111 protein-coding genes and 1 tRNA gene (1 of these 112 cut by a window edge) are annotated in these 111574 nt (G+C 65.0%); 66 read left to right on the top strand and 46 right to left on the bottom strand.

Features of this window, described 5'->3' with window-relative positions:
• Window positions 1-194, bottom strand: the beginning of a protein-coding gene (gene ubiE, locus ASD04_RS09345; protein ID WP_056255693.1) for a bifunctional demethylmenaquinone methyltransferase/2-methoxy-6-polyprenyl-1,4-benzoquinol methylase UbiE. It extends 571 nt beyond the left edge of the window; 194 of the gene's 765 nt are visible here — the first part of the coding sequence; the start codon lies at window positions 192-194; its stop codon lies beyond the left edge, outside the window.
• Window positions 195-302: 108 nt separating this feature from the next.
• On the opposite strand from ubiE, the gene mutM reads away from it, so the two are divergent.
• The 6 genes from mutM (at window position 303) to gyrB (ending at window position 9309) form a co-directional block, all read left to right on the top strand.
• Window positions 303-1190, top strand: a complete 888-nt coding sequence (mutM, locus tag ASD04_RS09340; protein ID WP_056255691.1) for a bifunctional DNA-formamidopyrimidine glycosylase/DNA-(apurinic or apyrimidinic site) lyase — start codon at window positions 303-305, stop codon at window positions 1188-1190.
• A 168-nt stretch (window positions 1191-1358) separates the two neighbouring features.
• Entirely contained in the window at window positions 1359-1625 is a 267-nt protein-coding gene (gene rpsT, locus ASD04_RS09335; protein ID WP_056255689.1) for a 30S ribosomal protein S20, read from the top strand.
• A 920-nt stretch (window positions 1626-2545) separates the two neighbouring features.
• Complete coding sequence (gene dnaA, locus ASD04_RS09330; RefSeq protein WP_056255688.1) at window positions 2546-4000, top strand: chromosomal replication initiator protein DnaA; 1455 nt, start codon at window positions 2546-2548, stop codon at window positions 3998-4000.
• Between the two features lie 302 nt (window positions 4001-4302).
• The gene (dnaN, locus tag ASD04_RS09325) at window positions 4303-5424 is read left to right on the top strand and encodes a DNA polymerase III subunit beta (protein ID WP_056255686.1); all 1122 of its coding nucleotides are present in this window, start codon (window positions 4303-4305) and stop codon (window positions 5422-5424) included.
• A 188-nt stretch (window positions 5425-5612) separates the two neighbouring features.
• A complete protein-coding gene (recF, locus tag ASD04_RS09320; protein WP_056255684.1) occupies window positions 5613-6722 on the top strand; it encodes a DNA replication/repair protein RecF in 1110 nt (369 codons plus the stop codon).
• A gap of 160 nt (window positions 6723-6882) precedes the next feature.
• Window positions 6883-9309, top strand: coding sequence for a DNA topoisomerase (ATP-hydrolyzing) subunit B (gyrB, locus tag ASD04_RS09315; protein WP_056255682.1), 2427 nt, complete (start codon window positions 6883-6885; stop codon window positions 9307-9309).
• A gap of 195 nt (window positions 9310-9504) precedes the next feature.
• On the opposite strand, the gene ASD04_RS09310 is transcribed toward gyrB, so the two are convergent.
• Window positions 9505-9708, bottom strand: a complete 204-nt coding sequence (locus ASD04_RS09310) for a CsbD family protein (protein ID WP_056255681.1) — start codon at window positions 9706-9708, stop codon at window positions 9505-9507.
• Window positions 9709-9899: 191 nt separating this feature from the next.
• Between ASD04_RS09310 and ASD04_RS09305 the strand changes: the two genes are divergently transcribed.
• Window positions 9900-10922: an LLM class flavin-dependent oxidoreductase gene (locus ASD04_RS09305; RefSeq protein WP_056255679.1), complete on the top strand. Its 1023-nt coding sequence runs from the start codon at window positions 9900-9902 to the stop codon at window positions 10920-10922.
• On the opposite strand, the gene ASD04_RS09300 is transcribed toward ASD04_RS09305, so the two are convergent.
• Window positions 10919-11377 carry a hypothetical protein gene (locus tag ASD04_RS09300; protein ID WP_056255677.1) on the bottom strand — a complete coding sequence of 153 codons (459 nt, stop codon included), beginning with the start codon at window positions 11375-11377 and terminating at the stop codon, window positions 10919-10921. The genes ASD04_RS09305 and ASD04_RS09300 overlap by 4 nt on opposite strands.
• A gap of 363 nt (window positions 11378-11740) precedes the next feature.
• Between ASD04_RS09300 and ASD04_RS09295 the strand changes: the two genes are divergently transcribed.
• Complete coding sequence (locus tag ASD04_RS09295; RefSeq protein WP_056255676.1) at window positions 11741-14419, top strand: PBP1A family penicillin-binding protein; 2679 nt, start codon at window positions 11741-11743, stop codon at window positions 14417-14419.
• A gap of 196 nt (window positions 14420-14615) precedes the next feature.
• Here the strand turns inward: ASD04_RS09295 and ASD04_RS09290 are convergent, their stop codons facing one another.
• A complete protein-coding gene (locus ASD04_RS09290) occupies window positions 14616-15353 on the bottom strand; it encodes a SprT family zinc-dependent metalloprotease (RefSeq protein WP_056255674.1) in 738 nt (245 codons plus the stop codon).
• A gap of 297 nt (window positions 15354-15650) precedes the next feature.
• Window positions 15651-16139, bottom strand: coding sequence for a DUF2852 domain-containing protein (locus ASD04_RS09285; protein ID WP_082531118.1), 489 nt, complete (start codon window positions 16137-16139; stop codon window positions 15651-15653).
• 146 nt (window positions 16140-16285) lie between these two features.
• Here ASD04_RS09285 and ASD04_RS09280 point away from each other — a divergent pair, with 146 nt between their 5' ends.
• The 3 genes from ASD04_RS09280 (at window position 16286) to ASD04_RS09270 (ending at window position 19975) form a co-directional block, all read left to right on the top strand.
• Window positions 16286-17602, top strand: coding sequence for an ActS/PrrB/RegB family redox-sensitive histidine kinase (locus ASD04_RS09280; RefSeq protein ID WP_244488291.1), 1317 nt, complete (start codon window positions 16286-16288; stop codon window positions 17600-17602).
• A 45-nt stretch (window positions 17603-17647) separates the two neighbouring features.
• Complete coding sequence (locus tag ASD04_RS09275) at window positions 17648-18208, top strand: ActR/PrrA/RegA family redox response regulator transcription factor (protein ID WP_056255671.1); 561 nt, start codon at window positions 17648-17650, stop codon at window positions 18206-18208.
• Window positions 18209-18322: 114 nt separating this feature from the next.
• Window positions 18323-19975, top strand: a complete 1653-nt coding sequence (locus ASD04_RS09270) for an MBL fold metallo-hydrolase (protein ID WP_082531116.1) — start codon at window positions 18323-18325, stop codon at window positions 19973-19975.
• Between the two features lie 3 nt (window positions 19976-19978).
• Here the strand turns inward: ASD04_RS09270 and ASD04_RS09265 are convergent, their stop codons facing one another.
• The 6 genes from ASD04_RS09265 to ASD04_RS09240 all read right to left on the bottom strand — a co-directional run bounded on the left by ASD04_RS09265 (window position 19979) and on the right by ASD04_RS09240 (window position 25711).
• Entirely contained in the window at window positions 19979-21118 is a 1140-nt protein-coding gene (locus ASD04_RS09265; protein WP_056255669.1) for an MFS transporter, read from the bottom strand.
• Entirely contained in the window at window positions 21118-21594 is a 477-nt protein-coding gene (locus tag ASD04_RS09260; protein WP_056255665.1) for an MmcB family DNA repair protein, read from the bottom strand. The genes ASD04_RS09265 and ASD04_RS09260 overlap by 1 nt, the downstream gene beginning before the upstream one ends.
• Window positions 21587-22777 (bottom strand): MFS transporter, encoded by a 1191-nt coding sequence (locus ASD04_RS09255; protein ID WP_056255664.1) that lies wholly within the window; start codon window positions 22775-22777, stop codon window positions 21587-21589. Before ASD04_RS09255 ends, ASD04_RS09260 begins: the two co-directional genes overlap by 8 nt.
• Entirely contained in the window at window positions 22774-23946 is a 1173-nt protein-coding gene (locus ASD04_RS09250; protein WP_056255662.1) for an MFS transporter, read from the bottom strand. Before ASD04_RS09250 ends, ASD04_RS09255 begins: the two co-directional genes overlap by 4 nt.
• A gap of 262 nt (window positions 23947-24208) precedes the next feature.
• Entirely contained in the window at window positions 24209-24766 is a 558-nt protein-coding gene (locus tag ASD04_RS09245) for a hypothetical protein (protein WP_056255659.1), read from the bottom strand.
• A 75-nt stretch (window positions 24767-24841) separates the two neighbouring features.
• Window positions 24842-25711: a LysR family transcriptional regulator gene (locus tag ASD04_RS09240; protein ID WP_056255657.1), complete on the bottom strand. Its 870-nt coding sequence runs from the start codon at window positions 25709-25711 to the stop codon at window positions 24842-24844.
• A 185-nt stretch (window positions 25712-25896) separates the two neighbouring features.
• Here ASD04_RS09240 and ASD04_RS19145 point away from each other — a divergent pair, with 185 nt between their 5' ends.
• Window positions 25897-26046: a DUF1127 domain-containing protein gene (locus ASD04_RS19145; RefSeq protein WP_082531115.1), complete on the top strand. Its 150-nt coding sequence runs from the start codon at window positions 25897-25899 to the stop codon at window positions 26044-26046.
• An 11-nt stretch (window positions 26047-26057) separates the two neighbouring features.
• On the top strand, window positions 26058-27020 hold the full coding sequence (locus ASD04_RS09235; protein ID WP_056255655.1) for an aldo/keto reductase: 963 nt from the start codon (window positions 26058-26060) through the stop codon (window positions 27018-27020).
• Between the two features lie 112 nt (window positions 27021-27132).
• Here ASD04_RS09235 and ASD04_RS09230 read toward each other — a convergent pair whose 3' ends face one another.
• Complete coding sequence (locus ASD04_RS09230) at window positions 27133-27486, bottom strand: septal ring lytic transglycosylase RlpA family protein (RefSeq protein WP_056255653.1); 354 nt, start codon at window positions 27484-27486, stop codon at window positions 27133-27135.
• A gap of 467 nt (window positions 27487-27953) precedes the next feature.
• Here ASD04_RS09230 and ASD04_RS09225 point away from each other — a divergent pair, with 467 nt between their 5' ends.
• Window positions 27954-28340 (top strand): DUF4260 family protein, encoded by a 387-nt coding sequence (locus ASD04_RS09225; RefSeq protein WP_056255651.1) that lies wholly within the window; start codon window positions 27954-27956, stop codon window positions 28338-28340.
• Between the two features lie 16 nt (window positions 28341-28356).
• On the opposite strand, the gene ASD04_RS09220 is transcribed toward ASD04_RS09225, so the two are convergent.
• Together ASD04_RS09220 and ASD04_RS09215 are read right to left on the bottom strand one after the other, a co-directional pair.
• On the bottom strand, window positions 28357-28962 hold the full coding sequence (locus ASD04_RS09220; protein WP_056255649.1) for a dihydrofolate reductase family protein: 606 nt from the start codon (window positions 28960-28962) through the stop codon (window positions 28357-28359).
• Between the two features lie 74 nt (window positions 28963-29036).
• Window positions 29037-29753: a TetR family transcriptional regulator C-terminal domain-containing protein gene (locus ASD04_RS09215; RefSeq protein WP_082531114.1), complete on the bottom strand. Its 717-nt coding sequence runs from the start codon at window positions 29751-29753 to the stop codon at window positions 29037-29039.
• 119 nt (window positions 29754-29872) lie between these two features.
• Here ASD04_RS09215 and ASD04_RS09210 point away from each other — a divergent pair, with 119 nt between their 5' ends.
• The 11 genes from ASD04_RS09210 (at window position 29873) to ASD04_RS09165 (ending at window position 41635) form a co-directional block, all read left to right on the top strand.
• The gene (locus ASD04_RS09210) at window positions 29873-31201 is read left to right on the top strand and encodes an aspartate aminotransferase family protein (protein WP_156461190.1); all 1329 of its coding nucleotides are present in this window, start codon (window positions 29873-29875) and stop codon (window positions 31199-31201) included.
• The gene (locus ASD04_RS09205) at window positions 31201-32697 is read left to right on the top strand and encodes a CoA-acylating methylmalonate-semialdehyde dehydrogenase (protein WP_056255647.1); all 1497 of its coding nucleotides are present in this window, start codon (window positions 31201-31203) and stop codon (window positions 32695-32697) included. The genes ASD04_RS09210 and ASD04_RS09205 overlap by 1 nt, the downstream gene beginning before the upstream one ends.
• A 3-nt stretch (window positions 32698-32700) precedes the next feature.
• Window positions 32701-33234 carry a DUF559 domain-containing protein gene (locus ASD04_RS09200; RefSeq protein WP_082531113.1) on the top strand — a complete coding sequence of 178 codons (534 nt, stop codon included), beginning with the start codon at window positions 32701-32703 and terminating at the stop codon, window positions 33232-33234.
• Between the two features lie 4 nt (window positions 33235-33238).
• On the top strand, window positions 33239-34489 hold the full coding sequence (locus tag ASD04_RS09195) for a Zn-dependent hydrolase (RefSeq protein WP_056255645.1): 1251 nt from the start codon (window positions 33239-33241) through the stop codon (window positions 34487-34489).
• Window positions 34489-34998 carry a DUF559 domain-containing protein gene (locus ASD04_RS19140; RefSeq protein WP_082531112.1) on the top strand — a complete coding sequence of 170 codons (510 nt, stop codon included), beginning with the start codon at window positions 34489-34491 and terminating at the stop codon, window positions 34996-34998. The genes ASD04_RS09195 and ASD04_RS19140 overlap by 1 nt, the downstream gene beginning before the upstream one ends.
• Window positions 34995-36446: a dihydropyrimidinase gene (gene hydA, locus ASD04_RS09190; protein ID WP_056255643.1), complete on the top strand. Its 1452-nt coding sequence runs from the start codon at window positions 34995-34997 to the stop codon at window positions 36444-36446. The genes ASD04_RS19140 and hydA overlap by 4 nt, the downstream gene beginning before the upstream one ends.
• A 28-nt stretch (window positions 36447-36474) precedes the next feature.
• A complete protein-coding gene (locus tag ASD04_RS09185; protein ID WP_056255641.1) occupies window positions 36475-37260 on the top strand; it encodes an ABC transporter ATP-binding protein in 786 nt (261 codons plus the stop codon).
• A 175-nt stretch (window positions 37261-37435) separates the two neighbouring features.
• Window positions 37436-38335 (top strand): ABC transporter permease, encoded by a 900-nt coding sequence (locus ASD04_RS09180; protein ID WP_056255639.1) that lies wholly within the window; start codon window positions 37436-37438, stop codon window positions 38333-38335.
• Window positions 38332-39426, top strand: a complete 1095-nt coding sequence (locus tag ASD04_RS09175; protein ID WP_244488290.1) for an ABC transporter permease — start codon at window positions 38332-38334, stop codon at window positions 39424-39426. The genes ASD04_RS09180 and ASD04_RS09175 overlap by 4 nt, the downstream gene beginning before the upstream one ends.
• 63 nt (window positions 39427-39489) lie before the next feature.
• The gene (locus ASD04_RS09170) at window positions 39490-40449 is read left to right on the top strand and encodes an ABC transporter substrate-binding protein (protein ID WP_244488301.1); all 960 of its coding nucleotides are present in this window, start codon (window positions 39490-39492) and stop codon (window positions 40447-40449) included.
• A gap of 292 nt (window positions 40450-40741) precedes the next feature.
• A complete protein-coding gene (locus ASD04_RS09165) occupies window positions 40742-41635 on the top strand; it encodes a hypothetical protein (protein ID WP_056255636.1) in 894 nt (297 codons plus the stop codon).
• A gap of 233 nt (window positions 41636-41868) precedes the next feature.
• Here the strand turns inward: ASD04_RS09165 and truB are convergent, their stop codons facing one another.
• The 4 genes from truB to ASD04_RS09145 form a co-directional block, all read right to left on the bottom strand.
• Complete coding sequence (truB, locus tag ASD04_RS09160) at window positions 41869-42774, bottom strand: tRNA pseudouridine(55) synthase TruB (RefSeq protein WP_056255634.1); 906 nt, start codon at window positions 42772-42774, stop codon at window positions 41869-41871.
• Window positions 42771-43175 (bottom strand): 30S ribosome-binding factor RbfA, encoded by a 405-nt coding sequence (rbfA, locus tag ASD04_RS09155; RefSeq protein WP_056255632.1) that lies wholly within the window; start codon window positions 43173-43175, stop codon window positions 42771-42773. Before rbfA ends, truB begins: the two co-directional genes overlap by 4 nt.
• A gap of 31 nt (window positions 43176-43206) precedes the next feature.
• Complete coding sequence (locus tag ASD04_RS09150) at window positions 43207-43869, bottom strand: hypothetical protein (RefSeq protein ID WP_056255631.1); 663 nt, start codon at window positions 43867-43869, stop codon at window positions 43207-43209.
• A 173-nt stretch (window positions 43870-44042) separates the two neighbouring features.
• Entirely contained in the window at window positions 44043-45074 is a 1032-nt protein-coding gene (locus tag ASD04_RS09145) for a D-glycerate dehydrogenase (protein WP_056255629.1), read from the bottom strand.
• A gap of 105 nt (window positions 45075-45179) precedes the next feature.
• Here ASD04_RS09145 and ASD04_RS09140 point away from each other — a divergent pair, with 105 nt between their 5' ends.
• Complete coding sequence (locus ASD04_RS09140; RefSeq protein WP_056255627.1) at window positions 45180-45746, top strand: SH3 domain-containing protein; 567 nt, start codon at window positions 45180-45182, stop codon at window positions 45744-45746.
• 65 nt (window positions 45747-45811) lie between these two features.
• On the opposite strand, the gene ASD04_RS09135 is transcribed toward ASD04_RS09140, so the two are convergent.
• From ASD04_RS09135 to ASD04_RS09125, 3 genes are all read right to left on the bottom strand, one after another.
• Window positions 45812-46591, bottom strand: a complete 780-nt coding sequence (locus tag ASD04_RS09135) for a siderophore ferric iron reductase (protein WP_056255625.1) — start codon at window positions 46589-46591, stop codon at window positions 45812-45814.
• A gap of 67 nt (window positions 46592-46658) precedes the next feature.
• On the bottom strand, window positions 46659-47315 hold the full coding sequence (locus ASD04_RS09130) for an aquaporin (RefSeq protein ID WP_056255623.1): 657 nt from the start codon (window positions 47313-47315) through the stop codon (window positions 46659-46661).
• A gap of 118 nt (window positions 47316-47433) precedes the next feature.
• Complete coding sequence (locus ASD04_RS09125; protein WP_056255622.1) at window positions 47434-48192, bottom strand: copper homeostasis protein CutC; 759 nt, start codon at window positions 48190-48192, stop codon at window positions 47434-47436.
• 391 nt (window positions 48193-48583) lie between these two features.
• Here ASD04_RS09125 and ASD04_RS09120 point away from each other — a divergent pair, with 391 nt between their 5' ends.
• Entirely contained in the window at window positions 48584-49009 is a 426-nt protein-coding gene (locus ASD04_RS09120) for a TadE/TadG family type IV pilus assembly protein (RefSeq protein ID WP_056255620.1), read from the top strand.
• On the top strand, window positions 49006-50673 hold the full coding sequence (locus tag ASD04_RS09115) for a TadG family pilus assembly protein (RefSeq protein WP_056255618.1): 1668 nt from the start codon (window positions 49006-49008) through the stop codon (window positions 50671-50673). Before ASD04_RS09120 ends, ASD04_RS09115 begins: the two co-directional genes overlap by 4 nt.
• On the opposite strand, the gene ASD04_RS09110 is transcribed toward ASD04_RS09115, so the two are convergent.
• Window positions 50670-51155, bottom strand: coding sequence for a hypothetical protein (locus ASD04_RS09110; protein WP_056255617.1), 486 nt, complete (start codon window positions 51153-51155; stop codon window positions 50670-50672). The genes ASD04_RS09115 and ASD04_RS09110 overlap by 4 nt on opposite strands.
• Before the next feature lie 141 nt (window positions 51156-51296).
• Between ASD04_RS09110 and ASD04_RS09105 the strand changes: the two genes are divergently transcribed.
• From ASD04_RS09105 to ASD04_RS09055, 11 genes are all read left to right on the top strand, one after another.
• On the top strand, window positions 51297-51971 hold the full coding sequence (locus ASD04_RS09105; protein ID WP_056255615.1) for a response regulator transcription factor: 675 nt from the start codon (window positions 51297-51299) through the stop codon (window positions 51969-51971).
• Entirely contained in the window at window positions 51968-53782 is a 1815-nt protein-coding gene (locus ASD04_RS09100; protein ID WP_056255613.1) for a histidine kinase, read from the top strand. Before ASD04_RS09105 ends, ASD04_RS09100 begins: the two co-directional genes overlap by 4 nt.
• A gap of 182 nt (window positions 53783-53964) precedes the next feature.
• Window positions 53965-54336, top strand: coding sequence for a GntR family transcriptional regulator (locus tag ASD04_RS09095; protein WP_056255611.1), 372 nt, complete (start codon window positions 53965-53967; stop codon window positions 54334-54336).
• Complete coding sequence (locus ASD04_RS09090) at window positions 54333-55241, top strand: ABC transporter ATP-binding protein (protein ID WP_056255609.1); 909 nt, start codon at window positions 54333-54335, stop codon at window positions 55239-55241. The genes ASD04_RS09095 and ASD04_RS09090 overlap by 4 nt, the downstream gene beginning before the upstream one ends.
• The gene (locus ASD04_RS09085) at window positions 55238-56131 is read left to right on the top strand and encodes a hypothetical protein (protein ID WP_056255608.1); all 894 of its coding nucleotides are present in this window, start codon (window positions 55238-55240) and stop codon (window positions 56129-56131) included. The genes ASD04_RS09090 and ASD04_RS09085 overlap by 4 nt, the downstream gene beginning before the upstream one ends.
• Before the next feature lie 285 nt (window positions 56132-56416).
• Window positions 56417-57109 carry a nucleotidyltransferase family protein gene (locus ASD04_RS09080; protein WP_056255606.1) on the top strand — a complete coding sequence of 231 codons (693 nt, stop codon included), beginning with the start codon at window positions 56417-56419 and terminating at the stop codon, window positions 57107-57109.
• Window positions 57106-60135: a double-strand break repair protein AddB gene (gene addB / locus ASD04_RS09075; RefSeq protein WP_056255604.1), complete on the top strand. Its 3030-nt coding sequence runs from the start codon at window positions 57106-57108 to the stop codon at window positions 60133-60135. The genes ASD04_RS09080 and addB overlap by 4 nt, the downstream gene beginning before the upstream one ends.
• Window positions 60126-63548 (top strand): double-strand break repair helicase AddA, encoded by a 3423-nt coding sequence (addA, locus tag ASD04_RS09070; RefSeq protein ID WP_056255603.1) that lies wholly within the window; start codon window positions 60126-60128, stop codon window positions 63546-63548. Before addB ends, addA begins: the two co-directional genes overlap by 10 nt.
• A gap of 80 nt (window positions 63549-63628) precedes the next feature.
• Window positions 63629-63952 (top strand): thioredoxin, encoded by a 324-nt coding sequence (gene trxA, locus ASD04_RS09065; protein ID WP_056230721.1) that lies wholly within the window; start codon window positions 63629-63631, stop codon window positions 63950-63952.
• Between the two features lie 237 nt (window positions 63953-64189).
• Window positions 64190-64513, top strand: coding sequence for a thioredoxin (gene trxA, locus ASD04_RS09060; RefSeq protein WP_056255600.1), 324 nt, complete (start codon window positions 64190-64192; stop codon window positions 64511-64513).
• Between the two features lie 244 nt (window positions 64514-64757).
• Entirely contained in the window at window positions 64758-66440 is a 1683-nt protein-coding gene (locus ASD04_RS09055; RefSeq protein WP_056255599.1) for a glycoside hydrolase family 3 N-terminal domain-containing protein, read from the top strand.
• A 130-nt stretch (window positions 66441-66570) separates the two neighbouring features.
• Here ASD04_RS09055 and ASD04_RS09050 read toward each other — a convergent pair whose 3' ends face one another.
• Both ASD04_RS09050 and ASD04_RS09045 read right to left on the bottom strand, forming a co-directional pair.
• Complete coding sequence (locus ASD04_RS09050) at window positions 66571-67866, bottom strand: folylpolyglutamate synthase/dihydrofolate synthase family protein (RefSeq protein ID WP_056255597.1); 1296 nt, start codon at window positions 67864-67866, stop codon at window positions 66571-66573.
• A 251-nt stretch (window positions 67867-68117) separates the two neighbouring features.
• Complete coding sequence (locus tag ASD04_RS09045; RefSeq protein ID WP_056255595.1) at window positions 68118-69092, bottom strand: acetyl-CoA carboxylase carboxyltransferase subunit beta; 975 nt, start codon at window positions 69090-69092, stop codon at window positions 68118-68120.
• Window positions 69093-69464: 372 nt separating this feature from the next.
• Between ASD04_RS09045 and ASD04_RS09040 the strand changes: the two genes are divergently transcribed.
• Window positions 69465-69917 (top strand): hypothetical protein, encoded by a 453-nt coding sequence (locus ASD04_RS09040; RefSeq protein WP_156461187.1) that lies wholly within the window; start codon window positions 69465-69467, stop codon window positions 69915-69917.
• 186 nt (window positions 69918-70103) lie between these two features.
• On the opposite strand, the gene trpA is transcribed toward ASD04_RS09040, so the two are convergent.
• The 12 genes from trpA to aroA all read right to left on the bottom strand — a co-directional run bounded on the left by trpA (window position 70104) and on the right by aroA (window position 79811).
• A complete protein-coding gene (gene trpA / locus ASD04_RS09035) occupies window positions 70104-70925 on the bottom strand; it encodes a tryptophan synthase subunit alpha (protein WP_056255593.1) in 822 nt (273 codons plus the stop codon).
• Window positions 70926-70927: 2 nt separating this feature from the next.
• Window positions 70928-72145 carry a tryptophan synthase subunit beta gene (gene trpB / locus ASD04_RS09030; RefSeq protein WP_056255592.1) on the bottom strand — a complete coding sequence of 406 codons (1218 nt, stop codon included), beginning with the start codon at window positions 72143-72145 and terminating at the stop codon, window positions 70928-70930.
• Between the two features lie 139 nt (window positions 72146-72284).
• Entirely contained in the window at window positions 72285-72932 is a 648-nt protein-coding gene (locus tag ASD04_RS09025) for a phosphoribosylanthranilate isomerase (protein WP_056255590.1), read from the bottom strand.
• Window positions 72933-72941: 9 nt separating this feature from the next.
• The gene (locus tag ASD04_RS09020) at window positions 72942-73304 is read right to left on the bottom strand and encodes a DUF1049 domain-containing protein (RefSeq protein ID WP_056255589.1); all 363 of its coding nucleotides are present in this window, start codon (window positions 73302-73304) and stop codon (window positions 72942-72944) included.
• A 30-nt stretch (window positions 73305-73334) separates the two neighbouring features.
• On the bottom strand, window positions 73335-73616 hold the full coding sequence (locus ASD04_RS09015; protein WP_035099264.1) for an integration host factor subunit beta: 282 nt from the start codon (window positions 73614-73616) through the stop codon (window positions 73335-73337).
• Window positions 73617-73654: 38 nt separating this feature from the next.
• The gene (sppA, locus tag ASD04_RS09010) at window positions 73655-74614 is read right to left on the bottom strand and encodes a signal peptide peptidase SppA (protein WP_056255588.1); all 960 of its coding nucleotides are present in this window, start codon (window positions 74612-74614) and stop codon (window positions 73655-73657) included.
• Window positions 74615-74680: 66 nt separating this feature from the next.
• Window positions 74681-74947, bottom strand: coding sequence for a BrnA antitoxin family protein (locus ASD04_RS09005; RefSeq protein ID WP_244488289.1), 267 nt, complete (start codon window positions 74945-74947; stop codon window positions 74681-74683).
• A 49-nt stretch (window positions 74948-74996) separates the two neighbouring features.
• The gene (locus tag ASD04_RS19135) at window positions 74997-75302 is read right to left on the bottom strand and encodes a BrnT family toxin (protein WP_082531110.1); all 306 of its coding nucleotides are present in this window, start codon (window positions 75300-75302) and stop codon (window positions 74997-74999) included.
• Between the two features lie 47 nt (window positions 75303-75349).
• Complete coding sequence (locus tag ASD04_RS09000) at window positions 75350-75853, bottom strand: GNAT family N-acetyltransferase (protein ID WP_056255586.1); 504 nt, start codon at window positions 75851-75853, stop codon at window positions 75350-75352.
• 85 nt (window positions 75854-75938) lie between these two features.
• Entirely contained in the window at window positions 75939-77651 is a 1713-nt protein-coding gene (gene rpsA, locus ASD04_RS08995; RefSeq protein WP_200940252.1) for a 30S ribosomal protein S1, read from the bottom strand.
• Between the two features lie 166 nt (window positions 77652-77817).
• Window positions 77818-78456 carry a (d)CMP kinase gene (locus tag ASD04_RS08990; protein WP_056255584.1) on the bottom strand — a complete coding sequence of 213 codons (639 nt, stop codon included), beginning with the start codon at window positions 78454-78456 and terminating at the stop codon, window positions 77818-77820.
• The gene (gene aroA / locus ASD04_RS08985) at window positions 78453-79811 is read right to left on the bottom strand and encodes a 3-phosphoshikimate 1-carboxyvinyltransferase (RefSeq protein WP_056255583.1); all 1359 of its coding nucleotides are present in this window, start codon (window positions 79809-79811) and stop codon (window positions 78453-78455) included. Before aroA ends, ASD04_RS08990 begins: the two co-directional genes overlap by 4 nt.
• Window positions 79812-79978: 167 nt before the next feature.
• On the opposite strand from aroA, the gene ASD04_RS08980 reads away from it, so the two are divergent.
• Window positions 79979-80386, top strand: a complete 408-nt coding sequence (locus tag ASD04_RS08980; protein WP_056255581.1) for a TIGR02300 family protein — start codon at window positions 79979-79981, stop codon at window positions 80384-80386.
• 139 nt (window positions 80387-80525) lie between these two features.
• A tRNA-Ala gene (locus ASD04_RS08975) sits at window positions 80526-80601 on the top strand.
• Between the two features lie 5 nt (window positions 80602-80606).
• Here the strand turns inward: ASD04_RS08975 and ASD04_RS19405 are convergent.
• The gene (locus ASD04_RS19405) at window positions 80607-81251 is read right to left on the bottom strand and encodes a hypothetical protein (protein WP_156461186.1); all 645 of its coding nucleotides are present in this window, start codon (window positions 81249-81251) and stop codon (window positions 80607-80609) included.
• A 229-nt stretch (window positions 81252-81480) separates the two neighbouring features.
• Here ASD04_RS19405 and ASD04_RS08970 point away from each other — a divergent pair, with 229 nt between their 5' ends.
• Together ASD04_RS08970 and pncB are read left to right on the top strand one after the other, a co-directional pair.
• Window positions 81481-82569: a crosslink repair DNA glycosylase YcaQ family protein gene (locus tag ASD04_RS08970; protein WP_056255580.1), complete on the top strand. Its 1089-nt coding sequence runs from the start codon at window positions 81481-81483 to the stop codon at window positions 82567-82569.
• A gap of 93 nt (window positions 82570-82662) precedes the next feature.
• A complete protein-coding gene (gene pncB / locus ASD04_RS08965) occupies window positions 82663-83973 on the top strand; it encodes a nicotinate phosphoribosyltransferase (protein ID WP_056255578.1) in 1311 nt (436 codons plus the stop codon).
• On the opposite strand, the gene ASD04_RS08960 is transcribed toward pncB, so the two are convergent.
• The gene (locus ASD04_RS08960; protein ID WP_056255576.1) at window positions 83970-84662 is read right to left on the bottom strand and encodes a hypothetical protein; all 693 of its coding nucleotides are present in this window, start codon (window positions 84660-84662) and stop codon (window positions 83970-83972) included. The two genes, pncB and ASD04_RS08960, sit on opposite strands and share 4 nt — an antisense overlap.
• Window positions 84663-84862: 200 nt before the next feature.
• On the opposite strand from ASD04_RS08960, the gene ASD04_RS08955 reads away from it, so the two are divergent.
• On the top strand, window positions 84863-85144 hold the full coding sequence (locus tag ASD04_RS08955; protein ID WP_056255574.1) for a hypothetical protein: 282 nt from the start codon (window positions 84863-84865) through the stop codon (window positions 85142-85144).
• Here the strand turns inward: ASD04_RS08955 and ASD04_RS08950 are convergent.
• The 5 genes from ASD04_RS08950 to tsaB all read right to left on the bottom strand — a co-directional run bounded on the left by ASD04_RS08950 (window position 85107) and on the right by tsaB (window position 87864).
• Window positions 85107-85364, bottom strand: coding sequence for a hypothetical protein (locus tag ASD04_RS08950; RefSeq protein ID WP_056255573.1), 258 nt, complete (start codon window positions 85362-85364; stop codon window positions 85107-85109). The two genes, ASD04_RS08955 and ASD04_RS08950, sit on opposite strands and share 38 nt — an antisense overlap.
• 136 nt (window positions 85365-85500) lie before the next feature.
• Window positions 85501-86301, bottom strand: coding sequence for a lysophospholipid acyltransferase family protein (locus tag ASD04_RS08945; RefSeq protein ID WP_056255571.1), 801 nt, complete (start codon window positions 86299-86301; stop codon window positions 85501-85503).
• Window positions 86298-86687 carry a Fur family transcriptional regulator gene (locus ASD04_RS08940; protein ID WP_056256540.1) on the bottom strand — a complete coding sequence of 130 codons (390 nt, stop codon included), beginning with the start codon at window positions 86685-86687 and terminating at the stop codon, window positions 86298-86300. Before ASD04_RS08940 ends, ASD04_RS08945 begins: the two co-directional genes overlap by 4 nt.
• Before the next feature lie 89 nt (window positions 86688-86776).
• The gene (rimI, locus tag ASD04_RS08935; RefSeq protein WP_056255570.1) at window positions 86777-87256 is read right to left on the bottom strand and encodes a ribosomal protein S18-alanine N-acetyltransferase; all 480 of its coding nucleotides are present in this window, start codon (window positions 87254-87256) and stop codon (window positions 86777-86779) included.
• Window positions 87253-87864 (bottom strand): tRNA (adenosine(37)-N6)-threonylcarbamoyltransferase complex dimerization subunit type 1 TsaB, encoded by a 612-nt coding sequence (gene tsaB / locus ASD04_RS08930; protein WP_056255565.1) that lies wholly within the window; start codon window positions 87862-87864, stop codon window positions 87253-87255. Before tsaB ends, rimI begins: the two co-directional genes overlap by 4 nt.
• Before the next feature lie 252 nt (window positions 87865-88116).
• On the opposite strand from tsaB, the gene lnt reads away from it, so the two are divergent.
• The 8 genes from lnt to ASD04_RS08890 all read left to right on the top strand — a co-directional run bounded on the left by lnt (window position 88117) and on the right by ASD04_RS08890 (window position 95299).
• Window positions 88117-89730: an apolipoprotein N-acyltransferase gene (lnt, locus tag ASD04_RS08925; protein WP_056255563.1), complete on the top strand. Its 1614-nt coding sequence runs from the start codon at window positions 88117-88119 to the stop codon at window positions 89728-89730.
• A 63-nt stretch (window positions 89731-89793) separates the two neighbouring features.
• Entirely contained in the window at window positions 89794-90408 is a 615-nt protein-coding gene (locus tag ASD04_RS08920; protein WP_056255561.1) for a ribonuclease D, read from the top strand.
• 11 nt (window positions 90409-90419) lie between these two features.
• Window positions 90420-91073 (top strand): hypothetical protein, encoded by a 654-nt coding sequence (locus ASD04_RS08915; protein WP_056255559.1) that lies wholly within the window; start codon window positions 90420-90422, stop codon window positions 91071-91073.
• Window positions 91070-91525: an LptA/OstA family protein gene (locus ASD04_RS08910; RefSeq protein WP_056255558.1), complete on the top strand. Its 456-nt coding sequence runs from the start codon at window positions 91070-91072 to the stop codon at window positions 91523-91525. The genes ASD04_RS08915 and ASD04_RS08910 overlap by 4 nt, the downstream gene beginning before the upstream one ends.
• Window positions 91522-92280 (top strand): LPS export ABC transporter ATP-binding protein, encoded by a 759-nt coding sequence (gene lptB / locus ASD04_RS08905; protein ID WP_056255556.1) that lies wholly within the window; start codon window positions 91522-91524, stop codon window positions 92278-92280. The genes ASD04_RS08910 and lptB overlap by 4 nt, the downstream gene beginning before the upstream one ends.
• A gap of 160 nt (window positions 92281-92440) precedes the next feature.
• On the top strand, window positions 92441-93952 hold the full coding sequence (gene rpoN / locus ASD04_RS08900; RefSeq protein ID WP_056255554.1) for an RNA polymerase factor sigma-54: 1512 nt from the start codon (window positions 92441-92443) through the stop codon (window positions 93950-93952).
• A gap of 255 nt (window positions 93953-94207) precedes the next feature.
• Window positions 94208-94783, top strand: a complete 576-nt coding sequence (locus tag ASD04_RS08895) for an HPF/RaiA family ribosome-associated protein (RefSeq protein ID WP_056255553.1) — start codon at window positions 94208-94210, stop codon at window positions 94781-94783.
• Window positions 94784-94831: 48 nt separating this feature from the next.
• On the top strand, window positions 94832-95299 hold the full coding sequence (locus ASD04_RS08890) for a PTS sugar transporter subunit IIA (protein ID WP_056255551.1): 468 nt from the start codon (window positions 94832-94834) through the stop codon (window positions 95297-95299).
• Between the two features lie 72 nt (window positions 95300-95371).
• Here ASD04_RS08890 and ASD04_RS08885 read toward each other — a convergent pair whose 3' ends face one another.
• Together ASD04_RS08885 and ASD04_RS08880 are read right to left on the bottom strand one after the other, a co-directional pair.
• Window positions 95372-95659: a DUF1150 family protein gene (locus ASD04_RS08885; RefSeq protein ID WP_056255549.1), complete on the bottom strand. Its 288-nt coding sequence runs from the start codon at window positions 95657-95659 to the stop codon at window positions 95372-95374.
• 15 nt (window positions 95660-95674) lie between these two features.
• Window positions 95675-96094: an Hsp20 family protein gene (locus ASD04_RS08880; RefSeq protein WP_056255547.1), complete on the bottom strand. Its 420-nt coding sequence runs from the start codon at window positions 96092-96094 to the stop codon at window positions 95675-95677.
• A gap of 111 nt (window positions 96095-96205) precedes the next feature.
• Here ASD04_RS08880 and ASD04_RS08875 point away from each other — a divergent pair, with 111 nt between their 5' ends.
• From ASD04_RS08875 to ASD04_RS08845, 7 genes are all read left to right on the top strand, one after another.
• Window positions 96206-97060: a glycosyltransferase family A protein gene (locus ASD04_RS08875; protein WP_056255545.1), complete on the top strand. Its 855-nt coding sequence runs from the start codon at window positions 96206-96208 to the stop codon at window positions 97058-97060.
• A gap of 117 nt (window positions 97061-97177) precedes the next feature.
• Window positions 97178-97378 (top strand): 50S ribosomal protein L35, encoded by a 201-nt coding sequence (rpmI, locus tag ASD04_RS08870; RefSeq protein WP_035099236.1) that lies wholly within the window; start codon window positions 97178-97180, stop codon window positions 97376-97378.
• Window positions 97379-97398: 20 nt separating this feature from the next.
• Window positions 97399-97800, top strand: coding sequence for a 50S ribosomal protein L20 (gene rplT / locus ASD04_RS08865; RefSeq protein WP_056255544.1), 402 nt, complete (start codon window positions 97399-97401; stop codon window positions 97798-97800).
• 209 nt (window positions 97801-98009) lie between these two features.
• Entirely contained in the window at window positions 98010-99140 is a 1131-nt protein-coding gene (gene pheS, locus ASD04_RS08860) for a phenylalanine--tRNA ligase subunit alpha (protein WP_056255542.1), read from the top strand.
• Window positions 99141-99461: 321 nt separating this feature from the next.
• Window positions 99462-100106 (top strand): hypothetical protein, encoded by a 645-nt coding sequence (locus ASD04_RS08855; RefSeq protein WP_056255541.1) that lies wholly within the window; start codon window positions 99462-99464, stop codon window positions 100104-100106.
• 11 nt (window positions 100107-100117) lie between these two features.
• Window positions 100118-102535, top strand: coding sequence for a phenylalanine--tRNA ligase subunit beta (gene pheT, locus ASD04_RS08850; RefSeq protein ID WP_056255536.1), 2418 nt, complete (start codon window positions 100118-100120; stop codon window positions 102533-102535).
• A gap of 260 nt (window positions 102536-102795) precedes the next feature.
• Window positions 102796-102993 carry a hypothetical protein gene (locus tag ASD04_RS08845; RefSeq protein WP_056255534.1) on the top strand — a complete coding sequence of 66 codons (198 nt, stop codon included), beginning with the start codon at window positions 102796-102798 and terminating at the stop codon, window positions 102991-102993.
• 71 nt (window positions 102994-103064) lie between these two features.
• Here the strand turns inward: ASD04_RS08845 and ASD04_RS08840 are convergent, their stop codons facing one another.
• Window positions 103065-104897 (bottom strand): cyclic nucleotide-binding and patatin-like phospholipase domain-containing protein, encoded by a 1833-nt coding sequence (locus ASD04_RS08840; RefSeq protein ID WP_056255533.1) that lies wholly within the window; start codon window positions 104895-104897, stop codon window positions 103065-103067.
• A 397-nt stretch (window positions 104898-105294) separates the two neighbouring features.
• Here ASD04_RS08840 and ASD04_RS08835 point away from each other — a divergent pair, with 397 nt between their 5' ends.
• The 6 genes from ASD04_RS08835 (at window position 105295) to ASD04_RS08810 (ending at window position 111439) form a co-directional block, all read left to right on the top strand.
• A complete protein-coding gene (locus ASD04_RS08835; protein ID WP_056256537.1) occupies window positions 105295-106146 on the top strand; it encodes a metal ABC transporter substrate-binding protein in 852 nt (283 codons plus the stop codon).
• Complete coding sequence (locus ASD04_RS08830; protein ID WP_056255531.1) at window positions 106143-107036, top strand: manganese/iron ABC transporter ATP-binding protein; 894 nt, start codon at window positions 106143-106145, stop codon at window positions 107034-107036. The genes ASD04_RS08835 and ASD04_RS08830 overlap by 4 nt, the downstream gene beginning before the upstream one ends.
• On the top strand, window positions 107033-107887 hold the full coding sequence (locus ASD04_RS08825) for a metal ABC transporter permease (RefSeq protein ID WP_056255529.1): 855 nt from the start codon (window positions 107033-107035) through the stop codon (window positions 107885-107887). Before ASD04_RS08830 ends, ASD04_RS08825 begins: the two co-directional genes overlap by 4 nt.
• Window positions 107884-108723 (top strand): metal ABC transporter permease, encoded by an 840-nt coding sequence (locus ASD04_RS08820; protein ID WP_056255527.1) that lies wholly within the window; start codon window positions 107884-107886, stop codon window positions 108721-108723. The genes ASD04_RS08825 and ASD04_RS08820 overlap by 4 nt, the downstream gene beginning before the upstream one ends.
• Window positions 108724-109001: 278 nt before the next feature.
• On the top strand, window positions 109002-110057 hold the full coding sequence (locus tag ASD04_RS08815; protein WP_056255526.1) for a DUF2793 domain-containing protein: 1056 nt from the start codon (window positions 109002-109004) through the stop codon (window positions 110055-110057).
• A gap of 257 nt (window positions 110058-110314) precedes the next feature.
• Entirely contained in the window at window positions 110315-111439 is a 1125-nt protein-coding gene (locus ASD04_RS08810; RefSeq protein ID WP_056255524.1) for a Gfo/Idh/MocA family oxidoreductase, read from the top strand.
• Window positions 111440-111574 lie beyond the last annotated feature (135 nt).

Below are 111574 nucleotides of genomic sequence, written 5' to 3'. Positions count from 1 at the left end.
GAGCCGGTCCTGGGCGCGGCCAGTTCGTTGACCAGGCCATCCTTCCAGATGCGGTGGATGCCGGCGCTCATCAGGTCGTTCATCAGGTCGTAGCGATCCGCCACGTCGTGGAAGACCTTGTTGACCAGGCCCTGCTTGTCGCCCATCGCCACGGTCTGTTCGCCGAAATGGGTGGTTTCCTGCGCGTCGGTCATGGCTGGGTCAATCCGTTCCGGATAGAGCAATACGTTTCGTATTGACGGTATATATAAGGCCATGGCGGTTGCCCATGGTGCAAAGCCGCACAGGTAAAGAGACAAAAAATGCCCGAACTGCCCGAGGTCGAAACCGTCCGCCGTGGTCTCGAGCCCTGGCTGGTCGGGGCGCGCATCGATCACGTGACGCTCAACCGCAAGGATCTGCGCTTTCCCTTTCCCGCGGGACTGGCCGAGGCGCTGGAGGGGCAGTCCATCGTCTCGGTGGGCCGGCGGGCCAAATATCTTCTTGTGGCCCTCTCCAGCGGCAAGACCGTGCTGAGCCATCTGGGCATGACTGGCTCTTGGCGCTTTGCCGAGCATGGCATCGACAAGCCGCCGCGCTATTACGAGCCGGGCACCGAGCCCAAACACGACCATATGGTGTGGGACATCACCCACCCCGAACACGGCAAGAGCCACCTGATCTATGCCGATCCGCGCCGCTTCGGCTTTATCGATCTCTATGATGACGTGGCGGACAGTCCCTATCTCAAAGACCTCGGGCCCGAGCCGCTGGGCAATGACTTCAATGCCGGGGAGATGGCCGCTGCCTTCAAGGGCAAGAAGGCCCCGATCAAGGCGGCTTTGCTCGACCAGCGCGTGGTGGCGGGGCTGGGCAATATCTATGTTGCCGAGGCTTTGCACCGCAGCCATATCCTGCCCACCATATTGGCGGGGACGCTGGTGACGGCAAAGGGCGCGCCCAAGCCGGCGCTGGAGGACTTGGCCCATGCGGTGCGCCGGGTGCTGACCGAGGCCATCGAGGTGGGCGGCTCGACCCTGCGCGACTTCCGCAATGCCGAGGGCGGCTCGGGCTATTTCCAGCACCGGTTTGCCGTCTATGACCGGGAAGGCGAGCCCTGCCCGACCCCGATGTGCACCGGGACGGTGCAAAGGATCGTGCAGTCGGGGCGCTCGACGTTTTTCTGCCCCGTCTGCCAGAAGGCGCCTTGAGCGGCTTTGGCGGCATTGCCACCCCCTGAATCCAGTTGACGCTTCCCCGCCTTTCCCCTATAGACCGGCCAACTTGGCGGCAGTCGAAAGCCGCCGATTTCATTTCATGCCGGACGACTGCTGCGCGACACGCGTGCAAGCGGCCGGTTGGACGCCAAGAGGACCGTTATGGCCAATACGCCGTCAGCCAAGAAGGCTACCCGCAAGATCGAAGCCCGCACCGCGGTCAACAAGTCGCGTCGTTCGCGCGTGCGCACCTTCATCCGCAAGGTCGAGGAAGCCATCGTGGCCGGCGATCACAAGGTTGCCATGGAAGCCCTCAAGGCTGCCGAGCCCGAGATCAACCGCGCCGCGACCAAGGGCATCGTCCATGCCAACCTGGCCGCCCGCAAGGTCAGCCGCCTCAATAACCGGGTCAAGGCGCTCAGCGTCTGATCCGGGTTCGCCGCGGCGCCTTTAAAGCGCGGCCACGGCCAGGAAATTCGGGCTCCCCTGGGAGCCCTTTTTCTTTGTATGGTAGACGGGCAAGTATTTTCCGAATGGAATGCTCCGTGTCATCGGCGTGACAGCCGGGTGACTGGATCGCCCAGATGAGGGAAATGGACGTTTTGCCAGAAGTTTCAGTCGCTTAGCGGTTTGTTGCAGCTTCTTCCGGGCATTGCGGGACGGTGTCTTACGGTAAAGTCAGGCCGCTGCCGAAATAATATTTTTACTGCGTGGCGAGGGCTAAGGTTTGGAATCTGCGTTGAGTCACAGGCCCTTGGTTTGAGGGACTTTGGCGGGGCCGGGCAACCGAAAATGACATCCTCGGAGTCAAGCCCCCATTTTGCAGATTCCACGGTTGCAGCCCCAAAATCGTCCCTCTACAGTAATCTGGCCAGCGCGAAAATGGACACCAGAAACGAGTGTCCGGCAGTGACTGGCGGGGTCATTTTTCGGGGCGTTGGTTTTCAGCTTCTCGGCAGTTGATGTCGTTAGGCGTTTCATTCCGGTAAGGGTTGTGTTGGTAGCGAGTTTGGCTTCCGGTCCGATCAGGATCGGCGGATTTCAGTAAAGCCTTCGGCCGCATAGGCCGGGTTCACGACAGGAACGAGTTTTGAAGCCGGTGGCTTTCCCGCCGGACAGAAAATGCGCCCGTCTCAATCGGGCGTGGTGGCGAAGCCATGGCCGATGGACTGCAGGGTCCGGGGACGCGGTTCAACAGGGCAGACAGCCGTACGCGCTTTGCGGGCCGGACGGATCGAACAGAAATGGGGCACTTCACGATGATGCGACAGGTCACTGCCGGAAGGGACGATCGGGCTCAGCCCAATTCCTCTTCCTCTCTCCCGATCACCAAAGGCGAAAAACCTGTCATGACCACCTCCGACACCTCCGAAGGTCAGCGCGAACTCTGGAACCGGGTGCGCGCCCGCCTCAAGACCGGCGTCGGCGAGGATGTGTTTACCTCCTGGTTCGCCCGCCTCGAGCTTGAGGAAATGGTCGAGGACGTGGTGCATCTGTCGGCCCCCACGCGGTTCCTCTGTTCCTGGGTCCAGTCCAACTATGCCGACCGGATCCTGGAAGCCTTCCGGCAGGATGCCGAAGAGGTGGCCCGCATCCAGGTGACCCTGCGCGTCAACGGCCAGGCCCGCCCCCGCCTGGCCCAGCCCCATGCCGAGCCCGCCTCGCCCAGCGAAGCCGCCGCCCCTTCGGTGACCGCCGCCCCCGCGCCGATGCACCAGCCGCGCCTGGTGCGCGACAATTCCGCCGCCAAGGGCGACGCCCTGGCTGGCAGCGCCATCGATCCGCGCATGACCTTCGACAGTTTCGTCGGCGGCTCGGCCAATGAAATGGCCCTCGGCGTCGCCAAGCAGATCGCCCAGGCCGTTACCAACAATACGGTGAGCTTCAACCCGGTCTATATCCATTCCACGGTGGGCCTGGGCAAGTCGCACCTGCTCAACGCCATCGCCCATCAGGTGCAGCAGGCCGATCCGACCAAGAACATCGTCTATCTCACCGCCGACCATTTCATGTACCACTTCATTGCCGCCGTGCAGCGCCAGTCGGCGCTCGGCTTCAAGGACTGGCTGCGCCGGGTCGATCTCCTGCTGATCGACGACATGCAGTTCCTGCAGGGCAAGTCGGCCACCGAATTCGGCCACACGCTGGGCACGCTGCTGACCGGCGCCAAGCAGGTCGTGGTGGCCGGCGATGCGCCGCCGCGCGATCTCGAAATGCTCGACGAGCGCATCCGCTCCCGCTTGTCGGGTGGCCTGGTGGTGCCGATCTCGGGCTTCGACCTCGACCTGCGCAAGGCCATCGTGCAGCGCCGCGCCGAACAGTCGGCCGCCCGCTATGGCATGCATTTCCCTGCCCCTGTCATCGACTATGTCGCCCGCGCCGTGGTGAGCCATGGCCGCGACCTCGACGGTGCCGTCAACCGGCTGGTGGCCGCCAACCAGTTGACCGGCGAACTCATCACCGTGCCGCTGGCCGAAAAGACGCTGGGCGACCTGATCCGCTCGCGCGAAGCCCGCCGCGTTCGCATCGAGGACATCCTCAAGATCGTCTCGCGCCACTACAAGGTGCCGCGCAACGAATTGCTGTCGGCGCGCCGCAGCCGCGACGTGGTGCGTCCGCGCCAGATCGCCATGTTCCTGGCCAAGGCGCTGACGAGCCGTTCGCTGCCGGAAATCGGCCGGCGCTTCGGCGGCCGCGACCACACCACCGTTCTCCACTCGGTCCGCAAGGTCGAGCAGATGATCAAGGATGACGTGGAACTGGCGCAGGAGATCGAACTGCTGAAGCGCATGCTCGAAGAATAGGGATCCCATTCCGGGAGCGAAGCGGACGTTACCTCTCCCCTGAGGGGAGAGGTCGACCCGAAGGGTCGGGTGAGGGGTTCAGCGCAGCAGCGGTCATTGCGCCTTTCATCAGCACTGAACCCCTCACCCCACCCTCTCCCCTCAGGGGAGAGGGAGCCCACGCTCCGAGACGAACAAGGCATGCTTGTGTAAAGCGTTGGCAATCGGGCTCTCGCCCTTGCCTTTGCGGTCACAAATTGTAAATGTCCAAGCCCCGGTTCGCCGGGGCTTTTGCCGTCCGCGTACCGCCAGGAAGTGCCCGAATGAAAGTCACGCTCGAACGCAATCATCTGCTCAAGTCGCTGGGCCATGTGCATCGGGTGGTGGAGCGGCGCAATACCTACCCGATCCTGGCCAACGTGCTGTTCAAGGCCAGCGACGACAAGGTCGAATTGCGCGCCACCGACCTCGATATCGAGGTGACCGAAAGCGTGCCGGCCATGGTCTCGACCTCGGGCACCACCACCGTTCCGGCCCATACGCTCTACGAAATCGTGCGCAAGCTCAGCGATGGCGCCGAAGTGCGGCTGGAAACCGATGGCGGCGAGAACATGGTTCTCACCTCCGGCCGCTCGCGCTTCAACCTGGCCTGTTTGAGCCCCGACAGCTTCCCCGATCTCAAGTCGGGCAGCTTCGGCCACGAATTCACCCTGCCTGCCTCGGCCCTGCGCGAGCTGATCGAGCGGACCCAGTTCGCCATCAGCAATGAAGAGACGCGCTACTATCTCAACGGCATCTATTTCCATACCGTCGATGTGAGCAATGCCGGCACCGTGTTGCGCGCCGTGGCCACCGATGGTCACCGCATGGCCCGCGCCGAAATAGAGGCGCCGGCGGGCGCCAAGGGCATGCCGGGCATCATCGTGCCCAAGAAGACCGTGGGCGAAGTGCAGAAGCTGCTCGACGGCGCCGAGGGCGACGTTTCGGTGGAGGTTTCCGATACCAAGATCCGCTTCACCGTGGGTTCGGTGGTGCTGCTCAGCAAGCTCATCGAAGGCACTTTCCCCGATTACGACCGGGTGACGCCCAAGAACAACGACAAGCAGATGAATGTCGACCGGGCGAGCTTTGCCACCGCCGTCGATCGCGTCTCGACCATTGCCTCGGATCGCGGCGGCAAGGCCGTCAAGCTGCAGGCCAGCAATGGCCTGCTGGAACTGTCCGTGACCAATCCCGACCACGGCACGGCTAGCGAGGAGCTGGCGGTGGATTTCGATACCGACGGTTTCGAGATCGGTTTCAATGCCCGCTACCTGCTCGATATCATCGGACAGATCCGCTCGGACAATGCGGTCTTCATGTTCAACGACGCTGGCTCGCCGACCCTGGTGCGCGACGATGGCGAGACGCGGGCGCTCTATGTGCTGATGCCGATGCGCGTCTAGATGCTCGTTCCTCTCTTCCCTTCTCCCCTCGTGGGAGAAGGTGCCCGAAGGGCGGATGAGGGGGCGCTGAGCCATCCGCAAGCATTGAAGCATGGGATGGCGCAGGACCCCTCACCCGGTTTTTCGCTGAACGCGAAAAACCACCCTCTCCCGCAAGGGGAGAGGGGTGATCCGGTGGGAGCCTGAATATGCGCCACCTCTCCCGCATCCGCCTCACCGCTTTCCGCAACTACACCGCGGCGGCGCTTGATCTCGATTCCCGGCACGTCGTGCTCACCGGGCCCAATGGATCGGGCAAGACCAACCTGCTCGAAGCCATCTCCGTGCTGTCGCCCGGCCGCGGCCTGCGCGGGGCGAGCTTCGAGACGCTGCAGGCGCATGGCTCCGATATCGGCTGGGCCGTGGCGGCGACGGTCGAGACCGATGATGGCCCCGCCGATATCGGCACCGGCGCTGCGCCCGATGGCGGGCGGCGGGTGCGCATCAATGGGGCCAATGCCCGCTCCATCGAGGCGATGAGCGATTATCTCCGCGTGCTGTGGCTGACGCCAGCGATGGATGGCCTGTTTTCGGGCCCGGCGGGGGACCGGCGGCGCTTTCTCGACCGGCTGGTGACCACGCTGATCCCCAGTCATTCGGCATCGGTCGGCGATTATGAAAAGGCCATGCGGCAGCGCAACCGGCTATTGGAAGACAATGGCGATGCGACCTGGCTCGATGCCATCGAAAGCCAGATGGCCGAACTGGGCGCGTCGATCCACCTGGCGCGCATGGACAGCCTCACCCATCTGCAGGCACTCATCGAGCAGAGCCTCGACGACGAGAGCTTTCCGGCGGCTCATCTGGCGCTGACGCCGCTGTTCGAGGACGGGGCGGAACCGGCCTCCTCGGCGGCCCTCGAAACCGCGCTGGTCGCCCGCTGGCGGGGCACGCGCGGGGTTGATCGCGCCGCCGGACGCACCATATCAGGACCACACAGAGTGGATCTCGACGTGACCTATGCCCAGAAGGCCATGCCGGCCGCTTTGGGCTCGACCGGCGAACAGAAAGCGCTGCTCATCGGGCTGATCCTGGCGCATGCAAGGCTGGTGAAGCTCAGGACATCCATCACGCCCTTCCTGCTGCTCGACGAAATAGCCGCCCATCTCGATCCCGACCGCCGCAGGGCGCTGTTTTCGGCGCTGGATGGGCTGGGGACGCAGTGTTTTCTCACCGGCACGGATCGCCTGCTGTTCGAGGCCTTGGGCAGCCGCGCGCAGATGGTGACGGTGCGTGACGGGCGCGTGTCGAAGGGGTGAACGAGCCCCGTTTTTATTCTTCTCCCCGATGGGGAGGAGAATAGGGCCGTGGCGGCCTCTTTCATCCCCCGCAAACGCCCTTCAAACGGCCATTTTGCTTGGGGATATACCCCTGTTCCGCTAGAACGAAACCAACTCGAAAACGACTGATTCGGACCCCATGACCGATAGCGAAAATCCCGTCCCGAACGAATATAGCGCCGACAGCATCAAGGTGCTCAAGGGCCTCGATGCGGTGCGCAAGCGCCCCGGCATGTATATCGGCGATACGGATGACGGTTCGGGCCTGCATCACATGGTCTACGAGGTGGTGGACAATGCCATCGACGAGGCGCTGGCGGGCCATGCGGACCTGGTGACGGTGACGCTCAATGCCGATGGCTCGGTCACCGTGACCGATAACGGCCGCGGCATTCCCACCGGCATCCACAAGGAAGAGGGCGTTTCCGCCGCCGAGGTCATCATGACCCAGCTGCATGCCGGCGGTAAGTTCGACCAGAATTCCTATAAGGTTTCCGGGGGCCTGCATGGCGTGGGCGTTTCCGTCGTCAACGCGCTTTCGGTCTGGCTGAAGCTCAAGATTCGCAGCGGCGGCGAAATCCACGAGATGAGCTTCACCCATGGCGAGGCCGATGCGCCGCTCAGGGTTACCGGCACTTATGAAGGCCGCAACGGCACCGAGGTCAGCTTCATGCCCTCGACCGAGACCTTCACCATGGTCGAGTTCGATTTCAAGACGCTGGAGCATCGCCTGCGCGAGCTCGCCTTCCTCAATTCCGGCGTCCATATCCTCCTGGCCGACCGCCGCCACACCGAGCCGGTCGATATCGACCTGTTCTACGAGGGGGGGCTCGAAGCCTTCGTCAATTATCTCGACAAGTCCAAGGCCCCGGTGGTGGACCGGCCGATCACCATGATATCGGAGAAGGACGGCATCACCGTCGAAGTGGCCCTGCAGTGGAACGACAGCTACCACGAGAATGTGCTGTGCTTCACCAATAACATCCCGCAGCGTGATGGCGGCACCCATCTGGCCGGCCTGCGCGGCGCGCTGACGCGCCAGGTGATCGGCTATGCCGAAAGCTCGGGGATTTCCAAGAAGGAAAAGGTGACGCTGACCGGTGACGACACGCGCGAAGGGCTGACCTGCGTGCTCTCGGTCAAGGTTCCGGACCCAAAATTCAGTTCGCAGACCAAGGACAAGCTGGTCTCCTCCGAAGTGCGGCCGGTGGTCGAGAATATCGTCAACGACAAGCTCGGCCAGTGGTTCGAGGAGCACCCGACCGAGGCGCGGATTATCGTCGGCAAGGTGGCCGAGGCCGCCGCGGCGCGCGAAGCTGCCCGCAAGGCGCGCGAGCTGACCCGCCGCAAGGGCGCGCTCGAAATCTCCTCCCTGCCCGGCAAGCTCGCCGACTGCCAGGAGCGCGACCCGGCCAAGTCCGAGATTTTCATCGTCGAAGGCGACTCCGCCGGTGGCTCGGCCAAGCAGGGGCGCGACCGCTCCAACCAGGCGGTGTTGCCCTTGCGCGGCAAGATCCTCAACGTCGAGCGCGCGCGCTTCGACCGCATGATCTCGTCCGACCAGGTCGGCACGCTGATCACCGCGCTCGGCACCGGCATCGGCCGCGAGGAGTTCAACGCCGACAAGCTGCGCTACCACAAGATCATCATCATGACCGACGCCGACGTGGACGGCGCCCATATCCGCACCTTGCTGCTGACCTTCTTTTATCGGCAGACGCCCGAGCTGATCGAGCGCGGCCATATCTACATCGCCCAGCCGCCGCTCTACAAAGCCATGCGCGGCAAGTCCGAGCAGTATCTCAAGGACGAGGATGCGCTGGCCGACTATCTGATCGCGGCGGGCCTGGAAGACGCGGTCTTCACCACGCGCGACGGCCACCAGCATGCCGGCCCGGACCTGCAGGCCATCGTGCAGCAATCCCGCTCCATCGTTGCCGCCATCGAAAACCTCAACACGCGCTACAACAGGAATCTGGTCGAGCAGGCTGCCATTGTCGGCGGTCTCGATCCCGAGGGCATGACCGATGCCGACAAGATGGCAGACGTGCTCAAGCGTGTCGGCAATCGCCTCGATCGCATTTCCGACGAGTGGGAGCAGGGCTGGACCGGCGAGATCACCGACGGCGATGAACTGGCCTTCTCGCGCACCGTGCGCGGCGTGGCCGAGCGGCACCTGCTCGACAAGCCGCTGCTGCAGAGCGCCGATGCCCGCAAGCTGCGCCAGCTGGCCGAGCGGCTCGACGAGATTTATGGCGGCGTCCCGACGCTGACCCGCAAGGGCGAGACCATCAATATCTATGGCCCGTCGAGCCTGTTCAAGGCGGTGACCGATGCCGGCCGCAAGGGTGTCAGCCTGCAGCGCTACAAGGGCCTGGGCGAAATGAACGCCTCCCAGCTCTGGGAAACCACGCTCGACCCCAATGCGCGCACCCTGCTCAAGGTCGAAATCGACCAGACCGACGAAGCCGACCAGATCTTCACCGCCCTGATGGGCGACCTGGTGGAACCAAGGCGGGAGTTCATCCAGGACAACGCCCTGAGCGTGAGCAACCTGGACGTTTGAGGACCATGCCTTTGCATTCGCGGATTGGCCGGGCGAGCGGCCTGGGCCGCGCACGCTGGAGACCCTGCGACAGGATGAAGATTTTCAGGCCACCGCCGGCGCGGTAGCGGGTGATCCGGCCTTCGGCGGAATATTACCACGCCGCCGAATAGAAAAAGCCCGGCGAACCGCCGGGCTTTGTTTTGTCGGCAGAACCTACCAGCGCTGGCGGCCATACCAGTCGTCGATGTCCTTGCGAACCTCGTCCTTGGCCTTGCCGTAGCGCTCCTGAATCTTGCCCTCGAGCTGTTCGCGGTTGCCGTTGATCTGGGCGATATCGTCGTCGGTGAGCTTGCCCCATTGTTCCTTCACCTTGCCCGAAATCTGCTTCCAGCTACCTTCAACGCGGTTCCAGTCCATCGTGAATCTCCTTATCAAAGTGTGTTATCTCAACGGTTTAGAGCCGCCAGCGTTCCACGGTGATTGAGACGGCCGGCGTCTGGGTGTTCATGCGCTTGAACAATGCGTTGCGCAGAACCGGCTTGGTTTGACTGCCAAGTCGGCTTAGCTAGGCTTGGTCATTACGGCATTGTCCCCGCGAGGCATCTCCCATGAAAAAGATCGGCTTTCTTTCCTTCGGGCATTGGTCGCCCTCGCCGCAGTCGCAGACGCGCTCGGCCAGCGATGCGCTGCTGCAATCGATCGACCTGGCCGTGGCGGCCGAGGAGCTGGGGGCCGACGGCGCCTATTTCCGCGTGCATCATTTCGCCCGCCAACTCGCGTCGCCCTTTCCGCTGCTGGCGGCCATCGGCGCCAGGACCCGCAAGATCGAGATCGGCACCGCCGTCATCGACATGCGTTACGAAAATCCGCTCTACATGGCCGAGGATGCCGGCGCGGCCGACCTGATTGCCGGCGGCAGGCTGCAACTGGGCATCAGCCGCGGTTCGCCCGAGCAGGTGATTGATGGCTATCGCTATTTCGGCTACGCCCCAGCCGAGGGCAAGACCGATGCCGACATGGCGCGCGAACAGACCGAAGTGCTGCTCGAAGTGCTCAAGGGCCACGGCTTCGCCCAGCCCAATCCGCGGCCGATGTTCCCCAACCCGCCGGGCATGCTCAGGCTCGAACCCCATTCGGAAGGCCTGCGCGAGCGCATCTGGTGGGGCGCGGCAACCGACGCCACCGCCGTCTGGGCGGCAAAGCTCGGCATGCACCTGCAAAGCTCGACACTCAAATTCGACGAGAGCGGCAAGCCGTTCCATATCCAGCAGGCCGAGCAGATCCGGGCGTATAAGTCGGCCTGGAAGGAGGCCGGGCATGCGCGCGAGGCCCGCGTTTCGGTCAGCCGCTCGATCTTCGCGCTGGTCAACGACATGGACCGCGCCTATTTCGGCGGCGGCGGGCGCGAGGAGGACAGCTTCGGATATATCGAGCCGGAAAAGCGCGCCGTGTTCGGCCGCGGCTATGCCGCCGAGCCGGAACAGCTGATCAGGGAACTGGCGGCCGACGAGGCCATTGCCGAAGCCGATACGCTGCTGCTGACCGTGCCGAACCAGCTGGGCGTGGACTACAACGCCCATGTCATCGAGAGCATTCTCAAGCTGGTGGCGCCGGAACTGGGCTGGCGTTAGGGCAGGGCATAGCCCGAGCCGGTGCAGCCATTGGCCTGCCAATAGGCGTCGACCGGGGTAAACCGACCCATCGCAGCCTGCTCCACCCTGGCGGCGAAGGCCATGGCCTGGCATTCGTCGGGCCCGGCGACGGCGTGAACCATTTCATGCAGCAGGGTCAGCGTCCGCAGGTCATCGGCGCCATCGGAGAAGAATTGCGGGCAGAGCACCAGGCGCACCGTGCCATTCTCCGGCGGGATGCGCATGAAGGCGGCAAAGCGCGCGCAGGAACCCGTCCGCGTCTCGCGGATGGCAATGTCGACCTTGACCGCCCCGCCCCAATGGGCGGAAGCGAAGCGCTGCAAGGTCAGCGCATCGCGATAGGCAGCGACATCGACGCCCATTTCGCTCGGACCCAGATGCGGCCTGGCCGCCTCGAACGTGGCGATGGCCGCGTCGAGCGCCCGATCGAGCATGGCCTACTCCTGCGCCAGGGCAGGGCTGGCGAGGAGCGCGAAAAGGAGCGGGAGGAGACGTCGGAACATGGCGGGCTTTCGGGTTGGTGCGGGCACATAGCCCGTCCGTGGCACGGGAACAATGCTGTGACACCCCCGCAACACCGCGGCAAAGCCGCAAAATCCCACATAAACCGGCCACAATTGACCAACAGAAGAATTGCGTGATCGCGTGGGAAAGCGCAGCGGCAGGGATGCTGCTGCCCAACAGACAATCCCATGAGCCGGTCGGACCGCTCTTAACCGCTTGCTAACCTCTTGTTTCCCATCTGGCGCGAACAGGGTAGAAGCAGGTCAAAGGCACCAGTTTCAGGGTCCCGCTTGATGGATTTTCGCATTTCCGCCGATGACCGCGTTGGCAACCAGAAGGCCGGAGGCAGCAAGCCCCAGCCCAAAGCGCGCGGCGGCAAGGGAGGCGATAGTGGTCGCGTGGAGCCCACTCTGGGTCAGTCCATGCCATTTTCCGTAGCCGATGAACGTCCCGCAGGCGGCAATGGCGGCGGCAAACCGCCCAAGCCCCCCAGGCAACCGCGCCGCGGCAAGGCCCAGCCGGCGGCCAAAAAGAAGCGCTCGCGCACCGGCGGCTTCCTCATGGGCCTCTTGTGGTGGGGGTTCGTCGCGTGCCTGTGGGGCGGTATCGCCGCCATCGGCATCGTGGTCTATTACGGGGCGCAGCTGCCCTCGTCCGACACCTGGGCCATTCCCGAGCGGCCGCCCAATATCCGCATTCTCGCCGCCGATGGCAGCCTGATCTCCAATCGCGGCCAGACCGGCGGCGAGGCGGTGACCTATCGCGAATTGCCCTATTATGTGCCCGCGGCCATCATTGCCAGCGAAGACCGCCGCTATATGAGCCATTTCGGCGTCGACCCGCTGGGCCTGGTTTCGGTGGCCATCGAAATGGTGCAGGCGCGCGGCGTGACCCGCGGCGCCTCCACCATTACCCAGCAGGTGGCCAAGAACCTGTTCCTTACCCCGGACCAGACCCTGGGCCGCAAGGTGCAGGAAGCCATCCTGGCGGTGTGGCTGGAGCAGAACTACACCAAGGAAGAAATCCTCGAACTCTATATGAACCGCGTCTATTTCGGCGCCGGGGCCACCGGCATCGAGGCGGCGGCGCAGACCTATTTCGGCGTTTCGGCGCGCAACCTGTCGCTGGGCCAGGCCGCCATGCTGGCCGGCATCCTGCCGGCGCCATCGGCCTATAATCCCAAGTCCTATCCGGAACGCGCCATCGAGCGGCAGCGCCTGTCGCTCAACGCCATGGCGCGCGACGGCTATATCACGCCCGAAGAGGCCGAGGCGGCCCAGATCGACCCCAACCAGACGGTGCGGACCCGCGTGGCAGGCTCGGAATCCTATGTCGCCGACTGGGTCGAAAGCCTGATGACCGCCTATATCGGCGAGATCGAAAGCGACGTGGTGGTGCAGACCACCATCGACTGGAAGATGCAGAAGGACGCCGAGTTCATCGTCAAGGAACTGGTGGCCTCCGAAGGCCCCAAGCGCGGCTTCAGCCAGGGTGCCCTGGTGGCCATGGACGTCGATGGCACGGTGCGCGCCATGGTGGGCGGCGTCGATTACCAGACCAGCCAGTATAACCGCGCCGTCACCGCCAAGCGCCAGCCCGGCTCGACCTTCAAGCCCTTCGTCTACATGGCCGCCATGGAAAAGGGCTATACGCCCGAGACCTTGGCCGAGGATGCCCAGTTCGATTATAACGGCTGGAGCCCGCGCAATGCCTCGGGCAAATATGCCGGCACGGTGACTTTGCGGCAGGGGCTGGCCTATTCGCTCAATACCATTGCGGCGCGCCTTGCCATCGACGTCACCCCGCAGGCGGTGATCGACGTGGCTACCCGCATGGGCATTTCCTCGCCGCTGACGCCGGTGCCGTCTATCGCCCTGGGTACCCAGGAAGTGAACCTGCTCGAGCTGACCAGCGCTTACGCGCCCTTCGCCAATGGCGGCATGGGGGTGATCCCCAATGTCATCACCTCGATCACCGCCAAGGATGGCGAAGTGCTCTACCAGGCCTCCGATGCCGGCCCCGGCCGCGTCGTCGCGCCCAATATCCTGGCCGAGATGAACGACATGCTGGAAACCGCCGTCGAGGTGGGAACCGGCAGGAGCGCCAATGTGGGCGGTTGGGAATTTGGCGGCAAGACCGGCACCAGCCAGAATGCCCGCGACGCGCTGTTTATCGGCTATACCTCGGCCATGGTGACCGGGGTGTGGCTGGGCAATGACGACGACACCAAGACGACCCTGTCGGGCGGCAATGTGCCGGCGGCGATCTGGTCGCAATTCATGACCAAGGCCCATGCCGGCAAGTCCATCGCCCCAATTCCGGGCGGCAGCTATGATGGCCAGCTGGTCGCCCAGCAGGTGATCGACCCGGCCACCGGGCAGGTGGCGATCGACCCGGCGACGGGCCAGCCCATGACCCAATATGTCAATGCCGGCACCGGCCAGCCGGTACAGACCACCACCGACCCCACCACCGGGCAGCTGATGCAGCTCGATCCGGCGACGGGCCAATATGTGCCGGCCGCGGCCGCGCAGGCCGCCAACCAGCCCATCCAGACCGGGCAGATGGTCGATCCGGCGACCGGCATGGTGGTGGGGGCCCAGATCGACCCGGCCACGGGCATGCCCGTCAACAATACCGGCGGCATGCTGGTGGATGCCAATGGCACCCAGATCGATCCGGCGACCGGCATGCCGGTGGGCCAGGTGGTCGGCGCGCCGGCCCAGGCCATCGATCCGGTCACCGGCTATCCCTTGCAGCAGCAGACCAATGGCATTGCCCAGGCGCCGATCGATCCCGAAACCGGCCAGCCCATGGTGCTGGTGGTCGATCCTGCCACCGGCCAGCAAGTCTGGGTGCCGGGCGCCCCGGCCCAGATGCAGCCCCCGGCCGGTGTCGGCCAGCCGGTCTACCAGGAGCCGCAGCGCCAGCGCACGCTGATGGACCTGATCTTCGGCAGCGGCGAGAATTAGGCTTTCTTGCCTCTCCTTGGCCCTTGTTCTTCTCCCCGTCGGGGAGAAGGTGGCGCCCCCGTGTCGCTTCGCGCACGAGGACAGGCTCCGCGCCGGATGAGGGGGCTGGCCAAGCCGTCTGGATAGGCCGATCCTCGCTCACCGACCCGGCTGCGCCGGGCCACCTCTCCCCGACGGGGAGAGGAATAGGAAGAGCTCATCCCCTATAGACCATCAGCTGCCGCCCATGCGCCTTGAGCCAGGCGCGCCCTTTTTCCATGTCGGGCAGGGTGCGCTTGACCGTGGCCCAGAAGGCGGCGGAGTGGTTCATCTCGACCAGATGCGCCACTTCGTGGGCGGCGACATAGTCGAGCACGAAGGGCGGCGCCAGCACCAGGCGCCAGTTGTAGTTGATATTGCCCGATGACGAGCAGGAGCCCCAGCGGCTCGACTGGCTGCGCATGCGCACGCTCTTGACGGTGACACCCAGCCGGGCCGCGTGAATGGCGGTGCGGGCGGCGAGATCGGCCTGCGCCTGCTCCTTGAGCCAGTCGGTCAGCCGCCGGGCCTGATGCGCGATATCGCCGGGCACCAGTACCACGGTTTCCCCGTCCATCTCGGCCACCTCCACCCGCCCGCGGACGCGGCCCGTGCCGACGATGCGGTGGTCCACGCCGCGCAACGGCACGGTGCCGCCATCGGCAAAGCTGGTGGCTTCGGGCGCGCGGCGGATGCGGGCGGCCAGCCAGTTGCGGTGGCGGGCGAGGAAGGCCTCGGCCTCGACCCATTTGCCATGCGGCGGCAGGGTCAGCAGCGGCCCCCCGCTATGGGGAATGGACAGCCGATAGCTGCGCGCCCGCGCATTGACGCGCACGGTGACCGTGACCGGCGCGCCATCGATCTCGATGGTGGTGCTGGCGGGGATTTTGGCTTTGGCGCGGAAGAAAAGGTTCATCTGGGCTCGGGGAATCGCGGGGGGATGATAGCGGGAATTTGCGTCGGTGACTCCCCCGGGCACCGGATCCCCCTCGCCCCTTGTGGGAGAGGGTGCCCGAAGGGCGGATGAGGGGTCTCTTCCTTGGCGTCTGGCGTACCTGAACGCAGCACCCCTCACCCTGACCTTCCGCTGAACGCGCGTCAGGTCGTCCCTCTCCCTCAAGGGGAGAGGGGAAGAGTAAACAAAAATGGCGCCCCGTTGGGGCGCCAGTTCAGTCGTCGGGAAACGACCGGCTTCAGGAGGGATGGGTCAGGCTCAGGTATTGTTGCCCCAGCCATTGTTGTTCTGGTCGCCGTTATTCTGCTCCGGCTTGGGCTGGTCATAGCCCTGGCGCGAGCCGCGGCGTTCGTTCATGAAGCGATCGAACTCTTCGCGATCCTTGGCCTTGTTGAGGTTGGCCATGTATTCGTGGAAGGCGTCGATCTCGGCGTCGAGGCGGGCGCGTTCTTCTTCGAGGCGCTTGAGCTGTTCGGCGCGATAGTCGTCAAAGGCTGCATTGCCGCTCGAATTCATGCCGTAGCTCCGGTGGTTGTGCCAGCCGTGGTGACGGTGGCGGTTGGGGGCGCACCAGTCGCGGCCCTTGTTCCAGTAGGCCTGGGCCTTCTCGGACGAGCCGCCGAACTTTTCACCCCAGAGGATGTAGCCCAGGACGGCCAGGCCGATCGGCCAGAACAGGATAAAGCCCATAACCATGAGGGCGATGGTCAGCGGGGACCATTGAGGTTTGATGATTGCTGTGGTCATTTCGGTTTCATTCTCCCAGTCACGATGACCCTTACGTGGCCCGTGCCGGAGCGGGATCAATGCTGTGCCCATGGGTTTTTGGGCCTTGAAATGAAGTTTTTGCCTCACTATGGGGCGACCGGTTTTTGCCCCGGAAGGGCCGCGATATGACCATGACCCAGGCCGATGGCCTGCCTTTACCCTCGACCTGGCGGCCCCTGCGCCTGCAAACCCTGGTGCTTTTGCGCTGGCTGGCGGTGGGTGGCCAGGCCATCGGCGTGCTGTTCGTGGCCTTCGGGCTCGGCTTCCCGCTGCCGCTGCTCGAATGTTTCGTGCTGATCGGGCTCTCGGCCGCGGTCAATCTGTGGCTGGTGTTGAAGCTGGGCGTATCGCACCGGCCCAGTTCGCTCTCGGCCGCCAGCCAGGTGGCATTCGACCTCTGCCAGCTCGGCGGCCTGCTGGCGCTGACCGGCGGGTTGCAGAATCCGTTCTCGCTGCTGCTGCTGGCCCCGGTTTCGGTATCGGCGACGACGCTGCCGCAGCGGGCGACATTCCTCATCGCACTGCTGGCGGCGGTGATCGCCTCCCTCCTGTCGGTCTGGCACCTGCCTTTGCCCTGGAGCCCCGGCGAGCGCATCGTCTTCAACCGCATCTATGTCATCGGCATCTGGGTTTCCATCGTCTGCGGCGTGGTATTCATCTCGGCCTATACCAACCGCGTGGCTCACGACGCCCGCCAGATCGCCGACGCCCTGGCCGCGACCGAACTGGCGCTGTCGCGCAAGGAGCAGCTGTCGGCGCTGGATGGCATGGCGGCGGCCGCGGCCCATGAACTGGGCACGCCGCTTTCCACCATTGCCCTGGCCGCCAAGGAAATGCGGGCCGAGGCCGAGCCGGGCAGCGATCTGGCCGATGACGTGGAGCTGATCATCGCGCAGGCGGCACGCTGCCGGGCGATCCTGGCCAAGCTCAGGAACCTGGGCAGCGATGGCGGTGACCCCTTTGCCGCCGTGCCGCTGACCGACCTGCTGGCCGAAGTGGCGCGGCCCCATGAAGGGCGCGGCAAGGCGATATTGTTCTATTACGAACAGGCGGCCGGGCCGGCCCCGGTGTTCCAGCGCAGCGTCGGCCTGCTCTATGGGCTGGGCAATCTCATCGAGAATGCCGCCGACTTCGCCCGCAGTTCGGTGCGGGTAGAGGCGGCATGGGACCGCGACGCGGTCTCGGTCTCGATCACCGACGACGGGCCGGGCTTCGCGCCCGAGCTGATCGCCCGGCTGGGCGAGCCCTATCTCACCAGCCGCCCGCGCGACCCGCAGGGCCCCGACGCCAACAAGCCCGGCGGGCTGGGACTGGGCGTCTTCATCGCCAAGACGCTGCTGGAACGCACCGGCGGCCGGCTGGCCTTCGAAAATATCGCGGCCGAGGGTCACGCAAGGGTTCGGATTGTTTGGCCAAGGAGTGCGGTGGAGGCGCAGGGATAGCGGATACCCCAGCCATATTTTGACCTTTTGTCGCCAACCCCCTAAATGACAGTCATGAGCACGATCGAAGATCTCCTGGCCAGTGACCCCAGCCTGCTGCTTGTCGATGACGACGCGGCTTTCCTTTCGCGCCTTGAGCGCGCCATGGCGCGGCGGGGCTTCGATGTCCGCATTGCCGGCACGGTGGCCGACGGCCTCGCGGCGGTGGCGGAAAAGCCGCCGGCCTATGCCGTGGTCGACCTGCGGCTCGAGGATGGCAACGGCCTCGACGTGGTGTCGGCCCTCCACACCAGGCGCCCCGATGCGCGCGCCGTGGTGCTGACCGGCTATGGCAATATCGCGACGGCGGTGACGGCGGTGAAGCTGGGCGCGGTGGACTATCTTTCCAAGCCCGCCGATGCCGACGACGTCATCAACGCCCTGCTCGCCACCGGCGAGGACAAGCCCGAGCCGCCGGAAAACCCGATGTCTGCCGACCGGGTGCGCTGGGAACATATCCAGCGCGTCTATGAGCTGTGCGACCGCAACGTGTCCGAGACGGCGCGGCGGCTCAACATGCACCGGCGCACGCTGCAGCGCATCCTGGCCAAGCGCGCCCCGCGCTGACGCGACTTCCCATGTCTGCGACCCTCTCAGGGGCGAGGTGATATCCCGCCTCGACATTGCCGAGCGGGTCGGCTTAGTCTCCGGCCGTCCCTGCATAAACCCCGGAGCACCGCCATGACCGTCACCCTTCACTTCCACGGCGCGGCGGGCACGGTGACCGGGTCCTGCTATCGGGTGGTGCATCCGGGCGGCCAGTTTCTCGTCGATTGCGGGCTGTTCCAGGGCAACAAGTCGGTTCGCGATCTCAATCTCAAGCCGACGCCGTTCGATGCCAAGGCCATCGATTTCCTGCTACTGACCCATGCCCATATCGATCACGCGGGTCTGTTGCCAAAGCTCTATCGCGAGGGCTGGCGCGGGCCGATGTGGATGACCGAGCCGACTTCGGGGCTGCTCGAATATCTGCTGCCCGACAGCGCCGGCATCCAGGAGAGCGAGGCCGAGCGCGAAACGCGCAAGCATGCCCGGCGCGGCGACGAGCCGGCCAGGCCGCTTTACGGCATGGAGGATGCCGAGGAAGCGCTGCAGCATCGCCAGACCTGCCAGTATGGCGAGTGGATCACCCCGGCGCCGGGGGTGCGGGCGCGCTACTGGAATGCCGGCCATATCATCGGCTCGGCCTCGATCGAGGTCGAGGTCAAGGATGGCGACAAGATCATCCGCCTGATGTTTTCGGGCGATATCGGGCCGGACGAGAAGGTGTTCTACAACGAGCCCGAGGGGCCGGCGGGCTTCGACTATATCCTCAGCGAAAGCACCTATGGCGGCCGCGAGCGCGAAGACTATACGCTGGTGCAGCGCCGCGAAGCGCTCAAGGAGGAGATCAATACCGCCCTGGCGCGCGGGGGAAATCTCGTCATCCCCAGCTTTGCCGTCGAGCGCAGCCAGGAGCTGCTGCACGATATCGGCTATCTGATCAAATCGGGCGAGATCGATCCGCGGCTGGTCTTCCTCGATAGCCCGCTGGCGTCAAAGGTGACCGGCGTCTATCGCAAATATGCGAAAATGTTCGACGATGTCGAACTGGGCGCCGACGAGCTGTTCAACGATCCCCGCTTCCGCATCATCGAGGCGGTGGAGGAATCCAAGGCCATCAATTCCATCCGCGGCGGCGCCATCATCATGAGCGCCTCGGGCATGTGCGATGCCGGGCGCATCAAGCATCACCTGCGCAACAACCTGATCCGCTCCAACGCCACCGTGCTGTTCGTGGGCTACCAGGCGCCCGGCACGTTGGGGCATGTCATCCTCTCCGGCGCCAAGGAGGCTCGCATCCACGGTACGCTGGTGCCCATTCGCGCCACCATCCGCTCCATGGGCAATTACTCGGCCCATGCCGACCATTCCGAGCTGATGGCGTGGATCAAGGAGCGCCTGCCCGCCCATGGCGCCATCTTCCTGACCCATGGCGAGGACGAGGAACGCGCCGCCCTGCGCGCCGCGCTGATGACGACGGGGATTGCCGGCGACCAGATCATCCTGCCTTTGCTCGACGATTATTTCGAGCTGACGGCGGCCGGTATTGCTGCCAAGGCAAAGCCGGCGACCCAGCGCATCGACCCGTTGCAGGTCCATTCGGACTGGCACAATGCCTTCTCCGATTTCTCCATCCGCCTGAGCCAGCGGCTGCAGGACGGCACGGCCGAGGAAAAGCTGGCGGTAATGCGGGCGCTGCAGAAGCAACTCGACGCCCTTGGCGCCGCGCCCACCCCGCCGCCGGTGGCAACACCGATTACCCCGGTGGAGAGCCAGAGCTTCGACGAATAGGGGCTATGCCTTCTTCGGCGCCAGCACGCCCGCCATGGCCCAGCCGAGTGCCAAGAGCGGCAGCAGCATGCCGAAGGCGTAGCGGATGCCGAAGCCCTCGGCCACCGCGCCGATCAGCAGCGGCGCGCCCAGGCTGATGATCTGCACCACCAGCGTCATGGCGGCGACATTCTCGGCCGCCGGACGGTCGCCCAGCCCGGCCGCGCCCGACAGCATCAGCGGATAGAGCACGCAGATGCCCAGGCCGACGAGGCCGAAGCCGGCCAGTGCCATGCCGGCATTGATTGAAAACACCACGGCGCAGAGCCCGGCAAAGGCGGTGGCGCTCATGACGCGGGCAACCCGCACCGGACCGAAGCGGTCGATCTGCCGGTCGGCCAGCAGCCTGCCGATCGCCATCATGGCGAGCAGGGCCGGCAGGGCCAGCGACTCTATCCAGGCCGGAATGGCGAAGCTGTCGCGCAGGAAAATGATCGACCACGAGCGCGCTGCCCCTTCGAGCAGTTCTCCACCGAGCCCGAAGGCAACCAGCGCCAGCGTCATCAGCGTCGGCCAGGACAGGCGCCGGCGGCCGCTGCCGCCGCCATGGGCGCGTTCGGGGGCGTCGGCCATCGGCAGCACGACCACCAGCATGGCGCCCAACACCAGCGGCGCGGCGACCCCCATATGCAGAATGGACGAAATACCCAGCCCCCGGATGGGCGAACCAAGCAGGGCGGCCGCCAGAAAGCCGATGCTCCAGGCGCCGTGACAGGTATTCATCACGCGGCGCCCGCTGGCCGCCTCGATGCGGTCGGCCTCCACATTCATGGCGATATTGGTGACGGCGCTGCCAATGCCCATGATGAAGAACAGGCCGGCCATGCTCCAGAAATCGGGCGCCACGGCAATGGCGCTGGCCGCGATGGTCTGGACCGGCAGGAAGGTGAGCACGGTGCGGCGCGGGCCGAAGTGGGCGATGATATGGCTCGAAAACAGGAACATCGACAGCGCCCCGGCCGGCAGGCCCATCAGGGCCAGCCCGAGCTGGGCATCGTTGAGGCCGATGGCCAATTGTATATCGGGAATGCGGGTCTGAATCGCGCCCATGCTGAGCGCCTGCAGGACGAAGACGGCGATGATGCGCCAGCGGGCGGAAGTCACTATTGAGGTCCGGGGTCCATGAGAATGTGGATTCGGTCGGCGCCCATGCGAGCGAGCTTGAGCATCAGGGTCTTGCGCCTTGCCGGGGCCAGGGGCGTATCGGGGCTGTCGCGCAGGATGGCGCCGTCATGGCCATCGGCAACGATCAGGCCTTCGCTCTCAGGAAAGATTTCCGCGTCCAGCTCGGGCGGCTTGGCGAAGAAGAACCTGTCGGAAAATTCCCGGTATTCCGGCCATTTGCGATCGACCTGGAAATCGATCAGGCTCGACTTGATCTCGATGATCCAGATCTCGCCTTTGGGCCCCACCGCCAGCACGTCGGCCCGCCGCCCATTGGCCAAGGGTACTTCGGCATAGCAGGCCATGTCATGCCGCTCGCGCAGCATGCGCATGACCCCGCGCTGCACCCGCAGGGCCGTCGCCGACTGGCGCAGGTCGATGATTGGCGGCAGGCTCTGGGGCGGCAAGTCAGCCATGCGGCGGCACCGGTTCGGGCGGCAATCCGTGCGGCGCTTGGATCTTGCGCTTGCCCAGCGCGAAGCTCGACGCCCACAGCCCGGCCAGCAGCAGCGGCAGGCACACCAGGTAGGAATTGCGGATGCCCAGATATTCGGCGACGAAGCCGAGCAGGGGTGGCGCCAGGAAGAACACCACGAAGCTCACCTGCCCCAAAGCCGCGACATTGACCGCCGCCGGCCGGTCGGTGCGCTGTGCCGCGGCCGAAACGGCCAGCGGATAGACGGCCGAACAGCCGATACCCATCAATGCGAAACCGGCCAAAGCCACGCCGGGCAGCGGCGCATAGCCAACCATCAGCACGCCGATACTGGCCAGGCCGAGCAACACCATGGCCACGTTGCGCGGGCCGAACCGCTCGACCACCGGATCGGCCAGCAGCCGCATCACCGCCATGAAGAAGGCGAACAGCGCCAGCCCCATGCCGCCGACAAACGGCTCGGCGGAAAAGACGTCGCGCATATAGATGGCCGACCAGTCGATGCCGGCGCCTTCCACCAGAAAGGCGGCAAAGCCGATAAGGCACAGCGGCAGCAGGCCCCAATGGGGGAAGGCGATCCGGTGCGTATTCTCGGACTGGGTCCGCATCGGCGCGGGAGCCGGCACGATGCCCGCGATCAGCAACCCCCCGACCACGACGATAATGGTGGCGACCAGCCCCAGATGGGCCTCGACCGACAGGCCCGACTGGCGGATGGCGGCGCCGGCCAGGGCCGTCACGAAAAAGCCGACGCTCCAGAAGCCATGCGCCCGGTTCATGAAGCGCTTGCCGGTATGCATTTCCAGCCGGTCGATCTCGACATTGAGGTTGATCTCGAGCGCCCCGGACAAGAGGCCGGTGGCGAACAGCACGGCGAACACCGCCGGCGCCGCCCCGAGCCAGGGAATGATGGCGAAGAGCAGAGCCGGCCCGAGCACGGTGACGAAGGCGGTGGTCCGCACGCCCAGCCCTTCGATCACCGCCGCCCCGAAGGTCAGCGAGATCAGCGAGCCGATCGACATGCCGATCATGGTGAGGCCGAGCTGGCTCTCGCTGACACCAAGATGGGTCTGGATATCGGGCAGGCGCGACATCAGCGCGCCCGTGGTCAGGGCGAAGAAGAAAAAGCAGGCATAGAGCCGGTGCTGCGGGGCGATGGTCATGGGGTGACGACCTTGCTGGCGCGGCGTGGCGCCAGAACGTGGGCCGTGGCCAGGCCCAAGACGACCAGCGGGATGCCGACGCCGAAGGTCCAGCGGATGCCGAAATGCTCGGCGACATAGCCCAGCAGCGGCGGCCCGAGCAGAAAGGCGGTGAAGGAGAATTGCGCCAAAGCCGCCACGTTGATCGCCGCCGGCCGGTCGGTCTGCTGCGCCGCGGCCGACATGGCCAGCGGGAACAGCGCGCTCGAGCCCACGCCGATCATGGCAAAGCCCAGATAGGCCGACCAGGCGACCGGCGCGAAGAAGACCAGCAGCACGCCGCCGCCCATGATGGTGAGCAGCGTCCGCGCCACCGTCACCGGATTGTAGCGATCGACGAACCCATCGGCGAAGAAGCGGGCAAAGGCCTGCGAGCCGGCAACGGTGGCCACCGCAATGCCGGCCCAGAACGGAGTGGCGGCGAACATGTCGCGCATATAGATGGCCGACCAGTCGATGCCGGCGCCCTCCATCAGCATGGCCGAGAGGCACACCGCCACCAGCATCATGATGGCCAGGGTCGGCCGCGCCAGGTGCGGCGTTTCATCGGTGCTCGACCCGGTGCGGTGCGGCGCCGGCTCGAACCGGCCCAGCACGACGAGGGTGGCGACTGCTATGACCGGGATCATCAGCAACAGGTGAAGCTGCACCGAAAGGCCGGTCTGGGCGATGAAGGAGCCCACCATGCCGGCCGTGAAGAAGCCCAGGCTCCAGAAGGCATGGGCCCGGCTCATGATGCGCCGGCCGATGGCATGCTCGACGCGATCGGCCTCGATATTGATGATGATCTCGATGCAGCCGATGGTGAGACCGACCGGCAGCAGCAGGAGGAAGAACAGCAGCGGGCCCTGGGCCCACATGGCCAGGGCATAAAAGACCGACAGCAGCGGAATGGCCGTGAGCAGCACACGGCGATAACCGATGGCCTCGATGAAGCGGCCGGCAAAGGTCAGCGAGACCAGCGTGCCGACGGCCGAGCCGATCAGCGCCAGGCCAAGCTGGCCCTCGCCGACGCCCATGGCCGTCTGGATATCGGGCAGGCGCGGAAACATGCTGCCCATGCAGAACGAATAAACGAAAAACGCCCCGAACACCTTGATCTGGGGCGGCAGGTCAATGCCGAATCTCATGGCTGAAAACTCGTGAAATTATCGGCCCGAAACTATGCGAAAACCGCCCGCCGGGAAATAGCGCCGGGAAACGATTTCAGGAGATTTTTGCAACGTTGCAATTGTGTCGCAGGGCAATGCTGTCTCCTTGTGGGGTCATCGCATATGGAGGGGATCAAGACGTCACCTCTCCCCTCAGGGGAGAGGGTGCCCACGCTCAGTGGAACGCGCAATTTGCGTGAGGTCGCCCGCCCACCGGCGACCACCAGGGGGCGGGGGCGTTCTACCCCGCCGGGGCCATGTAGGAGTCGTCGCGCACCACATTGACCCCGGTCAGCAGGTTACGCACGATTTCGAGGCGCCGGAACTGGCCGCCGGCGCGGGTTTCGGCGGCGCGCCTGGGCCCGGTGACGCGGTCGCGGCGGTCGGGGCCGAAATAGCCCGGCGTTTCATAATAGACATGGCTCTGCCCCACCTGGCGGTCGATGCGCTCGGCCACGCGGCTCCGGGTGAACGGCATGGTGATGACGTCATCGAACCCCATATTGATGCAGCGCGTGATGGTCTCGATCGAGGGGCTTTCGGAGAAATAGATCAGCGGCGAAAAGCGCACGCGCCGGCTGGGACAGAAGCGGATGGCTTCGGCGACGCCGCGCAGCGCCCCGACATCGGGAACGGCGGCAAACAGGAAATAGCAGACAGGCGTGCGGACGGATTGCTGCTCGGCCTGCGCCACGCCGGCATAGGGCAGCACCGCCGAAAAACCGAGGCGGCGCGCCAGATCCATCAATGCAGCGCCCGGCCCGTCCATTGGCCCGACAATGTAAGCGGCGGCCTTCATGCCCTGCCACTCCGTCAACTTCCCGGCGCGCATGGTAAGGCCCGAGTGCTAAGGGAGGGCTAACGGATGGCGGCTTCAATGCAGCGGCATCTCGCCCCTGAACAAGGCGCCGTGCCGTTTCATCAGCGCGACGATGCGATCTCCCACCGCATGCACCGAGGGCTCGTGCCGCTCCTCGTGGTGGCTCACCAGCCACTGATCCGTTTCGAGCTCGGCAATGGGCGGGGCGACCCGCACCAGGCGCGGATCGCTGTCGCCGACAAAGCATGGAAAGACCGATAGGCCTGCGCCACCAGCCACCAGTTCGCGCACGCCCATGGCGTCATTGCCGCGCACGGCGATGCGGTCGCCATGCCGCGCCTGCATCCAGCGCGACGAATGGGTCTGCCCGCTCTCGCCGGAAACGCCGACGAAATAGCCGGCCTTGATGCCGTTGATCAGGTTGAGTCCTGAATAGATGGCATAGGCCACCGTGCCGATCAGCCGCCCGGCCAGCCATTGCTCGGTCGGCCGCTCGTTGCGGATTCCCAGATCGGCATTGCGGCGGCCGATATCGACCTTCTGCATGGCGGTGACGAATTCCAGCCCGAAGCGGTCCTCGACCGTCCAGATATCCCCGATATGGCTGGCGACGAAGGCCGATGTCCATGACCCGGCCGAAAGCCGCACCACGCGCTCGCCGACGGCCCCCTCCTTCCAGCGCCGCAGCGACAGCATGGCCGCTTCCACATCCTCGGCGCGAGCGAGGAGGTCCTCGCCCGCCTGGGTCAGGCGATAGCCGGTCTGGCTGCGATGGAACAGGGGTTCGCCCACCTGCCGCTCAAGCGCGGCGACGCGGCGGCCCAGAGTGGCCGCGCTCAGCCGCGTCGTCTCGGTGGCGGCGCTGAGCCCACCCAGCCGCGCCACATCGAGAAACAGCCGGAGATCGTCCCAACTGAAGTCCATTTTTCATTTCTGCAAAGAGTCTTGCACTCTCGACTATAGCGAAAGTGCAGCAAAATGAGCAAGGTATGTCCCAGCGGCGCCGATACGGCGCTGTTGCGCAAAGCCGATACCGCCAGGCCTGAAAATCCGAAACGCCCTCCGTTTCGGCGCTGGTTGTGCTTTGCCGTTACCGAAGGAGACGAGAGATGTTTGGACCCCTGGCCCGCAAATTCAACGACTGGCGTCTGCGCCGGATCGCCATCCGCAAGCTGCATACGCTCGATGACCGGCTGCTGGCCGATGTCGGCACGACGCGCGAGGATATCGCCTGCTTCGTCGCCAGCCCCGATTGCTGAGGAGAAGCCGGATGAAACTCAATACGCTTGGTCCATTCGGCTCGGTCAGCCGCCTCACCCTTGGCGGCGGCGGCATCGGCCAGGTCTGGGGTCCGACCTCGGAGGATGACGCGGTGGCAACGCTCCGCCACGCCGTGCACAGCGGCATCGACCTGATCGACGCCGCGCCCGGCTACAAGATCTGCGAGGCCATGATCGGCCGCGCCTTCGAGGGCAAGTTGCCGCGCGGCGTGCGCGTCACCACCAAGCATGGCCTGGGAACCGTTGGTGCTGCGGATGTCTATCCGCGTCTGCGCACTTCGCTCGAGGCCAGCCTAACGGCCATGCGGCTGGAACGGGTGGACATGCTGTTGCTGCATAGCGAAATCCGGCCGGACGACTTCGAATATCCGGCAGGACAGCCGCCAAAGGACGAGCGCTCGACCAGCCTGTCGCTCTACCGCGAGGCGGTGCGGCCGGCCTTTGCCCTTCTGGTGAGCGAAGGGCTGATCGGCCATTGGGGCGTTACCGGCATCAATCACGCCGCCGCCACCATCGACGCGCTTTCGGCCGGACCCCGCCCTGCCGCAGTGCAGGCCATTGCCAACCTGCTCGATAGTCCCGGCGAGATGAACGGCACCGGACTCGCGCCGCGTCCCCGCCGCGTCATCGCCGCGGCGCAGGCCAACGGCGTCGGCGTCATGGGAGTGCGGGCGGTGCAGGCGGGAGCGCTGACCTCGGGGCTCGACCGGGCGGACAATTCGCCCACATCAGATGACTTCCGCCGCGCCGCGCCTTTCCGCGCCCTCTGCGCGCAATGGGGTGAGGACCCGGCCATCGTGGCGCATCGCTATGCTTTGGGCATTGACGGGGTCGATACGCTGGTGCTGGGCGTCAAGAATGTCGCCGAGCTCGACCAGGCGCTCACTGCCGAACGGCAGGGCCCGCTGGATGCCGAGCAGGTCGCGGCCATCGAGGCCCTGGGCCTGCGGTAAATTCATCGACTCCTGCCCACCCTCAAGGGGAGGGTATCGACTGTGGCAACTGTATTCACAAACAGCAAGGGCCGCCCCCATCGGAGGCGGCCTTGCCTGCTTGATCACGCACTCAGAGCTGGCTGATGCAGACCGAGGTCGTGCCGCGGTTGCGGAAGCCCAGCTTGGTGGCCGCGGCCTTGGAGAGGTCGATGATGCGGCTGCCGTGGAACGGCCCGCGATCATTGATGGTGACTTCGATTTCGGCGCCGGTACGCTGGTCGGTGACCATGACCTTGGTGCCGAAGGGCAGGGAACGATGCGCCGCCGTCATGGCGTTCTCGTTGAAGATTTCTCCCGAGGCGGCCCGTTTCCCGTTGAAACCGGGACCGTACCAGGAGGCGCCGCCGCATTGGGCATAGGCTGCAGTGGACAGGGAAAGGAAAGCTGCAGCAATTGCGGCGGCGGAAACGGCTTTGCTAATCAAACTCAGGCACTCACGTCAGTTGGAAGGTGAGTGCCGACTAACGGGCAGGGCGGGCCACAATGTGCCCATATTGGCCACAACTGGCCTCCGCGCGCCCTGTGTTGCCCATTTGCCGCAGGAATTTCGGTACGATTGGCGGCCGATTGCGAAGCGGACCGGCGAAATTGGAGGAAATGAATCCGCCAGAATGCCGATCTTCGGATTCAGATCGGCGAGGAATACGGTTTTGAGGATTCGCCTTGCGTGCTGTGGCCATCATGCCACGGTTCCCGGTCAACTGTGCCAAAACGGGCCATTGCGACGGGTTCCCTCGGTAATCGGTGCCTGTCCATGGCCTCCGTGGCCCGAATATGGTGCGATTGTGGCGGGCCTCTCTATTCAGTTTTGAATGAGAAACGCCCGATTTTGGCCAATTCAGCGCATCCGTGAATGGCCCTATATTCGGGTCATCACAAGAGAGGCTCGCCATGACCCCCAACCACCCCGCCGCCGACGCCATCCTGCTGCAACGCCTCGAAGGCCTCGCCGCGCTGGGCCTGGGCGTGGCCGCCTATAGCTGGCTCGGCCAGTCCTGGTGGATCTTCGCCCTGCTGTTCCTCGTGCCTGACATCGCCATGCTGGGCTATCTGCGCTCGGCGCGGCTTGGCGCGCTGAGCTACAATCTGGGCCATACCTACATTACGCCGGCTTTGCTGGCGCTCGCCGGATTGGCCCTTGGCCCGCTGGCCCATGGCCTCGCCGCCATCTGGGTCGCCCATATCGGCTTCGATCGCCTGCTCGGCTACGGCCTCAAGCTCGGCGCCTTCGAGCAGACCCATCTCGGCCCGATCGGCAAGGCCCCTCGCGGCCGCTAGAGCCGCGACGGCACGCTCAGCCCTTCACTACGCGATAATCCATATGGGTGGTGAAGCGCGTCGCCCGCGCGCCGGTGGGTTCGAGCGTCGCGGTGAGCCCGTGCCACAGGCACTCGCCCGCGCCCAGGACAATCGGCGCGATCTGCAGGTGCAGCATGTCGATATCTCCGGCGTTGAGATAGTGCCGCAAGGTGCTGACGCCGCCGGCGATCACCACATTGCGCGCGCCTGCCGCTTTCCTGGCCTTGGCCATCGCCGCGTCCGGCCCTTCGGTGACGAAGTGAAACACCGTGCCGCCCTCCATTTCGATCGCGGGATGGGCATGGTGGGTCAAAACGAAAACCGGCGCGTGATAGGGCGGATTGGGACCCCACCAGCCCTTCCATTCGGCCTCCCAGACGTCACGTCCCGGCGCCGCGAACATGTTCCGCCCCATGATGAAGGCGCCATAGTCGCAGATGGCGTCGATCTCGACCTTGTTGTTATCGGCATCCTCGATCATCCAGCGATGCAGGGGCTCCCCCTCGGGGATGTCGCCGAACGGCTTTTCCCGTGTCTGTTTGAGGCCCGTGCCATAGCCGTCGAGCGACAGGCTCATATGAGCGTGAACTTGCTGGGTCATTTTCTGCTCCATCACTTAATCTATGGCTTAAGTGTAGGTCGGCCAAATAGGTTTGTCAAGCGTGCGCTTAACTATCAGGCCTTGCGCGGCGTCAGCCCGAACAGGAACAACTGTTCGAGATAGCGGGCGGCATCCTCGAAGCGACCCTCGCCGCCCCGGTCCTTGCCCAGCACGGCGCGCACCTGCACGTCGAAATCGGCATAATGTTGGGTGGTGGCCCAGATCGAGAAGATCAGGTGATAGGGATCGGTATGGGCCAGCTTGCCCTGGTCCATCCAGCCGAGCAGGATTTGTGCCTTTTCATCGACCAGGTTCCGCAGGTCGACTTCGAGCATTTCGATGATGCGCGGCGCCCCCTGCAGCATCTCATTGGCGAATAGCCGGCTTTCGCGCGGATAGTCGCGCGCCATTTCCAGCTTGCGGCGGATATAGGAGCGGATTTCGGGGAAGGGGTCGCCGCCGGCATCCATCTCCTTGAGCGGGGCCAGCCAGGTGTCGAGCAAAGCCGACATCAGCCGGCGATGTATCTCTTCCTTGCGCGGGAAATAATACAGCAGGTTGGGTTTGCTCATCCCGGCCACCTCGGCGATCTGGTCGATCGTCGAGCCGCGAAAGCCATGCACCGAAAAGACTTCGAGCGCCGCTTCGAGAATGAGGTCCTGCTTTTCGCGCTGGATGCGCGTCAGCGGCCGCGGCTTGGCATGCGGATGCGCCGCCGCCTTGGCGTCAGCCTTGTGCTGGCGCTTTGGGGCGACTGATGGCTCGGCACTTTTCACTTTGTTCGGCGGCATTTTCGCCTTGCTAGAAAGTTTGGGAGTGCTAACATTTTTCCAACTGGTCAAAATTTCTGGACTTAGCGGTCCGCCGTCAAGAGCAAAAGCAAGACTGGTGCAGATTTAAGGGGAGCGACGTGTCCAATTCCAATGCCGTGGTGCCGAACGATCTCAGTGCGTTCTGGATGCCCTTTACGGCAAATCGCCAGTTCAAGAAATCCCCGCGCATGTTCGTCGCCGCCAAGGACATGCATTACACCACTTCCGATGGCCGCCAGGTGCTCGACGGCACGGCAGGTCTGTGGTGCGTCAATGCCGGCCACGCGCGGCCGAAAATCGTCGAGGCCATCGCCAGACAGGCGGCCGAACTCGACTATGCGCCCGCTTTCCAGATGGGCCATCCCAAGGCGTTCGAGCTGGCCAACCGCATCGTCGATATCGCCCCCAAGGGGCTCGACCATGTGCTGTTCACCAATTCCGGCTCTGAATCGGTCGAGACGGCGCTCAAGGTGGCGCTCGCCTATCACCGGGTGAAGGGCGATGGCGCCCGCTCGCGCCTGATCGGCCGCGAGCGCGCCTATCACGGCGTCAATTTCGGTGGCATTTCGGTGGGTGGCATCGTCACCAACCGCAAGATGTTCGGCACGCTGCTCACCGGCGTCGACCATATGCCGCATACCCATAATCTGGGCAAGAACGCCTTTTCCAGGGGCCTGCCCGAGCATGGCGTGGAACTGGCGGACGAACTCGAACGCATCGTCACCCTGCACGATGCCTCGACCATCGCCGCCGTCATCGTCGAACCCGTCGCCGGCTCGACCGGCGTGCTGATCCCGCCCGCGGGCTATCTGCAGCGCCTGCGCGACATCACCAAGAAGCACGGAATTTTGCTGATTTTCGACGAGGTCATCACCGGCTTCGGACGCCTCGGCACGCCGTTCGGCGCCGACTATTTCGGCGTCACGCCCGATATCATGGTCACCGCCAAGGGCCTGACCAATGGCGTCATCCCCATGGGGGCGGTGCTGGTTTCCTCCGAAATCCACGATGCCTTCATGGGTGGCCCCGAACACGTCATCGAGTTCTTCCACGGCTATACCTATTCGGGTAACCCGATTGCCTCGGCGGCGGGCCTCGCCACGCTCGAAACCTACAAGGACGAGGACCTGCTCACCCGCGGCGCCGAACTCGCGCCCGTCTGGCAGGATGCGCTCCATTCGCTCAAGGGCGAACCCCATGTCATCGATATCAGGAATATCGGCCTGGTCGGCGCCATCGAGCTGGAACCCATTGCCGGCGCGCCCACCAAGCGCGCCTTCTCGGCTTTCGTGAAGGCCTTCGAGAACGGTTACCTGATCCGCACCACCGGCGACATCATCGCGCTCAGCCCGCCGCTGATCGTCAGCAAGGCACAGATCGCCGAGCTGATCGATGCCATTCGCACCGTCCTGAGGAGCATCGACTGATGGCTGTTATCGAGAATGCCGTTGCCGGCAAACGCTATGTCTCGGCTTCGACGCGCCGCGTGCCGGTATTCAACCCGGCTACCGGCGAAGTTTCGGCCGAGCTGCCGTTGTCGACACTGGACGAGCTGAACGAAGCCGTGGCTTCGGCCAAGAAGGCCCAGGTCGCGTGGGGCAATACGACCCCGATGAAGCGCGCCCGCGTCATGTTCAAGTTCAAGGCGCTGCTCGATCAATATGCCGATGACCTGGCCCGCGAGATCAGCCGCGAACACGGCAAGGTGCATGACGACGCTTTGGGTGAAGTCGCCCGTGGCATCGACTGCGTCGATTATGCCTGCGGTATTCCGCAGCTGCTCAAGGGCGAATTTTCCCGCAATGTCGGCCCCAGCATCGACACCTATTCCGATCGCCAGCCGCTTGGCGTGGTCGCCGGCATCACCCCGTTCAACTTCCCGGCCATGGTGCCGATGTGGATGTATCCGGCCGCCATCGCCTGCGGCAACAGCTTCATCCTCAAACCCTCCGAGCGCGATCCCAGCGCCTCCATGCTGGCCTGGAACCTGTTCATGGAAGCGGGGCTCCCCGAAGGCATTCTCAATATCGTCCATGGCGACAAGGAAATGGTCGATGGCATTCTCGACCATCCCGATATCAAGGCGGTGAGCTTTGTCGGCTCGACCCCGATTGCCGAATATGTCTATCAGCGCGGCACCAGGGCCGGTAAGCGCGTCCAGGCCCTGGGCGGCGCCAAGAACCACATGGTCATCCTGCCCGATGCCGATCTCGACCAGGCCGCCGATGCGCTGATGGGCGCCGGCTATGGCTCGGCCGGCGAGCGCTGCATGGCTATTTCGGTTGCCGTGCCGGTCGGCAAGGAAACCGCCGATGCGCTGGTGGCCAAGCTCAAGCCGCGCGTCGAAAGCCTCAAGATCGGCCCGGCCAGCGACAAGGACGCCGAAATGGGTCCGGTCGTCACCAAGATGCATCGCGACAAGATTGTCGGCTACATCGACTCAGGCGTCGAGCAGGGCGCCGACCTCGTGGTCGATGGCCGAGGCTTCACGCTGCAGGGCTATGAAGGCGGCTACTATGTCGGCGGCACACTGTTCGACAATGTCACGCCCGACATGAGCATCTACAAGGAAGAGATTTTCGGCCCCGTCCTCTCGGTGGTGCGCACCAATCATTATGACGAGGCGGTCAAGCTCATCAACGAGCACGAATATGGCAATGGCACCGCCATCTTCACCCGCGACGGCGACGCCGCCCGCGAATTCGCCGACAAGATCGAGGTCGGCATGGTGGGCGTCAACGTGCCCATCCCGGTGCCGGTGGCCTATCACTCCTTCGGCGGCTGGAAGCGAAGCCTGTTCGGCGATCACTCCATCTACGGCCCCGAAGGCGTCCACTTCTACACCCGCCTCAAAACCGTCACCACCCGCTGGCCCGCCGGCATCAAGGGTGGCGCCGAATTCAGCTTCCCGAGCGCGAAATAAGTGATGCGCGAAACTGAACCCAGCATCGATGCGGAAGTAACCTCTCCCCTGAGGGGAGAGGTCGCCGCGCAGCGGCGGGTGAGGGGTTCAGTCTCGCGGGCACGCACCTTGCGCCAAAACAGCACCGACGCCGAAATGCGGCTTTGGAAAACGCTGCGGGGCCGCCAACTCGATGGCCACAAATTCGTCCGCCAACTTGCCATCGGCCCCTACATCGCCGATTTCGTCTGCCGCGAAGCTGCGCTGATCGTCGAAGTCGACGGCGGCCAACATTCTGAGAATGTGAATGATGCCAGACGCACCGCATATCTCAATGCTGAGGGCTACTCGGTGCTGCGCTTCTGGAACAACGAGGTTCTCGATAGCGCAGACGGGGTGTGGCAAGCGCTGCTTACCACCCTGACGCTGAACCCCTCACCCGACCTCCGCTTCGCTCCGGCCACCCTCTCCCCTCAGGGGCGAGGGGCACGCGGCACGCTCAGTGCTACGACAAAGCAACGCAGCTATCGGCTCAATGCCGATCCAATCAAAGAGTAGCCCTATGCCCGCCCCAGGAGAAAACCTTCGTATCAATGGTGATCGGCTCTGGGACAGCCTCATGGAGATGGCGAAGATTGGCCCCGGCATTGCCGGTGGCAATAATCGCCAGACGCTGACCCACAGCGACAGGCAGGGGCGCGAACTCTTCCAGCGCTGGTGCGAGCAAGCGGGCCTCACCATGGGTGTCGACAAGATGGGCACCATGTTCATGACCCGGCCGGGCACCGACCCCGACGCGCTGCCGGTCTATGTCGGCTCCCATCTCGATACCCAGCCCACCGGCGGCAAATATGATGGCGTGCTGGGCGTGCTGGCGGGGCTCGAAGTGGTCCGCTCGATGAACGATCTCGGTATCAGGACGAAACATCCCATCGTCGTCACCAACTGGACCAATGAAGAAGGCGCCCGTTTCGCCCCGGCCATGCTGGCCTCGGGCGTCTTTGCCGGTATTCATACGCTCGACTACGCCTATGATCGCAAGGATCAGGAGGGCAAGAGCTTCGGCGACGAGCTGCAGCGCATCGGCTGGGTCGGCGAGGAGCCGGTCGGCGCCCGCAAGATGCATGCCTATTTCGAGTATCACATCGAACAGGGCCCGATCCTTGAAGCCGAGAACAAGCAGATCGGCGTCGTCACCCATGGCCAGGGCCTGTGGTGGCTCGAATTCACGCTGACCGGCAAGGAAGCCCATACCGGCTCGACGCCCATGAACATGCGAGTCAATGCCGGGCTCGCCATGGCGCGGATCCTCGAAATGGTGCAGGCCGTGGCCATGGACCACCAGCCCGGCGCCGTCGGCGGCGTGGGCCAGATGAAGTTCTCGCCCAACTCACGCAACGTCCTGCCAGGCACGGTGGTTTTCACCGTCGATATCCGCTCGCCGGAATTGGGCAAGCTCAGTGCAATGCGCGAGCAGATCGAAAGCAAGGCGCAGGTCATCTGCCAGCAACTCGGCGTTGGCTATGCCATGGAAGCGGTGGGCCACTTCGATCCCGTCGCCTTCGATCCCGTGCTGGTCGCCCGTGTCCGCGCCGCCGCCGAAAAGCTCGGCTACAGCCATATGGACATCATTTCCGGCGCCGGCCACGACGCCTGCTGGACCAACAAGGTGGCTCCCAGCACCATGATTATGTGCCCCTGCGTGGACGGGCTCTCGCATAACGAGGCAGAAGACATTTCCAGGGAATGGGCCACGGCCGGCGCCGACGTGCTGTTCCACGCTGTGGTGGAAACGGCGGAGGTCGTGGAGTGATGCCACAGGGCGAGGGCATTGCCGACCTTACCTCGCCCCTCCGGGGAGAGGTCGCCGCGCAGCGGCGGGTGAGGGGTACGAAGCCCTCCAAGCCAGCGGTAGCTCGGGCCAGATCACTGCGTCGAGCGGAAACCGATGCCGAACACCAGCTCTGGCAGATGGTTCGCAACCGCCAGATCGACGGGCAAAAGTTTGTCCGCCAATACCCCATCGGACCTTTCACGGCCGACTTCGCCTGCCGTGAGGCCATGCTGGTTGTCGAACTTGATGGCGGTCAGCATGCCGAAAGCGCGTCGGACGAGAAGCGCACCGCTTATCTCAACACCCAGGGCTATTCCGTTCTCCGATTCTGGAACAATGATGTGCTCGGCAACCGCGAAGGCTGCTGGCTGACCATCCAGGCAGTTCTGCGGGGTAACCCCTCACCCGACCTCCGCTTCGCTCCGGCCACCCTCTCCCCGGAGGGGCGAGGGAAGGCGGCGCTCGACCATCAAGGAAAGTCCCCATGAGCAAAGTCATCAAGAACGGCACCGTCGTCACCGCCGACCTCACCTACAAGGCGGACGTCCTCATCGAAGGCGAGACCATCGTCGAGATCGGCCAGAGCCTCTCCGGCGACGAGACCCTGGATGCCAGTGGCTGCTACATCATGCCGGGTGGCATCGATCCGCATACCCATCTCGAAATGCCCTTCATGGGCACCTATTCGGCCGATGATTTCGAAAGCGGCACCCGCGCCGGGCTGGCCGGCGGCACGACAATGGTGGTCGATTTCTGCCTGCCCAATCCCAACCAGAGCCTGCTCGAAGCCCTCTCGATGTGGGACAACAAGACCGGCAAGGCCTCGGCCGATTATTCTTTCCACATGGCCATCACCTGGTGGGGCGAGCAGGTGTGGCGCGAAATGGCCGAAGTGGTCGATCGCGGCATTACCAGCTTCAAGCACTTCATGGCCTATAAGGGCTCGCTCATGGTCAATGACGACGAGATGTTCTCGTCGTTCCAGCGCTGCGCCGATCTGGGCGCGCTGCCGCTGGTGCATGCCGAAAATGGCGACGTGGTCGCGGCGATGACGCAGAAACTCCTGGCCGAAGGCAATAACGGCCCCGAGGCCCACGCCTATTCCCGCCCGCCGGAAGTCGAGGGCGAAGCCACCAACCGGGCCATCATGATTGCCGACATGGCCGGCGTGCCGCTCTATGTGGTGCATGTCTCGGCCGAGCAGAGCCACGAGGCCATCCGCCGGGCACGGCAGAAGGGCATGCGCGTCTATGGCGAGCCGCTGATCCAGCATCTGACGCTGGACGAAAGCGAGTATTTCAATGCGGACTGGGACCATGCCGCCCGCCGCGTCATGTCGCCGCCCTTCCGCAACAAGAGCCACCAGGATTCGCTGTGGGCCGGGCTGCAGTCGGGCTCGCTCTCCTGCGTCGCCACCGACCACTGTGCCTTCACCACCGACCAGAAGCGGACGGGCATCGGCAACTTTTCCAAGATTCCCAATGGGACGGGCGGGTTGGAAGATCGCCTGCCGGTGCTGTGGACGGCGGGGGTCAATACCGGGCGGCTGACCATGAACGAATTCGTGGCTGTGACCTCGACCAATATCGCCAAGATACTCAATCTCTACCCGAAAAAAGGCGCGGTGCTCGTCGGCGCCGATGCCGATCTCGTGGTGTGGGACCCCAAGCGCAGCAAGACCATTACGGCTTCCGCCCAGCAATCGGTCATCGACTACAATGTGTTCGAGGGCTTCAAGGTCACCGGCCTGCCGCGCTTCGTGCTCAGCCGCGGCAAGGTCTCCATTGTCGAGAGCGAGGTCAAGGCCGAGCCGGGCCATGGCAAGTTCGTGGCCCGCGAAGCGAAAAATCCCGTGAACCGGGCCCTCAGCCAGTGGAAAGAAATCGTCGCGCCCCGCAAGGTGGAACGATCAGGTATTCCGGCGTCGGGGGTTTAATGGATTCCGCGTCTTTGAGGGCCGGCTCATGAGTGCAGTCGTCTCCGCCCAAAACCTTGGCCTCACCTTCAGGACCAATGACGGCGACGTCGTTGCGCTCAGCGACGTCAATCTCACCATCGAGAAGGGCGAGTTCGTCTCCTTCATTGGTCCGTCCGGGTGCGGCAAGACCACCTTCCTGCGCACCATTGCCGATCTGGAACAGCCCACTTCAGGCACGCTCGATATCAATGGCCAGACGCCGGAACAAGCGCGCAAGGCGCGGGCCTATGGCTACGTGTTCCAGGCCCCGGCGCTCTATCCCTGGCGCACCATCGAGAAGAATGTGGCCCTGCCGCTCGAAATCATGGGTTACACGTCGGCCCAGCAGGCCGAGCGCGTCAAGCGCACCATGGACCTGGTGAACCTCGCCGGTTTCGAGAAGAAATATCCCTGGCAGTTATCCGGCGGCATGCAGCAGCGCGCCTCCATTGCCCGCGCGCTGGCCTTCGATGCCGACCTGTTGCTGATGGACGAACCCTTCGGTGCGCTCGACGAAATCGTGCGCGACCACCTCAATTCCGAACTGCTCAAGCTCTGGGAGCGCACGCAGAAGACCATCTGCTTCGTCACCCATTCCATCCCCGAGGCGGTGTATCTGTCGACCAAGATCGTGGTGATGTCGCCCCGGCCGGGACGGGTGACGGATATCATCGAGAGCGACCTGCCCCGGGCGCGACCGCTCGACATTCGCGAGAGCCCGGAATTTCTGGCGATCGCCGCCCGGGTAAGGGATGGGCTGCGGGCGGGTCATTCTTATGAGGAGGCGGTGTGATGGGGGTTAGCCACAGTGCTGCCCTTACCTCTCCCCTCAGGGGAGAGGTCGCCGCGAAGCGGCGGGTGAGGGGTTCAGCGCCGCCGGTCCATCTAATATGGTGCCGCAACACTGAACCCCTCACCCCAACCCTCTCCCCTGAGGGGAGAGGGGGCAGATCGCGCATGGGGCAGCCATTGTGACCCGCACCCTCCCCCTCATCATCGTCCTCATCGCCATAGTGGCCATCTGGTACGCTGCCGCTATCGGCCTCAATGCGCAGTGGCAGAACGATGTCTATCGCCGCGGCGACGTCACCAACGTCCCCGCAACCCAGTTCGTCCTCGATACCTGGAACCAGGAAAAGCCGGTGCTGCCGACGGCGCATCAGGTGTTTGGCGAACTGTTCAAGCTGACAGTGCTGACCGATCCGACCAAGCCGCGCAGCCTCGTTTTCCACGCCTGGGTCACCTTCTCGGCCACCGCGCTCGGCTTTGTCATGGGTTCCGTCCTGGGCATCGGGCTGGCGGTACTGATCGTCCACAACGAGGCAATGAACCGCTCGCTGATGCCGTGGATCGTCGCCAGCCAGACCATCCCCATCCTGGCGCTGGCGCCGCTGATCGTCGTCATCGGCTTCAATATCTTCACCGGCACTTTTGGCATCCCCACCGATCCGGCGCGGCTGATGAGCAAGGCCATAATCTCGGCCTATCTGAGCTTCTTTCCGGTCGCTGTCGGCATGGTCAAGGGCCTGCGCTCGCCCGAGGCGATCCAGCTCGACCTGATGCACACCTACAATGCCACGCCCAACCAGACCTTCTGGAAGCTGCGCTGGCCGGCCTCCATGCCCTTCCTCTTCGCCTCGCTCAAGGTGGGCGTCGCGGCGAGTCTTGTCGGCGCCATCGTCGGTGAATTGCCCACCGGTGCCGTGGCCGGGCTGGGCGCGCGGCTATTGGCTGGCTCCTATTACAGCCAGACCATCCAGATCTGGGCAGCCCTGTTTGCTGCCTCCATTCTCGCGGCCTTGCTGGTCATTGCGGTGGGCGTGGTGGAAAAACTGGTCAACCGCTCGATGGGGGCACGCCCCGCATGAGCCAGCTCCAGTTCTTCCTTGCCCTCGTCGCCGGCGGCCTCTGTGCCGCGGCCTTGGCGCTGAGCCTGGTAACCCCCTTCGAACAGGGCCTGCTGCTCAAGGCATTCCTTGCTTTGGGCTTCCTGTCGCTGATCCGTTTCTTCGTGCCGCTGGGCCTGTGGGCCGATGGGGCCTTCGCCGTGCTGGGCGCGGTAGCCGTGCTGACCGCGATCGGCGTCTTCGCGCCGACGCCGGCCTTTTTCTGGATGGCGCTGATCGCGGCCTGGCTCTTTGCCTGGCTCTTCGTCGAGCGGCTGAGCAAGGCGCTGGCGCCGGGCCTGGCCGATAATGCGGGGCTGGGCCTGCTCATCCCCATCGTCTTCGGCGTCACCATCCTGGTGGCCTGGGAGGCCATTACCCGCGCCGGCAATGTGCCGCAGGTCATCCTGCCGCCGCCCTCGATGATCTGGGCCCGCATCACGGCCAGCGTGCCGACGCTGCTGGCCGATTTCCAGCAGACCTTTTTGAAGGCCGTGCTGATCGGCTATGCGCTCGGCTGCGGCCTGGGCTTTGTCGTCGCCATCCTCATCGACCGCTCGCCCTTCCTCAAATCAGGCCTGCTGCCACTGGGAAATTTCGTCTCGGCTCTGCCCATTGTCGGCGTCGCGCCCATCATGGTCATGTGGTTCGGCTTCGACTGGCCCAGCAAGGCCGCCGTGGTCGTCATCATGACCTTCTTCCCCATGCTGGTGAATACCGTGGCCGGCCTCAACGCATCCTCCGCCATCGAGCGCGACCTGATGCGCACCTATGCCGCCGGCTATTGGCAAACCCTTATGAAGCTGCGCCTTCCCGCTGCGGGGCCCTTCATATTCAACGCCCTCAAGATCAACTCGACTCTGGCCTTGATCGGCGCAATCGTAGCGGAATTCTTCGGGACGCCCATTGTGGGAATGGGCTTCCGGATTTCTACCGAAGTCGGCCGGATGAATGTCGACATGGTATGGGCCGAGATCGCGGTGGCGGCCGTCGCGGGCTCGGTCTTCTACGGGGTGATCGTCCTCATCGAAAGAGGCGTCACCTTCTGGCATCCGTCTGTGCGTGGTGCATAGACGATGCCGAACTCAGGGAAAACGGCAATGAAGAAACTTCTGATCGGCGCCCTTGCAGGCGCAATGACGATGGCAGGCCTGGGCGGTGCATGGGCCCAGGACAATTCCGTGACGTTGCAGCTCAAATGGGTCACCCAGGCTCAGTTTGCCGGCTACTATGTGGCCCAGGCCAAGGGCTTCTATGACGAAGAGGGCCTTTCCGTCGAAATCAAGCCGGGCGGTCCCGATATCGCCCCCGAGCAGGTGATTGCCGGCGGCGGCGCCGATGTCATCACCACCTGGATGGCCGCTGGTCTTGCCGCTCGCGAGCGCGGCGTGCCGCTGGTCAATATCGCCCAGCCCTTCAAGAGCTCGGGGCTGCTGCTGACCTGTTCCAAGGAAGCCGGTGTCGAAACCACTGATGACTTTGCCGGCAAGACGCTGGGCGTCTGGTTCTTCGGCAATGAATATCCGTTCTATGCCTGGATGGCCAAGCTCGGCCTGTCCACCGAAGGCGGCGCGGAGGGCGTCGAAGTGCTGAAGCAGGCATTCAACGTCGATCCGCTGATCCAGAAGCAGGCCGCCTGCATCTCCACCATGACCTATAACGAATATGGCCAGGTGCTGAAGGCCGGGATTACCCCCGAAGAACTCACCGTCTTCAACTATCGCGACGAAGGCGTCGGCATGCTCGAGGACGGCCTCTATGTCATGGAAGACAAGCTCGCCGATCCGGCCTTTGTCGAGAAGATGACCAAGTTCGTCCGCGCCTCGATGAAGGGCTGGGCCTATGCCCGCGACAATGCCGAGGAAGCCGCCCAGATCGTCCTCGACAATGACTCGACCGGCGCCATGACGCTGGAAGACCAGCTCTACCAGATGACCGAGGTCAACAAGCTGACCGAAGGCTCGACCGGCGCGCTGGACGAGGCCGATTACCAGCAGACGGTCGATACCCTGCTCTCGGCGGTCTCGCCCGACAATCCGGCCATTACCAAGGCTCCGGAAGGCGCCTTCAGCCATGTCGTGACCGACGGGTTGTAAGCCCAAGGCCATTCAAGTTTGAGGCGGGGAGCGATCCCCGCCTTTTTTCGTTGCCACGGCCAAAGGACGCGCTGCCCCATTCTGCCCATATTTTACGCAGCCGCCCGGAACGAATTTCGTTCACGCAGGGTTGATGGGGCACACGCGTCAACCAACAAGGCAACTCCCATGAACTCCATCATCTACATCGTCGGCCTCATCGTCATCGTCATGGCCATCCTGTCGTTCATCGGTCTCGCCTGACCTCAGCGTCCGGCAAGAGCAGCAACAATCAACTCCAGGAGACGCCACCATGACCATTGATGCGCCCGCGGGCGTCGTCGTTACCAACTCCACCGCTTCACATCGCGACCAATCCTCCTATGTCGATTGGCCGGCAATCATCGCCGGCATCGTGCTGGCCTCGGCCATCAGCCTGGTGCTGATCAGCTTTGGCTCGGCCGTGGGCCTCAACTTCCTCGACTTCGGCTACGGCGATGGCCCCAATCCGATCTTCGTCGGCATCGCTGCCGCTACCTGGTTTCTCTGGGTTCAGGTTTCCAGCTTCATGGCTGGCGGCTACCTGACCGGCCGCCTGCGTCGCCGCTATTTCGATGCCAATGAAGACGAGAGCGACCTTCGCGATGGTGCTCACGGACTGCTCGTCTGGGCCGGCGCTGCCATTCTTGGCACCGTCATTGCTGTCGGGGGCATCGGCGCCGCCGCCAATGCTGTTGGTTCAGCGGCCGCGACGGCAACCACGGCGGCTTCCAATGTCGCTGAAGGCGCCGCCGATGCCGTGGACCCCAACGCCTATTTCGTCGATACGCTGTTCCGTTCCAACCAGCCGGTTGATGCGGCAGTGGCCCGCGACGAGGCCGGCCGGATTTTCGCGCAGGCCGCCCTTGGTGATGGCACCGTGGCCGAAGAAGACCGCACCTATCTTGCCAACGTGGTCGCGGCCAATACCGGCCTGACACCGGAAGAGGCCCAGGCCCGCGTCGACCAGGTTATCGCCAATGTCGAAGCGGCACGCCAGCAGGCCATCGAAGCGGCCCGCATTGCCCGCAACACCGCCATCATTGGCGCCTTCCTGCTCGCTGCCTCGCTGCTGGTTTCGGCCATTGGTGCGTTCTGGGCGGCCCAGAAGGGTGGCAATCATCGCGACAACAACACCGTCTTCGCTGGCGTGTTCAAGCGCTTCTGACAGTCACGAAAGGAATATTACATGCTTCGCGGAATCGGACTTTGGCTGCTCGGCGTGCCGATCTGGCTGATCATCATCATCATTTTCTTCCTTAGGTAGGAAGATGGAGGCGGGGCGAAAGTCCCGCCTTTATTCTCCTGCCCGTCAGCGCCGGATGAGGGGTTTGCGGTAAGTACCCTCACCCGCCTCGGCCCGCGGCCGATCCACCCTCTCCCGATGGAGAGAGGAACAGGTCAGTTAAACACCCGGCGGCATCTGAACTGGCCGAATTCCACCCAGCCCGTCGCCAGCACGTCGCCCCGGAAACTCACCCAGCACTCGTCCAGCGATACCGGCGAACCCGCCCCGGTCAGCAGGATGGCATTGCCATGGCGCACCGCGGTCGCCTGTTGCTGGTCGAGCCGGATTTCCGGCAGGCCGGCAAAGCCGGCAGCGACAGGTTTCAGCAGCGCGTCGCGTTCATCCTGCGACAGGCCTTCGAGCTGGTCGATGGTGACGGCATCCATGTCGTGGAACGGCCCCACGGCGGCGCGGTGCAGCATGCTCACATGCCCGTGCGTGCCCAGCGCCTCGGCAATGTCGCGCGCCAGCGCGCGCACATAGGTCCCCTTGCCGCAGGTGACTTCGAGCATGGATTGCTCGTTGCCATGCTCGATCAGCGCGATGGCATCGACGTCGATCTCGCGCGGCTGCAATGCCACCGTCTCGCCCGCCCGAGCCAAATCATAGGCGCGCTCGCCATCCACCTTGAGCGCCGAATAGATCGGCGGGCGCTGCATTATGGTGCCGGTAAAGGCCGGCAGCACGGCTTCCAGCGCCGTCCGCTCCGGCCGGACATCGGAGGTGGCGACGACCGTGCCTTCGGCGTCGTCGGTGGTGGTGGCGCTGCCCCATCTTATGGCGAAGCGATAAATCTTGGTGCCGTCCTGCACCTGGGGCACCGCCTTGGTCGCCTCGCCCAGCGCGATCGGCAATATCCCTGTCGCCAGCGGATCGAGCGTGCCGGCATGGCCGGCCTTGGCGGCGCTGAACAGCCAGCGCACCTTGCCCACGGACTGCGTCGAGGTCATGTCATATGGCTTGTCGAGCACCACCCAGCCGGAAATGGTGCGCTTGATGCGTTTGGGCTTGTCGTTCACTCGGTCTCGCCGTCGTCGTCGAGGTCTTGTCTCACCTTGTCCGAGCGCAGCAGCGCATCGATGCGGCCGGCTTCCTCGAACGTGTCATCGACATAGAAGCGGATTTCGGGCGCGTATTTCATGTTGATCTGCGGCGCCACGCGGCCGCGCACGAACTTGCGGTGCCGGTTGAGCGCCGCGACGATTTCCTCGGCATGCAGGCCCCCCAGCGGCATGACATAGGCATTGGCGATCTTGAGGTCGGGCGTCATGCGCACTTCGGGCACGGTGATCACCGAACCGCGCAGCGCGTCATCCTCGATTTCGCCCCGGGCGAACATGGCGGCCAGCGCGTGGCGCACCAGTTCGCCGACGCGCAGCATGCGCTGGCTGGGGCCGACAGGTTTGTTGTCTTTGCTCATTGCGGGGAGATATGCCCTCGCCGCGCCGCCGTCAATCGGCCAGGGTCAGCGTGGTTCCCGCCTGCAGCGCGCGGGCCCGCGCTTCGATCGCTTCCGGTGCCGCCGGCCAATCCTCGGCCCTGGCCGGATCGAAGGCGGCGCCGCGCCATTGCTGGTGGACGATGGCAAGGCCGGCCTCGGACCGGCGCAGGTTGATCGCCATGATCTCGCCGTGGCGCGTATCGGCCACCTGCGCGCCGCAAACCAGCAGCAGCGGCGCCAGCACGTCGTCCGGGTCGTCGCCCAATTGGATGAAGGCCACCAGCCCCGGCACGCAGGCGCGGCCGAAGCCATCGACAATAGCGTCGCGGTAGCTGGCGGGCACGGCTTCGGCATCGCGCACCACATGGGCGCCATAGCGCTCGGTGGCCAGCGCATAGACGGCGCCATTGCTGTAAAGTTCGAGATCGGCCTCGACATCGCCGGAGCGGAACACCGCTTCAAAGGATGACAGCATGGCGTCGCCCGCCATGTCGGCCCCCACCCAGTCCGGCGGCGGCAGTTCGAGGCGCTGGCCCAAAGTGGTCAGCACCAGCCCGCCATCCGCCGCCGCCAGCGGCGGCTCGCTGCGGATTTGCGCCACGGCCGGCAGGGTCAATAGTGCGAACAGCATCGGCAGGCCGGCAAGGCTGAGGATGTTGCGGGGCAATGGCATGGCGGGCTCCACCCGAAACCTGGACTTGGGTCGCGGCACCTTCCCCCGACGGATGCCCGACGCCGCAGAACTATGCGGCGCGCCGTGATCAGGCAAGGGGCCGCCCGGCGCCGGGTCTACTACTTCGGGCATATGGGTATTTGCTGCAACACTCCCGCCCCGCGACGGCGTGGTCAGCCCTGGTCGCGCCGCTTGCTCCGGCCGCCATGCACGCCCTCCGGCAGCACGCGATGCGGTGGCTGGTGGCCATCCATGAAGGCGCGGATGTTGACGATCACCGTCTCGCCCATCTCGATACGGGCTTCCAGCGTCGCCGAGGCCATATGGGCGGTCAGCACCACCTTGTTGGCTTCGGCCAGCGCCCGCAGACGCGGATCGATGCCGCGCTTGTTCTCGAATACATCGAGCGCTGCGCCCGACAGATGCCCGCTCTCGATGGCCTGCACCAGCGCCGCCTCGTCCACCAGTTCGGGCCTCGAGACATTGACCACGAAGCTGCCCGGCTTCATGCGGGCGATGCGCTCGGCCGACAGGATATGGAAGGTTTCGCGCGTATGCGGGGTGTGGAGCGAGACGATGTCCACCGCCTCGACCATGGCGTCCAGATCGTGCCAGTAGGTGGCTTCGAGCGGGGTCTCGAGCCCCGGCGGCCGGCGGTTGCGCGAGAAATAGTGGATGTTGAGCCCGAAGGCCTTGGCCCGCTGCGCTACGGCGGTTCCGATGCGGCCCATGCCGACAATGCCCAAAGCCTTGCCGCGCAGCCGGTGCCCCAGCATCGAAGTGGGCGACCAGCCGGCCCACACCCCGTCGCGCACCAGCATCTGCGTGCCTTCCACCAGCCGCCGCGGCAATGCCAGCATCAGCACCATGGCCATGTCGGCCGTATCCTCGGTGAGGACGGAGGGCGTATTGGTCACGGTCACCCCGGCCGCCCAGGCGGCCTCGATGTCGATATTGTCGACCCCATTGCCGAACTGGGCGATCAGCCGCACGCTACGGGGCAGGCGGGCGATAAGGCGGGCATCGATGCGGTCGGTGATCGAGGAGACCAGGACATCCTTGCCCTCGAGCCCGGAAATGATGTCGTCGCCATCAAGGTTCACGTCGCCTTCGTTGACATGGGTCTCGAACAGCGTCGCCATGCGCGCCTCGATGGTCTCGGGCAGGCGCCGGGTCACGAGAATGTGCGGTTTATGGCTGGTCATATATTCCCGGATCGGGGGTGGGCGGCATGTGGAAAACCCCACCCTTTAGCGCCCATTAAGGATCATTGGCTAGTGATAGGGCAATTCCATTTTTTCTGCAAAGTCATGTTTGACGAGACCATCAGCGGCGCCTTTGGCCGCATCTTCGAGGCCCTTTGCCGCCGCCTGACCTGGGCGGCGCTGGTGCTGGCGCTGCTGGCGCCGCCGGCTTTGGCGCAGGCCGGCAATCCCAGCGGGCTGCCTTTGCCGCGCTTTGCCACGACCCGCTCCGAGCCGATCAATGTGCGGGTCGGTCCCGGCCAGAAATACGATATCGCCTGGACCTATCTCAAATCCGGCATACCGATCGAAATCGTCCAGGAATTCGATACCTGGCGCAAGGTTCGCGATGTCGATGGCGACGAGGGCTGGATCCACCAGAACCTGCTGGCCGGCACGCGCGCCGGCTATGTGACGCCGCTGGTCGCCAATGGCGAAATCCCCCTGCGCGCCAGCCAGTCCGACGATGCCGGCATCCGCGCCCGGCTGGGGGCCGGGCTCAAGGTGACCATATCGGAATGCGACGGCACCTGGTGCCAGGTCAGTGCCACCGGCCAGGGCAGTTCGGCCTATTCGGGCTACCTGCACCAGGAAGAGCTTTGGGGCGTCTACCCCGACGAAGTGTTCGACTAGGTTCGCAACCCCCCGAAAATGCTGGCAGACTGTTAGCATCGACACGCCAATGCGTGACTCTTCGGCTAAAGCTCGGCCAGTGCATTGGCGGTCTGGCGCGCCAGGCGAACCGCATTGTCCTGCTTGGGGCAGGTGGCGCAGTAGCGGTCGGGATCGATGCGATAATCGAGGCAGCACCCCTTGCGCCTGACGATGAGCAGGCGGTGGCCCCCGGCCTCGACCGGCTCCAGGTCGCCCTGCCCGGTCAACCCCAATGCGTCCAGCCATTGGGCCGAATAGGCCGTGATCGCTTGCGGTGGCAGGTCGCGGCGGCGTTGACCCAGCCAGACCATCAGGCTCAGCATGCGGTCGGCGAAGAGGCGCCGCGCCGGCAGGGGCTTGAGCCGGACCAGCCCATTGACCTCGTCCAGCATCGTCGCCGCCATGGGCTTGAGCTGCGCGGCCGCCTTGTCGATCAGCAGCTCGGCGGGGCCCGCCGCCTGCGCGCCCGGCACCAGCCGGTAGCCATCGACATAGATGCCGCGCCGCTGCTGGCTGAGGCCGTCGAGATCGGGCATGGCGCCATGGATATGGGCGGCAATGACGGCCAGATAGGCCGGCTGCCAGAGCAGGTTGGTCCAGAGCCGTACCGCGTAAAAGGCCGGGCCGGCCGCGGGATAGGTGGTGGCAAGCGCTGCATGCAGCTCGGCCAGCATGGCCGCATTGTCGCCGCCGGGGCGATACCAGCCCGGCCGCGCCGCGCCGGGCTCGCCCTTCATGAAGCCGGTGACCTGCGCCGCCGTCGCGATCAGCCGCGTCGTCGCGGCATCGCCGGTATCCTGGGCAAAGAGAAATGAGCGGGCCATGGCGGGGTTCTAGCGCGCCGCCGCGCCAGTGGAAAGGCCGCCGGATCGCTCCGGCGGCCTTGGCCCGTCAGGCCTTGAGGATCTTGAAGCGATAGAGCAGGCCGCCCAGAACGCCGCCGGCCAGTGGCGCGACGATGAACAGCCAGAGCTGCGCCAGGGCCTCGCCGCCAACCAGGATGGCCGGGCCGAAGCTGCGGGCAGGATTGACCGAAACGCCGGTGACCTGGATGCCGACGAGATGGATGGCCACCAATGTCAGGCCGATGGCGAGGCCGGCGAAATGCGGCGCGGCGCGCTCGCCGGTCGAGCCCAGGATCACCATGACGAATATGGCGGTGAACACCACCTCGAAGATCAGCGCGGCGAGCATGGAATATTCGCCGAGATAGCCCGGCCCCCAACCATTCTGTCCCAGGCTGGCATTGCTGCCGACGATGGCCCAGAGGATCAGCGCGCCGGCCAGGGCGCCGGCAAACTGGGCGACCCAGTGCTGGACCATGCTCATCAGGTCCATGCGCCCGTCGATATAGAGCGCCAGGCTGACCGCCGGGTTGATGTGGCAGCCCGAGATCGGGCCGATGGCATAGGCCATGGCGACAATGGCGAGGCCGAAGGCAAAGGCGATGCCGACCTGTCCGATGGCGTCGCCGCCCAGCACGGCTGCGCCGCAGCCGATCAGCACCAGCACCGCCGTACCGATGAATTCCGCAATTAGTTTGTTCATGACGCTTGGTCTCTCCAGAAAGACTTCCCATGCCGGCGCCGAATCACGCCCGACATGCAAGCCTTCCTGCGACATCCCGCCGCAGACAAGCGGCGAGAGTCCTGTCAGCACAGGATTTTCAGGCGGCGGCGCGGGCCGCGGCGATGGTGCGGCGCACCGCATCGACATCGGTCAGGGTGATCTCGTATTCGCGCTCGATGGCGGTGCCGCCCATGCCGACATGCGGATTGCGGAACACCATGCCGCTCTTGATGGTATGGAGCGCCGCGAAGTGCATCTCGTCCACGCCCGTCGCCTGCCGCACCGTGGCGATATTGCCGGCATCGAGCGCGCCGCAGGCCATGATGACGATGCGGCCATCGGCAATGGCAGCCGTGTCCTTGAGGATGTCGATGCCTTCAATGGCGGTATCGCGCTGGCCGCTGGTCAGCACCCGATCAACGCCGCAGCGCACCAAAGCCTCGATCGCCTCGCGGTAATCCGCCGTCATGTCGAAGGCGCGGTGGCAGGTGACCTTGAGCGGCCGCGCCGCCTCGACCAGCGCCGCGGTGCGGGCCTCGTCGATCCGGCCGTCCGGCGTCAGGCACCCGATGACCACGCCGGCCACGCCGAGCGCCTTCATCGCCTTGACGTCATCGATCATGGTGGCGAATTCGAGCTCGGAATAGAGGAAGTCGCCGCCGCGCGGGCGGATGATGACGTGGAAGGGAATGGTGGCGACGCGCATGGCCTCGCGCACCACGCCCAGGCTCGGCGTCAACCCGCCTTCGAGCAGGCTGGCGCAGAGCTCCACCCGGTCCGCCCCCGCCGTCTGCGCCGCCACCAGGCCATCGATGCCCTCGACGCAAATCTCGATCTTGAACGGGTGCTTGCTCATGAGTGGTCTCCAATTGGTACGGCATTGGTAGTGTGCAGGGCGGGCTGGGGCAAGGGGCAACTCCCATCGATGGCCACCCCATAGTGCCGTGTCGAGTGCGCAGGGCGTGCGTGTTCTCCTTCTCCCCTTGAGGGAGAAGGTGCCCGAAGGGCGGATGAGGGGTACTGAGCTATCCTCCAGCACTGAAGCATGGGAACGCGCAGCACCCCTCACCCGGTTCTTCCGCTGAACGCGGAAGAACCACCCTCTCCCTCAAGGGGAGAGGGGAAGCAGAAGCCGAAGTCTTGGCGACCCTTCGTCACCTTCCCAACCGGCCTCCGCAATAACCCGCACGCCTCCGGTCATCCCTCGTGAGCCGCCCCGGCGCATGCTGGGACTTGGAGGATTTGCCATGCGCACACTTGCTGGCTGGGTCCGCGACAGCAGCGGCACGTCGGCCGTTGAATTCGCCATATTGATGCCGGTCTTCCTGCTGCTGCTCACCGGCATGCTGGCCTATGGCATCTATTTCAGCGCCGCCCATTCGCTGCAGCAGCTGGCGGCCGATGCCGCCCGCACCGCCATTGCCGGGCTCGACGAGGCCGAACGCAATGCGCTGGTGGGGGATTTCCTCGCGGACAATGCCGATAGCTATGCCCTGATCGACGCCCACAGGCTCAGCGTCACCATCGGCGACAAGCCCGGCGATCCCGATCACTACCGGGTCGTGCTCTCCTACGATGCCGGCAACCTGCCGATCTGGAACCTCTATCTGCCTTTGCCGCTGCCCAGCCAGCAGATTGCCTATAGTTCCACCATCCGCCGGGGCGGCATATGAGCCTGTGGCAGCGTTTCCGGGCCGATACGCGCGCCAATATGGCGGTGCTCTTTGCCATGGGCTTTGCCGTGTCCGCCATGGTTTCGGCCGTCGCGGTGGATGCCGCCTCGCTCTATCACGAGCGCCGCATGATCCAGAACGGCGTGGATCTGGCGGCGCTGGCGGCGGTCAGCGACCCCAATGCGGCGACGGCGCTGGCGCGGGATGCGCTGGTCGAGGCCGGGCTGCTGCCGGCGGGATCGAGCGAGGGTCTCGCCGTTACTGCCGGCCACTACAATCCCGATCCCGCCATTGCGCCCGCCGATCGCTTCACGCCGGGCCTCGCGCCATTCAATGCCGTGGCGGTGCGTTTCGGGCGGCCAGGGGCACTGCATTTTGCCCGCGGCTGGGCCGAGCCGCCGACGCTGGGCGCCACCGCCATCGCCTCGGTCACCCCCCAGGTTTCGTTTTCGCTGGGCTCGCGCCTCGCCAGCCTCGATGGCGGCATCGCCAATGCCGTGCTCAACGCCCTGCTCGGCACCAGCGTCGCCCTGACGGTGCTCGACTATCAGAGCCTGCTGGGCGCCCGGGTCGACGCTTTCGCCTTTCTCGATGCGCTGGCGGCCCGGCTCGGCGTCACCGCCGGCAGCTATGACGACCTGCTGGCGCTCGAGGCCGATCATGGCGCCCTGGCGGGGGCCCTGGCCGGCCTGCTCACCGGCGTCGAGCGCACCGCCATGCTCAAGCTCGCCGGCTCGGCCGGCCAAAATGGCGCCGTGCCGCTGGGCAAGCTGTTCGATCTCGGCGCCTTCGGCGCCCTGACCATAGGCTCGGGCACCGGGCAGGGGGTGTTCACCGCCATTTCGGCGCTGGACCTGCTGGCGGCCAGCGCCGCGCTCGGCGATGGCAACCGCCAGGTATCGCTGGCGCTGACCGCCGGCATACCCGGCCTTGCCGGGATCACCGCGAGCCTTGCGGTGGGCGAACCGCCCCAGGGCGGCGCCTGGTTCGCCATTGGCGGCATGGGCACAGTGGTCCGCACCAGCCAGCTCCGCCTGCGCCTTGTCGCCGAAATGGCGGGCAGCGGCGCGCTGGCCGGCGCGCCGATCCGGCTGCCCCTCTATCTCGAATTGGCCGAGGCCGAAGCCATGGTCGGGGCCGCGACCTGCCCATCGGGGGCGGACGCATCGGGCAGCGCCACCATCCTCACACGGCCCGGCATTTTGCGCCTGACGATCGGCGAGGTCGATGCCGCCAGTTTCGGCGATTTCAACACCACGCCCACTGTCGGCCTGGCGCCGCTGGTCGAGGTGAAGCTGCTCGGCATCACCGTGTTGCGGGTGCTGGCATCCTCACTGGTCGAAGCCGCCCAGACGACGCCGATCCCGCTCGGCTTTTCCGCAAGCGATATCGCCGCCGGCGCCGTCAAGACCGCCACGACCGCGACCATGGTGAGTTCGCTCGCCGGCTCGCTGCTGAACAATCTGGTGCTCAACGTCCCCATACTGGGCCTGGGGCTGAACCTCACCAGCCTTACCAGCCTGCTCAAGACCATCCTCATGCCGCTGACCCCGACGCTCGACCTCACGCTGGCGCGGCTGCTCGAAGCTGTTGGGCTGTCGCTGGGCGAGGCGGATGTCACCGTCTACGGCGTCCGCTGCTCCCATCCGGTGCTGGTGGGCTAGCGGGTCGGCACCGATACCGATTTGAGCTGGCTGCCGACGCGGTCGCCTGCCCGGACCAGCGTCCGGGTCGCCGGCTGCGCCAGCATGGGCACGGCCAGGCTCACCTGGCTCGTCGCGGTGGCCACGGCCACGCCATCATTGGTGCAGACCAGATGCAGCAGGCGCGGCCCCTCGGGGTCGAACATGGCGAGTTCAGTGACGACGACGAGTTTGCCGAAGGGTCGCAGCGCCTTGCGCCCCGTGGCCGAAATGAAGCTGAAATCCGGGCTTGTGGGCAGCAGCGACGAATGACCCGCGCCGACCAGCCAGCCTTCGCCGCACAGCGCGACCAGATGCTGCCAGAATGCCTCGGTGGGTCGCCCGTCCCGATGCAGGTCCCCCGGCATGGGCCGCAGGGTGATGACGGTGGTGTCGCTGGCCGGCAGCCAGGGGCTGAAGGCCCCCAGCAGGCGCAGCCGCAAGCGTCGCATATATCCGATCATGGTCCGGTCCCCCTTGGCCAATCAGGCCTGGGGCCGGACCATAGGGGCGCATGGCCGGCGGCGGGATACCATGAAAGGGGTATGCGGTGGCCGGTCCGGCTGACTATAGTTCGCCAGACGACGCTCTGGGGGATGCGGGGGATGACGGACGCACGGCGCGCGACTGAACCGTTGCGGATCGTTCTGGTCGAGGATGACGAGCCGATCCGCCGCCGGCTCGCTGCCATCATCACCGGCTGGCCCGGTGCTACGCTGGTCGCCGATTGCGCCACGCTGGCCGAGGCGGTGGCGGCGATAGAGGCGCAGAGCTTCGACCTGCTGGTGACCGACCTCAAGCTGCCCGACGGCAATGGCATCGAGGCGATCCGGTTGGTCGGCAAGCTGCGCCCGCAGGCCGAATCCATGGTGATTTCGGTGCTGACCGACGAGCGCTCGGTGCTCGAAGCCATCGAGGCAGGCGCCGCCGGCTACCTGCTCAAGGATGCCGATTCGCTCGATCTCATCGACGCCATCACCGATCTGATGGCCGGGCGCTCGCCCATTTCCTCGCGCATCGCCCGCGTACTGGTGCGGCGGCTGTCCGAGCGCGGCGAAACGGCCGCGCCGGTCGAGGACAGGCCCAGCCTGACGCCGCGCGAAATGGACATCCTGTGGGGCGTCGCCAAGGGCTTCACCTATGGCGAACTGGCCGAGCGGCTGGGCATGTCGCGCCAGACCGTGCCGGTGCATATCCGCAATATCTACCGCAAATTGCAGGCTTCCAACCGCAGCGAGGCGGTGTTCGAGGCGGCGCGGCTGGGGCTGATCCGCCTATGAGGCCAACCGGACTGGCATGGCCGCCAGCTCTCCTGCTGCTGCTGACACTGGGGCTGGCCTCCATGCCGGCCTGGCTGCACCTGCCTTTGCCGGCGGGCGGGCTGATGCTCGACCGGGCCGCCCTGGTGGTGGACGATGGCCCGGTGGAGGCAGTGACCCTGCCCGATACGGTGCGCACGCCCGCGCCGGGGCGCTCGGTCGTCCGCTATGAGCTGGCCTTCGCGCTCCCTGCGGCTCCCGATCGCCCGCAGACGCTCTATGTCCCGGCAGTGCGGCATCAGCTTTCCGTCACGGTGAATGGCCGGGCGGTGCAGATGCCGCCCGATTCGCCCTGGCTGCAGCCGTCCCTGGGCGCTACGGCCCTGTTGCGCGTGCCGCCCGATTTCCTGCATGCCGGCCAGAACCACATGGTGCTGACCCTGCTGCGCAACGACGCCTCCATCCCGTTTTATCTGAGCCCGGTCTATCTCGAATCCGGCGCCGGGCTGGGCCGCTCGCCCTGGCTGACGCTGGCCATGGCCGGGCAGGGGCGCATCGCCGCCTTCGTGCTGCATCTGGTGGTGCTGCTGGGCCTGTTGACGCTGTGGAGCGCGCGGCGCCACGATCCGCTGTTCCGCTGGCTGGCGCTGATCGGCAGCACGACCCTGCTGGCCAGTGTGCTCGACCTCGCCCATGTGCTGGATGGGCTCGATGCCCTGGCCCCCGCCCAGCATGTCCTGATGTGCGCCTTCGGCCTCATGGCGCTCGGCGTGGCGCTGGCGGTGGCCGAAAAGCCGGTGCCGGGCTGGCTGGTGCCGGCCATCTGCGTGCTGCCGCTGCTGCTGCTCGGCCTGGGCCTGCTGCTGGCGCCCCGGCCGCTGCTGGTCACCGGCATCAGTGCCATGATCGCCATTGGCGGCCATGTGGTGGCGAGCGTGCTGCTGGCGGCCAATTTCATCCGCACCCGGCGGTGGGACCAGGGCCTGCTCGCCGTGCCCTTCTTCCTGGTCGCCTGGATCGGCCTGGGCGACCTGCTGGTGGTGACCGGCCTGCGCGAGGCGCCGTTCCTGCTGACCAATTACGTGCGCCCGCTGACCCTGCTGACCATCGTCGTGGTGCTGATGCGGCGGCTGGCCAACAGCCTCAACAGCCTCGATCTGGCCAATGATGTACTGCGCCACAAGCTCGACGAGCAGGAGCGGCAATTGTCGGCCCTGCATGACCGCGAACGCCGCCGCGCCGCCGAGGCGGTGCGCGAGGATGAGCGGCAACGGCTGACGCGCGATCTCCATGACGGGCTGAGCGGGCACCTGGTTTCCATCATCGCCCTCAGCGAGCGCGGCGCCGATGCGCCCACCATCGAGCGCTCCGCCCGCGCGGCGCTCGATGACCTGCGGCTGGTGATCAATTCGCTCGATATCGGCGAAGAGGATCTGCCGCTGGCCCTGGCCGGTTTCCGCGAGCGGCTGGAGCCGCAATTGCGCCGGCTCGGCGTGGGCCTCGACTGGTCGATGGAAAAACTGCCCGGCATCGGCGGCGTGACGCCGGGCAATGCGCTGTCGGTGCTGCGCATCATGCAGGAGGCGGTGACCAATGCGCTCAAGCATGGTCCGGCAAGCCATATCCGCATCGAGGGGGGCGCGGGCAGCGACGGTGCGGCGGTGATCGCCGTGGTCAATGACGGCGCTGCCGACGAGCCCGCCCGCCCCGGCCACGGCCTCGGCAACATGCACCGCCGCGCCCGCTCCATCGGGGGCTATGCCAGTTTCGAACGGCTGGAAGGCGGCGCCCTGCTGCGCCTGACCCTGCCGCAAAGGCTGTTGGACGCTTGACCGCCGGCCGTCATCCTCGGGCCTGACCCGAGGACACTTCACTTAATGGGCGCTCCGCAAAGGGCAGAGCCCTCGGGTCAAGCCCGAGGGTGACGATCGCTGATGAGGTTGCATCCCGCTTCTCCCTCTTGACGCATCGTTTTAGTGTGCTACAAGACTATCACACTACATAGGCACCACACATGGATGACTTTCATACCAGCCAGCCGATCTTCGTGCAGATCCGGCAGCGGCTTGCCGAGATGATCCTGCGCGGATCGGTCGGGGAGGGCGAAGCATTGCCCTCGGTCCGCCAGATCGCCGCAGACCTGTCGGTCAATCCGCTGACGGTCACCCGGGCTTTCGAGGCTCTGGTCGATGTCGGCGTGGTCGAAAAACGCAGAGGGCTAGGGATGTTCGTAAAAACGGGAGCGCGGGCCGAGTTGCTCGCCCATGAACGCGACAAGTTTCTGAAAGAGGACTGGCCGCGCATCGCCGCCCAGATCAAGGCGCTCGACCTCGATCTGCAGACCCTGCTGTCCGGTTCCACTGTCACCAAAGGTGCGGAAAAATGACTGACCTTTCCACCGCTTCCCTCGATATCGAACCCATCGTTTCCGCCCGCGGCCTGCGCAAGAGCTTCGGCCGCAAGGAAATCCTGCATGGCCTCGATTTCGACATTCCTCCCGGCCGCATCTATGGGCTGATCGGCCATAACGGCGCCGGCAAGACCACGACGCTCAACGCCATGCTGGGCCTGACCAATTGCGAGGGCACTATCCGCGTGCTGGGTGAGGACCCCTTCGCCAGGCGCGCCAAGCTGATGGAGAATGTCGCCTTCATCTCCGACGTGGCCAGCCTGCCGCGTTTCCTCAGGGTTCGCGAACTCTTCGCGCTATTGGGCAACATCCATCCCAATTTCAGCCACGCCAAGGCGCAGAGCTTCCTCGAAGGCACCGATATCCGCCCCGAGATGAAGATCAAGCACCTGTCCAAGGGCATGATCGCCCAGTTGCACCTGGCGGTGGTGATGGCGATCGACGCCAAGCTGCTGGTGCTGGACGAGCCGACGCTCGGCCTCGACATCACCTATCGCAAGCGCTTCTACCGGCGGCTGCTCGAAGACTACATGACCGAGGAACGGACCCTGCTCATCACCACCCACCAGGTGGACGAGATCGAGTTCATGCTCTCCGACATCATGTTCATCCGCGATGGCGAACTGATCCTGCATATGCAGATGGAGACGGTGAACGACAAGTTCACCCAGCTGGTGGTCAACGATCCCGACAGCCAGGCCGCCGCCCGCGCCTACAATCCGGTCTATGAAGAAACCCGTTTCGGGCAGACCGTGATGATCTTCGACGGCGTCGACCGCAGCCTGCTCGAACCGCTGGGCAAGCTCTCGACCCCGACCCTGTCCGACCTGTTCGTCGCCCTGATGCAGCGGCCGACCGCCAATCCGGAGACCGCCCAATGAAGGCTTTCACCGCTCTCGTCCATCGCGAGCTGATCGAGCATCGTGGGGCGTTCCTGCTCGGGCCGCTATTGCTGGTGGCGGTGCTGTTCGGCGCCACCATCCTGGCCTTCACGGTCGGGCGGGTCGATGCGCGCTTCTCGGGCGCCATGCTCACCGTCGCGCCTTTGCGCATCTATGAAATGGGCTTTCTTGGCTTCGGCGTCGGCTGGTCCTTCTACCTGATGGCCACCTTGTTCTTCTACGCCGCCGACGGCTTCGCCGCCGACAAGCGCAACAATGCCATGCTGTTCTGGAAGTCCATGCCGGTCGGCGATTTCAGGATGCTGCTCTCCAAGCTGACGGCGGCGCTCACCATCCTGCCGGGCACGGTCTATGCCGTGGCCCTGCTGAGCGGGCTGCTGCTCTATGGCGTCGCCTATGTCACCATGCTGATCAACGGCACCGGCACGGTCGCCGCCCTGGGCGGCATCGCCATGGTCTATCTCCATGTCGCGCTGGCCATCCTGGTCAGCTTCGCAGTCGGGCTCATCTGGTATCTGCCCTATCTGGCGCTGGTCGGAGGCCTGGCCACCGCCATCGGCCGCTGGGCGATCCCCGTATCGCTAGTGCTGCCGGCTATCGTCGCCACGCTGGAATGGGTGACTTTGGGAGGCCTGCATCCCTTCACCACCCGCACCTGGGATTATCTCAGCTATCGCTCCAGCTTCCCGCTGGTCGAGGACGGCTATATCGATGCCTGGTTCGCCGGCACCGCGCCGTTCAACGGCCTGCTCTATGCCACCGACCTGCTGAGCCGGGTCGACTGGACCCAGGTCGGCATCGGCGTGGTCTTCGCGCTGGTCGTGATGTATCTGGGGAGTGAGTATCGCCGGCGGAGCAACGATAACTGATTGCCGCGACCACCGGACCCACCCTCCCCTTTGCGGGGAGGCGCATATGGTGAGTTTCCACTGAAGGCGGGCTCCCTCTCCCCTGAGGGGAGAGGGTGGGGTGAGGGGTTCAGTGCTGGTGAATGGCATGGTGCCTGACGTAGCGCTGAACCCCTCACCCGACCCTTCGGGTCCACCTCTCCCCTCAGGGGAGAGGTGACTTGCGCTTCCCTCCCCACAAGGGGGAGGGCCTGGCCCTCTCCCCCAACACTGGACATCCTGGCTCTCGCCCGGTCATATCCGCTCATGACCGAAGCCGTCCGATTCCCCGACGTGATGCTGCTGGCGGCCGGCCTCGGCACGCGGCTGCGGCCGGTCACCGAGACGCTGCCCAAGCCGCTGGTGCCGGTAGCGGGAATTCCCCTCATCGAGCGCATCATGGCCAATGCGCGCGCCGAGGGGGCGAAACGCTTTGTCGCCAATGCCCATTATCGCGCCGACCAGCTGCTTGCCCATTTCGGCGGCCTGCTCAAGGTCAGCCGCGAGGACGACCTGCTCGGCACCGGAGGCGGCGTGAAGCGGGCTTTGCCCATGCTGGCTTCCGACCCGATCCTGGTGATGAATACCGATGCCTTCTGGCCATCGGGCAGCGACGCGCCACTGGCGCGGATGCTCGCCCGCTATGCCGGCCCGCACGATATCGTGCTGCTCTGCGTGCATCCGCGCAACGCCACCGGGTTTGCCCGCAGCCACGATTTCTGCCTGTCGCCGCGGGGCGACGTCACCCGCGACTATGGCGCGCCGGTGATCTATGCCGGGGTGGCCCTGCTCGGCAAAGCCCTGTTCGACGATACGCCCGACGGCGCCTTCCCGCTGACCGACCTGTTCGAGGCGGCGCTGGAGCGCGAGACGCTGTTCGGCGTGGTGCTCGATGCGCCCTGGTTCCATGTCGGCGATGCGGCTGCGCTGGCCGAAACCGAACGGCTGCTGGCGCCATGACGCTCTATACCATCGCCCCGCATGCCCGATTTCTCGCCACCCTCGCCGACAAGGTGATGGATGGCACCTTGCTGGCCGGCTGGGATCGCAGCCAGCCCCTCTGGCTCAGCGACGTTACCATCGTCGTGCCCACCCGCCGCGCCCGGCTGGCCCTGGCCGACGCCTTTGCCGGCCACCGGGACAATCGGGGCCTGCTGCCCGATATCCGCACCTTCGGCGGCGAAGTGGAGGACGAGGAGCCGTTCCTGCCGCCCTTCGACGTCACCCCGCCCCTGCCGCCCGCCAGCCCGCTCGAACGCCGGCTGGTGCTGTCGCGGCTGGTCGCGGCCTGGGCCGATACGCCGGAGGGCCGCCGGGCGTTTTCCAGCCCGCCCACCGCCGCCGAAATCCTTTCCATGTCCGAATCGCTCGGCCTGCTGATCGATGACCTGCTGACCGAGGAACGCAGTGCCGCCGATATCCGCGCCATCGTGCCCGAGCTGGCGGGCGATCTCGGTGCCTATTGGCAGCAGACGCTGGCTTTCCTCGATATCGCGCTGACCTACTGGCCCGAGCGCCTGCGCGACAAGGGGCAGGAGGACGGCGCCCGCCTGCGCGGCCAGCGGCTCGACCGGCAGGCACAGGCCGCGCCCCTGCTCTGGGGCGATCGGCCGGTTATCGCCGCCGGTTCGACCGGCTCCATCCCCGCCACTGCCCGACTGCTCAAGGCCATCAACGCCCTGCCGCGCGGCGCCGTGGTGCTGCCGGGGCTCGACACGACCATCGATGCCGCCGACCAGGCCGACCTGCTGGATGGCGAGCACAACCCGCAAGGCCATCCGCAATACCAATTGGCACGGTTGCTGGCCGAGCTTGGCAGCCCGGCAAGTGCCGTCGTGGAACTGGCCGACTTTCCTGGTCCGCGCACCACACTGGTCAACCGCGCCATGGCCCTGGCCAAGGACACCACGCGCTGGCCGGCGCAGAAGGCCCATGCCATGCCCATCGAGGACGGCTTGGCCACGACAGGGGTCTCGATAATCGCCGCCCGCAACGAGGACGAGGAGGCCCGCGCGGTGGCGCTCGCGGCCCGCGAGGCCCTGGAAAACCGGCAGAGCGTGGGCATCGTCACGCCCGACCGCAACCTGGCGCGGCGCATTGCTGCCGAACTCAGGCGCTTCGACATCGAAGTCGATGACGCTGCCGGCGCGCCGCTGTTCCAGTCCGCTTCCGGCCGGTTGCTGCGCCAGATCGTGTGCTTCGCCGATAGCGGCAGCGCCGTGGATCTTGTCGCCCTGCTGCGCAATCGGGCGGCCATGTTCGGCCAGCCGCGCCCCGACGTCTCCCGGCTGGCCGACAGTATCGAGCTGGGCCTGCTGCGCGGCCAGCGGGCTGCGCCGGGGCTGGCGGGCCTGCGCCTTCTGCTCGAGGCCAATATTGCCAAGGTCACCAAATACCCGGCCAAGCGCCTTCACGAACGTCACCGCCAGCCCATCGAGGCGCTGTTCGACCGGATCGAGGCGGCTTTGGCGCCCCTGCTCGCGCTCATGGCCAGGCCGCGCATTACCGCCAGCGAATTTGCCGAGGCGCTGTTCCGCAGCTTCGAGCTGACTGCCGATGGCGCCGACAGCCCCGGCCGTGACGAGCTGACCGCCTGGGCCGCGCAGATGGCGGCGCAGACCGATGCCGGCCACCCCTTCGAGCCACGCGGGCTCGATCGCGTATTGCAGGCCCTGATGGTGGGCTTCCAGGTGCGAACCCGCGAGACCCGGCGGCAGGACATCATGATCTGGGGCCAGCTCGAAGCCCGCCTGCAAAATCCCGATCTGCTGATCATGGCTGCCCTCAACGAGGACAAATGGCCCGAAACGGCCGATCCGGGCCCCTGGCTCAGCCGCGGCATGCGGCTGGCCGCCAGGCTCGAACCGCCTGAGCGGCGGCAGGGACAGGCCGCGCACGATTTCGTCCAGGGCATGGGCAACGAGCGCGTCATCATCGCCTATGCCCAGCGGGTCGGCACCAGCCCGTCGCTGCCCTCGCGGCTGCTGCAGCGCCTGGAAGCCTTTGCCGGCGCCGGGCTGGCGGGCGACTGGCGGCAACGCGGCGCGCGATGGCTGGATCTGGCCGGTCGCCTCGACGCCGTTGCCGGCGTGGCCAGCGCCCCGCGGCCGGCGCCCAATCCGCCGCCCGATGTCCGGCCGCGCAAGCTTTCGGTGACCGAGATCGAGACGCTGATGCGCTCACCCTACGATATCTATGCCAAGCATGTATTGCGGCTGCGGCCCATCGATGCCCTGGGTGCCTCCGCCGACGCCCGTGACCGCGGCAATGCCGTGCACGACATCTTCTCCGATTTCGTATTGGCAGGCCACGCCGTCACCGATCCGGGCGCCCTCGATATCCTCAAGGCGATCGCCCTGGAGAAATTCGCCGGCTTCGAGGCTATTGCCGAGCGCCGTGACATCTGGGTCCGGCGCTTCACCGCCGCGGCGCAGCAATTCCTGGCCTTCGAGCGCGAGCGCAACGATCGGGTAAAGCGCCGCCACGCCGAAATCGACGGCCGCTGGGACCTGCCCACCGGCTTCGCGCTGACCGGCCGGGCCGACCGGGTCGACGAATTGCATGATGGCAGGCTCGAAATCATCGACTTCAAGACCGGCTCGGTGCCCCAGCCCGGCGTCATGCGGGCCTTCGAAGCGCCGCAGATGCTGCTCGAAGTGGCCATGGCCAAGCATGGCGGCATGGCCCCGGTGCCCCCGCTCGATACCGCGGCCTTGCGCTACATCAAGATCGGCCTGGGGCCCGATGCCTTCATCGACAAGGGGTTCGGGCTGGAGGATGGCTATACCATCATGGGCGCGGCCGACGAAATCGTCCGGCGCATGCAGCGCCATGTCGAGCTGTTCCTGTTCCGGCAGACGCCGATGCCGCCACGGCTCCTGCCGGTCAAGCAGCAGCGCTTCCCCGGCGCCTACGATCACCTGATGCGCATGGCGGAGTGGACCGCCGTCGACGAGGATGACGAGGATATCATCCAATGGTGGTGACCAATCGCGGCAACATGGCCGTGCCGCCCGAAACGCGCCGGAACCAGGCACTGGCCTCGCACCCGCATTGGTCCATCTGGGTCGAGGCCAATGCCGGCTCGGGCAAGACCTATGTGCTGACGCGCCGCGTGCTGCGCCTGCTGTTGAGCGGGGTCCGGCCCCAGGCCATCCTGTGCCTCACCTATACCAAGGCCGCCGCCGCCGAAATGCGCAGCCGCGTCGCCACCCGCCTCGCCGAATGGGCGACCATGGAAGAGGCCGCGCTGGTCAAGGAACTGCGGGAGATCGAAGGCAAGGACTTCGTGCCCGGCATGGTCGAGCGCGCCCGCACCCTGTTCGCCCGGGCGCTCGAAACGCCGGGCGGGCTGAAGATTCTCACCATCCACGCCTTTTGCGAAAGCGTGCTGCATCGCTTCCCGCTCGAGGCCCGCGTGCCCTTCGATTTTTCGGTGATCGAAGACGCCGAGCGCAAGCAGATGGTGCTGGCGGCCCGCGAGGCCGTATTGGCCGATGGCTTGCGCGGCATCGGGCCGGCCGATGCCGTGGAAACCCTCTTCGCGCTGCTGAGCGATTTCCAGATTGCCCAGGCCATCGAGCTGGCGCTGATGGATGGCCGCAAGCTGCGCGCCGTTCTCGCCGACCTGCCGGCGGCCAAGGCCAGGTTGCGCGAGATCGCCGACGTGTCCTTCCCGCGCGCCACGGTTTCCATCGAAGCCGAAATCGTCGATGGCCGGCTGCTCGATGGCAATGATTGCCGCCGGCTGCTGGCCATTGCCAATGATGCACTGCTCAAGAAGATGCGGGGTGTCGATCCCGATCACCCGCGCCCAGCCGACTGGAAGGGGATTTTCCTGACCGGTGACGACGAACTGCCGAAGAACTTTCCCGCCAAGGCCGTGTGGACGGCCGATCCGGCGCTGGCCCAGGCCGTGGCGGACGAGGCGGAGCGCCTCGTTACCCTGCTCGCCGAATTGCGCAGCGCCCAGCTGATCGAGCGCAGCGAGGCCCTGCTCGATGTCGTCGCCGCCATCGCCCTACGCTACGAGGCCCGCAAGCGCGCCCGCTCGCTGCTCGATTTTGACGATCTGGTGGAGCGGCTGGGCAATCTGTTCGGCGACAGCGCCCTTGGCCCCTGGGTCCAGTACAAGCTCGATACGGCCATCGACCATGTGCTGGTCGATGAGAGCCAGGACACCAATCCCGAACAATGGCGGGTGGTGCGCTCGATCGCCGAGGAATTCTTCACCGGGGCGGCGGGCGCCAACCGCCGCCGCTCGCTGTTTGCCGTGGGCGACCAGAAACAGTCGATCTATTCGTTCCAGGGGGCCGAGCCGACCCTGTTTGCCGAGACCGGCAGCGACTTCGCCGTCCGCGCCAGGCAGCATGCGCTGCCCTTCGAAAAGCTGCCTTTGCATACCAGCTTCCGCACCCTGCCCGAAATCCTCAGGGCGGTCGACCTGGTCAGCGACCAGCCCGACATCCAGGCGGCCCTGCTCTCGGACGACAAGGTGCATCACGATACCGCGCGCCAGTCCACCGGCGGGCTGGTGACGCTCTGGCCGCCGATCCAGCAGCTTGCCGGCGCCAGCGATGGCGCCGATTGGCCGGTCGAACCGCAGGGCGGCGAGCGCACGGCGCCCCGCCAGGTGGCCGAACGCATTGCCGGCGAAATCGCCGGATGGATCGCCGCCAAGCGGCCGCTGGCCAATCGGGGCGTGGCGGTCAAGCCGCAGGATATCCTGATCCTGGTGCAGTCGCGCGGCGCCCTGTTCCAGGAAATCATCCGCGCGCTGCGCAAGCGCAACCTGCCCACGCCCGGCGCCGACCGGCTCGAGGTCAGCACCCATATCGCCGTGCTCGACCTGCTGGCGCTATGCGATGTGCTGCTCAATCCGGGCGACGACCTGCAACTGGCGGCGCTGCTGCGTTCGCCCCTCTTCGATGTCGATGAGGACGATCTCTACGCCCTGGCCCAGCAGCGCGAGCTGGATACGTCGCTGTGGCGTGCCTTGAAAACCACTACCCGGCCCAATTGCCGGCGCGCCTATGAGCGGCTGGCCTCATGGCGGGGCGAGCTCGATTTCGAGCGGCCCTTCGAATTTCTCACCGCGGTCCTCTATGCCGGGGACGGCCTGCGCCGCTTTCACGCGCGCCTGGGCGACGAGGTGGACGAGGTCTTTGCCGAACTGCTCGATCTGGCGCTCAAGCACGAGCAGGGCGCCCAGCCCTCGCTGCAGGGTTTTGTCGCCGAGCTGCGGCAGACCGAAATTTCGATCAAGCGCGACCTCGATGAGACCGGCGGCGGCGTTCGGGTCATGACCGTGCATGGCGCCAAGGGGCTGGAAGCGCCGGTCGTCATCCTCGCCGACGCCGCCAGCAAGCCACAGGGCAGCCAGGTCAACCGCCCCGTCTATGTGCTGGACAAGGCGCCCGGACCGCTGCTCATGCACGCCTCGGGCGGCCGCCAGCACGTCGCCGGCAGCAAGGCGGCGCGCGACGCGATCGAGGCCGGTCTGCTCAAGGAATACTGGCGCAAGCTCTATGTCGCCATGACGCGGGCCGAAGACGAACTCTATGTCACCGGTGCGCTGACGCCCAAGGGCAAGACCGACGGCACCTGGTATCAGGTGATCGAAGCGGCCTTGCGCCCGCATGCCGAGAGCCAGGTCGATGACCAGACCCGCGAACTCGCGCTGATCTATCCGCGCGAGCGCGTGGCGCCCCAGCCTGTCACCAGCATCCCCCCTCCGGCCCAGCCCGCGCGTGCGCCTCTCCGTCTCGACCCGGTGCCGCCGCCCGCCACCATGCCGCTGCTGTCGCCATCGCTGGCCGGCAGTCGTGTCGCCCCCGTCCTCGCGCTCGACAGCCTCGCCGAGCAGGCCCGCGATGCCGATGCGGCGCGCCGGGAGGGCATTGCGCTCCATGCTTTGCTGCAGCATCTGGGGCGGCTCGATCCCGGCCTCTGGGCTCAAGTCGTGCCGAGGGCCTTGACGGCCCTGCTGCCCGATGCGCCGGCCAGCCATGCCGCGCTTGGCGCCAAGGCCATGTCCATTCTTTCCCGCCCCGAGCTCGGCTCCGTCTTCGGACCCGGCAGCCGCGCCGAAGTGCCGTTTCTCGTTGCGGCAAGACGCGATGGCGAGGACATCCGCCTCACCGGGCGCATCGACCGGCTCGTCATTGACGACTCGGGTGTAACGGTGGTGGACTACAAGTCCGACGCATCGGTGCCCGGGGGGCCGGGCGATGTGCCGGGGAACTATCTTACCCAGCTCGGATTATATGCGTTAGTTGCAGGTCAGCTTTTCCCCGGACGAGAGGTGCGCGCGGCAATCCTGTGGACACGACTGGAATCATTGATGTTTCTGCCACCAGACATGCTGGCGGCAGGCGCACGGGGCTTCACCATGCGGTGAGTGTGCTTGTGCCGGTGCTGGACTCTACCCAGCTTTAGGCGCACAGAGACCGCCGCTTTAACCCAGAAGGCAATAAACCCATGACTACTCACGTTTCCGACGCCAATTTCGGCGAGGAAGTCCTTAACTCCAAAGAGCCCGTCCTCGTGGATTTCTGGGCAGAGTGGTGCGGGCCATGCCGCGCGATCGCACCCGTGCTCGATGAGCTGTCGACCGAACTGGCCGGCAAGGTCAAAATCGTCAAGCTCAATGTGGACGACAATCCGGGCATTGCCAGCCAGTATGGCGTGCGCTCCATCCCGACCATGATCCTGTTCAAGGGCGGCGAAGCCGCCGACATGAAGATCGGCGCCGGCACCCCCAAGGCGGGGCTGACCAAGTGGCTCGAGGGCCACGCCGCCTGATCCGCCTATAGCGAATTGACCATGACACCGCTGGGGAGACCCGGCGGTGTTTTTGTTTGTGCGCCGTTGTTTCCACCGCCGTTGCTTAACCCGGCCGTGCCCGGGGGTGACGATTGGGGTTGTGGGGCACGAAGCAGTATGGGTCCCTTTCGTCGCCACCCGCCAAATCTTGTATGCCTTCCCAAGTCCATCGACTCTGTCTAGCCTCTATCGTCCTATACCGATGGAGATGGAACGATGGCCCTGCATGTGACTGACGCCAATTTTGCGACTGAAGTTCTGGCGTCGGACCGCCCGGTGCTGGTGGATTTCTGGGCCGAATGGTGCCCACCCTGCAAGGCCATGAGCCCGGCCATCGATGAACTGGCCGAAACGCTTGCCGACCGCGTCAAGATCGTCAAGCTCGACGTCGACTCCAATCCGGGCATCACCGTGCAATACAATGTGCGCTCCATGCCGACCCTGATGATCTTCAAGAATGGCGAGCCGGTCGACCTCAAGGTGGGCGCCGGGCAGTCCCGCGTGCAGCTCATCAAATGGCTGGAAATGCACGCGGCTTAGGGTGGAGCTCCCTATATCCCCATACTCGATGTCATCCCGGCCTTGAGCCGGGACCCATCTCGAGATCATGCCGCAGCCGCAAGGTGGATCGTTCGAACCACCGGGGCATAGTCCACCATCTCAGGATGGATCCCGGCTCAAGGCCGGGATGACACGGTGTTTGGGGAGACAGGGCGCCCACAACCTCCGTGCTGCTTTTGCCCCGATCACCTGTTAGAAAAGGGCATAAGAAGACTTCCGGAGAATGCCCCAATTGGCCCCGATCGACCTTTCCGCCGCGCCGTTCAACCTCGATGACGAGGCCATGGCCTGGGTGGCTGCGACCCGCGATGGCTTTACCCCGCGCGACAAGCTGGCCCAGCTTTTCGTGCTGCTGGAACGCGGCAGCCCCGCCGAAGTGGCCGAAACCGTGCGCAGCTTCAAGCCGGGCGGCATAACCCGCATCTATTCGCCGGACCTGGCCGCCGAGATCAACCTGGCCCGCGACCTGGGCACGCTGAGCGCCGTGCCGCTGCTGATCAGCGCCGATCTCGAAGGCAGCCGCATGAGCCTGCCCTTTGGGACCTCGGTTCCCAACCCGCTGGGGCTCGCCGCGGTGGACGATGTCGAGGCCACATCGGCCATTTCCGCCATCATGGCGCGCGAAGCCCATGCCGTCGGGCTCAACTGGAGCTTCACCCCGGTCATTGACATCAACGCCGCCTGGCGCAGCGCCATTGTCGGCACCCGCTCCTATGGCAGCGACATGGAGAGGGTCGAGCGCCACGCCCTGGCGCAGATTGCCGCCTTCCAGGCCAATGGCGTGGCCGCCACGGTCAAGCACTGGCCGGGCGAAGGCTATGACGACCGCGACCAGCATCTGGTGACCACCGTCAATCCGCTCTCCATGCCCGAATGGGAAAAGACCTTCGGCCGGCTGTACCGCAAGGCCATCGCGTCGGGCGTGATGAGCGTCATGTCGGCCCATATCGCCTTGCCCGCCTTCGTGCTTGCGCTCGATCCTGATGCCGGCGCCGAGGCCTACCGGCCCGCCTCGCTGAGCAAGCTGCTCAACGAGGATCTGCTGCGGCGCGAGCTGGGCTTTAACGGCCTCATCGTCTCCGACGCCACGCCGATGGCCGGCATGGGCGATTGGGGCCCGCGCGACGAAGTGCTGCCCGAAGTCATCATATCGGGCTGCGATGTGATCCTCTTCTCCGACGATCCGAATGGCGACCTGATGCGGCTGGTCAAGGCCGTCGCCGATGGGCGCCTGAGCCAGGAGCGCGTGGACGAGGCGGTGACCCGCGTGCTGGCGCTCAAGGCGGCTTTGGGCCTGCACAAGTCCGATCGCCCCGAGCCCAATCTCGATACGGCGCGGACCGTGGTGGCGACCGAGGAGAACCGCCTATTGGCGCAAGGGGTGACGGCGCGTGTGCCGACGCTGGTCAAGGATGTGAGAAACCTGCTGCCGCTCTCGCCGGCACGGCACAGGCGCGTGCTGGTCTATTCCGGCGGCGTTGTTCTGCCCTTCGTGCCCCATCCGCTGCCGCTCAGCCTGCCCGAGCGGCTGGAAAAGGAGGGCTTCGCGGTCACGGTCTACACGCCGGGCATGACGGTCAGCCCGCGCGACTATGACCTGGTGCTTTATCTGTTTGCCGAGGAAACCCTGCTCACCCGCAGCCGCATCTTCCTTGACTGGACCAGACTCACCGGCTCGGTCTTCGGCGCCATGAGCCGGCTCTGGCACGATATTCCGACGCTGATGATTTCCTTCGGCTACCCCTATTATCTCTACGATGCCCCGCGCGTGCCGGCCTATGTCAACGCCTATGGCTCGAGCGAAGCCATGCAGGAGGCGGTGGTCGAGGCGATCATGGGAAGGGTGCCGTTTGCCGGGGTGAGCCCGGTGGACCCGTTCGTGGGCAGCGAGCAGGGGAAGTATTGAGGCACGCCCTCGTGGTTCGAGGGTCGCTACGCTCCCGCCTCACCATGAGGGCTACTGCCAACTCGGTGCATCAACAGCCCTCATGGTGAGGTGCGCTTCTTCAGCGCCTCGAACCACGAGGGCGTGGCACTCAATCCGGCGGCGTGCCGTTCTTCGCCAGGACGTCCCCCGCCAAGTAGAGTGAACCGCAGATCAGCACCCTGGCATCGGGCACCGCCGCGGCCGCCTTGAGCGCCGCGCGCACCGAGCGCATCGGCCGCGCCGCGAACCCCGCCTTGCTTGCCTCGTCGGCAATATGGACCGCCTTGTGCGCATTGGCCTCGCCGGGAATGGTCAGCGTCAGCACCTGCTGCGCCATGCCGGCGAAAGGGGCCAATACCGCGGCCGGTTCACGGGTGTTCATCAGCCCCATGATCAGTACCAGCGGCGCCGGCCGGGCGCGGTCGAGCGCGCGCAGCGTGGTCGCCACCGCCGCAGCGCCATGGGCATTGTGGATCCCGTCGAGCCACAGCTCGGCGCCGGGGCCCAGCAGGTCGCGCAAAGGCCCGGTCTGCAGCGGCGTCATGCGGGCCGGCCAGTTCACCCGCCGCAGGCCCTGGGAGAAGGCGGCCTCATCGACCGGCAGGCCGAAATGGCGTGCCGCCGCGATGGCCAGCGCCGCATTGTCGAATTGATGCGCGCCAAGCAGGCCCGGCGGCGGCAGGTCGAGCAGGCCGGATTCGTCCTGGTAGACCAGCCGTCCATCCTGCTCCACGCCGTGGAAATCTTCGCCCTGCCAGACCGGCGTGATGCCCAGCCGGCGCGCCGCCTTGTCGAGCACGGCGCGGCCTTCTTCGCGCTGCAGCCCGATCACCGCCTTGCTGCCGCGCTTGAAGATGCCGGCCTTGCTGACGGCGATTTCGCCGATCGTATTGCCCAGAAACCCCTGATGGTCGAGATCGACCGGGGTGATGATCACGCCCAGCGGCTGGCTCACCACATTGGTCGTGTCATAGGTGCCGCCCATGCCGGTTTCGAGCAGCAGGTAATCGGCTCTGGTCTCGGCGAAGAGCAGGAAGGCGGTGGCCGTGGTGATCTCGAAAAAGGTCATCGGCCTTTTGGCGTTGATCCTCTCCACCTGTTCCAGCGCCGCGTTCAGCCGGCGCGTGCCGACCAGCCTGCCGGCCAGCCTGATGCGCTCGTTGAAATGCACCAGATGGGGGGAGTTGTAGACATGGACCGTTCTGCCCGCCGCTTCGAGAAAAGCGCGCAGATAGGCAATGGTGGAGCCCTTGGCATTGGTGCCGGCGACATGGATCACCGGTGGCAGATGCTCGTGCGGGTCGCCCAGATCGGCCAGCAGCGGCATGATGCGGTCGAGGCTGAGATCGATCAGCTTGGGGTGCAGCGCCGAAAGGCGCCTGAGAATGGCATCGGTACGGGACATGAAGACGGTCCGAGGGAAGAGACCGATGAGTTAGCGCCGATGCAGGAGGTCGGCAAGAGCGGGGTATCCAGGGTTCTGCGGCTTCCATGGAGCGGAAGTCACCTCTCCCCTGAGGGGAGAGGTCGACCCGAAGGGTCGGGTGAGGGGTTCAGCGCCGCAATGGGCCTCGTGCTTTTCACCAACACTGAACCCCTCACCCCACCCTCTCCCCTCAGGGGAGAGGGAGCCCACGCTCGGTGCAACAGATCAAGTTATTCCGCGTGGGCGGCAGCCACCGGGGGCAGGTCGCCACCATCGCCTTCGGCGGCGACGGCGGCGTCGCGCAGGCTGGTCCGCACCACTGCGGGAGCCGTGTCGGTTAGCGCGCCGGAGGCTTCGGCCTTGGTCAGGATGGCCGAGAGCGAGCCGATGGTCGAGCGCAGGTTGTGGCGATGCACCACCATATCGACCATGCCGTGTTCGTAGAGATATTCCGAGCGCTGGAAGCCCTTGGGCAGCTTTTCGCGGATGGTCTGCTCGATGACGCGGGCGCCGGCAAAGCCGATCTGCGCGCCGGGCTCGGCCAGGTGCACGTCGCCCAGCATGGCATAGGAGGCGGTGACGCCGCCGGTGGTGGGATTGGTCAGCACCACGAAGAAGGGCAGGCCGGCTTCGCGCAGGCGCAAAACGGCGACGGTGGTGCGCGGCATCTGCATCAGGCTCAACACGCCCTCCTGCATGCGCGCGCCGCCCGAGGCGACGAACAGCACGAAGGCGGTCTTGCGGCTGGCAGCGGTTTCAAGGCCCGTAATGATGCCCTGGCCGGCCGCCATGCCGAGTGAGCCGCCCATGAAATCGAAATCCTGGATGGCGACGGTGATGTCGCGTTCGAACAGCTTGCCGGTGGCCACGATCACCGAGTCATCGAACCCGGTCTTGGCGCGGTTTTCCTTGAGCCGGTCAGGATAGCGCTTCTGGTCGCGGAATTTCAGCGGATCGACGGCAACACTGGGCACCGGCACCAGCGCATACTCGCCATTGTCGAGAAAGGTCTTGAGCCGGTCAGCCGGCTTGATCTTCATGTGATAGCCCGAATTGGGCACCACCCACTGGTTCGCTTCGAGATCGCGATAGAACACCATCTCGCCAGATTCAGGGTCCTTGACCCAGAGATTCTCCGCGATCGCCGGCTTGTTGCCGAGGATGGAGCGGATTTTGGGGCGGACGAAATTGTCGATCCAGTTCATGGCAAGGCCTCACGAGCGTCTGCGCGTCACTTAGGGGACGATTGTGGCGAATGTTATCAGGGGGTTGGGCCCAGGGCAAAGCCGGTGCGGGACAAAGCGCGCGGCTGTGAACAACTTCGTTCTGAATGGATCACGCAATTGTGCGAGCGTTGCGGCAGGGCAGACAATGATTGTCCACTGAATGAACCTTTATATCCGACGGCATTTTCGTAATTGTTCAATTCCACTGAATACAGTCCGGTCAGGCTTTTCGAACTATACTGGCAAGTTACCGCTTGTGTCGCACTTCCGCCGGGAATGTGTCACCATTCCACCTTAGTCCCGCCTCGCCGGGAGCCATACAACGCAGAAAACTGCAAAGGGGGAGGCGATATGTCTTCGATATCTGAACGATTCCGCGACTTCAAAGCCGGCAAGGCCACGCTGTTCTGGTCATGCGCCGGCTGTATTATCGCGACCATGGTCGTGGGCTTCACCTGGGGCGGCTGGGTCACTGGCGGCTCGGCCGAGCAACGTGCCGACAAGGCGGCGCAACAGGCCGTCGCCGAACTGGCTGCCGATATCTGCTTCAAGCGTTATCTGGCAGCGCCCGATGTCCGGGCCAACCTTACTGCCCTCAACGAGGAAAGCAGCTATCGCCGTGACGGTCTGCTCGAGGAAGGCGGCTGGGTAACCCTTGCCGATCGCGCCGACCCGATCGACGGCGCCGCCGATCTTTGTGCCGACCGGCTGGCCGAGGTCGACCTGTCCACGCTGCCGGCGACCCCGGTGGCCGATGCCGGGGCAGTGGTGCCGGCAACCGAGCCTGCCACCGCGGTACAGTAGGGGCTCCCCCCCACCTTGAGGGCAGTGTTTACAAGCGCGATGTCATCCCGGCGGAGGCCGGAATCCATCTTGAGATAGTTCAGCTCGGTTGGGTACGACTAGACCTCAGGATGGATCCCGGCCTCCGCCGGGATGACATCGCGTAAGCGAATGCTCATGAGTTCAGGGGGAACCCCATCAAATTGTTCAGCCCCGTGCCCGCTTGACGCCGCCGGCCAGGCTGGCCACCAGGTCGCGCACGGCGGCGACCGTCCTGTCGCTGGCCTTGCCATCGACCAATGAGCCCGCCACCGCCTCGACCAGCACCGTGCCCACCACGATGCCGTCGGAATGGCGGCCGATTTCGGCGGCGTCCTCGGCCGTCTTGATGCCGAAGCCAACGGCGACGGGCAGGTCGGTATGGCTCTTGATGCGCGCCACGGCCTCGCCCACCGCGGCGCGCGACTTGATCGCCGCCCCGGTAATGCCGGTCATCGACACATAGTAGACGAAGCCCGACGTGTTCTTGAGCACCGCCGGCAGGCGCCTGTCGTCGGTGGTCGGCGTGGTGAGGCGGATGAAGTTGATGCCGGCCCTGAGCGCTGGGATGCAGAGTTCCGCGTCTTCCTCGGGCGGCAGGTCGACGATGATGAGGCCATCGACGCCGGCCTCTTTCGCCGCCGCGAGGAACCTGTCGACGCCGAAGCTGTAGATCGGGTTATAATAGCCCATCAGCACGATGGGGGTGGTTTCGTCCTTGCGGCGGAAATCCTCGACCATGCCGAGCACGCCGCGCAGGGTCATGCCGGCCGCCAGGGCGCGCTGCCCGCCCAGCTGGATGGCCACGCCATCGGCCATCGGGTCGGAAAACGGCATGCCGAATTCGATGATGTCGGAGCCCGCCTGCGGCAGGGCCTCCATGATCGCCTGGCTGGTGGCGAGATCGGGATCGCCGGCCATGACATAGGTGACCAGCGCCGGGCGGCCTGCGGCCTTGCACTCGGCGAAACGTTTTTCGATACGCGACATGACTACAGCAGCCCCAGGTAATTGCCGACGCTTTCGACGTCCTTGTCGCCGCGCCCGGACAGGCACAGCACGATCGAGGTATCCTTGCCCATCGCTGGCGCGATCTTCATCACCTGCGCCAGGCCATGCGCCGATTCCAGCGCCGGAATGATGCCCTCGGTGCGGGTCAGCAACTGGAAGGCGTCCAGAGCCTCCTTGTCGGTGATCGGGGCATAGGTGACGCGCTTGCTGTCATGCAGGAAGGCATGCTCGGGGCCCACGCCGGGATAGTCGAGCCCGGCCGAGATGGAATGGCCCTCGAGGATCTGCCCGTCGCTGTCCTGCAGCAGATAGGTGCGGTTGCCATGCAGCACGCCGGGGCGGCCGCCTGTCATGCTGGCGGCATGGCCGTTCTCGGTGTCGATGCCATGCCCGCCGGCTTCGGCGCCATAGAGCTTGACCTCGGGATCATCGAGGAAGGCGTGGAAGGTGCCGATGGCATTGGAGCCGCCGCCCACACAGGCCACCACCGCCTCGGGCAGCTTGCCCTCGGCCTCCTGGAACTGCTGCTTGAGCTCGGTGCCGATCACGCTCTGGAAGTCACGCACCATTTCCGGATAGGGATGCGGCCCCGCCGCGGTGCCGATCAGGTAATAGGTGGTATCGACATTGGTCACCCAGTCGCGCAGGGCCTCGTTCATGGCGTCCTTGAGCGTGCCGGCCCCAGCCGTGACGGGCCGCACTTCGGCGCCCAGCATTTTCATGCGCAGCACGTTGGGCTTCTGCCGCTCGACATCGGTGGCGCCCATGAAGATGGTGCAGGGCAGGTCGAACTTGGCGCAGACCGTGGCGGTGGCCACGCCATGCTGGCCGGCGCCGGTCTCGGCGATGATGCGCGTCTTGCCCATGCGCTTGGCCAGGAGGATTTGACCCAGGCAATTGTTGATCTTGTGGGAGCCGGTATGGTTCAGCTCCTCGCGCTTGAGCCACACCTTGGCCCCGCCGAGGTGATTGGTCAGCCGCTCGGCGAAATAGAGCGGGCTGGGCCGGCCGGTATAATGGGTCGCCAGCGTCTTGATCTCGTCGAGATAGGCCGGATCGACCTTGGCGGCGCGGTAATGCGCCTCGAGATCGAGAATCAGCGGCATCAGCGTTTCGGCGACGAAGCGCCCGCCATAAAGCCCGAAACGACCCTCCTCGTCCGGGCCATTGCGCAGGGAATTGATGCCGGTACTCGTCACGGACGCCTCGCAGATGCTTCGGCTCCTGCGTCTCGCGCAGCGCCAGGGGTGGGGGTGGGCCACGCGCGCCGAATGAGGGAAAGACCCCCACCCGACCCTTCGGGGCCACCCTCCCCACGAGGGGGAGGGAGAAGAAAGGTCAGCCGGCTGCGCGGGCGTTGCGGATGAACGCTTCGATCAGCTTCTTGTCCTTGACGCCCGGTGCGGTTTCGACGCCGGAGGACACATCGACCCCGAAGGGGCGCACGGTCTTGACGGCGTCGGCCACGGTCTGCGGCGTCAGCCCCCCGGAAAGCATGAAGGGGATGGACGGGTCAAGCGCCTTGAGCAGTGCCCAGTCGAAGGTGTCGCCCAGCCCGCCCGGCCGGTCGGCCCCCTTGGGCGGCTTGGCGTCGAGCAGGATGCGGTCGGCGACATCGAGGAAATCGGCGACATGCGCCACATCCTCGGCCGAACCGATCGGCAGCGCCTTCATGATTTCGACGCCCGCCTCGGCGCGGATGGCCTCGACGCGATGCGGCGTTTCGGGGCCATGCAGCTGAATCCAGTCCGGGCCGAGCGCGGCGACTTCGGCCACGCAGCTATTGTCCGGATTGACCAGCACCACGCAGGTCTGGATCCGGCCGCGGGCCTCCGAGATCAGCGTCGCGATCTCCTCGATGCTCACATGGCGCGACGAACGCGGAAAATGCATGAACCCCACCATGTCGGCTCCGCCAGCGATGGTGGCTTCGAGCAGTTCAGGGGTCTTGATGCCACAAATCTTGATGATCAGGGGTTCGGCCATCGGGGTCGCTCAGCGCAGCTCCAGGAGGTCATCGACTTCGGCCAGGGGACCTGATCCGGCCTGGCCATGATTGCGGCGCAGCGTTTCCAGCTCGCCATGCAGCATATGCGCCTCGCGGCGCCAGTGCTTTTCCCCGCGGCGGTGGCGCCCCTGGGCAAACCAGGTCGCGGTGCCGCCCAGCAGCACGCCCACCAGCAGCACCACATAGAGCACCACGAAAAGCGGCACGCCATAGCCGGGCGCCACGCTGGTCTCGACCGGGGCGAAAGGGTTGAAATTGACCACGACGAAATGCCGATTGGCGAGGGCGAAGACGATCAGCCCCAGGCATAACGGGACAAGGACCACCCAACCGACGATTCTGTTGACCATGAACGGCTCTGTCCGATGGGGCGTTGCCCGTTACGAGCGGTTGAGCCGCTCGCGGATTTCCTTGCCGGCCTTGAATTGCGGCACATATTTCTCGCCCACATCGACCTGTTCGCCGGTCCGTGGGTTGCGACCGACGCGCGCCGGGCGATTTTTCACCGAGAACGCGCCAAAGCCGCGCAGCTCGACCCGGTCTCCCCGCGCCATGGCATCCCCGATCTCGTCGAGGATGGCGTTGACGATGTTTTCGATATCACGCTGGAACAGATGCGGATTTTCCGCCGCGAGTTTCTCGACGAGTTCCGACTTGATCATCCCGGGCTCCAGTTGGCAGGCCGCCGCCTCCCTCTAGTTCAGGAAGCGGTGCCAACCTGCCAAAGCGAGACCAGCCCGTCAAGCGTGATAGGACCATCGGGCAGGCCGAGCGCGGCGCGCGCCTGTCCGTTGAGGAAGGTTCCGATGAGGTCGAACCCCTGCTGCGGCTGCGGCCAGACGGTGCGGATATCGAGTTCGGCGGCCACGTCGCGCTCGGTTTCGAGCCAGTCCATGGCCTCCTTCTCCCCGCCGATGGCGTCGATGAGCCCGCTTTCGACCCCCACCCGGCCGGTGACGATCCGGCCATCGGCCAGTGCCAGCGTGGCGGGGCGCGTGAGGCCGCGGCGTTCGGCCACAACATCGACGAACCACTGGAAGCTGTCATCGACCAGCGCGGCGATGGAGGCGCGGGGCGCCCCGTCCAGCGGCTCGTCGAAATCCGGCTCCGCCTTGAGCGGGCCGGACGCCACCTTGTCGAGATCGACGCCCACGGTTTCCAGCAGCTTGCCGGCATTGACATGCTGGTAGAGCACGCCGATGGACCCGACGATGGAGAGCCGCCGGGCAAAGATGCGATCGGTAGCAATGGCGGTCATATAGGCCGCCGAGGCCCCCAGCTCGCCGATGACGGCGACCGTGGGCTTGGCTGCCCGCAATTGCCCCAGCGCCTCGTAGAGCTCCTCGCCGCCCGCTGTGGTGCCGCCGGGCGAATTGATGGCGACGATCACCGCCTTGACGGCATCGTCCTCGGCCAGGTCCGCGATGGCCGCGAGCCGCGCCCGGTCCGTGGTGATGGTGCCATCGATCACCAGCCGCGCCACATACTCACCCGCCGGACCCTGCGGCAGGGAAAAGCGCCCCAGCCCGACAATCACGGCGATAGCCAGCGCGATAAAGGCCAGCACCCGCCACAGCCCGCGCGAGCGGCGATAGGTTTCGGCGGCGATGACGGTATGCGCATCCGCGCGGGACGGCTCGGGGCTGGGCTGGTCGGTCATTGTGGCCTCGGCAGGAAAGTCAGTGCAGTCGGGTAGGCTTGCCACCCCGCTTTGGCAAGAGCCGCGCTACCCCGCCTTCCGGGCCGCCCGCTTCTCCTGCGCCACGACATAGGCGCGCAGCGCCTTGTTGATGTCGGTCTGGTAGCCCTTGCCATCCTTGGCATGACGCTTGAACCAGTCGAGGATATCGGCATCGAGGCGGATGGTGAGCTGTTCCTTGAGCGCCCGCGCATAATGGGGATTGCGGATGCCGTTCTTCCAGAATTCTTCCGTCAGGGGAGGGATATCGGAAAAGTCGATATCCTCATCACGCAGATTGTCGAGAGCAGTCAATTCGGCCTTTTGCTCTTCGGTGAGAGGGGGGGGATCAAGCAGATCAAGTTCATAAAAGACCCATTCTGGCTCGTTCGTATCCTCGGGCTTCGTGTCGTTCGGCAGGACGCGCCGAGATGATGCGGATGATCTCTGTGCCATTGATGTTATCCTTGATCGTATGGGCCACGACAACAATGTGAACGGCGTCGATTAGGCCTGTGGTCTGCCAGCGTTCTTCGCCATCCACGTAGCGATCCTGCTCTTGAACTGCATATGGATCGAGAAATGCTCGGGCTGCGGTTTCGAACCGGATGCCGTGCTTGACGAAGTTCGAGCGGTTCTTGTTTTCATCCCATTTAAATTCTTGAGCCACGCATCGCCCCCTCTGCGCTCACCCCGAATGTAACTACAAATCTGTAACTACACAAGCCGCCTGACCATGTACCGCGCCGTCGCTTCGTAGCTGGCGAGCTTCTCGGCCAGTTCGGGCGCTGCCACGGCGCGGAAGCCGTGCTTGTACCAGAAGGACAGCGAGCCGTTGACGGCCACGAGGCTGATGCTGGGAAAGCCCCTGGCTTTGGCATGGCGCAGCATCTCGCCGACGATCATCGCTGCCGCCCCGGTGCCACGGGCCGCCGGCAGCAGCGCCAGGTCGTGCAGGTAGTAGGTATCGGCGTCGTCGGGGATAGCCCCGAGCAGCGCATTGAGCGCCGGTATCGCGCCAAGGCGCCAGGGGTGGGAGATGATGTAGCCCGCCGGCACGCCATCAAGCTCGAGCAGAAGCGTGCCATCGGGATAGAGCCGCTGCCGCTCGGCAAACACCGTCATGTCCTCGGGAAACGAGGGATGCACCTTTGCGGCGATGGTTTCGACATCAGGCAGGTCGAGCGTAGTCAGTGCCCGCCAGTGCATCGCGTTGCTCATGCTCACTTTCCCTCGCGCCCCCAGCTTAGAAAGCAAAAGGCCCGCGCTGTGAAGCGCGGGCCTGACGGTTTGAACCAAAAGAGAATTACTTCTCTTCGCGGCCCTTGAGCGCGGCGCCCAGGATGTCGCCGAGCGAAGCGCCCGAATCCGACGAACCGTAATTGGCCACGGCTTCCTTTTCCTCGGCGATTTCGAGCGCCTTGATGGAAAGCTGGATGCGGCTGGTCTTGCGGTCGTACTGGGTGACGCGCGCATCGACCTTCTCGCCCTTGGAGAAGCGCTCCGGGCGCTGGTCGTTGCGGTCGCGACTGAGATCGGCGCGACGGATGAAGGCCGTCATGTCGCTGTCGGCGATACGGACTTCGATGCCCCCATCGTTGACTTCGATGACCGTGCCGGTCACGACAGCGCCCTTGCGGATGCCGCCCTGCTCGCCACCAGCGGCTGCGTCGGACGAGGTTTCGCCGGTCGCGAGCTGCTTGATGCCCAGGCTGATGCGTTCCTTTTCGACGTCAACATCGAGGACCTTGGCCGAAACCATGTCGCCGCGGTTGTAGTCTTCCAGGGCCACTTCGCCCGACTTCTGCCAGTCGAGGTCGGAGAGGTGGACCATGCCGTCCACATCGCCGTCGAGGCCGATGAACAGGCCGAATTCGGTCTTGTTCTTGACTTCGCCTTCGATGACCGAACCGACCGGGAACTTCTCGGCGAAGCTTTCCCACGGATTGGCCAGGGTCTGCTTGAGGCCGAGCGAGATGCGGCGCTTGTCGGGATCGACTTCCAGCACCACGACTTCGACTTCCTGGGAGGTCGAGACGATCTTGCCGGGGTGGACGTTCTTCTTGGTCCAGCTCATTTCCGAGACGTGGATCAAGCCTTCGATGCCCGGCTCCAGTTCAACGAATGCACCATAGTCGGTGATGTTGGTCACGCGGCCGGTGAACTTGGCCTCGATCGGGTACTTGGCTTCGATGCCATCCCACGGATCGGCCTGCAACTGCTTCATGCCGAGGCTGATGCGGTGCGACTCGTGGTTGATGCGAACGATCTGGACCTTGATGGTCTCGCCGATCGTCAGCACTTCGGACGGGTGGTTCACACGGCGCCATGCGATGTCGGTGACATGCAGCAGGCCGTCGATACCGCCGAGATCGACGAACGCACCGTAATCGGTGATGTTCTTGACCACGCCGTCGACAACCTGGCCCTCTTCGAGCTGCTGCACGATTTCCGAACGCTGCTCGGCACGGCTCTCTTCGAGGATCGCGCGGCGCGAGACAACGATGTTGCCGCGGCGCTTGTCCATCTTGAGGATCTGGAACGGCTGCGGCACGTTCATGAGCGGCGCGATATCGCGGATCGGACGGATGTCCACCTGCGAACGCGGCAGGAAGGCGATGGCGCCTTCGAGGTCGACGGTGAAGCCACCCTTGACCTGGTTGAAGATGGTGCCTTCAACGCGCTCGTTGTTGTTGTACATTTCCTCGAGCTTGACCCAGCTCTCTTCGCGGCGGGCCTTCTCGCGCGACAGCACGGCTTCACCGGCAGCGTTCTCGACGCGGTCGACATAGACTTCCACGACCGAACCGACGGTGATGGTGCCGTCACGGCCGGCCTGGCCGAATTCCTTGAGCGCGATGCGGCCTTCGGTCTTGAGACCGACGTCGATGATCGCCAGGTCCTTTTCGATCGCGACGACGGTGCCCTTGACGACGGCGCCCTCTAGCGGCTCGTTGTCAACGAAGCTGTCCATCAGCAGCGATTCAAAATCTTCTTTCGTCACAGTTTGCTGTGCCAAATACCTTCTCCGTTGCGCCGGTGGTTGGGTTGAAGATCGAAAGCCCGCCATTTCCCAAATGGAAATGCCGGCGCGCGAGCGCCCGATCGAAACGTTGATTGTGGTATTTTCCGGCTGGTCGCTGGGTGAGTGCCGGGGCCGTACCATCCAAGGTTGGATTAAGGTCTTACGACCCTGCCTTGGCTGCCATGGTCCCATCGACAATCGCGATGGCTGCGCGGAGTGCGGCCTCTATATCGAGAAGCGTCGTATCGAGCAAGTGCGCGTCGTCAGCTTTGTAGAAGCCGCCATTGGGATTGAGCATGTCGCGTGCATCCCGCTCTTCTATCTGGTGATAGAGGGCGTAGCGGTCAACCACCTGGCCGCGCGCTTCGAACTGGCGGGCCCGCCGCTCCATGCGCGATTTGCTGTCCGCCTGGATGAACAGCTTCACATCGGCTTCCGGCGCGATCGTGGTGCCGATATCGCGGCCATCGAGCACGGCGCCGCCCGCCTGGGTGGCAAAGCCGCGCTGATAGTCGAACAGGGCCGAGCGCACCGCGCCGATCACGGCGACCTTGGAGGCCAGCGATCCGATCTTGGCGGATTGCAGGTATTCGGGCTCGATATCGCTCTCGTCCAGCATCTGCGCCGCAGCGATGGCGCGCTGCTCGAATTCGGGCGAATTCTCGTAAGATTCCACGGCCCGGCCGACGGCGCGGTAGAGCAGCCCGGTATCGAGATAGGGCAGGCCATAGTGCCGGGCCAGACCCGATGCCAGCGTGCCCTTGCCCGAAGCGGCGGGTCCATCGACCGCGATGATCATTTCTGGCGTCCTTTCACCGGTTCGAACCGGGCGCCCGCCGCGGTCATGGCGGACACGAAGCCCGGAAAGTGCGCGGCAATGGCGCTGGTATCGTCCAGCGTCACCGGCTTCTGGCTGGCGAGGCCCAGCACGAGAAAACCCATGGCGATGCGATGGTCGCCCCGGCTGGCCACCATGCCACCGCCCTCGACCTTGCCGATGCCGCCAATGGTCAGGCTTGTCTCGCCTTCGCTCACCGTCACCTTGCTGGCGGCAAGCCCAGCGGCAATCGCCGCCAACCGGTCGCATTCCTCGTGGCGCAACTCGCCCAGTCCCTCGATCGTGGTTTCGCCCTGCGCATAGGCGGCGGCCATGGCCAGAACAGGAATGTCGTCCAGCATGCCCGAAGCGTGTTCGGCGCTGATGCGGATACCCTTGAGCCGCGACGAGCGCACCCGCAGGTCGGCAATATGCTCGCCGCCGGCTTCGTGCTGGTTGAGAAAGGTGATGTCGCCGCCCATTTCCAGCAGCGTATCGATGAGCCCGGTACGAACAGGGTTGATCAGCACATTTTCGATCACCAGTTCCGAGCCGGGCACGATCAGCGCTGCCACCACCGGATAGGCCGCCGAGGTCGGATCGCCTGGCACCACCACTTGGCGCGGCTGCAATGGGGCGAGCCCGGTGATGGAAATCGTCGCGCCGCCGGCCTCGTCGCCCGTCACCGTTATGGCGGCGCCGAAATCGGCCAGCATGGTTTCGGTATGGTCGCCCGTCGCTACCGACTCGATGATGGTGGTCGTGCCGGCCATCTGCGCCCCGGCCAGCAGCAGCGCCGATTTGATCGCCTCGGAGGGCGCCGCCATCACATGGCGCGCCGGCAGCGGCAGGAGCGGGCCGCGCAAGGTCAGGCCGCCATCCTCCGCCTCGGTCACCACCGCCCCGATCGGCGTCAGCGCCGCGAACAGCGGCTCCAATGCCAGGCCTGCCAGCATCGCTCCGCCGGTAAAGCGTGACGCAAAGGGATAGGGGGCGAGCAGCCCCAGCAGCAGTGCCCCGACGCTTGATGTGCCCAGCTCGAGCGGCGCTTCCGGCGCCAGCAGGCCGCCGACGCCCAGCCCGTGCACATGCCAGGCGCCATCGCGCTGTTCGATGCGCACGCCGAGCCGGCGCAAAGCCGCAGCGGTCGCCAGCACATCCTCGGCCTCGAGTAGGCCCTCGATGCTGGTATGGCCCACGGCCAGCGCCCCCAGCATCAGCGCGCGATGGGAAATCGCCTTGTCGCCGGGCGTCATGAAACGCCCGGTCAGCGGGTTGGCGCCGTGGCTGGCGAGCGGGGTACTTTTGGCCGGAATCTGCGGGGCGATCTCGTTCATGGGCGGAATCGGCTTAGCACGGCCCGGCGCGGCAAGGCCACCACCCCGCACGAGCGGGAACCAGCTCTCCACATTTTCGGTTTGACAGGGGCGGTGTTTGTCCATAACCGGACTGACCGAACCGGAGGCCTTCAAGCCCCGCAAAAACCTTACGACGAGGAACATCGATGGCCAGTTCCGACCGCGGCACCAAGCGCACCGATCCCGAAACCGGGAAGAAATTCTACGACCTCGGCAACGACCCGATCGTCTCGCCCTATACGGGCAAGAGCTATCCGCGCTCCTATTTCGAGCAGGTCCTTGCCGGCAAGCCCTCTCCCGCCACCGCCCGCAAGGCCGATGTCGAGGATGATGAAGAAGAAGTCGAGGAAGAGGTCGAGGATGTGGCAGCACCCGAGATCGTTTCGCTCGAGGATGCCGATGCCGAAGAATCCGGCGACGAGGAAATCCCCGAGACCGATGATGTCGAGGTCGACGAAGAGCTCGGCGATGACGACGCGGACGTCTTCCTCGAAGAAGACGAAGACGAGGACGACGAACTCGGTTTTGACGTCAGCGGCGACGAAGACCGTTGATTTGACTAGATTTTCAGCCGGCCGATCCTGTCGGCCGGTTGAACAAAAAAGTGTCATTTAGGCACTTGCGCCGGTCGGGATCATCCAATAGGTTCCGCCTCGCTTCGGACGGGTTAGCCCCTCCGAGACCCAATGGAATGGGGCCATAGCTCAGCTGGGAGAGCGCTTGCATGGCATGCAAGAGGTCAGCGGTTCGATCCCGCTTGGCTCCACCAAATTCCTAAAGCCTTCGCTTGGCGTGAAATATTAGCTCAAGAGCTGCTTGGACATCTTTTTCGCTTGATACCTTAAAGCGTGTGTTCCCCCGATCATCCTTGATTGCCACTTTCGCCATGTTGCGAAAGTGCTCCACTGGTCCCCTAACAGTTATTGATAGCTCTGCTATCCTCGGCTGAATTATCACGTACCAGAAGTTATCTGGTGAGTTGCTAAAATTTCGGGCCTGACCCCTCTTGAGATCTCCTGGCGATCGCTTGCGCACTTCTCGCAACAGAGTTGCGGAGGCACGAAACATCGGTTCAGGCAGCAGCCTTTGGGCCATGTCGAGAAACTGTCGATCTCCTTTCCTCACCGCTTCATCCTGCACGTCGCCGAGCGAAACTGCTGCAGAACGATTTTCCGGTTTTGGTCTGAGCGAGATAGCAATGGTTTGTGATGTTGTGCCCAGATTGATCGGAAATGCACGCTCGGCTTCAAAGCTGAGGGTGCTACCGACATCATCGAATGCTGCATCACTTATCAGAACAACGCTACGAACTCCCTGCGCAGTGCCGGCATCACCAAGCAGGCACACGTGACGCGGTTCCATTTCAATCAACCAGATTCCATCCGAGACGACACTTGCTCCAGATATTGTAAGTTTCATCGCTTTCACCTGAATTTTATCTGCAGATAATCTGAAAGACTATCTGCAGATAGTCAAGTCGGCTATCGTGTACTTCGAATTGCATGCGTCCGAGGGCTCGGCGCGCACCCCTCCTGCCACGAATTGACGCCGGCATGGCGCTTCGTTCTTCTGGTCCTGTTCCAGAATCGGATGCACCGTGCCCAAAGCTCCAATTGTTCTTTCCCAGACCCGCGCCCGCCACCTGTGGATGTCAGCGCAGCGGCTCGATACTGCGGCGCCGTTCGGCGATGGCCCCGCCGCTGTCCTCGCGGCCATTGCCCATCTGGGCTATGTGCAGATCGACACCATCAATGTCATCGAGCGCTGCCACCATCACATCCTGTTTTCGCGCATCCCCGGCTATCGCCGCGGCGATCTCGCCCAGGTCCAGTCGTCGGACAAGTCTGTATTCGAATACTGGACCCATGCGCTGAGCTACGTGCCGACGTCCGACCTGCCCTTCTTCGTGCCGGCCATGAAGCAGTATCGGGAGACGCCCAGCCGCTGGTTCGGCTCGGTGACGCCGGACGAAGTCAAAAAGATGCTGCGGCGCCTGCGCCGCGAAGGCCCGCTCTCCATCCGCGATATCGGCGACGACGAGCTGGTGGACAAGGATCATCCCTGGGCCAGCCGCAAGCCGAGCAAGCGGGTGCTCGAAATGATGTTCTTCCAGGGGCTGGTGACGATTGGTGCCCGCCAGGGCATGGTCAAGACCTATGACCTGATGGCGCGCCATTTCGGCGCCGTGCCCAAGCCGGCGACCGAGCGGCAGATCACGGCCTACCTGCTCGATCGCGCTTTGCGCAGCCAGGGCGTGGCAAGTCTTGATTCCATCTGCCATCTCGACGCCCCGAGCAAGAAAGCGGTGAGGGCGCTGATCGACAGCCGCGTTCGCCGCAAGCTGCTGGTGCCCGTTGTCATCGCGGGCGCCGAAAAGGTGCCGCATTGGGCCGAGCCCGCCACGCTCGAAGCCGCCGCCAGCGAACCCCCGGCCTTGGTCCACATCCTCTCGCCCTTCGATCCGCTCATCATCCAGCGCAAAAGGCTCAGCCTGTTCTTCGGCTACGACCACCTGTTCGAGGCCTATCTGCCGGCGGCAAAGCGCAAGCTGGGCTATTTCGCGCTGCCCATCCTCATGGGCGACCGCGTGGTCGCCGCCTTCGACCTCAAGACCGACCGCGCGGCGAAAAAGCTGCTGATCCAGCGGGCCACCTGGCTGGAGGATGTGGACGCCGAGGGGCGGGCAGCGGTGGATGAAGCGTTGGGGCGGTTCGAGGCATTTCAACTGGGGGAGTAGTCGTGCAGGCTCACCGAACGCTCCCAACCCGTTCTCGCCTTCCCATCCCCTCCCGCCCGCGCTAAAAGCCATGCCGCGAACTAGGGGCCACCCATGGCGACTTATACCGACATTGCCCGGCGGGTGTATAACCACACCTGGAAGCTCGATCCGATCGTGCGGAGCCTGCTCGATACCGATTTCTACAAGCTCCTGATGCTGCAGATGATCTGGGGGCTCTATCCCAAGGTCAACACCACCTTCTCGCTGATCAACCGCACCAGATCGGTCCGCCTCGCCGAGGAGATCGATATCGAGGAGTTGCGCGCCCAGCTCGATCATGCCCGCACCCTGCGCTTCACCAAGAAGGAAATGATCTGGCTGGCCGGTAACAGCTTTTATGGCAGCAAGCAGATATTCGAGCCGGCCTTCCTCAAGTGGCTGGAGGATTTCCACCTGCCCGAATACCGGCTGGAAAAGCGGGACGGCCAGTTCGTGCTGGAGTTTCCGGGCCTGTGGCTGGAAACCACGATGTGGGAAATCCCGGCCCTCGCCATCATCAACGAATTGCGCAGCCGCGCCGCCATGAAGCATTACGGGCCTTTCACGCTCGACGTGCTCTATGCCCGCGCCAAGGCGCGCATGTGGGAAAAGGTCGAGCGGCTGCAAAAGCTGCCCGAGCTCAAGATTTCCGACTTCGGCACCCGCCGCCGCCACTCGTTCCTCTGGCAGCGCTGGTGCGTCGAGGCGCTCAAGGAAGGCATCGGCGAGGCCTTTACCGGCACGTCAAACGTCAAGCTGGCCATGGATAACGACCTGGAGGCCCTGGGCACCAATGCCCATGAATTGCCTATGGTGCTGGCCGCTTTGGCCAAGACCGACGAGGCCCTGCTGGCGGCGCCCTACCAGGTGCTGCAGGATTGGGAGAGCTATTACGGCGGCAATCTCAAGATCGTGCTGCCCGACGCCTTCGGCACCGACAGCTTCCTGCGCAACGCCCCAGATTGGGTGGCCGACTGGACCGGCTTCCGCCCCGATTCCGCCCCCGCCATCGAGGGCGGCGAGCGCATCATCGCCTGGTGGAAGGAACGCGGCCGCGATCCGCGCGACAAGCTGCTGATCTTTTCCGATGGGCTCGATGTCGACATGATCGAGGAAGCCTATCTCCATTTCGATGGCAAGGTGCGCATGGCCTTTGGCTGGGGCACCAATCTCACCAACGATTTCGAAGGCTGCGCCCCCGATGGGCCCAATCCGCGGCTCGATCCGATTTCCATCGTCGCCAAGGTCAGCGAGGCCAATGGCCACCCGGCGGTCAAGCTCAGCGACAATCCGGCCAAGGCCACCGGCATGCCCGACGAAATCGCCCGCTATCTCCGTATCTTCGGCGATGCCGGCCGGGTCGAGCATCCCGTCAAGGTCTAGGCGCGGCTCGCCAGTTCGGTACGGGACAGCGCAAACTGCAAGCCATAGGCGCCGCGGCGGATCGCGGGGCCGGCGCCGCAGGCAATGAGGGTGTCGTCCCCGATCAGGTCGCGGCGCAGCGCGACAATGTCGTCATGGCGCACCGCCTCGACCAGCAAGATCCATTCGGCCACCTCGCCCACGCCGCGCAGCCTGGTTTCGGCCGTCTCGACCGGCGCCGCAGCAGCCTGGCCCTCCAGCAGGTGAACCCCGGCAATGGCGTGGCGGGCCGCGGCCGGCTCGACGATATTGGCGGTCACGCTCTCGATGAACGCCGCGCGCCCGACCCGGCTGGAGAGACGAACGGTCTCGATAACGACGCCTGTCCCGCAACCCCGCGAGGCCGCCACTTGGCAGAGCGTGCGCGACATCTGGGTGAAATGCGGAATGACCCTGCCGGTCCAGGGCGTGGGTTGGTTGAGTGCCGCCATATAGGCCGCCGAGGTCAGGTCGGCGAGCGATTCGGCCTCGTAGAAATTGAAGAAACCGGGACTGCCGTCGATCGAAATATAGCGGCGGCCGCGCTGGAAGCCGGGAAGGGCGACGCGATCGCGCATATGTTCATGCATGTGCCAGGCGAGAAACTCGTCCTCGAGGCCCGGCGCGATGCCGTTCCATATGGCCACCACGCCGGTTCCCAACAAAGTCATGACGCCCTCACTCCGGCCTGGCCCGGCCACGTCGAAACTTTGCCCTCATCCGGCCGCCGATGGCAATCCATCCCGAGCCGGGAACCCTTCTTGCTGTCCGGCATTACCGGCTGTGGAGAACATCGCTCCCGGGTCGCGCGTTAACGTCTTGGGAACCATGCCGGATTAGCGTTCCGGCGGGGGCTCCGACAGGGGCCGGTATGACTTTGCAGCTCATCGATATAACCGTCCGCGACAAGCAGGCGCATCCACGCCTTGCCGGCCGCGTGACCGGTCACGTCCGGGCGGTGCTGGTGGAACAGCTGGGCCAGCAGGAGCAGACCCATGACCTGACCATCCCGGTCTGGGCCGATCTGCCCGAGGGAGCCAGCGACGCCGATACCGACATGGCGCTGATGCTCAAGGCGGCCGATATCGTGTCGCGGCTCAAGGCGAGCCTGGGGACTACGCCGACGCCTTCGGAGCCGTCAGGGCCGCGATGAAGGCGCGCTGCTCGCGATTGAGACCGCCGGTGCGGCGCTGCGGTGCCGGAGCGGGCGCTTCGACCGGCTCCACCGCGACATGACGATATTTGGGGGCATGGGCATAGTAGCGGGCGGCCCGCTGCAATTCGGCCTCGGCGCGCAGGCGCCGCTCGTCGCGGAAGAACCAGACCGTGGTCGCAATCACGATCGCCCAGATTGCCAGCAATTCCCAAGCCATTTTCCGCCTCCGTATTCCCGGCGGTGATAGCTAACAAATCCTTTACGGCCAAGCGGAAGCGCCCGTTAGGATTACCGGGTAAAGTTTTAGGGATCGCCGCTTCTCACCTCTCCCCCGAAGGGAGAGGTGAAGCAGCCTAGCCCGCCACCGGCAGTTTCCGGCCGCGATTGAGCGCCACCAGCATGGCGCGCACGTCGTTTTCGGCCGCCTTGGTGACGAGCTTGCGATTATCGGTGTCGCGCAGCGGGCGCGGCGTGCCAAAGGCCACCGTCACGTCCTTGACCGGCCCGCCGAGGATTTCGCGGATATTCTGCCCGACCGACTTGGATTTGATCCAGGCGATCAGCGATCGTTCCGTCCGTCCGACGGGAAGCCCCTGGAGCCTCGTATAGGCGATGGTCAGCGGCTGGATCATCACGTCGCTGGCGCCCGCCTCCACCATGGCATGCTGCGCCGCGCCCACCAGCGCCGAGCGGAACGGCAGGACATGGGTGCCGATATCGGACTGGCCCTCGGCAAACAGCAGCACGGCATTGCCCCCGGCCATATGCGCGCCCATTTCCTGGGCGGTGCGGCCGGCATCGGACCGCCTGGTGCGGTCGACGAAGATGGTCTTTTGCAGCCGTGCCATCATGCCGACGAAGAACCACTCCCCCACCTCGCGCTTGGCGACGAAGGTCACATCGGCCACCGAGCCCACCGCGATGATGTCGGTCCATGAAATGTGATTGGACACCAGCAGCGTCGGCCGCCCGGTCGCCGGCTGGCCGATGACGGTCACCCGCATGCCGAGGAAGATGCGCCCGATGCGATGGAACAGGCGCGGCAGCGTCCCCCAGAAAGGGAGCTTCAGCGCATTGATCAGGGCCTGTGCAGGGATGATGAGAATCATCGCCGGCACCAGCACAAGCAGGAAGAACAGAACGCGGAAGATCATTTCTTGTGTCTGTCGGAGCCTTCGATGGGCACGGCATAGAGTTCGAGCCGATGATCGACCAGCCGGTAGCCCAGCCTTTTGGCGATAACCTCCTGGATCGCCTCGATCTCCTCGTTGCGGAACTCGATGACCGTGCCGCTGCGGATATCGATCAGGTGGTCGTGATGCTCGTCCGGGATCAGCTCGAACCGGGCGCGGCCGTCCTTGAAATCGTGCTTGGTCACCAGCCCCGCCTCCTCGAAAAGGTTGACGGTGCGGTAGACGGTCGAGAGCGAGATGCGCGCGTCGATGGCCGAGGCGCGGCGATAGAGCTCTTCGACATCGGGATGGTCCGCCGCCTGCTCGATCACCTGGGCGATGATGCGCCGCTGGTCGGTCATGCGCATGCCCTTGGAGACGCAGGCTTCCTCCAGCGTCGGATCAGTCTGGCTTCTGTTCACCGCTGGCTCCTGAACCTCTCCATCCCGGCTTCGGGTTACCCAAGATCGCGCGCCATGACAAGCGCGGTCGCCTGCGACCCGTCCGCTTTGGGATAGTAGCCCTTGCGGCTGGAAATGCTGGCAAAGCCCTCGCGCTGGTAGAGCTTGATGGCCGGCGCATTCTCCTCGCTGACCTCGAGGAACATCCGCTTTGCCGGTGTCAGCAGCAGGTCGTCGAACACGGCGCGCATCAGCGCCTGCCCGATGCGCTTGCCGCGCCATTTCGGGTCGACCGCGATGGTCAGCAATTCCGCCTCGTCCTCGACCACCCGGATCAGCGCAAAGCCGGCAATGCGCCGCCTGGCATCGCAAGCCACATAGACCGGGCTATTGGCGTCAGCAAGGAAGCTCTCGAACTCGCCCACCGGCCAGCCGCGATAAAAGCCAAGCGCATGGATGCGGGCCAATTCCCTGGCATCGGCGACTCTGCCGGGCTCGATATGCAGGCCCGCCGGGGCCATCCATAGCTTGATCATATGCCCCGCCTTTCGATCCGCGCCGCCGTCTGCGGCTTGGCATCGGCATCCCGGATATAGTTCGGCTCGGGCTGGTGTGTAAGGGGATCGGCCATGGCGCCATAGCGCGCCACCAGCCCGATATCGACGAAGGGCGACGAAATCAGCGTGGTTCCCGGCACGATTGCCGCCTGCGCGATGGCCATGGGCAGCAGGTCGCCCTCTGTGGTCTTCTGCCCCGGCCCGGCAAAGACCTGGAAATAGGCCTCGCCCCGGCGCGCGTCGAGCAGCACGGTGCTCGGGCCTTCGACCGCCAGCGACAGCGCCACCAGGCTCGATACGCCAACCACCGGAATGTCCCGCGCCAGCCCGATTCCCCTGGCGGCGCTGAGCCCGATGCGCAAGCCGGTAAACGAACCCGGCCCCGTCGTCGTCACCACGCGGCCAAGGTCGGCATAGCCGATGCCATTGCGATCAAGCAGCGACGCGATCCGCTCGAAGATCAGCTCGGCATGCCCGGTGGCGATCTCGTCCACCGAAACATCGGTCCGCCCATTCGCCAGCAGCAACCCCAGTTGCAGGCGCGGCGCGGCGGTGTCGATGGCGAGGGTGATGGAGAGTGCGGACATGGCATCGCTCTAGACCGGCACGAAAGCGGAGTCGAGCCTGCCACCGTGCCACGCCCTCGTGGTTCGAGGGTCGCTGCGCTCCCGCCTCACCATGAGGCTACTGGAGCGCCGCGTTCAAAGTAGTCCTCATGGAGAGGTGCGAGATCTTCGCGAGCCTCGAACCACGAGCGCGTGGCACAAGCCCCGCCTTGACGCCCCACCCCGTCACGGCGACCTTGCCGCCATGCGCCCTGATTCGCCGAAAGCCCCGAAATGACCTGGCTGGCCGAAACCGCCATGTTGAGTCACGGCTGGCGGCGCTTCGTGCTGCTGCTGCTGGCCGGGGCCATTGCCGGCCTCTCCGTCCCGCCGCTCTTTATCGTGCCGGCTTTGTTCATCGCCTTTCCCGTCTGGGTCTGGTGCCTTGATGGCGTCGGCAGGCAGCGCGGCTGGCGCCGCATCCTGGGTCCGGCCTTCACCATCGGCTTTGCCTTCGGCTGGGGCTATTTCACCGTCGCCTTCCATTGGCTGGGCGCCGCCTTCTTCGTCGATGGCGGCATCATGCTCGTGCTCATGCCCTTTGCCATCCTGGCGCTGGCGGCGCTGATCGCCTTTTTCTGGGGCCTCGCCTCTGCGCTGGCGCATCTGTTGTGGAGCCACGGCCCCTGGCGCATCGTCACCCTCGCCACCTTCCTCACCATCGCCGAATGGACCCGCGGCCATGTGCTGACCGGCTTCCCCTTCGATCTGCTCGGCTATGCGCTGACCCCCACCGACGAGATGATGCAGCTCGCCGCCGTCATCGGCATCTATGGGCTGACGCTGCTGGCGGCGCTGCTCGCCACGACCCCGGCGCTGATCTGGCCCGCCGATAACCGCAGCCTCAGCCGGCGCCTGCTGCCCTTCTTCCTGGCGCTCGCGGTTATCGCCGGCCAGCTCGGCTTCGGCTACAATCGCCTTACCGGCACCATCTCGACTGAGCGCACCGATATCGCGCTGCGCCTGGTGCAGCCGCTGGTCTACGAACATTCAGATTTCGGCAATGTCGACCCGGTCGCCCTCATCGACCGCCTGCTGATGCTGAGCGACATGCGCATGGACCCCACCGACCAGGGCCTGGCCGATATCACCCATCTGGTCTGGCCCGAATCCAGCCTGCCCTTCTTCCTCGCCACCTATCCCGAGGCGCTGGCCCGCATCGCCCGCCTTTTGCCCGATGGCGCCACCCTGCTCACCGGCGCGCCGCGCCAGAAATACGAGCCGGGCGCCACCGAACCATCCGGCCCGCCCTATAATGCCCTGCTCGCCATCGATACCAATGGCGAGGTCATCGCCAGCTACGACAAGTCCCATCTGGTGCCCTTCGGCGAATTCCTGCCCTTCGGCGCGTTCTTCGCCCAGCTCGGCATCAAGCAGTTCGTGCCCGGCGCCGAGGGCTGGGCCCATGGCGATGCCCGCCGCCGGCTGATGAGCCTGCCGGCGACGCCGCCCTTCCTGACGCTGATCTGCTACGAAATCCTGTTTTCCGGCGATCTGGGCGACACGGCGGGCGCGCAGTTCCTGTTCAACATCACCAACGATGCCTGGTTCGATGGCTCCATCGGCCCGGCCCAGCATGCCCACCACGCCCGCATTCGCGCCGTCGAGGAGGGCATGAGCCTGATCCGCTCGGCCAATTCGGGGCTGACCTTCGCCACCGATCCGCTCGGCCGCATCACCGCCCAGATTCCGCCGCAGCAGATGGCCGCGCTCGATGTGCGCCCGCATGAGCGGCTGGCGGCGACGGTCTTTTCCCAGTTGCGCTACTGGCCGCTGCTGATCGCCCTCGTTGCCGGCCTGCTCATCTCGCTGATCGCCGCCCGCGCTGGCCGGCGCCGGCGCGTCTAGCTGCCTTTCCAACGCCCTCTTGCTGTGCCAAGAGAAATACATATCAAATTGCAAGAGCCAGCCATGACCACCCGATTGCACCGCGGCGACCTGCCTGACCTTTCCCGCTACGGCCGCGAAGTGGCGATCGATACCGAGACCATGGGCCTCAATCCCCATCGCGACCGGCTCTGCGTCGTCCAGCTCTCGCCCGGCGATGGCAGTGCCGATGTGGTGCAGATCCCGCAGGACGCCACCGAGGCGCCCAACCTGGTCAAGCTGCTGGGCGATCCTGGCGTCACCAAGATTTTCCACTATGCGCGCTTCGACGTCGCCGCGCTCCGCAACCGCTTCGGCGTGGTCACCGGCCCGGTCTACTGCACCAAGATCGCCAGCAAGCTGGTGCGCACCTATACCGATCGCCACGGCCTCAAGGACCTGGTGCGCGAATTGCTCAATGTCGATCTTTCCAAGCAGCAGCAGAGCTCGGACTGGGGCAGCGACAAGCTCAGCGACGCCCAGCTCGATTATGCCGCCTCCGACGTGCTCTACCTGCACGATCTCAAGCGCCATCTCGATCGCATGCTGCGGCGCGAGGGGCGCATGGAGCTGGCCCAGTCCTGCTTCGACTTCCTCAAGACGCGCTGTGAACTGGATTTGCTCGGTTGGGAAGAAACCGACATTTTCGCCCATAGCTAGCCGGAGAGCGCATGGACCTGCATGCCGACGCGGCCCAAAGGCTGGCAATCTATCGGGGGCTGCAGTCCCGCAACCGCGTGGTGGCGATCCTGCGCGTCGGCATCCCGGCCCTCGGCATTGTCGCCCTGGCGGCCCTGCTGCTGCAGATTTACGTCTCGAGCCAGACCAGCCGCTTCGGCATCGGCCAGATCGCCGTTTCTTCCGACAGCGTCACGATCGAAATGCCCGAATATTCCGGTGTGCTCGACGACGGCACGGCCTACCACGTCTCGGCCCTGGCGGCGCGGGCGGCAGTCGAGGCCACCGACCGCATCGACCTCACCGACGCCGCCCTGACCATGACCCGGCCCGACGCCGTGACCATGCAGGTCGATGCGCGGGCTGCCGTGCTCGATACCACCAGCCAGCTGGTCGAGATCGAAGGCGTCGCCGAAGTCAGCAACTCGCTGGGCACGTCGGGCATTTTCCGCCAGTCGGTATTCGACTGGACGGCGCAGCGCCTCGTCGGCAATGGCCCGGTCAGCATCGACTATGCCGATGGCACCAAACTGGTCGCCGAAGGCGTGACCTATGATGCGGTGAGCCTGGTCTGGACATTCACCCGCGCCACCGTCACCTTGCCCGATACGCCCGGAGCCAACCAACCAGCGATGCAAATCCCATGATCAAGCGCCTCCTGCTGGCCATTCTCCTGCTGCTGCCCGCCCTGCCGGCCCTGGCCCAGCAGCAGGTCCAGATCACCGCCGATCTGTTCACCGTCGACGAGCAGACCAAGCAGGCTGTCTTTACCGGCAATGTCATCGTCATCCACCCCAATGTGAAGGTCTGGGCCGACAAGGTCGTCGCCATCTATGGCGAGGCCGGCCCCAGCGACATCGAGAGCTTCGTCGCCTCCGGCGGCGTTCGCCTCGAAACCTCCGAGCAGGACGCCACCGGCGATCACGCCGTATTCACCCCCGGCGACCAGCTGCTGCGCCTCACCGGCAATGTGAAAGTGGTCAATTCCGGCGGCACCGTCGATGCCGGCGAACTGGTGGTGAACCTCGACACCAACGTTTCCACCTTCACCAATAGCGGCAGCGGCGGCCGCGTCACCGGGGTCTTTACCTCGCAATGAGCGAAACTTCGGGCAAGCCACGTATCGACCAGACCGGCTGGCTGGTGGCTCATGGCCTGGCCAAGAGCTTCGGCAAGCGCGTCGTGGTGCGCGATGTGTCCATCGCCGTGCGCCGGGGCGAGGCCGTGGGCCTGCTCGGGCCCAATGGTGCCGGCAAGACCACGGTCTTCACCATGATCATGGGCCTGGTAAAGCCCGATGGCGGTTCCATCAGCCTCGATGGCCGCGACATTACCGGCCTGCCGCTGTTCCAGCGCGGCCAGCTCGGTATCGGCTACCTGCCCCAGGAACCGTCCATTTTCCGCGGCCTCTCGGTGCGCGGCAATATCCTGGCGGTGCTGGAAAACCATGTGAAGGGCAGGGGCGAACGCCAGGCCCGGCTCGATGCCCTGCTCGATGAGTTTTCCATTGGCCACCTGGCCAATACCAATGCCCTGTCACTGTCAGGCGGGGAGCGCCGCCGCGTCGAGATCGCCCGCGCGCTGGCCGCCGATCCGGTCTTCATGCTGCTCGACGAACCCTTTGCCGGCGTCGATCCCATCGCCGTCAGCGAGGTCAAGGGCCTGGTGCGCCAGCTCACCCGCCGCGGCATCGGCGTGCTGATCACCGACCATGCGGTGCGCGAGACCCTGGGCCTGGTCGACCGCGCCTATGTCATCCATGGCGGCAAGGTGATGATCCAGGGCCGCCCGGAAACCATCAGCGCCGACCCGGACGCCCGGCGGGTGTATCTCGGCGAGGGATTCGAGCTTTAGGCGCTGTGCCACGACGGCGTGGCAGGGCGTTCCTCACATCCCCGTTACCCAACTTGGCACGGAACTTGCCCTTCGACTTGCCCTCCATGGCGAATTGAGTCATGGTCCGCGCGAAAAGCTGCCGGGAACGGCACTTGTTTCCGCCAAGGACCTCGATTGAATGGCACTTTCGCCGCGTCTCGAATTCCGCCAGGCCCAGAGCCTGACGCTGACGCCGCAACTGATGCAGTCGATCCGGCTGCTGCAGCTCAGCCATCTTGAGCTCAACGACTTCGTCGATATCGAATTGCTGCGCAATCCTTTGCTCGAACGCGAGGATGGCAGCGAGCCCGGCGATGCCGAGCCGGCCGAAATCCCCGAGCGCTCCACCGAAATCAGCGCCTATGAGGACACGGTGGATCGCGGCGAACGCATCCAGGACGCCACCTCCATCGCCGATGGCTACGATACCGCGGTCGAAAACGTCTTTCCCGACCAGATCGCGCAGGACCAGCTCAATCCGCAGAGCCGGCTCGACCGCAATGGCGCCAGCGAAGGCGGGGAAGCCCCCGATATCGACCAGTTCGTCGCTGCGCGGCCATTGCTGTCGGAGCATCTTGAGGCGCAGGCCAATATGCTGCTGCGCACCGCCACCGACCGGCTGATCGCCCGCCACCTGATCGATGGTCTCAACGACGCCGGCTATCTCACCGGTGATCTCGATGCGCTGGCGGAACAGCTCGGCGCCGAGCGCGCCGATATCGAGGCGGTGCTCGAAGCCCTCCAGGGCTGCGACCCCATCGGGGTCTTCGCCCGCTCGGTGCCCGAATGCCTCGCCATCCAGCTGCGGGACAAGGATCGGCTCGATCCGATGATGCTGGCTCTGCTCGACAATATCGGCCTTCTGGCCGAACATGACATGACCGGGCTGATGCGCGCTATCGGCTGCGACCGCGAAGACCTGATGGATATGCTGGGCGAAATCCGCCAGCTCGATCCCAAGCCGGGCCTGGCCTTCGACAGCGGCCCGGTGGAATCGGTGGTGCCCGACGTTTTCGTGCGCCGCGGCCCCGATGGCGCCTGGCAGATCGAGCTCAATACCGAGGTGCTGCCGCGCGTGCTGGTCAACCGGGTCTACTATGCCACCGTGACCAAGAAGACCCGCGACCCAGCCGAAAAGTCGTTCCTGTCCGATTGCCTCGCCACCGCCAACTGGCTCACCAAGAGCCTCGACCAGCGGGCGCAGACCATTCTCAAGGTTGCCGCCGAAATCGTGCGGCAGCAGGATGGTTTCCTCACCCACGGCATCGCCCATCTCAAGCCGATGACGCTCAGGATGGTGGCCGAGACCATCGACATGCACGAATCCACCGTCAGCCGCGTCACCTCCAACAAATACATGGCGACGCCGCGCGGCCTCTACGAGATGAAATACTTCTTCACCACCGCCATCGCCTCCAGCGACGGCGGCAGCGAACATTCGGCCGAAGCCGTGCGCCACCGCATCCGCCAGCTCATCGACGCCGAGGCGCTTAGCGACATCCTCTCCGACGACACCATCGCCGAGATGCTGAAAAAAGAGCAGGGCATCGACGTCGCCCGCCGCACCGTGGCGAAATACCGCGAGGGCATGAACATCCCCTCTTCGGTGATCAGGCGGCGCCAGAAGAAGAACCTGGCAGAGGTGGGGTAGTAGTGGGCGTGGCAGGGTGCAAATCGCTGCCCGCTTAACCGCACGCGAAGGCTAAGGCCATTGTGTGGCGATGTCCAAAGGATAAACGAACCGGCAGGGGGTCTTGCGCATTGCGTCACCGGCGCGGGCAGGTCTAGCATTGGAGCTGTTGCTTACCCACATCCGAGGGGTAGGCAACAGACGTGATCCCGAAAACCGGGAACCGGCTTTCGAGATCCTCGCGTCGAACCTGATCGATAGAAGGAAGAGCAAGCCATGACCTTACGCGTTTCGGGAAAGAACATGGATGTCGGCGATGCCCTGCGCAGCAAGGCGCAGGACCATTTCGAGGCCGTAGTCGGGAAATATTTCGACGGCGGCTATGACGGACATCTCACCCTCACCCCCGACGGCATCGGCTTTCGCGCCGATTGCGTGGTTCACCTCGATTCCGGGGCGACCTTGCAGGCCAGCGCGCAGGGCGGCGACGCCACCAGTGCCTATGAGGTCATGGCGCTCAATATCGAGAAGCGCCTGCGCCGCTACAACCGCAAGCTCAAGCAGCGCCCGCGCGGCATCAATGGCGATGCCGAAGGGGTGACCGCGCAATATACCGTGTTCGGCGCCGCCGCCGACCTGGACGAGCTCGACGAGGATTACGCACCGCCCGTCATCGCCGAGACCACCAAGAACCTGCGCCAGATGAGCGTCGAGGAGGCCGTCATGGAACTGGACCTGATCGGTAGCCAGGTTGTGATGTTCCGCCACGCTGGACATGGCGGACTGAATGTGGTCTACCGCCGCTCCGATGGCAATATAGGCTGGATTGATCCCGCCCTCGGGACGAATTGAACCCTCCCCGCGCCAACATTCAGCGTAGTTTATTCTAGGGCAGACTTGATGGAATTGGCCGATATCCTGGCTGAACGCGCCGTGCTTTGTTGCATGGGCGTCACAACGAAACGCCAGTTGTTTGAAGACCTTGCCGAACGGGCAGCAGAGATCACCGGCCACGATGCCGCTGAAATCCTGGAGGCGATAACCACGCGTGAAGAGCTGGGCTCGACCGGGCTGGGCAATGGCATTGCCATTCCCCACGGCAAGATAGCCGGCCTCAAGGGCGTCACCGCTCTGGTGGCGCGGCTGGACCAGCCGATCGATTTCGATTCGGTCGATGACCAGCCGGTCGATATCGTCGTGATGCTGTTGGCGCCCACCGGCGCCGGCGCCGATCACCTCAAGGCCCTGTCGCGCGTGGCGCGGCTGCTGCGCACCGAGGCCGTGGTCGAAGACCTGCGCCGCGCCGAAGACCCGGCCCAGCTTCGCGCCATCTTCACCGCCCCGGTCGCGACGCATTACGCGGCGTGATCTCGATCACATGATGAAAAAGGCCCACCGCGACAGGTGGGCCTTTTTCATTTGCCGGGATATTGCCGTCCGCTAATGCAGCGTCGCCAGGCCCAGATTCTTGTCGCCGAGCCATTCGGCCACGGCATCTTCGGTGTCGGTCACCAGCAAGGGCGTGCCATCGGCCGACACGACCAGCTGGTATTCCGTCGCCGCCTCGAATTCGGCATCGTGGATCATTGTCGACAGGATTGCCCCGCTGACCGGGTGCATATAGGCCACTGCATCGCTACCCAAAGCGGCGAACTGGGCGCGGGTCAGGGATTTGAGGGGGTGGGTCAGCTTTTCGACTGCGGCCTCGTCATTGCGTTTTTCATACATCTGTCGGCCCTTTCCTCATATTGAGCGAATATCGATACGTCGGGCGATCTTGGGCGTCTGCGGACGCTCTACAGCAACAACGAGCATACCATGCCCTAAAGTTGCATCCCGCACTATCATGCCATCAGCCAAGATGAACGAACGCTGAAACTGCCTGGCGGCGATGCCGCGATGCAGAAATTCCCGTCCCGGCTCATCCTTCTGCCTGCCGCGAACCACGATCTGGTTGTCCTCGGCCAGCACTTCGAGCTCCCCGACGCCAAAGCCGGCTACGGCAATGGAAACCAGGAACCTTTCGGTGCCATCGGCATCGATAGTGCGCTCGATATTGTAGGGCGGGTAGCCGTCGGCGGACTTGGCCAGCCGGTCGACACGCTCCTCGAAGCTGTCGAAGCCGAGGAGAAAGGGAGCGGAAAACACTGAAATACGCGACATCCACGCCGTCCTTGAGTATCAAGCAACGTATCGGCGCGGACCCGTCAAACCTTGGCATCGCGCGCCTGCCGACAGATATGGGACAAGCCGGTGTCCCGTTCAAGAGTGCCCATGGATCAGACCGTCGCCATCATCACCCCCGCCTGGAACGCCCAGGCGACCATTGTCTCCACGGTCGGGAGTGCGCTGGCGCAAACCCATGCCGCATGGGAACTCTGGCTCGTCGCCGATGACGGCTTCGACTACGAAACCTTTCTCGCCGGGGCCGGCATTCGCGACAGCAGGATCCGCTTCCTCTCCAGCGGCGGCGCCGGCCGCGGCGCTTCCAACACCCGCAACGTGGCGCTCGAACAGATCGCCGCGCCCTATGCCGCCATCCTCGATGCGGACGATCGGCTGAAGCCCCGCAAGCTCGAACTGGCCGTCGGGGCTCTGGCGGAGCACGGGATCGTCTCCACCGCCCTCGACGTCATGACCGAGGATTTCACCCATCTCCGCCATGTCGGCGCCGGCCCCGACCGCGTGCTCACTGCCGGCACCCACAAATGGGTCAGCCTATCCATGGATTCGATGATCGTTTGGGATACCAGGCGCGCCGATGGCCGCTACGATCCCACCATGAGCAACATGACCGACCTCGAATTCCTGCTGCAGCTCTACCGCACCGTGCCGGCATCCATGCATCTGGGCACGCCGCTGCACGACTACATCAAGCGCTCCAGTTCGATGAGCAACGGCAAGAACGTCGCCGCCGGCATGATCGCCAGCAAGACGGAAATCCTGCGCCGCCTCGAAACCGGCTATTACGGCCTGCCCGCCGCCGAAGTGGATGGCGCCGCCGCTTTCCTCCGCATCTCGCTCGACGCCGAAGCGCGCTACGAGGCCGCGCTGGCGGCAAAACCGGGTCTCTTGTTCGAAGACCACATCGAACCCATGCTGACAGCGGCCCGGCAGGACTTGCCATAGCCCCGCTTTCCCCCTATAGAGCCGACTTCTCCGGATCGCCCGGCCAAAAGGCATGCCGTGGCGGTTCTTGAATGCGATGGGCCCAAATCCATCCGATCTCTTATAAGGACCCGCAAAATGCCCAAGATGAAGACGAAGTCTGGCGCCAAAAAGCGCTTCAGCTTCACAGCGACCGGTCGTGTCAAGGCAGGCGTCGCCGGCAAGCGCCACCGCCTGATCAACCACAACGCCAAGTACATCCGCACCAACCGCGGCACCAAGATCCTCAGCAAGGGCGACGAGGGTCTGGTCAAGTGGTACATGCCGTACAACCGCTAACGCTGAAGGGAAGCTGACACATGTCACGCGTTAAAAGAGGCGTTACCAACCACGCCCGTCACAAGAAGGTCTTGAAGGCTGCGGAGGGCTATTACGGCCGCCGCAAGTCGACGATCCGCATCGCCAAGCAGGCCGTCGAAAAGGCCGGCCAGTATGCCTACCGCGATCGTCGCATCAAGAAGCGCAATTTCCGCGCCCTCTGGATCCAGCGTATCAACGCCGCCGTGCGCGATTACGGGCTGACCTATGGCCGATTTATCGACGGCCTCAGCAAGGCTGAGGTTGCCGTCGACCGCAAGGTGCTGAGCGATCTCGCGATCACCCAGCCCGAGGCGTTCGGCGTGCTGGTCGCCAAGGCCAAGGCAGCTCTCGCGTATCTGGAATCCGTCGACAAGACGACCCACGAGCGCGTCACCGCCTAACTCCCCAGCCCTGCTGAGGTCAAATTGACGCCTTGCGCCGCCTGAAAAGGCTGGCGCGGGGCGTTTTTATTTGCCGGGAGCCGTTCGCTGCCTTCCTCTCCGTGGTTCCATAATGGCTTACGGTGCGTGCCCGCCTCCGCGCATTTTCTTCCTGACTCCATCCGCCCAAAATGCTCTAACCGCCGCCAACACGACCTAGCGAGACCGCCATGTCCCTCCATGATCAGATTGACCTCATCCGCACGAATCTTGACTTCAAGCTGAAGGTCGCGACGACCGAGCAGCATGTCGAGCAACTGCGGATCGAGTTCCTGGGGAAGAAGGGTAGCGTTTCCGCGCTTTTGTCCACGCTTGGAGCGATGGACGCCGAGGAGCGCAAGGGAGCCGGAGCGCAAATCAATCTGTTGAAGACAGATGTCGCCCAGGCCATCGAAGAGCGCGCCACCATCCTCAAATCCGCCGCCCTCGACGCCCGCCTCAAGGCCGAAACCGTCGATATCACCCTGCCACTGCAGCCCGCGCCCACCGCGCGCGGCCGCATCCACCCAATCAGCCAGACCATCGACGAAATCACCGCCATCTTTTCCGACATGGGTTTCTCCATCGCCGAAGGCCCCGATATCGAGACCGACTATTTCAACTTCACCGCGCTGAATTTCCCCGAGGGTCATCCGGCCCGCGAGATGCACGACACCTTCTTCATGAAGATGGGGGCCGATGGGGTGAAGAAGGTGCTGCGCACCCACACTTCCCCGGTGCAGGTCCGTGTCATGCAGAAGACCAACGAAAAGCCGGCGGCGAGCTACATCACCCCGGCCATGGACCCGCCCATCCGCGTGGTCATGCCCGGCCGCACCTATCGCAACGACAGTGACCAGACGCACACCCCGATGTTCCATCAGGTCGAAGGTCTCGTCATCGACAAGTCCAGCCATATCGGCCAGCTCCGCTGGGTGCTGGAGGAATTCCTCAAGGCCTATTTCGAGGTGCCCAACGTCACCCTGCGCTTCCGCCCCAGCTTCTTCCCCTTCACCGAGCCGTCCATGGAGGTCGATGTGCAATGCGACCGCTCGGGCTCGGAAGTGAAGATCGGCGAGGGCAGCGACTGGCTCGAAATCCTCGGCTGCGGCATGGTCCATCCCAATGTCGTCCGCAATGCCGGCCTCGACCCCGATATCTACCAGGGCTTCGCCTGGGGCATGGGCATCGATCGCATCGCCATGCTGAAATACGGCATGCCGGACCTGCGTGCCTTCTTCGACGGCGACCAGCGCTGGCTCGATCATTACGGCTTCAGGCCACTGGATTTGCCGACGCTGTTCGGGGGGCTGAGCAGTTAAGATGCTTTTCGTGAGCCCAAATCCGGCGGCTCCTGCGTCTCCCTCCCCCCTGTGGGGAGGGACGGCGCGCCGCGCCAAGGGTGGGGGTATGGTCCCGCAGACCCCGAGTGCCGGAATACCGGTCACCTCTCCCCTGAGGGGAGAGGTCGATGCCAAGCATCGGGTGAGGGGTTCAGCGTCGCGGTTCCTGCCGAAGGGGCTTCACCCCTCACCCCAGCTTTGCCAGGTCGCTGCGCGCCCGGCGTCGCTACCCTCTGCCCCGAGGGGCGAGGGAGAGGCAGTGTTACCTATTGGTGATGCATCCCGCGCGAGTAGCCACTGATGACCCTGCCGCCGCAAGACGCCCCCGCCAGCCCCATCTTCATCGTCACCGATATCGAGTCGGACGGGCCGACACCGCTGCACAATTCCATGCTGAGCTTCGCCTCTGTCGCCATCGAGGCCGATGGCACGCGCCATGGTGCGTTCGAGGCCCAGCTTCTCCAGCGGCCCGACCGCACCACCAACGAGCAGACCATGGCCTGGTGGGAAACCCAGCCGGAAGCCTGGGCAGCAACAACCGCCAATGCCGAAGAACCGGCCGAAGTCATGCCGCGCTATGCCGATTGGGTCGAAAACCTGCCCGGCCCCAAGGTGTTCGTCGCCGCGCCGATGATCTTCGACGGGCTGTGGATGGACCATTATCTCGACGAATATGCCGGCACCCGCGCCCTCAGTGGCCCGTTCCAGGGCAGGCAGATTTTTCGCGGCGGCGGCATCTGCCTCTATACCATGGCCGGAACCCTGCGCGGCGCGCCCTATCTCGATTGGGGCATGAGCAAGCTGCCCGCCGAATTCTACGGTCACATCGCCCACACCCACAAAGCCATCGACGATGCCAACGGCTTCGCCAATGTGCTCGTCGAATTGTTCAAGATTTCCCGTGCCCTGCCGCCCATATCGGGCAGCAAGTCCGATTTCCGATAGGTGCCAAAACCATGAAATTCACCCTCGACTGGCTCAAGGAGCACCTCGATACCGATGCCTCGGCCGACGAGATCGGCAAGACGCTGACCATGATCGGTCTCGAGCTCGAAGGCATGGAAGACCAGGGCAAGGCGCTTTCCGCCTTCGTTACCGCCCATATCGTCTCGGCCACCCAGCATCCCAATGCCGACAAGCTGCGCGTCTGCAAGGTCGATGCCGGCACCGGTGAACTCATCGACGTGGTCTGCGGCGCCCCCAATGCCCGCACCGGCCTCAAATCGGTCTTCGCCTTTCCCGGCACCTATATTCCGGGCAAGGACATGACCATCGGCAAGGGCAATATCCGTGGGCAGGTGTCCAACGGCATGCTCTGCTCCAATGCCGAGCTGGAACTGAGCAACGACCATGACGGCATCATCGAGCTGCCTGAGGATGCCCCCATCGGCGTCAAATACACCGACTATGCCGGCATCGACGGCGTGGTCTTTGACATCTCGATCACCCCTAACCGGGGCGACGCCACCGGCGTCTACGGCATTGCGCGCGATCTGGCCGCCTTCGGTCTCGGCACGCTCAAGGCCACCGACATGTCCCCGGTCCCCTCCAGGGGCAAAAGCCCCATCGCCCCGCTGCCGCAGCAATTCTCGGCCGATGAGCCAAAAGCCATCCGCAAGTTCGCCGGCCGCTACCTCAAGGGCATCAAGAACGGTCCGTCCCCGGCCTGGCTGCAGCAGCGCCTGCGCGCCGTGGGCCTCCGTCCCATCAACACCATCGTCGACATCACCAATCTGGTGTCGCTCGGCTGGGGCCGCCCGCTGCATGCCTATGATGCCGACAAGCTCGATGGCCAGCCGGTGCTGCGCAATGCCCGCAACGAGGCTTTCGACGCCCTGGACAACAAGGTCTACACGCTCGACGAGACCATGACGGTCATCGCCGACGATACCGGCCCGCTCTGCCTCGGCGGCGTCATGGGCGGCATCCGCTCCGGCGTGACCGACGGGACCGTCAATGTCTTCATGGAATGCGCCAGCTGGGATCCCGAGCTGATCGCCCGCACCGGCCGCAAGACCGGCATCGTCTCCGATGCCCGCTACCGCCTCGAACGCAATGTCGACCCGGCTTTGACCGAACCCGGTCTCGAACTCGCTACCCGCCTCGTGCTCGAACTCTGCGGCGGCGAGCCGATGGAACCGGCGATTTCAGGCGAAGACGTCTTCCCCGATACCGTGGTCACCTTCCCGCTCGCCGAGGTCAAGCGCCTTACCGGCCTTACCGTCGAGCCGATGATCGTCACCGCCATCCTCTCCCGCCTCGGCTTCGAAATGTCGGGCAAGGGCGACGTGCTGACCGTCAAGGTGCCGTCCTGGCGTCCCGACGTGACGCAGAAGGCCGACCTGGTCGAAGAAGTCATGCGCATGGTCGGCGTCGACAATGTCCCGGTCGAGCCTTTGGCGCGCCTCAATCATGTCGCGCCGCGCATGCTGACCAATATCCAGAACCGCCGCCGTATCGCCCGCCGGGCCTTGGCCGCCCGCGGCCTCGACGAAGCGGTCACCTGGAGCTTCATCAGCCATGACGACGCGACACGGTTTGGTGGTGGCAGCGAGGGCCTGCAGCTCGCCAATGCCATCGCCTCCGACATGACCGACATGCGCCCGTCCCTGCTGCCGGGCCTGCTCGCCGCTGCCCGCCGCAATGCCAATCGCGGCATTGCCGATCTCGCCATTTTCGAGGTCGGCCAGGTCTTCCTCAGCGATGCCCCCGAAGGCCAGCATACCTATGCCACGGGCCTCCGCACCGGCACGGCCAGGCTTGCGGGCTCGGGCCGCCACTGGTCGGGCAAGGCTGAACCGGTCGGCGTCTTCGATGCCAAGGCCGATCTCGGCGCCGTGCTCGATGCGCTGGGCTATGACATCGACAAGGTCCAGCTCTTCGCCGAGCCGGCGCCCTGGAGCCATCCGGGCCGTGGCGGCCGTGTCGCCCAGGGTCCGAAAACCCTCGGCTGGTTCGGCGAACTGCACCCCGCCTGGGCCGCCGAGCTCGATATCGCCGGCCCTGTCGCGGCCTTCGAGCTCGATCTCGACGCACTGCCCGAGCCACGCAAGAAGGCGACGAAGACCAAGCCGGCGCTCGATCTGTCGGCGCTGATGCCACTCACTCGCGACTTCGCCTTCGTGGTCGACAAGGCGGTCACCGCAGGGGCAATTCTGAAGGCCGCGCGCGGCGCCGACAAGGCCCTGATCAGGGACGTCGTGGTCTTCGACGTATTCGAGGGCAGCCATGTCGGCGAGGGCAAGAAATCGGTCGCCATCGAGGTGACCATCCAGCCCTCGGACAAGACGCTCACCGAGGAAGAAATCGACAGGATTTCCGCAGGCATTATCGCCGCAGTCACCAAGCAATCAGGTGGCGTGCTGCGCACCTAAGTCACCTCTCCCCTGAGGGGAGAGGTCGGCGCGAACGCGCCGGGTGAGGGGTTCGGCGCCGCGTTGGGCATTGTGCCCTTCACCGGCACTGAACCCCTCACCCCACCCTCTCCCCTCAGGGAGAGGGAGCCAACGCCCGGTGACTCCGCCAGCTCGGACGAGAAGCGTACAAAACGCCGCAAATTGCCGCTTCGCCGTTAACACCCTCTCCTCGCATCGTTCTCATTGTAGCGGGCGGGGAGGGGCTGGAGTGTGCCGCCATGACCTCGCTGCCCGACCGTCGCTATGAGACTGCTCGCGATCACCTGTTGCAGGCCCTGGCCATCATGCCGGCAGAGGGCAGCGAAGTCATCCGCCTCCTGGTCGAGGAAGCCGCCCGGCGGTGCGATGCCAGGGCCTATCGTGACGTTCCTGACCTGCTCCCCCTGCCGCCCGATTCCCATATCCGGCCCGACTGACGGGCGCTGGAGCGTTTCCAGCAAAAGTGGCAACGGTTTTGCGGTTCGGAAACGCGAAACGATGAAATGCTCTAGGCGACCGCTTGCATCTGGGGCGTTTGTCCCGGCGCCTGGTCCGACGCGGCGCGTCGGAAGATCGCGTCGGTGGCTGCGTCGTGATGGCCCAGCCGGGTCTCGATCTCCCGCTGCGCCCAGGCATGGGCGGCCTCGAACACCTCCATATGCCGGTCGAAATTCATCACATTGGCGCCGGCAAAGGCGGGCGGGGTCAGCACGAGATCGTGCGGCGTCACCGGCAGGTCGTAGCGCTGATGCGCCAGCATGGTGCGGAACAATATGCTTAGCAGGCGCGGCGCCCGCGGCAGCCGCCCACGTGGATTGAGCAACGCCGCCAGCAACTTGCCGCGTCCGGGCAGGCTCGCATAGGAAACGTTGAAGCGCTGCCCGGCGCTGCGTCCGAAATGCACCACCAGGTTGGGGCCGGCCTTGATCTGCTGCATCGGGCCCAGCGGCGCATCGTCCATGACGCCGCCATCGACCAGCATTTTCCCGTCCGCCGTATAGAAAGGCGGCAGCACGCAGGGAATGGCGCTCGAGGCGCGCACCGCCTGCCACAACAGGCCCGAACGGATGACCTCCATGCGATTGTCCGACAGGTTGGTGGCGATGGCGAAAAACGGCTTCCAGCAATCCTCCACCCGCGTCTCGGGTCCATAGACGCGCGCCAGCGCTTCGTCGAACGCCTTGTGGTCCAGCAGCGCATAGCGCGGCCAGGTCAGCCGCTTGAAGCTGCGGCTCTTGACGAAGATCTCCTCGGTGCCCGCGGTCAGCGTGTCGTGTTCGCCCAGGAAGGCGAAGCCGGCCAGCATCGCCGCCCCGACGCTGGTGCCCATGAAGATATCGAATGTCGCGCCCTGCTCGCGAAAGGCACGATAGACGCCCACATGCGCCGGGCCGAACCCGCCACCCCCGCCCGCTACGAAGCCCACGGCCCTTCCGGTCAGGAAGCGGATGAGGGCATCGATATCGGCATTGTCCTGCAGCGACACATGGTGGTGCAGGAAAACCGGCGTCCGCGCCAGCCAGGCGGCGGTGCCCTCGACAATGCCGGCGCGGCGGCGATGCAGGCGGACCAGCCGGCAGGCCGATTGCGGATGCAGTTTCTCCACCAGTCTTTCTACCGAGGACAATTCCGCCTTGGGGGCGTCGCCGCTGGTGACCATCACCACTTCGTCCGCCTGGCGGAGGCAGAATTCGGTCCAGTCGCTCAGCCCGTCATCGCCGAAATAGAATATGGGTGCCTCATCCTCGATGCGGTCCAGCCATTCGATGACGACGGGATCGCTGAGGCTGCGTCCGCCGAACCGTTCCGCGATCCCGGCGCGGTCGAGCGCCACATGGCCCTCGTGCTTCAGCCGGCTGCGCAGCCGTTCGAAGAAAGCCGGCGGCACCGGCTCATGCCCGCCCCCGACAAAGGCAATGGCGCGGCGCCGGCCGCCCGGCCGCCGCTCGCGACGCGCATCCTTGCGATGCAGCCTCGCCGCCACGAGGCCGAGAAAGGCCGCGGCCAGTCCCGGATCGGCTTCCAGCGCATGGGTATAGGCCAGGCGGGAGATTTCCAGCACCTCGCAATCGCGCAGGGCGGTGACCGTCTCGCTCTGCTCGCCGCGGCAGAAAAAGGCGAGCTCGCCCACCGCCTGTCCGGCCCCGATTTCGCGATAGACCGTCAGCTCGCCATCGCGCGACGCGGCCAATATGCCACGCAGCACGATGAAGAATGCCTGGCTCGGCTCCCCCGCCCGCAGCAGCACCTCGCCCCGCCCGAGCGCACGCCGATGCGCATGCGCGGTGAGCAATTCCCTCTGGGCTGCAGTCAATGTCTGCAGAATGCCCATGCCGTCCATATTTCGTCCCCTTGCGCTCGTGACGGCCGGCATCGCCGGCCCGTGGCGGGCGGACCCTATGCGCGCAGGGGTCATCGGAAGAATACTATGAACATGGTATGGCGAGCGCTGATCGCACCCCCGGCCTACCAGTCACCGTGTCATTCCGTCGCAGGCCGGAACCCATCCCGAGAGGACTGAGCCTGCGGTGACCGTGGGAAGACCTCAGGATGGATCCCGGCCTGCGCCGGGATGACATCGCGTAGGCCAAGGATCAGGCGTTCAAAAGCGAGCACTGTGCGATTTGCTACTTCCAGTTTTGCTATTGCGAATGATTTGCAATTGCATTATCTCAGGATCAGTCCTCCTGGAGTATTCGATGCAGCGCCGCGTATTTTCCGTTCTTGCCTTTTCCGCCATGCTCGTCGCCTCCCTGCCTGTCATGGGCCAGGAGCGCCTCAAGGCGGTCACCACCTTCACCATCATTGCCGACATGGCCCGCAACGTCGCCGGCGATGCCGCGGACGTGGTGTCGATCACCAAGCCGGGCGCCGAAATCCACAATTACCAGCCCACTCCCGGCGACCTCATCGCCGCGCAGGATGCCGACCTGATCCTGTGGAACGGGCTCAACCTCGAACAATGGTTCGAGCAGTTCCTCTCCAATCTGGGCGAGGTGCCCTCGGTCGTCGTCACCGAGGGCATCGAGCCCATGGGCATCGGCGAGGGGCCTTACCAGGGCAAGCCCAATCCCCATGCCTGGATGTCGCCCAATGACGCGCTGATCTATGTCGACAATATCCGCAAGGCCTTCGTCGCCGCCGATCCGGCCAACGAAGCCGTCTACAATGCCAATGCCGCCGCCTATGCCGCCAAAATCACCGCCACGGTCGAGCCCATCCGCGCCGCCCTTGCCGCCATCCCCGAGCAGCGCCGCTGGCTCGCCACCTCGGAAGGCGCCTTCAGCTACCTGGCGCGCGATTTCGGCCTGAGGGAACTCTATCTCTGGCCGATCAATGCCGACCAGCAGGGCACCCCGCAACAGGTGCGCCACGTCATCGACGCCGTGCGCGAAAATGCCGTGCCGGCTATTTTCTCGGAAAGCACCATTTCACCCAAGCCGGCCGAGCAGGTCGCCCGCGAGACCGGCATCAGATATGACGGCGTGCTCTATGTGGATTCGCTCTCGGAACCCGACGGCCCGGTGCCGACTTACCTCGATCTGCTCTCGGTCACCGCGACCACCATTGTTGAAGGCCTGACGCCATGAACGACATCAGCCGCGATGCCTCCGCCCCCGGCCTTGATGTCGAAGACATTACCGTCGCCTATCGCAACGGCACCACCGCCATCAAGCATGCCAGCTTCACCATTCCGCGCGGCTCCATCACCGCTTTGGTCGGCGTCAATGGCTCGGGCAAATCCACCCTGTTCAAGGCCATCATGGGCTTCGTGCCCCTGGCATCGGGCTCGGTCGATATTTTGGGCGTGCCGGGAAAACAGGCGCTCAAGCGCAATCTTGTCGCCTATGTGCCGCAATCGGAAGATGTCGACTGGAATTTCCCGGTGCTGGTGGAAGACGTGGTGATGATGGGCCGCTACGGCCATATGGGCATGCTGCGCCGGCCCCGGCAGGTCGACCATGACATGGTCACCTCGGCCCTCCAGCGCGTCAACATGCTCGAATTCCGCCATCGCCAGATCGGCGAGCTCTCCGGCGGCCAGAAGAAGCGCGTCTTCCTCGCCCGCGCTTTGGCGCAGGAAGGGCAGGTCATCCTGCTCGACGAGCCCTTTACCGGCGTCGACGTCAAGACCGAGGATGCCATCGTGGCCCTGCTGCGCGCATTGCGCGACGAGGGCAAGGTCATGCTGGTCTCAACCCACAATCTGGGTTCGGTCCCCGAATTCTGCGACCGCACCGTGCTGGTCAAGGGCACGGTCCTCGCGTCCGGCCCCACCTCCGAGATATTCACCCGCGAATGGCTCGAAGTTACCTTCGGCGGCGCCCTGCGGCACTTCGTGCTGGCGGGAGCGGGCCTGCACGATGACGACGATCCGCGCCACATCTCGGTGCTGACCGACGACGAGCGCCCGCTGGTCATGTATGGCGAAAAGGGCAAGATGACCACCAAGCAGTCCGACCCGGTCGAACCCAAATGATCGAAACCCTGCTGCTGCCCTTCAACTACCACTACATGATCAACGCCATCTGGGTCTCGGCGCTGGTCGGCGGCGTCTGCGCCTTCCTCTCGGCCTATCTCATGCTCAAGGGCTGGTCGCTGATCGGCGATGCGCTGAGCCATTCCATCGTGCCGGGCGTGGCCGGCGCCTATATGCTGGAGCTGCCCTTTTCCCTCGGCGCCTTCTTCTCGGGCGGCCTCGCGGCCGGGGCGATGCTGTTTCTCACCCAGCGCACCAAGCTCAAGGAAGATGCGGTGATCGGGCTGATCTTCACCGCCTTTTTCGGGCTTGGCCTCTTCATGATTTCGCTGTCGCCGACCTCGGTGAATATCCAGACCATCGTCATGGGCAATATCCTGGCCGTGACGCCGGAGGACACTTTGCAGCTGGTCATCATCGCAGTGGTGACGCTGGCGGTGATGTTCTTCATCTGGAAGGACCTCATGGTCACCTTCTTCGATGAAAGCCATGCCCGCTCCATCGGCCTCAATCCGCCTTTGCTGCGGGTGATCTTCTTCACCCTGCTCGCGGCTTGCACCGTGGCCGCCATGCAGACCGTCGGCGCCTTCCTCGTCATCGCCATGGTGGTCACCCCCGGCGCCACCGCTTACCTGCTGACTGACCGTTTCCCGCGCCTCATTCTCATCGCCATCGCCATCGGCACGCTCAGCTCGCTGGTGGGCGCCTACATCTCCTTCTTCCTCGATGGCGCCACCGGCGGCGTCATCGTCGTGCTGCAGGTCATGGTCTTCCTCTCGGCCTTCTTTTTCGCCCCCAAGCATGGCCTGCTGGCCAGCCGCCGCAAGGCCGCTGCGGAGATCGCGTCATGAACGAGTTCCTGATTTACGCCCTCTGGCCGTTTCAGTTCCCCTTCATGACCTCGGCCATGGCCATAGCGGTCATGGTCGCCATCCCGACGGCCCTGCTCTCCTGCTTCCTGGTGCTCAAGGGCTGGTCGCTGATGGGCGACGCCATTTCCCATGCGGTACTGCCCGGCGTGGTGCTGGCCTATATTGTCGGCCTGCCGCTCGGCGTGGGCGCCTTCGCCGCCGGCATGGGCTGCGCCCTCTCGGTCGGCTATCTCAAGGAAAATTCCCGCATCAAGGAAGACACGGTCATGGGCGTGGTGTTTTCCGGCCTTTTTGGCCTTGGCATCGTGCTCTACACCTCGATCCAGACCGATGTGCATCTCGACCATATCCTGTTCGGCGATATTCTCGGCATCAGCCCGGCTGACCTGATCCAGACCGGCCTCATCGCCGTGGTGGTAACGGCGGTCGTCCTTGCCAAATGGCGCGACCTGCTGCTCTTCACCTTCGATCCGCAACAGGCCGGCGCCATCGGCCTGCCGGTCCGCGTGCTGCATTATGGTCTCTTGGCGCTGCTCTCGCTGACCATCGTCGCGGCCCTTACCGCCGTCGGCATCGTGCTGGTCATCGCGCTACTGGTCGCCCCCGGCGCCATCGCCTATCTCATCTCCAGGCGCTTCGCCCCGATGATGCTGATCGCGGTTACCATCTCGGTCCTCTGCTCCCTCATCGGCATCTATGCCAGCTTCTTCATCGACAGCGCCCCGGCGCCAACGATCGTCCTGCTGATGAGCGCGACGTTTTTAGTGACGTTCGTGGTGACCACGACAAGACGGCCGGCGGCAGCGCTCGCCTGAACTATCCGTCAGTCACCTCTCCCCTGAGGGGAGAGGTCGACCCGAAGGGTCGGGTGAGGGGTTCAGCGTTGCGGTTGGCACCGTGCCCTTCGACAGCACTGAACCCCTCACCCCACCCTCTCCCCTCAGGGGAGAGGGAGCCCACGCTCGGTGGAACTGCTGCGACCGGGCTCTCCACTCCATATGCGATAGCCTGCTCCTGTCGGGGAGAAGGAAAGCCCCTCATCTTATCCCCACCCCTCCCATCCGGCCGGATACTCCCCCCGAAGGAGACCCCCATGGACCACACCCCACGCCTCACTTTGCCTTTCATCATGCCGAGCCAGGCGCAGAAGCACATCACCCACAACGAAGCCATCCAGGCGCTCGATAGCCTCGTCCAGCCCGTCGTCGAAAGCCGCACGCTTACCACGCCGCCCGCCACCCCGCTCGAGGGCGAAGCCTGGATCGTCCCATCCGGCGCCACTGGCGCCTGGTCCGGCCACACCGACGAGATCGCCGCATATGAGGCCGGCGCCTGGGCCTTTCTCGATCCGGCCGCCGGCTGGCAGGTCTATGATCGCTCCGACAAGACCCAGATGGTTTTCGATGCCGGCGCCTGGACGCCACTGGCTTCGCTCGGTGCCGCCCTGCCGCGCCTGGGCGTCAACACCTCGGCCGATACCACCAACCGCCTCGCGGTCGCCGCCGCCGCCACCCTGCTCACCCATGCCGGCAATGGTCATCAGGTCAAGATCAACAAGGCCGCGGCGGGCGATACGGCCAGCCTGCTCTACCAGACCAACTGGTCAGGCCGCGCCGAAATGGGCCTCGCCGGTGACGACCACTGGCGTTTGAAGGTCAGCCCCGACGGCGCAAGCTGGATCAACGCCTTCACCGTCAATGCCACCACGGGCGCCGCCACCGTCGCCGCCACCCTCCGCCCCGCCACCGACAATGCCATGACCCTGGGCGGTTCGGGCGCCCGCTGGTCCGCCGTCTGGGCCGCCACCGGCACCATCCAGACCTCCGATATCAGGCAGAAAACCGATATCGCGCCGTCGGATCTCGGCCTCGATTTCATCCTGGCGCTGCGGCCGGTCAAATACCGCTGGACCGTGGGCGGCACCGAATCCGGCGCTCCCCGCCTCGGCCGCCGCACCCATTACGGCCTCATCGCGCAACAGGTTGAGTCCGTCCTCGGCGACATGGACTTCGCCGGCCACATTCTCGCTGATCCCTCCGACCCGCAAAGCGAACAGGGCCTGCGCTACGACGCCTTCATCGCCCCGCTGATCGCAGCGGTGCAGGAACTGGCAAAGCGGGTAGGGGAGCTGGAAAGCGCAAATGGATGAGGGCTCTTTCCTCTCCCCGTCGGGGAGAGGTGGCCCGGCGCAGCCGGGTCGGTGGGGGGAGTCTCTGGCTAACTCAATATCCTGAACACAACATCTCGGCCCGCAACCCTTCCAGCATTGCCGGCATCACCCCCATCGAGCCCGATCCGGCATGGCTCGCGACAAATTCTGCGTGATCCAAATAAATTCGCCTGACCGTCTGGCGCGGCGCGATTCTCCCCGTTAGGTTGCCCTGACATTTTAGGGAGGATTGCGCCATGACCACCAGGCGCCTCGGTATCGGCTTCATCGGCACCGGCAATATTTCGTCGGCCTATCTGCGGGCCATTACCGGCCACGAGGCCATGGCCGGCTTCCCGGTCCTCGATATCAAGGGCCTGGCCGATATGCGCCCCGAAGCCTCCCAGGCGCGCGCCGCCGAATTCGGCCTCAAGGCGATGGGCATCGACGAGATGCTCGGCAGTTCCGACATTCAGCTGGTCGTCAATCTCACCATTCCGCGCGCCCATGTCGAGGTCGGCCTCAAGGCCCTGGCCGCGGGCAAGCATGTCTATTCCGAAAAGCCGCTCGGCATCACCTATGCCGAAGGCCGCAAGCTCCTGGACGCCGCCAACAAAGCCGGCCTGCGCATCGGCTCGGCCCCCGATACGTTCCTGGGCGGTTCGCACCAGCAGGCGCGTGCCGTGGTCGATAGCGGCGCCCTCGGCCAGCTTGTGGGCGGCACCGGCTTCTTCCAGTGCCCCGGCCACGAGGCCTGGCATCCCGATCCGGCCTTCTATTACGACATCGGCGGTGGCCCGGTGCTCGATATGGGGCCCTATTACATCACCGATCTGGTCAACCTGCTCGGCCCGGTCGCCCGCGTCTCGGCCATGGCCTCGCGCCTGCGCAACCAGCGCACCGTGCTGTCCGAGCCCAAGAAGGGCCAGGTCATCGATGTTGTGGTCGATACCCACGCCACCGCTTCGCTCGGCTTTGCCAATGGCGCCATCGTGCAGGTCGCCTTTTCCTTTGACGTGCCGGCGCACAAGCATGTGCCGCTCGAACTTTACGGCACCGAAGCCAGCCTCATCGTGCCCGATCCCAACTTCTTCGGCGGCGATGTGGAACTGCGCAAGCGCGGCAAGGGCGAGGACTGGGTCAAGGTGCCGGTCACCCAGCCCTATGCCGATGGCAATTACCGCTCGCTCGGCGTCGCCGACATGGCGTCCGGCATTCTCGACAACCGCCCGCACCGCGCCAATGGCGACCTGGCTCTGCATGTCCTCGAAGTCATGGAAGCCATCGCCGCCGCCTCGGCGCAGGGCCGCACCATCGACATCAAGACCCCGGTCGCCCGGCCGGAGCCCCTGGCAACATCATTGAAGGATGGCCGGATTTAGCGCCAACGCCCTCGTGGTTCGAGGGTCGCTACGCTCCCGCCTCACCATGAGCAACCATTAAGTGATGCGGTCCATGGCTTGTCTCTTTGCAGGACCGTGTTTGCGAAGATGACGAGCTTTCTGGCGCATGCGACG

This window comes from Devosia sp. Root436, assembly GCF_001426345.1.
Classification (GTDB): domain Bacteria; phylum Pseudomonadota; class Alphaproteobacteria; order Rhizobiales; family Devosiaceae; genus Devosia.
This window is presented reverse-complemented; position numbering and strand designations above follow the sequence as displayed.

Coding starts and splice junctions, on each gene's coding strand:
- mutM (WP_056255691.1), top strand. CDS start 303: ATGCCCGAACTGCCCGAGGTCGAAACCGTCCGCCGTGGTCTCGAGCCC.
- rpsT (WP_056255689.1), top strand. CDS start 1,359: ATGGCCAATACGCCGTCAGCCAAGAAGGCTACCCGCAAGATCGAAGCC.
- dnaA (WP_056255688.1), top strand. CDS start 2,546: ATGACCACCTCCGACACCTCCGAAGGTCAGCGCGAACTCTGGAACCGG.
- dnaN (WP_056255686.1), top strand. CDS start 4,303: ATGAAAGTCACGCTCGAACGCAATCATCTGCTCAAGTCGCTGGGCCAT.
- recF (WP_056255684.1), top strand. CDS start 5,613: ATGCGCCACCTCTCCCGCATCCGCCTCACCGCTTTCCGCAACTACACC.
- gyrB (WP_056255682.1), top strand. CDS start 6,883: ATGACCGATAGCGAAAATCCCGTCCCGAACGAATATAGCGCCGACAGC.
- ASD04_RS09310 (WP_056255681.1), bottom strand. CDS start 9,708: ATGGACTGGAACCGCGTTGAAGGTAGCTGGAAGCAGATTTCGGGCAAG.
- ASD04_RS09305 (WP_056255679.1), top strand. CDS start 9,900: ATGAAAAAGATCGGCTTTCTTTCCTTCGGGCATTGGTCGCCCTCGCCG.
- ASD04_RS09300 (WP_056255677.1), bottom strand. CDS start 11,377: ATGCTCGATCGGGCGCTCGACGCGGCCATCGCCACGTTCGAGGCGGCC.
- ASD04_RS09295 (WP_056255676.1), top strand. CDS start 11,741: ATGGATTTTCGCATTTCCGCCGATGACCGCGTTGGCAACCAGAAGGCC.
- ASD04_RS09290 (WP_056255674.1), bottom strand. CDS start 15,353: ATGAACCTTTTCTTCCGCGCCAAAGCCAAAATCCCCGCCAGCACCACC.
- ASD04_RS09285 (WP_082531118.1), bottom strand. CDS start 16,139: ATGACCACAGCAATCATCAAACCTCAATGGTCCCCGCTGACCATCGCC.
- ASD04_RS09280 (WP_244488291.1), top strand. CDS start 16,286: ATGACCATGACCCAGGCCGATGGCCTGCCTTTACCCTCGACCTGGCGG.
- ASD04_RS09275 (WP_056255671.1), top strand. CDS start 17,648: ATGACAGTCATGAGCACGATCGAAGATCTCCTGGCCAGTGACCCCAGC.
- ASD04_RS09270 (WP_082531116.1), top strand. CDS start 18,323: ATGACCGTCACCCTTCACTTCCACGGCGCGGCGGGCACGGTGACCGGG.
- ASD04_RS09260 (WP_056255665.1), bottom strand. CDS start 21,594: ATGGCTGACTTGCCGCCCCAGAGCCTGCCGCCAATCATCGACCTGCGC.
- ASD04_RS09255 (WP_056255664.1), bottom strand. CDS start 22,777: ATGACCATCGCCCCGCAGCACCGGCTCTATGCCTGCTTTTTCTTCTTC.
- ASD04_RS09250 (WP_056255662.1), bottom strand. CDS start 23,946: ATGAGATTCGGCATTGACCTGCCGCCCCAGATCAAGGTGTTCGGGGCG.
- ASD04_RS09245 (WP_056255659.1), bottom strand. CDS start 24,766: ATGAAGGCCGCCGCTTACATTGTCGGGCCAATGGACGGGCCGGGCGCT.
- ASD04_RS09240 (WP_056255657.1), bottom strand. CDS start 25,711: ATGGACTTCAGTTGGGACGATCTCCGGCTGTTTCTCGATGTGGCGCGG.
- ASD04_RS19145 (WP_082531115.1), top strand. CDS start 25,897: ATGTTTGGACCCCTGGCCCGCAAATTCAACGACTGGCGTCTGCGCCGG.
- ASD04_RS09235 (WP_056255655.1), top strand. CDS start 26,058: ATGAAACTCAATACGCTTGGTCCATTCGGCTCGGTCAGCCGCCTCACC.
- ASD04_RS09225 (WP_056255651.1), top strand. CDS start 27,954: ATGACCCCCAACCACCCCGCCGCCGACGCCATCCTGCTGCAACGCCTC.
- ASD04_RS09220 (WP_056255649.1), bottom strand. CDS start 28,962: ATGACCCAGCAAGTTCACGCTCATATGAGCCTGTCGCTCGACGGCTAT.
- ASD04_RS09215 (WP_082531114.1), bottom strand. CDS start 29,753: ATGCCGCCGAACAAAGTGAAAAGTGCCGAGCCATCAGTCGCCCCAAAG.
- ASD04_RS09205 (WP_056255647.1), top strand. CDS start 31,201: ATGGCTGTTATCGAGAATGCCGTTGCCGGCAAACGCTATGTCTCGGCT.
- ASD04_RS09200 (WP_082531113.1), top strand. CDS start 32,701: ATGCGCGAAACTGAACCCAGCATCGATGCGGAAGTAACCTCTCCCCTG.
- ASD04_RS09195 (WP_056255645.1), top strand. CDS start 33,239: ATGCCCGCCCCAGGAGAAAACCTTCGTATCAATGGTGATCGGCTCTGG.
- ASD04_RS19140 (WP_082531112.1), top strand. CDS start 34,489: ATGCCACAGGGCGAGGGCATTGCCGACCTTACCTCGCCCCTCCGGGGA.
- hydA (WP_056255643.1), top strand. CDS start 34,995: ATGAGCAAAGTCATCAAGAACGGCACCGTCGTCACCGCCGACCTCACC.
- ASD04_RS09185 (WP_056255641.1), top strand. CDS start 36,475: ATGAGTGCAGTCGTCTCCGCCCAAAACCTTGGCCTCACCTTCAGGACC.
- ASD04_RS09175 (WP_244488290.1), top strand. CDS start 38,332: ATGAGCCAGCTCCAGTTCTTCCTTGCCCTCGTCGCCGGCGGCCTCTGT.
- ASD04_RS09170 (WP_244488301.1), top strand. CDS start 39,490: ATGACGATGGCAGGCCTGGGCGGTGCATGGGCCCAGGACAATTCCGTG.
- ASD04_RS09165 (WP_056255636.1), top strand. CDS start 40,742: ATGACCATTGATGCGCCCGCGGGCGTCGTCGTTACCAACTCCACCGCT.
- rbfA (WP_056255632.1), bottom strand. CDS start 43,175: ATGAGCAAAGACAACAAACCTGTCGGCCCCAGCCAGCGCATGCTGCGC.
- ASD04_RS09150 (WP_056255631.1), bottom strand. CDS start 43,869: ATGCCATTGCCCCGCAACATCCTCAGCCTTGCCGGCCTGCCGATGCTG.
- ASD04_RS09145 (WP_056255629.1), bottom strand. CDS start 45,074: ATGACCAGCCATAAACCGCACATTCTCGTGACCCGGCGCCTGCCCGAG.
- ASD04_RS09140 (WP_056255627.1), top strand. CDS start 45,180: ATGTTTGACGAGACCATCAGCGGCGCCTTTGGCCGCATCTTCGAGGCC.
- ASD04_RS09135 (WP_056255625.1), bottom strand. CDS start 46,591: ATGGCCCGCTCATTTCTCTTTGCCCAGGATACCGGCGATGCCGCGACG.
- ASD04_RS09130 (WP_056255623.1), bottom strand. CDS start 47,315: ATGAACAAACTAATTGCGGAATTCATCGGTACGGCGGTGCTGGTGCTG.
- ASD04_RS09125 (WP_056255622.1), bottom strand. CDS start 48,192: ATGAGCAAGCACCCGTTCAAGATCGAGATTTGCGTCGAGGGCATCGAT.
- ASD04_RS09120 (WP_056255620.1), top strand. CDS start 48,584: ATGCGCACACTTGCTGGCTGGGTCCGCGACAGCAGCGGCACGTCGGCC.
- ASD04_RS09115 (WP_056255618.1), top strand. CDS start 49,006: ATGAGCCTGTGGCAGCGTTTCCGGGCCGATACGCGCGCCAATATGGCG.
- ASD04_RS09110 (WP_056255617.1), bottom strand. CDS start 51,155: ATGATCGGATATATGCGACGCTTGCGGCTGCGCCTGCTGGGGGCCTTC.
- ASD04_RS09105 (WP_056255615.1), top strand. CDS start 51,297: ATGACGGACGCACGGCGCGCGACTGAACCGTTGCGGATCGTTCTGGTC.
- ASD04_RS09100 (WP_056255613.1), top strand. CDS start 51,968: ATGAGGCCAACCGGACTGGCATGGCCGCCAGCTCTCCTGCTGCTGCTG.
- ASD04_RS09095 (WP_056255611.1), top strand. CDS start 53,965: ATGGATGACTTTCATACCAGCCAGCCGATCTTCGTGCAGATCCGGCAG.
- ASD04_RS09090 (WP_056255609.1), top strand. CDS start 54,333: ATGACTGACCTTTCCACCGCTTCCCTCGATATCGAACCCATCGTTTCC.
- ASD04_RS09085 (WP_056255608.1), top strand. CDS start 55,238: ATGAAGGCTTTCACCGCTCTCGTCCATCGCGAGCTGATCGAGCATCGT.
- ASD04_RS09080 (WP_056255606.1), top strand. CDS start 56,417: ATGACCGAAGCCGTCCGATTCCCCGACGTGATGCTGCTGGCGGCCGGC.
- addB (WP_056255604.1), top strand. CDS start 57,106: ATGACGCTCTATACCATCGCCCCGCATGCCCGATTTCTCGCCACCCTC.
- addA (WP_056255603.1), top strand. CDS start 60,126: ATGGTGGTGACCAATCGCGGCAACATGGCCGTGCCGCCCGAAACGCGC.
- trxA (WP_056230721.1), top strand. CDS start 63,629: ATGACTACTCACGTTTCCGACGCCAATTTCGGCGAGGAAGTCCTTAAC.
- trxA (WP_056255600.1), top strand. CDS start 64,190: ATGGCCCTGCATGTGACTGACGCCAATTTTGCGACTGAAGTTCTGGCG.
- ASD04_RS09055 (WP_056255599.1), top strand. CDS start 64,758: ATGCCCCAATTGGCCCCGATCGACCTTTCCGCCGCGCCGTTCAACCTC.
- ASD04_RS09050 (WP_056255597.1), bottom strand. CDS start 67,866: ATGTCCCGTACCGATGCCATTCTCAGGCGCCTTTCGGCGCTGCACCCC.
- ASD04_RS09045 (WP_056255595.1), bottom strand. CDS start 69,092: ATGAACTGGATCGACAATTTCGTCCGCCCCAAAATCCGCTCCATCCTC.
- ASD04_RS09040 (WP_156461187.1), top strand. CDS start 69,465: ATGTCTTCGATATCTGAACGATTCCGCGACTTCAAAGCCGGCAAGGCC.
- trpA (WP_056255593.1), bottom strand. CDS start 70,925: ATGTCGCGTATCGAAAAACGTTTCGCCGAGTGCAAGGCCGCAGGCCGC.
- ASD04_RS09025 (WP_056255590.1), bottom strand. CDS start 72,932: ATGGCCGAACCCCTGATCATCAAGATTTGTGGCATCAAGACCCCTGAA.
- ASD04_RS09020 (WP_056255589.1), bottom strand. CDS start 73,304: ATGGTCAACAGAATCGTCGGTTGGGTGGTCCTTGTCCCGTTATGCCTG.
- ASD04_RS09015 (WP_035099264.1), bottom strand. CDS start 73,616: ATGATCAAGTCGGAACTCGTCGAGAAACTCGCGGCGGAAAATCCGCAT.
- sppA (WP_056255588.1), bottom strand. CDS start 74,614: ATGACCGACCAGCCCAGCCCCGAGCCGTCCCGCGCGGATGCGCATACC.
- ASD04_RS09000 (WP_056255586.1), bottom strand. CDS start 75,853: ATGAGCAACGCGATGCACTGGCGGGCACTGACTACGCTCGACCTGCCT.
- ASD04_RS08990 (WP_056255584.1), bottom strand. CDS start 78,456: ATGATCATCGCGGTCGATGGACCCGCCGCTTCGGGCAAGGGCACGCTG.
- aroA (WP_056255583.1), bottom strand. CDS start 79,811: ATGAACGAGATCGCCCCGCAGATTCCGGCCAAAAGTACCCCGCTCGCC.
- ASD04_RS08980 (WP_056255581.1), top strand. CDS start 79,979: ATGGCCAGTTCCGACCGCGGCACCAAGCGCACCGATCCCGAAACCGGG.
- ASD04_RS19405 (WP_156461186.1), bottom strand. CDS start 81,251: ATGAAACTTACAATATCTGGAGCAAGTGTCGTCTCGGATGGAATCTGG.
- ASD04_RS08970 (WP_056255580.1), top strand. CDS start 81,481: ATGTCAGCGCAGCGGCTCGATACTGCGGCGCCGTTCGGCGATGGCCCC.
- pncB (WP_056255578.1), top strand. CDS start 82,663: ATGGCGACTTATACCGACATTGCCCGGCGGGTGTATAACCACACCTGG.
- ASD04_RS08960 (WP_056255576.1), bottom strand. CDS start 84,662: ATGACTTTGTTGGGAACCGGCGTGGTGGCCATATGGAACGGCATCGCG.
- ASD04_RS08955 (WP_056255574.1), top strand. CDS start 84,863: ATGACTTTGCAGCTCATCGATATAACCGTCCGCGACAAGCAGGCGCAT.
- ASD04_RS08950 (WP_056255573.1), bottom strand. CDS start 85,364: ATGGCTTGGGAATTGCTGGCAATCTGGGCGATCGTGATTGCGACCACG.
- ASD04_RS08945 (WP_056255571.1), bottom strand. CDS start 86,301: ATGATCTTCCGCGTTCTGTTCTTCCTGCTTGTGCTGGTGCCGGCGATG.
- ASD04_RS08940 (WP_056256540.1), bottom strand. CDS start 86,687: ATGCGCATGACCGACCAGCGGCGCATCATCGCCCAGGTGATCGAGCAG.
- rimI (WP_056255570.1), bottom strand. CDS start 87,256: ATGATCAAGCTATGGATGGCCCCGGCGGGCCTGCATATCGAGCCCGGC.
- tsaB (WP_056255565.1), bottom strand. CDS start 87,864: ATGTCCGCACTCTCCATCACCCTCGCCATCGACACCGCCGCGCCGCGC.
- lnt (WP_056255563.1), top strand. CDS start 88,117: ATGACCTGGCTGGCCGAAACCGCCATGTTGAGTCACGGCTGGCGGCGC.
- ASD04_RS08920 (WP_056255561.1), top strand. CDS start 89,794: ATGACCACCCGATTGCACCGCGGCGACCTGCCTGACCTTTCCCGCTAC.
- ASD04_RS08915 (WP_056255559.1), top strand. CDS start 90,420: ATGGACCTGCATGCCGACGCGGCCCAAAGGCTGGCAATCTATCGGGGG.
- ASD04_RS08910 (WP_056255558.1), top strand. CDS start 91,070: ATGATCAAGCGCCTCCTGCTGGCCATTCTCCTGCTGCTGCCCGCCCTG.
- lptB (WP_056255556.1), top strand. CDS start 91,522: ATGAGCGAAACTTCGGGCAAGCCACGTATCGACCAGACCGGCTGGCTG.
- rpoN (WP_056255554.1), top strand. CDS start 92,441: ATGGCACTTTCGCCGCGTCTCGAATTCCGCCAGGCCCAGAGCCTGACG.
- ASD04_RS08895 (WP_056255553.1), top strand. CDS start 94,208: ATGACCTTACGCGTTTCGGGAAAGAACATGGATGTCGGCGATGCCCTG.
- ASD04_RS08890 (WP_056255551.1), top strand. CDS start 94,832: ATGGAATTGGCCGATATCCTGGCTGAACGCGCCGTGCTTTGTTGCATG.
- ASD04_RS08885 (WP_056255549.1), bottom strand. CDS start 95,659: ATGTATGAAAAACGCAATGACGAGGCCGCAGTCGAAAAGCTGACCCAC.
- ASD04_RS08880 (WP_056255547.1), bottom strand. CDS start 96,094: ATGTCGCGTATTTCAGTGTTTTCCGCTCCCTTTCTCCTCGGCTTCGAC.
- ASD04_RS08875 (WP_056255545.1), top strand. CDS start 96,206: ATGGATCAGACCGTCGCCATCATCACCCCCGCCTGGAACGCCCAGGCG.
- rpmI (WP_035099236.1), top strand. CDS start 97,178: ATGCCCAAGATGAAGACGAAGTCTGGCGCCAAAAAGCGCTTCAGCTTC.
- rplT (WP_056255544.1), top strand. CDS start 97,399: ATGTCACGCGTTAAAAGAGGCGTTACCAACCACGCCCGTCACAAGAAG.
- pheS (WP_056255542.1), top strand. CDS start 98,010: ATGTCCCTCCATGATCAGATTGACCTCATCCGCACGAATCTTGACTTC.
- ASD04_RS08855 (WP_056255541.1), top strand. CDS start 99,462: ATGACCCTGCCGCCGCAAGACGCCCCCGCCAGCCCCATCTTCATCGTC.
- pheT (WP_056255536.1), top strand. CDS start 100,118: ATGAAATTCACCCTCGACTGGCTCAAGGAGCACCTCGATACCGATGCC.
- ASD04_RS08845 (WP_056255534.1), top strand. CDS start 102,796: ATGACCTCGCTGCCCGACCGTCGCTATGAGACTGCTCGCGATCACCTG.
- ASD04_RS08840 (WP_056255533.1), bottom strand. CDS start 104,897: ATGGACGGCATGGGCATTCTGCAGACATTGACTGCAGCCCAGAGGGAA.
- ASD04_RS08835 (WP_056256537.1), top strand. CDS start 105,295: ATGCTCGTCGCCTCCCTGCCTGTCATGGGCCAGGAGCGCCTCAAGGCG.
- ASD04_RS08830 (WP_056255531.1), top strand. CDS start 106,143: ATGAACGACATCAGCCGCGATGCCTCCGCCCCCGGCCTTGATGTCGAA.
- ASD04_RS08825 (WP_056255529.1), top strand. CDS start 107,033: ATGATCGAAACCCTGCTGCTGCCCTTCAACTACCACTACATGATCAAC.
- ASD04_RS08820 (WP_056255527.1), top strand. CDS start 107,884: ATGAACGAGTTCCTGATTTACGCCCTCTGGCCGTTTCAGTTCCCCTTC.
- ASD04_RS08815 (WP_056255526.1), top strand. CDS start 109,002: ATGGACCACACCCCACGCCTCACTTTGCCTTTCATCATGCCGAGCCAG.
- ASD04_RS08810 (WP_056255524.1), top strand. CDS start 110,315: ATGACCACCAGGCGCCTCGGTATCGGCTTCATCGGCACCGGCAATATT.